Origin of the sequence: Affinundibacterium danionis (assembly GCF_042432465.1) — a bacterium.
Lineage (GTDB): Bacteria > Pseudomonadota > Gammaproteobacteria > Burkholderiales > Burkholderiaceae_D > Undibacterium > Undibacterium danionis.
On record NZ_JBHLXJ010000009.1, the window covers coordinates 403,701 to 519,043 of the forward strand.

Annotated in this window: 82 protein-coding genes, 1 other RNA gene and 1 pseudogene (2 of these 84 cut by a window edge); 33 read left to right on the forward strand and 51 right to left on the reverse strand. The window is 46.0% G+C overall.

What is annotated here, in order from left to right; all coding sequences use genetic code 11:
• The 9 genes from ACFFJH_RS09990 to ACFFJH_RS10030 form a co-directional block, all read left to right on the forward strand.
• Positions 1-1,708, forward strand: the 3' portion of a protein-coding gene (locus ACFFJH_RS09990; RefSeq protein WP_390212090.1) for a sensor histidine kinase. Its footprint begins 32 nt before the window's first position; 1,708 of the gene's 1,740 nt are visible here — the last part of the coding sequence; the start codon falls outside the window, past its left edge; it ends in the stop codon at positions 1,706-1,708.
• A 22-nt stretch (positions 1,709-1,730) separates the two neighbouring features.
• Positions 1,731-3,365 carry a sigma-54-dependent transcriptional regulator gene (locus tag ACFFJH_RS09995; protein ID WP_390212092.1) on the forward strand — a complete coding sequence of 545 codons (1,635 nt, stop codon included), beginning with the start codon at positions 1,731-1,733 and terminating at the stop codon, positions 3,363-3,365.
• Positions 3,349-4,062 (forward strand): 1,6-anhydro-N-acetylmuramyl-L-alanine amidase AmpD, encoded by a 714-nt coding sequence (gene ampD, locus ACFFJH_RS10000; protein WP_390212094.1) that lies wholly within the window; start codon positions 3,349-3,351, stop codon positions 4,060-4,062. The genes ACFFJH_RS09995 and ampD overlap by 17 nt, the downstream gene beginning before the upstream one ends.
• Before the next feature lie 819 nt (positions 4,063-4,881).
• Entirely contained in the window at positions 4,882-7,806 is a 2,925-nt protein-coding gene (locus ACFFJH_RS10005; protein WP_390212096.1) for a ribonucleoside-diphosphate reductase subunit alpha, read from the forward strand.
• Between the two features lie 130 nt (positions 7,807-7,936).
• The gene (locus ACFFJH_RS10010) at positions 7,937-9,133 is read left to right on the forward strand and encodes a ribonucleotide-diphosphate reductase subunit beta (RefSeq protein WP_390212098.1); all 1,197 of its coding nucleotides are present in this window, start codon (positions 7,937-7,939) and stop codon (positions 9,131-9,133) included.
• Between the two features lie 546 nt (positions 9,134-9,679).
• Positions 9,680-10,534, forward strand: a complete 855-nt coding sequence (locus ACFFJH_RS10015; RefSeq protein WP_390212100.1) for a hypothetical protein — start codon at positions 9,680-9,682, stop codon at positions 10,532-10,534.
• An 87-nt stretch (positions 10,535-10,621) separates the two neighbouring features.
• The gene (locus tag ACFFJH_RS10020; protein ID WP_390212102.1) at positions 10,622-11,176 is read left to right on the forward strand and encodes a YggT family protein; all 555 of its coding nucleotides are present in this window, start codon (positions 10,622-10,624) and stop codon (positions 11,174-11,176) included.
• A 69-nt stretch (positions 11,177-11,245) separates the two neighbouring features.
• Positions 11,246-12,697, forward strand: coding sequence for a DUF4139 domain-containing protein (locus ACFFJH_RS10025; RefSeq protein ID WP_390212105.1), 1,452 nt, complete (start codon positions 11,246-11,248; stop codon positions 12,695-12,697).
• Positions 12,698-12,881: 184 nt separating this feature from the next.
• Positions 12,882-13,823: an exopolyphosphatase gene (locus ACFFJH_RS10030; protein WP_390212108.1), complete on the forward strand. Its 942-nt coding sequence runs from the start codon at positions 12,882-12,884 to the stop codon at positions 13,821-13,823.
• 164 nt (positions 13,824-13,987) lie between these two features.
• On the opposite strand, the gene ACFFJH_RS10035 is transcribed toward ACFFJH_RS10030, so the two are convergent.
• The 4 genes from ACFFJH_RS10035 to ACFFJH_RS10050 all read right to left on the reverse strand — a co-directional run bounded on the left by ACFFJH_RS10035 (position 13,988) and on the right by ACFFJH_RS10050 (position 19,611).
• On the reverse strand, positions 13,988-15,373 hold the full coding sequence (locus ACFFJH_RS10035; RefSeq protein WP_390212110.1) for a hypothetical protein: 1,386 nt from the start codon (positions 15,371-15,373) through the stop codon (positions 13,988-13,990).
• A 203-nt stretch (positions 15,374-15,576) separates the two neighbouring features.
• Complete coding sequence (locus ACFFJH_RS10040) at positions 15,577-16,464, reverse strand: hypothetical protein (RefSeq protein WP_390212112.1); 888 nt, start codon at positions 16,462-16,464, stop codon at positions 15,577-15,579.
• Between the two features lie 495 nt (positions 16,465-16,959).
• On the reverse strand, positions 16,960-17,310 hold the full coding sequence (locus tag ACFFJH_RS10045) for a DUF2322 family protein (RefSeq protein ID WP_390212114.1): 351 nt from the start codon (positions 17,308-17,310) through the stop codon (positions 16,960-16,962).
• A 186-nt stretch (positions 17,311-17,496) separates the two neighbouring features.
• Entirely contained in the window at positions 17,497-19,611 is a 2,115-nt protein-coding gene (locus ACFFJH_RS10050; protein ID WP_390212116.1) for a sulfatase-like hydrolase/transferase, read from the reverse strand.
• Positions 19,612-20,377: 766 nt separating this feature from the next.
• On the opposite strand from ACFFJH_RS10050, the gene ACFFJH_RS10060 reads away from it, so the two are divergent.
• Positions 20,378-22,384 (forward strand): eCIS core domain-containing protein, encoded by a 2,007-nt coding sequence (locus ACFFJH_RS10060; RefSeq protein ID WP_446697463.1) that lies wholly within the window; start codon positions 20,378-20,380, stop codon positions 22,382-22,384.
• A gap of 95 nt (positions 22,385-22,479) precedes the next feature.
• Positions 22,480-22,953: an FKBP-type peptidyl-prolyl cis-trans isomerase gene (locus ACFFJH_RS10065; protein ID WP_390212118.1), complete on the forward strand. Its 474-nt coding sequence runs from the start codon at positions 22,480-22,482 to the stop codon at positions 22,951-22,953.
• 145 nt (positions 22,954-23,098) lie between these two features.
• On the opposite strand, the gene ACFFJH_RS10070 is transcribed toward ACFFJH_RS10065, so the two are convergent.
• Positions 23,099-24,721: a methyl-accepting chemotaxis protein gene (locus tag ACFFJH_RS10070; RefSeq protein WP_390212120.1), complete on the reverse strand. Its 1,623-nt coding sequence runs from the start codon at positions 24,719-24,721 to the stop codon at positions 23,099-23,101.
• Between the two features lie 555 nt (positions 24,722-25,276).
• On the opposite strand from ACFFJH_RS10070, the gene ACFFJH_RS10075 reads away from it, so the two are divergent.
• Both ACFFJH_RS10075 and ACFFJH_RS10080 read left to right on the forward strand, forming a co-directional pair.
• The gene (locus ACFFJH_RS10075; protein WP_390212122.1) at positions 25,277-26,992 is read left to right on the forward strand and encodes a methyl-accepting chemotaxis protein; all 1,716 of its coding nucleotides are present in this window, start codon (positions 25,277-25,279) and stop codon (positions 26,990-26,992) included.
• A 267-nt stretch (positions 26,993-27,259) separates the two neighbouring features.
• The gene (locus tag ACFFJH_RS10080) at positions 27,260-28,144 is read left to right on the forward strand and encodes a thioredoxin domain-containing protein (protein ID WP_390212124.1); all 885 of its coding nucleotides are present in this window, start codon (positions 27,260-27,262) and stop codon (positions 28,142-28,144) included.
• Positions 28,145-28,303: 159 nt separating this feature from the next.
• On the opposite strand, the gene ACFFJH_RS10085 is transcribed toward ACFFJH_RS10080, so the two are convergent.
• From ACFFJH_RS10085 to ACFFJH_RS10095, 3 genes are all read right to left on the reverse strand, one after another.
• Complete coding sequence (locus tag ACFFJH_RS10085; protein ID WP_390212126.1) at positions 28,304-29,476, reverse strand: IS4 family transposase; 1,173 nt, start codon at positions 29,474-29,476, stop codon at positions 28,304-28,306.
• A gap of 291 nt (positions 29,477-29,767) precedes the next feature.
• The gene (locus ACFFJH_RS10090) at positions 29,768-30,889 is read right to left on the reverse strand and encodes an acyltransferase family protein (RefSeq protein ID WP_390212128.1); all 1,122 of its coding nucleotides are present in this window, start codon (positions 30,887-30,889) and stop codon (positions 29,768-29,770) included.
• A gap of 478 nt (positions 30,890-31,367) precedes the next feature.
• Positions 31,368-32,036, reverse strand: a complete 669-nt coding sequence (locus ACFFJH_RS10095; protein ID WP_390212130.1) for an alpha/beta fold hydrolase — start codon at positions 32,034-32,036, stop codon at positions 31,368-31,370.
• A gap of 227 nt (positions 32,037-32,263) precedes the next feature.
• Between ACFFJH_RS10095 and ACFFJH_RS10100 the strand changes: the two genes are divergently transcribed.
• The 4 genes from ACFFJH_RS10100 (at position 32,264) to ACFFJH_RS10115 (ending at position 37,374) form a co-directional block, all read left to right on the forward strand.
• Entirely contained in the window at positions 32,264-33,523 is a 1,260-nt protein-coding gene (locus ACFFJH_RS10100; protein ID WP_390212132.1) for a putative Na+/H+ antiporter, read from the forward strand.
• A 370-nt stretch (positions 33,524-33,893) separates the two neighbouring features.
• Positions 33,894-34,973, forward strand: coding sequence for a gamma-glutamyl-gamma-aminobutyrate hydrolase family protein (locus tag ACFFJH_RS10105; RefSeq protein WP_390212134.1), 1,080 nt, complete (start codon positions 33,894-33,896; stop codon positions 34,971-34,973).
• A gap of 84 nt (positions 34,974-35,057) precedes the next feature.
• The gene (locus ACFFJH_RS10110) at positions 35,058-36,248 is read left to right on the forward strand and encodes a cation:proton antiporter (RefSeq protein ID WP_390212136.1); all 1,191 of its coding nucleotides are present in this window, start codon (positions 35,058-35,060) and stop codon (positions 36,246-36,248) included.
• Position 36,249: 1 nt separating this feature from the next.
• Complete coding sequence (locus ACFFJH_RS10115) at positions 36,250-37,374, forward strand: YbdK family carboxylate-amine ligase (RefSeq protein ID WP_390212138.1); 1,125 nt, start codon at positions 36,250-36,252, stop codon at positions 37,372-37,374.
• A 450-nt stretch (positions 37,375-37,824) separates the two neighbouring features.
• Here ACFFJH_RS10115 and ACFFJH_RS10120 read toward each other — a convergent pair whose 3' ends face one another.
• Genes ACFFJH_RS10120 through ACFFJH_RS10130 form a run of 3 tightly spaced genes read right to left on the reverse strand, consistent with a single transcriptional unit; the run spans position 37,825 to position 41,255 of the window.
• The gene (locus ACFFJH_RS10120; RefSeq protein WP_390212141.1) at positions 37,825-38,292 is read right to left on the reverse strand and encodes a Mov34/MPN/PAD-1 family protein; all 468 of its coding nucleotides are present in this window, start codon (positions 38,290-38,292) and stop codon (positions 37,825-37,827) included.
• Positions 38,285-40,111 carry a ThiF family adenylyltransferase gene (locus ACFFJH_RS10125; protein ID WP_390212143.1) on the reverse strand — a complete coding sequence of 609 codons (1,827 nt, stop codon included), beginning with the start codon at positions 40,109-40,111 and terminating at the stop codon, positions 38,285-38,287. Before ACFFJH_RS10125 ends, ACFFJH_RS10120 begins: the two co-directional genes overlap by 8 nt.
• Positions 40,104-41,255, reverse strand: a complete 1,152-nt coding sequence (locus tag ACFFJH_RS10130) for a ComEC/Rec2 family competence protein (protein ID WP_390212146.1) — start codon at positions 41,253-41,255, stop codon at positions 40,104-40,106. The genes ACFFJH_RS10125 and ACFFJH_RS10130 overlap by 8 nt, the downstream gene beginning before the upstream one ends.
• A gap of 728 nt (positions 41,256-41,983) precedes the next feature.
• Between ACFFJH_RS10130 and ACFFJH_RS10135 the strand changes: the two genes are divergently transcribed.
• Positions 41,984-42,592 (forward strand): GNAT family N-acetyltransferase, encoded by a 609-nt coding sequence (locus tag ACFFJH_RS10135; RefSeq protein ID WP_390212148.1) that lies wholly within the window; start codon positions 41,984-41,986, stop codon positions 42,590-42,592.
• A gap of 134 nt (positions 42,593-42,726) precedes the next feature.
• Entirely contained in the window at positions 42,727-44,187 is a 1,461-nt protein-coding gene (locus tag ACFFJH_RS10140; protein ID WP_390212150.1) for a serine hydrolase domain-containing protein, read from the forward strand.
• A 300-nt stretch (positions 44,188-44,487) separates the two neighbouring features.
• Here the strand turns inward: ACFFJH_RS10140 and ACFFJH_RS10145 are convergent, their stop codons facing one another.
• From ACFFJH_RS10145 to ACFFJH_RS10160, 4 genes are all read right to left on the reverse strand, one after another.
• Positions 44,488-44,787 carry an addiction module antidote protein gene (locus ACFFJH_RS10145; protein ID WP_390212152.1) on the reverse strand — a complete coding sequence of 100 codons (300 nt, stop codon included), beginning with the start codon at positions 44,785-44,787 and terminating at the stop codon, positions 44,488-44,490.
• 1 nt (position 44,788) lies between these two features.
• Complete coding sequence (locus ACFFJH_RS10150; protein WP_390212154.1) at positions 44,789-45,085, reverse strand: type II toxin-antitoxin system RelE/ParE family toxin; 297 nt, start codon at positions 45,083-45,085, stop codon at positions 44,789-44,791.
• A gap of 137 nt (positions 45,086-45,222) precedes the next feature.
• Entirely contained in the window at positions 45,223-46,527 is a 1,305-nt protein-coding gene (locus ACFFJH_RS10155) for an MFS transporter (RefSeq protein ID WP_390212156.1), read from the reverse strand.
• Between the two features lie 373 nt (positions 46,528-46,900).
• A complete protein-coding gene (locus ACFFJH_RS10160; protein ID WP_390212159.1) occupies positions 46,901-47,983 on the reverse strand; it encodes a MerR family transcriptional regulator in 1,083 nt (360 codons plus the stop codon).
• Between the two features lie 235 nt (positions 47,984-48,218).
• Between ACFFJH_RS10160 and ACFFJH_RS10165 the strand changes: the two genes are divergently transcribed.
• The gene (locus ACFFJH_RS10165) at positions 48,219-49,055 is read left to right on the forward strand and encodes a helix-turn-helix domain-containing protein (protein ID WP_390212161.1); all 837 of its coding nucleotides are present in this window, start codon (positions 48,219-48,221) and stop codon (positions 49,053-49,055) included.
• A 74-nt stretch (positions 49,056-49,129) separates the two neighbouring features.
• Positions 49,130-50,236, forward strand: a complete 1,107-nt coding sequence (locus ACFFJH_RS10170) for a serine hydrolase domain-containing protein (protein WP_390212163.1) — start codon at positions 49,130-49,132, stop codon at positions 50,234-50,236.
• Between the two features lie 168 nt (positions 50,237-50,404).
• On the opposite strand, the gene ACFFJH_RS10175 is transcribed toward ACFFJH_RS10170, so the two are convergent.
• The gene (locus ACFFJH_RS10175; RefSeq protein WP_390212165.1) at positions 50,405-50,968 is read right to left on the reverse strand and encodes a hypothetical protein; all 564 of its coding nucleotides are present in this window, start codon (positions 50,966-50,968) and stop codon (positions 50,405-50,407) included.
• Positions 50,969-51,230: 262 nt separating this feature from the next.
• Between ACFFJH_RS10175 and ACFFJH_RS10180 the strand changes: the two genes are divergently transcribed.
• The gene (locus ACFFJH_RS10180; protein WP_390212420.1) at positions 51,231-51,614 is read left to right on the forward strand and encodes a VOC family protein; all 384 of its coding nucleotides are present in this window, start codon (positions 51,231-51,233) and stop codon (positions 51,612-51,614) included.
• A gap of 373 nt (positions 51,615-51,987) precedes the next feature.
• A complete protein-coding gene (locus ACFFJH_RS10185; RefSeq protein WP_390212167.1) occupies positions 51,988-52,284 on the forward strand; it encodes a hypothetical protein in 297 nt (98 codons plus the stop codon).
• Between the two features lie 69 nt (positions 52,285-52,353).
• On the opposite strand, the gene ACFFJH_RS10190 is transcribed toward ACFFJH_RS10185, so the two are convergent.
• Entirely contained in the window at positions 52,354-54,723 is a 2,370-nt protein-coding gene (locus ACFFJH_RS10190; protein ID WP_390212169.1) for a M1 family metallopeptidase, read from the reverse strand.
• A gap of 204 nt (positions 54,724-54,927) precedes the next feature.
• Entirely contained in the window at positions 54,928-55,446 is a 519-nt protein-coding gene (locus tag ACFFJH_RS10195; protein ID WP_390212171.1) for a DNA-deoxyinosine glycosylase, read from the reverse strand.
• 131 nt (positions 55,447-55,577) lie between these two features.
• Here ACFFJH_RS10195 and ACFFJH_RS10200 point away from each other — a divergent pair, with 131 nt between their 5' ends.
• A complete protein-coding gene (locus ACFFJH_RS10200) occupies positions 55,578-56,231 on the forward strand; it encodes a hypothetical protein (protein ID WP_390212174.1) in 654 nt (217 codons plus the stop codon).
• 67 nt (positions 56,232-56,298) lie between these two features.
• Here ACFFJH_RS10200 and ACFFJH_RS10205 read toward each other — a convergent pair whose 3' ends face one another.
• The 5 genes from ACFFJH_RS10205 to ACFFJH_RS10225 all read right to left on the reverse strand — a co-directional run bounded on the left by ACFFJH_RS10205 (position 56,299) and on the right by ACFFJH_RS10225 (position 64,162).
• A complete protein-coding gene (locus ACFFJH_RS10205) occupies positions 56,299-58,746 on the reverse strand; it encodes a GH92 family glycosyl hydrolase (protein WP_390212175.1) in 2,448 nt (815 codons plus the stop codon).
• A 175-nt stretch (positions 58,747-58,921) separates the two neighbouring features.
• On the reverse strand, positions 58,922-60,283 hold the full coding sequence (locus ACFFJH_RS10210) for a glycoside hydrolase family 47 protein (protein WP_390212176.1): 1,362 nt from the start codon (positions 60,281-60,283) through the stop codon (positions 58,922-58,924).
• A gap of 73 nt (positions 60,284-60,356) precedes the next feature.
• Positions 60,357-61,274 (reverse strand): carbohydrate kinase family protein, encoded by a 918-nt coding sequence (locus tag ACFFJH_RS10215; protein ID WP_390212178.1) that lies wholly within the window; start codon positions 61,272-61,274, stop codon positions 60,357-60,359.
• The gene (locus ACFFJH_RS10220; protein WP_390212181.1) at positions 61,267-62,487 is read right to left on the reverse strand and encodes an AGE family epimerase/isomerase; all 1,221 of its coding nucleotides are present in this window, start codon (positions 62,485-62,487) and stop codon (positions 61,267-61,269) included. The genes ACFFJH_RS10215 and ACFFJH_RS10220 overlap by 8 nt, the downstream gene beginning before the upstream one ends.
• Before the next feature lie 238 nt (positions 62,488-62,725).
• Positions 62,726-64,162, reverse strand: a complete 1,437-nt coding sequence (locus ACFFJH_RS10225) for an MFS transporter (protein ID WP_390212183.1) — start codon at positions 64,160-64,162, stop codon at positions 62,726-62,728.
• A 902-nt stretch (positions 64,163-65,064) separates the two neighbouring features.
• Here ACFFJH_RS10225 and ACFFJH_RS10230 point away from each other — a divergent pair.
• Positions 65,065-66,336 carry a hypothetical protein gene (locus ACFFJH_RS10230; RefSeq protein ID WP_390212185.1) on the forward strand — a complete coding sequence of 424 codons (1,272 nt, stop codon included), beginning with the start codon at positions 65,065-65,067 and terminating at the stop codon, positions 66,334-66,336.
• A gap of 12 nt (positions 66,337-66,348) precedes the next feature.
• The gene (locus tag ACFFJH_RS10235; protein WP_390212187.1) at positions 66,349-66,771 is read left to right on the forward strand and encodes a type 2 periplasmic-binding domain-containing protein; all 423 of its coding nucleotides are present in this window, start codon (positions 66,349-66,351) and stop codon (positions 66,769-66,771) included.
• Between the two features lie 151 nt (positions 66,772-66,922).
• Here ACFFJH_RS10235 and ACFFJH_RS10240 read toward each other — a convergent pair whose 3' ends face one another.
• Positions 66,923-67,954, reverse strand: a complete 1,032-nt coding sequence (locus tag ACFFJH_RS10240; protein WP_390212189.1) for a Glu/Leu/Phe/Val family dehydrogenase — start codon at positions 67,952-67,954, stop codon at positions 66,923-66,925.
• A 403-nt stretch (positions 67,955-68,357) separates the two neighbouring features.
• Here ACFFJH_RS10240 and ACFFJH_RS10245 point away from each other — a divergent pair, with 403 nt between their 5' ends.
• From ACFFJH_RS10245 to ACFFJH_RS10255, 3 genes are all read left to right on the forward strand, one after another.
• Complete coding sequence (locus tag ACFFJH_RS10245) at positions 68,358-69,566, forward strand: efflux RND transporter periplasmic adaptor subunit (RefSeq protein WP_390212192.1); 1,209 nt, start codon at positions 68,358-68,360, stop codon at positions 69,564-69,566.
• 1 nt (position 69,567) lies between these two features.
• On the forward strand, positions 69,568-72,774 hold the full coding sequence (locus ACFFJH_RS10250; RefSeq protein WP_390212195.1) for an efflux RND transporter permease subunit: 3,207 nt from the start codon (positions 69,568-69,570) through the stop codon (positions 72,772-72,774).
• Positions 72,775-72,891: 117 nt separating this feature from the next.
• Positions 72,892-74,472, forward strand: coding sequence for a POT-type proton-dependent oligopeptide transporter (locus ACFFJH_RS10255; protein ID WP_390212198.1), 1,581 nt, complete (start codon positions 72,892-72,894; stop codon positions 74,470-74,472).
• A gap of 79 nt (positions 74,473-74,551) precedes the next feature.
• On the opposite strand, the gene ACFFJH_RS10260 is transcribed toward ACFFJH_RS10255, so the two are convergent.
• From ACFFJH_RS10260 to ACFFJH_RS10270, 3 genes are all read right to left on the reverse strand, one after another.
• Positions 74,552-76,261 carry an alkaline phosphatase family protein gene (locus ACFFJH_RS10260; protein ID WP_390212200.1) on the reverse strand — a complete coding sequence of 570 codons (1,710 nt, stop codon included), beginning with the start codon at positions 76,259-76,261 and terminating at the stop codon, positions 74,552-74,554.
• Positions 76,262-76,764: 503 nt separating this feature from the next.
• Entirely contained in the window at positions 76,765-78,108 is a 1,344-nt protein-coding gene (locus ACFFJH_RS10265) for an acetamidase/formamidase family protein (protein WP_390212202.1), read from the reverse strand.
• A gap of 245 nt (positions 78,109-78,353) precedes the next feature.
• Complete coding sequence (locus ACFFJH_RS10270) at positions 78,354-79,247, reverse strand: MBL fold metallo-hydrolase (protein ID WP_390212204.1); 894 nt, start codon at positions 79,245-79,247, stop codon at positions 78,354-78,356.
• Positions 79,248-79,367: 120 nt separating this feature from the next.
• Here ACFFJH_RS10270 and ACFFJH_RS10275 point away from each other — a divergent pair, with 120 nt between their 5' ends.
• Complete coding sequence (locus ACFFJH_RS10275) at positions 79,368-80,375, forward strand: LysR family transcriptional regulator (RefSeq protein ID WP_390212207.1); 1,008 nt, start codon at positions 79,368-79,370, stop codon at positions 80,373-80,375.
• Between the two features lie 4 nt (positions 80,376-80,379).
• Here the strand turns inward: ACFFJH_RS10275 and ACFFJH_RS10280 are convergent, their stop codons facing one another.
• The 24 genes and pseudogenes from ACFFJH_RS10280 to ACFFJH_RS10395 form a co-directional block, all read right to left on the reverse strand.
• Positions 80,380-81,153: an enoyl-CoA hydratase gene (locus tag ACFFJH_RS10280; RefSeq protein WP_390212209.1), complete on the reverse strand. Its 774-nt coding sequence runs from the start codon at positions 81,151-81,153 to the stop codon at positions 80,380-80,382.
• A gap of 370 nt (positions 81,154-81,523) precedes the next feature.
• Positions 81,524-82,720: an acetyl-CoA C-acyltransferase gene (locus tag ACFFJH_RS10285; protein WP_390212211.1), complete on the reverse strand. Its 1,197-nt coding sequence runs from the start codon at positions 82,718-82,720 to the stop codon at positions 81,524-81,526.
• A 279-nt stretch (positions 82,721-82,999) separates the two neighbouring features.
• Positions 83,000-85,399 carry a 3-hydroxyacyl-CoA dehydrogenase/enoyl-CoA hydratase family protein gene (locus tag ACFFJH_RS10290; RefSeq protein ID WP_390212213.1) on the reverse strand — a complete coding sequence of 800 codons (2,400 nt, stop codon included), beginning with the start codon at positions 85,397-85,399 and terminating at the stop codon, positions 83,000-83,002.
• A 234-nt stretch (positions 85,400-85,633) separates the two neighbouring features.
• Positions 85,634-87,424: an acyl-CoA dehydrogenase C-terminal domain-containing protein gene (locus tag ACFFJH_RS10295; RefSeq protein ID WP_390212215.1), complete on the reverse strand. Its 1,791-nt coding sequence runs from the start codon at positions 87,422-87,424 to the stop codon at positions 85,634-85,636.
• A gap of 84 nt (positions 87,425-87,508) precedes the next feature.
• Positions 87,509-88,111: a TetR/AcrR family transcriptional regulator gene (locus tag ACFFJH_RS10300; protein ID WP_390212421.1), complete on the reverse strand. Its 603-nt coding sequence runs from the start codon at positions 88,109-88,111 to the stop codon at positions 87,509-87,511.
• Between the two features lie 427 nt (positions 88,112-88,538).
• Positions 88,539-90,236, reverse strand: a complete 1,698-nt coding sequence (locus ACFFJH_RS10305) for a methyl-accepting chemotaxis protein (protein ID WP_390212217.1) — start codon at positions 90,234-90,236, stop codon at positions 88,539-88,541.
• Between the two features lie 184 nt (positions 90,237-90,420).
• Positions 90,421-90,819, reverse strand: coding sequence for an RNA-binding S4 domain-containing protein (locus ACFFJH_RS10310; RefSeq protein ID WP_390212219.1), 399 nt, complete (start codon positions 90,817-90,819; stop codon positions 90,421-90,423).
• Positions 90,820-90,882: 63 nt separating this feature from the next.
• Complete coding sequence (gene clsB, locus ACFFJH_RS10315; RefSeq protein ID WP_390212220.1) at positions 90,883-92,046, reverse strand: cardiolipin synthase ClsB; 1,164 nt, start codon at positions 92,044-92,046, stop codon at positions 90,883-90,885.
• Positions 92,039-92,875 (reverse strand): endonuclease/exonuclease/phosphatase family protein, encoded by an 837-nt coding sequence (locus tag ACFFJH_RS10320; RefSeq protein WP_390212425.1) that lies wholly within the window; start codon positions 92,873-92,875, stop codon positions 92,039-92,041. Before ACFFJH_RS10320 ends, clsB begins: the two co-directional genes overlap by 8 nt.
• Before the next feature lie 72 nt (positions 92,876-92,947).
• Positions 92,948-93,385: pseudogene (nudB, locus tag ACFFJH_RS10325) on the reverse strand (dihydroneopterin triphosphate diphosphatase); the annotation flags it as partial.
• Between the two features lie 312 nt (positions 93,386-93,697).
• The gene (gene aspS, locus ACFFJH_RS10330; RefSeq protein WP_390212221.1) at positions 93,698-95,500 is read right to left on the reverse strand and encodes an aspartate--tRNA ligase; all 1,803 of its coding nucleotides are present in this window, start codon (positions 95,498-95,500) and stop codon (positions 93,698-93,700) included.
• 123 nt (positions 95,501-95,623) lie between these two features.
• Positions 95,624-96,253 carry a DUF502 domain-containing protein gene (locus tag ACFFJH_RS10335; RefSeq protein WP_390212222.1) on the reverse strand — a complete coding sequence of 210 codons (630 nt, stop codon included), beginning with the start codon at positions 96,251-96,253 and terminating at the stop codon, positions 95,624-95,626.
• A 29-nt stretch (positions 96,254-96,282) separates the two neighbouring features.
• Positions 96,283-96,651, reverse strand: a complete 369-nt coding sequence (locus ACFFJH_RS10340; RefSeq protein ID WP_390212224.1) for an FmdB family zinc ribbon protein — start codon at positions 96,649-96,651, stop codon at positions 96,283-96,285.
• A gap of 184 nt (positions 96,652-96,835) precedes the next feature.
• Entirely contained in the window at positions 96,836-98,257 is a 1,422-nt protein-coding gene (locus ACFFJH_RS10345; RefSeq protein ID WP_390212226.1) for a high affinity choline transporter 1, read from the reverse strand.
• A gap of 192 nt (positions 98,258-98,449) precedes the next feature.
• Positions 98,450-103,396 (reverse strand): PAS domain S-box protein, encoded by a 4,947-nt coding sequence (locus tag ACFFJH_RS10350; protein WP_390212228.1) that lies wholly within the window; start codon positions 103,394-103,396, stop codon positions 98,450-98,452.
• A gap of 217 nt (positions 103,397-103,613) precedes the next feature.
• Positions 103,614-104,264, reverse strand: a complete 651-nt coding sequence (pcp, locus tag ACFFJH_RS10355) for a pyroglutamyl-peptidase I (protein WP_390212230.1) — start codon at positions 104,262-104,264, stop codon at positions 103,614-103,616.
• 52 nt (positions 104,265-104,316) lie between these two features.
• Entirely contained in the window at positions 104,317-105,318 is a 1,002-nt protein-coding gene (locus ACFFJH_RS10360) for a DUF979 domain-containing protein (protein WP_390212233.1), read from the reverse strand.
• A complete protein-coding gene (locus tag ACFFJH_RS10365) occupies positions 105,315-106,064 on the reverse strand; it encodes a DUF969 domain-containing protein (protein WP_390212236.1) in 750 nt (249 codons plus the stop codon). The genes ACFFJH_RS10360 and ACFFJH_RS10365 overlap by 4 nt, the downstream gene beginning before the upstream one ends.
• 69 nt (positions 106,065-106,133) lie before the next feature.
• Complete coding sequence (pxpA, locus tag ACFFJH_RS10370) at positions 106,134-106,940, reverse strand: 5-oxoprolinase subunit PxpA (protein ID WP_390212239.1); 807 nt, start codon at positions 106,938-106,940, stop codon at positions 106,134-106,136.
• Entirely contained in the window at positions 106,933-107,925 is a 993-nt protein-coding gene (locus ACFFJH_RS10375; RefSeq protein ID WP_390212241.1) for a 5-oxoprolinase subunit C family protein, read from the reverse strand. Before ACFFJH_RS10375 ends, pxpA begins: the two co-directional genes overlap by 8 nt.
• 12 nt (positions 107,926-107,937) lie before the next feature.
• Positions 107,938-108,600, reverse strand: coding sequence for a 5-oxoprolinase subunit PxpB (pxpB, locus tag ACFFJH_RS10380; protein ID WP_390212243.1), 663 nt, complete (start codon positions 108,598-108,600; stop codon positions 107,938-107,940).
• Positions 108,601-108,677: 77 nt separating this feature from the next.
• Positions 108,678-109,412: a hypothetical protein gene (locus ACFFJH_RS10385; protein ID WP_390212245.1), complete on the reverse strand. Its 735-nt coding sequence runs from the start codon at positions 109,410-109,412 to the stop codon at positions 108,678-108,680.
• A gap of 114 nt (positions 109,413-109,526) precedes the next feature.
• The gene (locus ACFFJH_RS10390) at positions 109,527-110,933 is read right to left on the reverse strand and encodes an MBL fold metallo-hydrolase RNA specificity domain-containing protein (RefSeq protein WP_390212247.1); all 1,407 of its coding nucleotides are present in this window, start codon (positions 110,931-110,933) and stop codon (positions 109,527-109,529) included.
• A 97-nt stretch (positions 110,934-111,030) separates the two neighbouring features.
• Positions 111,031-112,764 carry a thiamine pyrophosphate-binding protein gene (locus ACFFJH_RS10395; RefSeq protein ID WP_390212250.1) on the reverse strand — a complete coding sequence of 578 codons (1,734 nt, stop codon included), beginning with the start codon at positions 112,762-112,764 and terminating at the stop codon, positions 111,031-111,033.
• 287 nt (positions 112,765-113,051) lie between these two features.
• Between ACFFJH_RS10395 and ACFFJH_RS10400 the strand changes: the two genes are divergently transcribed.
• The 3 genes from ACFFJH_RS10400 to ACFFJH_RS10410 all read left to right on the forward strand — a co-directional run.
• Positions 113,052-113,666, forward strand: coding sequence for a chalcone isomerase family protein (locus tag ACFFJH_RS10400; RefSeq protein ID WP_390212252.1), 615 nt, complete (start codon positions 113,052-113,054; stop codon positions 113,664-113,666).
• A gap of 29 nt (positions 113,667-113,695) precedes the next feature.
• Positions 113,696-114,075: RNase P RNA component class A (gene rnpB, locus ACFFJH_RS10405), an RNA gene on the forward strand.
• A gap of 429 nt (positions 114,076-114,504) precedes the next feature.
• A protein-coding gene (locus ACFFJH_RS10410) for a bifunctional diguanylate cyclase/phosphodiesterase (RefSeq protein ID WP_390212254.1) crosses the window boundary here: on the forward strand, positions 114,505-115,343 show its beginning. It continues 2,380 nt past the right edge of the window; the window shows 839 of its 3,219 coding nt (coding positions 1-839); its start codon is at positions 114,505-114,507; its stop codon lies off the right edge, out of view.

Consider the following 115,343-nt stretch of genomic DNA (forward strand, 5'->3'; position numbering starts at 1 on the left):
ATTATGGCGCTCCCTGCAAACGCTCAATGCCTCACGGGTCCTGATGGCATTGGTTCTGCTGATTTTATTAAACTTCAAATCTTTGCAGGACAGTTGGCTTTTAAATTCCACTTCCTTGCGTATTTTGGGCGTCAGCTATCTTTGCATCGCGTTGATGTTTGTGGTGTTGAAAATACGCTGGCCCCTGCATTTCTTCTTTCATCTGGTCGCACAGATTACCATCGATCTGGTCGTCATCTCCATGCTGTATGTGGGCGCTGGCGGAAGTAAAAGTGGTTTGATCATTCTGTATTTATTCCCTTTGGCTGCCGCTGGTATTTTGGCACCCATGCTGCTGGCCTTGTTTTTTGTGTCGGCGGTGTCTTTGTTTATATTACTGGTGAATGCTTATCAGGTCTTACAAAACGAAGATAGTCAGCTGATTTCCCAAGCAGGTTTGTACGGTGCTGCTTATTTTGCCGTGGTGTATGTGTTGAATCGTTTGGCAAAAAATTTGATAGGGCAAGAAGAGTTGGCGATGCAACGCGGTTTTGAGTTGGCTTTGCAGCAGGCGATTAATCGTACCGTGATTGCGGACATGGATGATGGAGTTTTGGTTATAGATCAAGATGGTTATTTATTTGAGACTAATCCTGCAGCGGATCGCATGTTAGGTGTCAATCCTATGCGTTCTGGTAGTAGCGAACGAGTTCAGCTAAATCAGATTCCCAGCCTGGAACCGATCGCTACGGCTTTACAACGCTGGAATGATGGACATCGACCTGATACCACGACGTGGCTGAGAAATGAAAGTGCATCTTTTGTTGTGTTACGTCATTTTGTCGATGATAAGCATCGTTCGTCTGACTACGCTTCATACTCGGCGGCCGAGGAGCCGCACGAGGCAGTAACTCATCTGAAATTGCGTTTTATTAGGATTGAAGAATATGATTTTGAGCATTTGGGGGGAGCGGTTGCGCCGTGTACGATTATTTTTATTCAAAACGTGTCGGATATAGAAAACCAAGCTCAGCAATTGAAGTTGGCGTCTATGGGGCGTCTGACGGCCAGTATCGCGCACGAAGTTCGCAATCCATTATCGTCGATCTCGTACGCAGCCTCTTTATTGAGTGAAGACGTACATAATGAAGTGCAGTCTAAGCGACTCTTAAAAATTGTCGATGACAATGTGATGCGCTTAAATCAGTTGATTGAAGATATTTTAAAGTTGTCACGTAAAGCGCAAATGAATTTGCAGCCTATCTTGTTGATGGATGCTTTGCGCGATATTGTTCAAGAGTTTGTCGAGACGCGAGGCATCTCAGAAAATATGATTCATGTTAGTGACTTTGGGCGTTTTCACGTGGTGTTTGATCCCGGTCATTTGCACGAAGTGGTCACCAATCTATTATCAAATGCCTTGCGTTATGCAAGTGGAAAGCCAGGGTGTATACGTTTGACGATCAAGATATCGTCGGGCAATCGGCGCGAGTTACACATACAAGATGACGGTCCTGGAATTTCATCCTCGGTCCGCGCGCATTTATTTGAGCCGTTTTATACAACCTCGAGTAAAGGTACCGGTCTAGGACTCTACATGGCGCGTGAATTATGTTTGAATAATCATGCTTTATTAGACTATGAATATAGAAATGACGAGACGGTAAGCATAGGTATGGAACCTGGCGGTCGTTTCGTCATTAATTTCTCTTCAAGCGAAAAATCATGAATAAGAAAGTATTAGTGTAGTCATGGACAATTCCGAGAATACCGGTTCGGCGAGAATTCTCGTCATCGATGACGAAGCGCATTTGCGTGAATTATTAGAGATTACCCTGATAAAAATGGGTTTGGAAGTAGATAGCGCCGAGTCGCTGGAAGTCGCTCGTCGCTATTTAAGTAAACATAGTTATTCTCTGATTTTGACGGATATGCGTTTGCCCGATGGTTCGGGCTTGGAGATGGTTGAAGAAGTTAATGTTCGTTATAAGAACACGCCAATTGCGGTTATTACTGCCTTTGGTAGCACCGATAATGCAGTGGTAGCTCTAAAAGCGGGTGCCTTTGATTATGTGTCTAAACCAGTCGCACTTGATCAATTACGCAAACTAGTGCGCTCCGCTTTGCAGATACAAAATGTGAAACCGGTAGAAGAGATCGCAGTTGTTACGACCAAAGTAACCAGTCCTTCTTTTTTAATTGGACAATCTGAGCAAATCCAACAAGTCCGTTCGCAAATTAGTCGCCTCGCGCGCAGCATGGCGCCCGTGATTATTACCGGTGAATCGGGAAGCGGTAAGGAGTTGGCTGCCCGCGAAATTCATAGAAACAGCCCGCGCGCGGGGAAAGCCTTTGTTGCGGTTAACTGTGGTGCGATTCCAGAGATGCTGATGGAGGCCGAGTTTTTTGGTTATCGTAAAGGGGCATTTACCGGCGCAAATGATGATAGAGATGGATTCTTTCAAGCGGCCAATGGCGGCACTTTGATGTTAGACGAAGTGGCGGATTTGCCTCTGGCGATGCAGGTAAAACTGCTACGTGCGATACAAGAGCGTCGTGTGCGCAAAGTCGGTGCCACGACAGAAGAGCCTGTGGATGTGCGTATTTTGAGTGCCACCCATCAAAATTTGGAAAGCTGCGTCAGTGCGGGTAAATTCCGTCAGGATTTATATTATCGTTTAAACGTGATTGAGTTGGTCTTGCCGCCTTTGCGTCAGCGTTTAAGTGATGTACCTGAATTGGCGAGCAGTATTTTATTAAGATTGGCGAGTCCCGGTTATCAAATCGTATTGAATCCGCAAGCCTTGGCGGCTTTGCAGCAATATGATTTTCCGGGGAATGTGCGGGAACTAGAAAATATTCTAGAACGAGCTGCGGCCTTTGCTAATGATGGTTGTATTGATGTGATTGATTTGGGTTTGCGATCTACGACACGTCATGAAGCTCCTTTGTTGGCTAGCGTTGTAAGTGAGACTCAAAAGTTACACCATAGTTCGTCTATTCAGGTGCAAGCAGAGTCACGTGATGCGAATGCGAGTGCGGCTAGTTTTACTGCTGATAGTCCAAGCGCTGATTCTGCAACCCATGTCACCGACCTCAGTGGACAAGCGAATAGAGACGATGGGGGGGGGAGCCAAGCCACTCATAAGGATGCTCTGCTCGATTCGAATACTGATTTGAAATCGCCAGCCTCCGTATTTCTGGTGCCATCATTGCCATGTAGCTTGCCGGACTATTTGGAAAGAATTGAACGTGAAGTGATACGCAGCGCTTTGAAGCAGACCAGAAATAACCGAACCCAAGCGGCCGAGTTATTGGGCGTCAGCTTTCGGCAACTGCGGTATTCTATTCAGAAATTGAAGATTAGCGATGTTGACACGCATTAATCATTCTTCGTTGTCAGAAACACAGACTGAAAGAGAGTCTCTTGAGGCTAGTAAAGTCGTTACTAAAGCGGCGATTCAAGAGCTTAGTCAAGAGCTTAGTCAAGAGATCCATCAAGAGCAAACTAGTAATTATGTACTAGACGCTCAAGGTTGGTGTCCACAAGTACAGCAATTACCTTCTCCGAATTTTGGCCCGCGTCCTGTCGGCATGTCCGTCTCTTTGTTGGTGATTCATAATATTAGTTTGCCAGTAGGGCAATACGCACACAACTACATTGCTGATTTATTTCTTAATAGATTAGATTGTTCTGCGGACGAAAGCTTTGCCGATCTTAAGGGCTTGCAAGTATCCAGTCATTTTCTGATACGGCGTACTGGCCAGATTCAGCAATTTGTTTCCGTATTTGAGCGAGCTTGGCATGCTGGCGTCTCGCACTTTCAGGGGCGCGATGGCTGCAATGATTTTTCTATCGGCATAGAATTGGAGGGCAGTGATAACGGCCCTTTTGAAGATGCACAATATACGAGTTTGGTAACACTTAGCCAGACATTATTGCGGCATTTTCCTATCGCCCACATCGCTGGACATGAAGAAATTGCGCCGGGACGTAAGACCGATCCCGGTCCTTATTTTGATTGGCTGCGTTATCAAAAAGCTTTAGGGCCGTGGCATTGGGAAGCGCCTACTTTGTTCTAATTCTCTCATAGGTTTACTTCAACCAAATAACGTGGCAAATGAAGCTAAGTTTGCGCGCATTGTATCGTTGACTAAGATAGCCTCGCAAAATCTGCGATCCCAGAGACTTCTCTAAATCTAGTGCATCTAGCCCTCACTGCAGTTGCAACGCATTGAATTGCTGCTCATTTTTTGTTCAGCGGTTTGCCGTCATTTATTTTGATAAATAAATAGATACACTTAAAAATTTCTATTGAGGCTAGATGTGCACAAGAATTCAGCAATCAATGTTAGTGGTTACTCACGTGGTAATCCGCATTGTTTTGTCGGCTGTGTAATGTCAAATAGAACTGTATAAATTCAAGCAAATAAAACTAGCTCAAGCATAAAAAAGCGGTTGCGTACTTGTTGTAGGGACACTAGAATTAGTGCAAATAAAAATAAACGCACTAGATATAGTGTTTTTTAGAAAGTTCCTAAAAATTATTTTTTTAGCGTTTTATCGCTTGATACTACCGTTTCATCGTTGTGTTTATTTAGCTTAGATGTGACAGCAAATGAAACAGGAGGCAATGAGCGATGTGATCCTATTCTTAGGAGCACGAGAAAACATCTCTTCAGCAGTAAATGGAAGAGATGTATTTTTTGTTCATTGAGTTTTGTTTGTTTTTACTCGTAGCTTTGTTTAGCTTTGTTTAGTTTAGCTTTAAGTTTTGCATCATCAAAGACCCGCAATACCGCATTACATGATCAGTAGCAAAGTCAGCAGCAAAATCGCAGAGCGTTATATTCAAATTAGTTTTGAATTTATATTAATAAGACCCTGAACCTGGAGGCGAAATGCACTCTTCACTAGAAATATCCTCAGCACCATCCTTTGATTCAAATTTGGCTCACGCCGCTACTTCTGCGCACACGCAGACGCAGCCTGTGGCTGGATTTGGTGATTATCGTATTATTCGCCGCAATGGTGCGGTGGTTGGTTTTGAACCTTCAAAAATTTCTATCGCGGTAACGAAGGCATTTTTGGCCGTTAATGGTGGACAAGGCGCGGCATCTGCGAGAATTCGTGAGTTGGTCGAGCAATTAACTTCCACGGTGGTGAACGCCTTGATGCGTCGTCAACCGAATGGCGGCACTTTCCACATTGAAGACATACAAGATCAAGTTGAATTGGCTTTGATGCGTTCCGGTGAGCACGATGTTGCCCGTGCATATGTTTTGTATCGTGCCAAACGCATGGAAGAGCGCCGTCAACAATTAGAAGCACAGGCGGCAGGTAAGTCTGATTCTGCGGTGCCACAAATTCACGTGATAGTCGATGGTCGCTCACAAGTTTTGGAAGTAGCACAAGTACGCGCCTTGATTTTGGCTGCTTGTGTAGGCTTGGAAAAATTAGTCGATGCGGAAGCCATTCTGATCGAAACTTTGAAGAATTTGTACGACGGTGTGCCAGTTGAAGAATTGCACAAGTCAGCTATTTTGGCGGCACGCGCCATGATGGAAAAAGAACCTGCTTACAGCCAAGTGACTGCGCGTTTGTTGTTGCACACGGTACGTAAGGAAGTATTCGGCAAAGAAGTGGCACAAAAAGATGCGGCTGAAGAATACGTAGAATACTTCCCAAAATTCATCAAGAAGGGTATCGAAGCAGGTTTGTTGGATGCCAAATTGGGTCAATTTGATCTCAAGAAGATGGCGAATGCCTTGGTCGCGAATCGCGATCTGCAATTCGGTTATATCGGTTTGCAAACTTTGTATGACCGCTATTTCTTGCATATTCGCGATACCCGGATTGAAATGCCTCAGGCTTTCTATATGCGTGTGGCGATGGGCTTGGCTTTAAATGAGATCGACCGAGAAGCGCGCGCGATTGAATTCTACAATTTGTTATCGAGCTTTGATTTCATGAGCTCCACGCCGACACTATTTAATAGTGGTACGCAGCGTTCCCAATTATCGTCTTGCTATTTAACGACCGTAGCAGATGATTTGGATGGCATCTACGAAGCGATTAAAGAAAACGCTTTGCTGGCTAAATATGCTGGCGGTTTGGGTAACGATTGGACGCCAGTGCGTTCTTTGGGTGCACATATTAAAGGCACCAATGGTAAATCACAGGGTGTGGTGCCATTCCTGAAAGTGGTCAACGATACAGCAGTCGCGGTCAATCAAGGTGGTAAGCGTAAAGGCGCAGTTTGTGCCTACCTCGAAACTTGGCACATGGACGTAGAAGAATTCTTGGAGTTGCGTAAAAACACTGGTGATGATCGTCGCCGCACGCATGATATGAATACGTCTAACTGGATTCCTGATTTGTTCATGAAGCGCGTGATGGAGAAGGGTGAATGGACTTTGTTCTCTCCTTCTGATGTACCAGATTTGCACGATAAATTCGGTAAATCTTTTGAAGAGGCTTATACCGCCTATGAAGCGAAGGCTGCCAGTGGCGAAATCAAGTTATCTAAAAAAGTCGCAGCCTTAGATCTGTGGCGCAAGATGTTGTCCATGTTGTTTGAAACAGGTCATCCATGGATCACATTTAAGGACCCATGCAATATTCGCTCACCACAACAACATGTGGGTGTGGTTCATAGTTCTAATTTGTGTACAGAAATCACCTTGAATACCAACGATAGCGAAATCGCGGTATGTAATCTAGGCTCTGTGAATATGCCTGCGCATTTGAAAGATGGCAAATTAGATCACGACAAACTCAAACGTACCATTACGACTGCAATGCGTATGCTGGATAACGTTATTGATATTAATTACTACGCGGTGAAAAAAGCACGTGATTCCAATTTGCGCCATCGTCCAGTAGGCTTAGGCATTATGGGTTTCCAAGATTGCTTACACATGATGCGTATTCCTTATGCTTCAATGGATGCGGTGCAGTTCGCAGATACCTCGATGGAGGCCGTATGTTACTACGCTTATTTGGCTTCAACTGAATTGGCACAAGAACGTGGTCGTTATAGTTCTTATACAGGTTCTTTGTGGGATCGTGGCATCCTGCCGCAGGATTCTGTGAAGTTGTTGGCGCAAGAGCGTGGCGGTTATTTAGAAGTGGATAGTTCTGAAACTATGGACTGGTCTATCGTCCGCGAGCGTATCAAGCAGTACGGCATGCGCAACTCAAATTGCGTGGCAATCGCTCCAACAGCGACTATCTCCAATATTATTGGCGTATCCGCTTGTATCGAGCCTACTTACCAAAATCTGTATGTAAAATCTAATTTGTCAGGCGAGTTCACTGAAATCAACGAACATTTGGTGCGTGATTTGAAGGATTATGGTCTGTGGGACGACGTGATGATCTCCGACTTGAAATATTTCGACGGTAGCTTGGCGAAGATCGACCGTATCCCAGAAGACTTACGTGAGTTGTATGCGACGGCCTTTGAGATCAGCCCAAGTTGGTTAGTAGAAGCGGCTTCTCGTCGTCAAAAATGGATAGATCAGGCGCAGTCTTTGAATATCTATATGGCGGGCGCATCTGGTAAGAAATTGGATGAAACCTATAAATTGGCGTGGTTGCGTGGTCTGAAAACGACTTACTACCTGCGTACGATAGGTGCGACGCATACAGAAAAATCAACCAGCAAGACGGGTGCATTGAATGCTGTAGCCGTCGATGGTGGTAATGGTGGCTATTCCGCTAGCCCAGAGGTCGCAGCGACAACGACCATCGAGGCAGATGGTGCGGCATGTTATCTACGCCCAGGTGATCCAGGTTTCGAAGAGTGCGAAGCTTGCCAATAATCTGAATAAGCTCAGTAAAGACCTCTGTTAAGTAATTTGGCAGAGGTCATTCTCGTTAGTCGATAAAAATTATCCATAGTTTTGACGTTTAGACGACAACTCATTAACAGTACATCGTAAGGGAAATCACATGCTTTCATGGGATGATGAAGTAGCTCCAGCAGCGCCGGCACCACGTCCAGCGGGCCAGCCAAGTGCGCAAACACAAACGGCTTTTGATCAATATCAAACTCGTCTGCAAACGCAAGACGTCGCCTTGAATCCTGCACTGGTAACCAAACCAAGTGTCGTAACGCCAGAGGATATCGGACGTCGTGTGAATGCCGCCGACAAACGTATCATTAACGGCCAGACCGACGTTAACCAACTGGTCCCATTCAAATATAAATGGGCTTGGGATAAATATTTGGCGGGTTGCGCTAACCATTGGATGCCACAAGAAATCAATATGCAGCGCGATATCGAGCTATGGAAAAATCCAAACGGCTTGACGGAAGATGAGCGTCGCTTGGTCAAACGTAACCTCGGATTTTTCGTGACAGCCGATTCTTTGGCTGCGAATAATATTGTGCTCGGCACTTACCGCCACATCACTGCACCAGAATGCCGTCAATATTTATTGCGTCAGGCGTTCGAAGAAGCGATTCATACGCATGCATACCAGTACATCGTTGAGTCACTTGGTTTGGATGAGGCAGAAATTTTTAATGCGTATAACGAAGTCGAATCTATTCGCGATAAAGATCAGTTTCTGATTCCATTTATTGATGTGCTGACTAACCCAGAATTCAAGACAGGCACTACGGAAGCGGATCAAACCCTATTGCGCTCATTGATTGTTTTTGCGTGTTTGATGGAAGGCCTTTTCTTCTATGTTGGCTTCACACAAATTCTTGCGCTCGGTCGTCAGAATAAAATGATGGGTGCGGCGGAACAATACCAGTACATCTTGCGTGATGAATCGATGCACTGCAATTTCGGAATCGATTTGATCAACACCATCAAAATGGAGAATCCGCATTTGTGGACCGCTGCATTTCGCGACGAAATTAAATCGTTGTTTTTACGTGCGGTAGAGTTGGAATATCGTTACGCAGAGGATACAATGCCGCGAGGAGTACTCGGCTTGAATGCGCCTATGTTTAAAGGCTATTTACGATTCATCGCAAATCGTCGCGCACAACAAATCGGTCTCGATGTTTTGTTCCCACAAGAAGAAAATCCTTTCCCGTGGATGAGCGAAATGATCGATCTGAAAAAAGAGCGAAACTTCTTTGAAACCCGCGTCATCGAATATCAAACAGGCGGTGCTCTCAATTGGGAATAAATAATTGTGAGTACATGAGGGTGAATAAATAAGTAAAAATAAATTTTTGTAGTCGAAAGTGTTCAAGACAAGAAATCGTAAAGACAGTAAAATGCGACCAAAGTAATTGAACAAGAAAGGCTTCACAAAACTGAATGAACTTTTTAGACTCATTCGATGTGGTAAATTTTGATAGCGCGACCCCGGCGAGGCTGGGTGTTGCGCTTTTGTGTTTGGTGTTTCTTCAAACCGATTTTCAAACGGTTTTGCTACGCGAAGACCGATTTAAGTTTGTATAGTAAAGAATTCCGACGCTAGTTTTTAAATTAGCGTTTTTGGCTGTTGTCATAAATCGTTAAGGTCTGCCTGTTATTAAGAATAAAAAGGGGCAAACGACAAAGCCATATGATCATCTTATTAGCCTGTGGGAGTTAATAAGAGGTCGGTGCCGAATTCATTAGCGCAACCAGACGTCATGTTTGTGCCGATGAATAATCCGCTTACCAGAAAGCGAGCGGATTTTAACTTTAATCTGATTTTTTCCGACTAACGTGAAGGAGAAACAAAATGGCAACAGCACCAGAAGCCAAGAAAGCAGCAGCTAAGCCTGCGGCGAAACCGGCGGCAAAGAAAGCAGCAGCTAAGCCTGCTGCAAAAAAAGTAGCGGCTAAACCAGCAGCAAAAGCAGCAGCTAAACCAGCGGCAAAAGTAGCAGCTAAGCCAGCAGCGAAAAAAGCGGCAGCTAAACCAGCAGCTAAGCCAGCAGCGAAAAAAGCGGCAGCTAAACCAGCAGCTAAGCCAGCAGCAAAAGTAGCGGCTAAACCAGCAGCGAAAAAAGCAGCAGCTAAGCCAGCAGCAAAAGTAGCAGCTAAACCAGCAGCGAAAAAAGCAGCAGCTAAGCCAGCAGCAAAAGTAGCGGCTAAACCAGCAGCGAAAAAAGCAGCAGCTAAGCCAGCAGCAAAAGTAGCGGCTAAACCAGCAGCGAAAAAAGTAGCGGCTAAACCAGCAGCGAAAAAAGCAGCAGCTAAACCAGCAGCAAAAGTAGCGGCTAAACCAGCAGCGAAAAAAGCAGCAGCTAAACCAGCACCAAAAGTAGCGGCTAAACCAGCAGCGAAAAAAGCAGCGGCTAAGCCAGCAGCTAAACCAGCAGCGAAAAAAGCAGCAGCAAAAGTAGCAGCTAAGCCAGCAGCGAAAAAAGCAGCAGCTAAACCAGCAGCGAAAGAAGCAGCAGCTAAACCAGCAGCGAAGCCAGCAGCGAAGCCAGCAGCAAAAAAAGCGGCGGCTAAGCCAGCCGCAAAAAAGGCCGCAGCTAAACCAGCCGCTAAACCAGCCGCAGTAGCAGCACCTGCGCCAGCAGAAGCAAAGACAGTTGTCAGCCCAACGGCAGCTTGGCCTTTCCCAACTGGTACTCGTCCAGCGTAATATTCTTACTTGGACGCCTGGTTTTATTCAGGCACAATACCCACTGTGTGTTAATCACCCAGTGGGTTTTTTTTTGAGGATATGTCCATGTTGTTTGAGATGTTTAGCTTCGTCATCGAAATCGTCGCCGGTATTTTCGCCGGATTTCTCTTATTGCGATTTTGGATGCAAGCCTTAAGAATCCGTCCTCCTAGTTCACTAGGTCAGGCTATTTTTCAAATAACGGATTGGCTGGTTAAGCCGATACGACGTGTCGTGCCAGGATTTCTTGGATTAGATTGGGCGAGCTTGATTGCGGCCTTTCTAGTCTCGTTTTTGTCTTTCATATTGGAGTCGCTTTTCAGCGCGCAATTTAATATCGCGCTGATATTGCTGTTGTCTGTTGCTCGACTACTGCAATGGATTATTTATGGCTTGATGGCCTTATTGGTGTTTGAAGCTATTCTGAGCTTCGTTAATCCCTATGCGCCTTTAGCACCAGTTATTAGGGCTTTGAACCAGCCATTGTTAGCGCCCTTGCGTCGTGTGATACCGCTAGTTGGTAACATAGATTTTTCTCCTTTAGTCGCATTGATCGTGTTGCAGCTACTAAGTCGTCTACTTATTTCCCTGGTGCCGCGTTTGTATATTTATGTGATGTAGTTGACGAGCCTAAAGCGGATTGCATCGTCCTATATTGTCTTTGTCGTGAACTTTTCAGGAAGGAATTTTATGTATCGTCCAGTCTCTTGTATTTCTCTATTGCTCGCCGCGAGTGCCGCCATGACACTCCCCGTGTTGGCTCAAGAGCCCGAGCAGCGCACGGGTTTGAACGACCAACGCGAGGTCGCAGTCACTATCTATAACGAAAATCTGGCGCTGGTGAAAGACACGCGTAAGCTGACTTTGAAGCGTGGGGTAGCTAGCCTAGCATTCCGCGATGTCAGTGCCAGAATGCGACCTGAAACTGCTTTGCTGCGTAGTATTTCTGCGCCGGGTAGTTTGTCGGTTCAAGAACAGAATTTTGATTTTGATTTGTTGACACCTCAAAAATTACTGGAAAAGTACGTAGGTCAAAGTGTGAATATCGTGCGCACCAATCCTGCTACTGGCGCGGAAACGACGGAGGTCGCTCAAGTGTTAGCGGCCAACGACGGTGTGGTTTTGAAGATAGGTAATCGTATAGAAACTGGTTTGCCGGGCCGTATTGTTTATAACGACGTGCCAAGCAATCTGCGCGATCGTCCTACCTTGGTGATGTCACTCAATAACACTAGCACCGCACAGCAAGATGTAGAGTTGAGTTACCTGACGGGCGGCTTGGCATGGAAAGCGGATTATGTGGTGGAGCTTAATTCCGCTGAAGATAAATTAGATATCTCTGGTTGGGTGACTTTAACCAATACCAGTGGTGCTAGCTATAAAAACGCCAAGCTACAGTTAGTCGCGGGCGATGTGAATCAAGTTAAAGAAAGAGTCATGGTAACCGGCTCTAGCGTCAGAGCAATGGCAGCAGCGCCCGTCGCAAAGATGGACAGCATGGCGGAAGAATCTTTGTTCGAGTATCACCTATATACATTGAATCGTCCAACCACGATCGCTGAAAATCAAACTAAGCAAGTCTCTTTATTGAATGGGGCTGCGGTGCCAGCGCGCAAAGAGTTTTTGTTGAAGGGTGCTGATTACTATTATCAAGGCAGTTATGGTGATCTGGGACAGAAGATGAAAATTGGTGCTTTCATCGAGTTTGATAATAAAGAAAGCTCGCAACTTGGCATGCCTTTGCCTAAAGGCGTGATTCGTGTGTATAAAAAAGATAGCAGTGGTAATGCACAGTTTATTGGCGAGGATAGCGTTGATCACACACCTAAGAATGAAAAGGTTAGACTTAAATTGGGTGATGCATTTGATGTCACGGCAGATAAGAAGCAAACCGACTTCAAAAAGATCGCAGGAAACTCTAAGTACAATTACGTTTTTGAGAGTGGGTATGAGATTACTTTAAAAAATGCTAAGAAAGAGTCTGTTACCGTCACTGTACAGGAACCTATGCCCGGCGATTGGCAGATTTTGAGTGCTAGTCATCCGCATGTAAAAGGCGCTAGCAATACTGCGGTTTGGAAAATTAATGTGCCAGCGGAAGGCAGCACCAAACTTATATACCGCGCTCAGGTTCGATATTAACAAATAGCTGACGACTATCTTAAAGTCGCTATTGTCGTCGTTATGATAAAAACCTCCATAGAAATTGATGGAGGTTTTTTTACGTCTTTTTGTGCCGATTTTGTCTCAGTTTCTTTGTAATAGTTGTCGAAATCCTGAAAACTTTGAGTTAGACTAGAAACTCCTTCTCGCATAGAGGTGTGACATGTCAACAGAGTCTAAATATCGTTTAATTACGCGTAGTGATTTTGATGGTCTGGTTTGTGCGGTCTTGCTCAAACATCTTAACTTGATTGATGATATTAAGTTCGTCCATCCTAAGGATATGCAAGATGGCAAAGTAGAAGTCAGCGAGCGGGATATCACAACCAATCTACCCTATGTACCTGGCGTACACTTGGCGTTTGATCACCACTTCTCAGAGACACTGCGTAACGCCAACGCGGGTGCCCGTAGCAATCATATTATTCATCCTGAAGCGCCGTCTGCTGCCCGTGTGGTCTACGATCATTATGGTGGGCATGCTGCTTTTCCGGCGGATTGGGATGAAATGATGGCAGCGGTGGATAAGGGCGATGCGGCTCAATTTAATCGTGATGAAGTATTGCATCCGGAAAAATGGGATTTATTAAATTTCCTAATGGACGCTCGAACTGGCTTGGGGCGTTTTCGCGAATTTCGTATCTCGAATTACAATCTGATGATGGATTTGATTGATTACTGTCGCAATCATAGGATAGAGCAGATCATGGAATTACCCGATGTCAAAGAACGGGTAGAAATTTATCAAGAGCATGCGCTTAAATGTAAGGAGCAAATCCAACGTTGTTCGCAAATCCACGGCAATCTAGTAGTGCTGGACTTGCGCGACGAAGAGGTTATCTTTGCGGGTAATCGTTTTGTAATTTATGCCATGTATCCCGAGATTAATATCTCTATTCACGTGTTATGGGGATTGAAACAACAAAACACCGTTTTCGCGACGGGCAAGTCGATATTAAATCGTAGCTCAAAAACCAATATTGGCGCCCTGATGCTGGAATATGGTGGAGGTGGTCATGAAAATGCGGGCACCTGCCAAGTCGAGAATGATAAAGCAGAGCAAATCTTAGCGACCTTGATACAGCGAATTAATCAAGACGGATAGACCTTAATGTTGATGATTGCCTACCGCTAGTCTCACAGTCGGTTCGCATGTCATTCCTTACAGAGTAAAAAAAGAAGACTGTGCTGATTATGCGTGCACAGTCTTTTTATTTATTGGTCGCTACGTTGTTCAGACGCGCTTGTGATTCGCTCCTTTTTCTCCACTCACAAGGCCGCTAATGAGTTGCCACTCGATTTGCTACTCTTCAAGCTGCACGCACTTTGCGGAAAAGGACGTTGTGCTTGCTCAGGATCAAAGGCGATTAAGGCCGCCTTGGCTAACTCTAGGTCTTTACTAAATTCTTTTAAATGACGCTGACGTTCTTCGCCATTCCATTCAGCATCAGAAAAATTTTTCAAACTATAATTTTTACTGACATGGGCGACACCTTCGGTACGTGCGATTAAGGCTCGATCTGGATCGACGTTTTCTTTAAGTAGATAGCCATCGATATCGCGCAGACTCATAGGAAAACTGGCCTGCTTGTCGCGTAATAAATTACCCGCCACACTCAGACGAATTTCATTGCGCCCCAATGGCAGTAGCTCATTGAAATTGAGTAGCGCGAAGGGAGCGCCTTTCGCATCATCCAAACGCGCATTGACGATGTAGCGACCGGCTTGCTGCACTTCTATCGGCAGATAAAAAACTAAGGCACCGTTTTCGACGACTTCACGAATCTTTCCGACCCACGTGGCGGGTAATTCTGGCGAATAGATCACGTCAAAATACATCACGCCAGCTTGTCCGTTGACCGTAAAGTTCACCTCGGTGCGTATGGTGCCGTTAAAACCGGCAAAGCCATTGGTACCGGGACTCAGTGTCCCGCCTGCGATGCCGTCATTGGCAACACGATCGCCGTTACGACCGTTGTCTGCGATTGCTATAGGAATTTGGATGGGCGCGGGAGTTTGGTCAAAATGTAGACCAAAAGCGATGGCCCGATTAATGAAGACCGGTAGCATTTGCTGATCTTTATCCATCGCTTGTAGGCTGAAAGTGACCGATTCGCGCGCTGCCATATAGACACGTGATTGACTGGTTGAAATCTGAATCGCGGCGTAGTTGCCCCCCTCTCGGCGGCCATCTTTATTACGAAGTGCATGGGATTCTGTCACCGCCTGATTGGGATAAATCTGATCTGGGTGTTCAGCGATAGGGCGCGAACTGAGCGGGTATTTGCTGCTTTCACGATAGCTACATAGCGTGTGATCTACTTCTTCCACTTGTCTTACTAAATTCTGACGAAGGGCTGCACGGTCTTGTGACATCCCAGTGTTTATCGTTGTTGGCGCTACTGGTATATTGGAATTATGGTGTGTCGTCAGTTCGCTGCTTGCTGCTGTGCTGGGCGCATTGATTTCATCGTGGTTGGCGGCGACTTGTAGCCAGGTGAACAAGGCGATACCTGACGCCACACCGGTCGCGATCCAGAGCATGGTGCGATGCTTTCTTTTTTTAGCCTCAATTGATAGGGCTGCCGTTGAACTAGCTGTTGCTTGTAGTCGTGAACAAGTCTTGGTCTTGGTCGTGTTTTTGGAGGAAGACATGGGCAAAGCAGGCGTGAGATTCAGATCAAAATGCTTGAATTTTTATGTGATTATTTAGAGCTCATCATAATCACTACCGTTTAGTCGTCATCGCGCTGCAGTTGTGTTGCAGGACTTAAGGCGCAGGCATCGAAACCCAATGTCCGATACCTGCGTGAGCGCGATCTATAAGTCAATATGGATTATGCTTAGCTCAAGTTCAGCTAGAGCGCGCTACTCACCATGGCACTTCGAACTACCGAAATTATCCCTTGCCAATTGCCATTAGCGTAGTGATTGTAGGCTTCATTATCATCACGGAACGCTACTGAGTGAAATGACCATTTGACTGAGCCGCCTTCATTGGCAGCGGTTCCCATAGCTAGATCATTGCAAAACCAGTCGCTGGGATTGCACAAGGAGCTTCCGGATGAACCCGCAACACCACCACTGCTGTGGTAAGCCACCGCTTCATCATCTTGTCCGGGCAAGATGCTTGAGTACACAGTGCCTTTGGCTCCCGCATACATATAGAACCAGACATTGGCGGTATTGTTGTGGTTGTACATGGCGCGCGCTGTCGTGGTTTTTAAATCTTTGACCAAGGGTTCTGAGATCGCCCATGAGCCCGCGTCAGATAGTTCTGATCCCCCCCCCGCACCGGAGGCAGCACGTACCCACTTAATATTCCAACCGGTTTGCGACGTGCCGTCGCTGTTGCCACATTGTCCCGATGCATTGGCAGTCGCATTTTTCTTCATGCGTGACGAGCTGCCGTAGTTGGCGAGTGTATAGCCAAGCATTAAATCACCTGCGCTGTGGGTGGCGATATAGCACCAATTATTGCCAGTGCAGAAGCAATCTAGTGCATCGCGAATTTTCCCATTTTGTGAGGCAATACTATTGTAACCATCCCAGTTAACTGATTTCTTATTGACGCCTGCCGCCGTTGTCGCCGGACCCCAATAAGTAAAACTATTGTAGTTGCCGACCACGCCGCCACCGGTACGACCGTTAATCCACAAACTGTAATTATCGGCGCTAGCGATATTCGACAGCGCACCTGCCGCGAGTAAAAGCAAAGAAAAGAATAAACGTTTGAACTTCATCATGCGACTCCCATTTAGCGTTGAGTATTGAGCACTACTTGAATGAAAAAACGAAGAAACTGTTCAGGTTGAACAAGACAAGCAGAGGAAATTTTGTTGTACCCGACAGCACGCTGAATACCAGAATTTTTTTTAGATATAGGTCAACTGGTATGTTGGCGATTATCAAAATCACGCGCGGCCTGGTCAATTTGCGATGCAACAAAAAAGCACGCTGAAAACATCGATATTTGTAAGGCGATCCGGATTTTTTGCTATGAGATGGCAGTGAATATTTCCAATTAGAGAATTGGTTCTAATCATGCTGTGCGGCGAACAAGTGTTGGAAAACGAAAACAAAGTGTTCGCTTGGGATTGGGTGTTTACGCGTTGAGCTAGATTGGCGACGATGGATCAGGACGTCGGTATAGGCTGGCGTAACAATCAGTGACTCCCCTGTCTTGGTCAGGAAAGTCACGACTACATGAGTGAGACACATGAGCGAGACAAGTGGCTGCCTTATGCGGGTATAAGTTTTACCGTTAAGCTCTTGCTTGATTCGCCAGACGATGTATTTTTGATGTTCAATAATCTGTCGATGTTGGGATGCTTGCCTGGGAAATTGATCGCATCTGCCGTATGTTCTGCATAAATTGCCAGACCTTTTTCTGCTGCCGCAAGGTTGATTTCGCCGAATTCTAGAAACAGCGCGTGATAGACACGCACACTGCCTGCTGAGCCGGGTTTATTTTCTATTCGTGCAACTGAGTGTGCCATTAAATCTCCACCCGCAGTCTCTGCAGAAAACAATTCTATAGCCGCTAAATGATCAATAGTAGGCAGACTGGCGAGTATTTCGCTAAACGACATGAGACATCCTTGAGTTAGATTGATTTAGGTAGATTTGGCTAAATTAGAGTGGTAATAGATCTAAATGCAGGAACGAAAATCGTGCGATAAACCTTCCTGCTAGCTCGAAGACGCTATGGTAAGGAGTCAGCAAGCTAATGGCAAGTTTCTGCTGACTTATTCATTAATTCATTACGCTTGCAGTAACTAGACTAAACCTGCACTAGGGTGTTGGCTAGGGTAGGGCGAGAGTAAATGGGTCTCTTGTCTTGCTAATTCTTTTTGCATGTGGGTTGCGATTGCGATGATTAATTGAGAGCTGAATTCATTCGGCAGCTCAGATACAGGCGTAGGAAATACGCCGTCATATACCAATAAATTTTGCGCCTCAATCGGATCAGTCGCTAAATTGTAAAGCGCCCATTGATCTGGCACAGGTCGCTCACTCCAAGGATCGCAATAACGCACCAACTTCCATTCCGCCGAGCGCAAGGCGCGTACATGGGCAGGTTGTACCACGGCCCCAGCGCTCAACTCTGGTACATATGGACGAGTTTCATTGGCAGTGGGGGGCGTGCGTAATAATTCCACTGTCGCAGCGTATACGGCATATTGCTCCCATGAGTTTTGATTGTGCGGATCATCATCTTTAGGGAGTGGCTCAGTGATCATGTCATCCGTGACAAACATGATGCCTAGGCGCTTGCTGCCATCTGGATCGTGCACGGCAGTTTGCTCACCTTTGATAATCGGTAAGAGATTGGCGCCAGGCAGCGGTGCTGCTTTATGTGTTTTGGATAAACCACGGCGCGCTCGTTCAATATCCTCAGGCTGGGCGCCGGTCAAAGCGAGCAGGGTCGGTAATAAGTCAATATGGCTGGTTTGGGCAGTAATAGCGACAGTCTGGTTGGTGCTGCTATTGTAAGTGGGTGAACTCACCAAGAAAGGCACATGCACGACCTCTTGATATGCGCCATGCCATTTTTCAATTTGCATGCCGTGGGATGCTCCGAATTCACCATGATCTGAGGCAAACACGACGATAGTATTGTCGCGCAAGCCAGCTTGTTCCAGCGTAGTCAACACGTTCAAGATATGTTTGTCCACCACAGAAATCATGTACGCGTAATACTGCAAAAATCCGACTGAGGCGGCGTCTGCATTCTGTTGTAATTGAAATGGAATTGTCGATGCGAGGGTGGCTTTCACCGCAGTGCTTAATATTTCTTGCGGCGAGTCGATGCCGTTTTTTTTACAGATCGCCTTGGCCGTAGATAGTCCCGTTTTTGCGGCCAAACCAAGCGCGACTTTATACGATGCATCAAATTGAGCACGCGGTTTGTTGATGAGCAGATTTTCGCTTTGGGTGAGAGTGGCGCTGGCGCAAATCTGTGGCAGGCCGGTGGGATTTAAAGGCACATGAAAAGTGCCATCTTGCGGCGCGGCACTGACCGTATTTTTGCTAGGAATTGGTACCGAACCACCAGGTCCGACTAATTCATCGGGTGTCGTTTTTGCCCCAGGATCAGCGGGCAAGAGCGCACGCGGTAGAGTAGGGTAAGTTGCGATATCGTGCGGATTAGTAAATGAACATACAGCAAAAAATGGTGCTGGAGTTGGCACAAAACTTTGATTAGGATGCCGGTCACCCGCCGTGCTGCTGGCACGTGAATATGGTACGCCCAAACCACGACGACGCAGGAAGGCGCAAGTCAAATCCGCAAACTGATAATCGCGATAGACGCCCATATTATTAGTCAAAGATCCGTGCGGCTCTGGCCAAGACATCTCCCAATCACTAAAGCCATAAGATTCTAAAGAATGATCGGCCGGATCGCTCACATGCCATTTGCCAAAGTAATGTGTGGAGTAACCCAGCTCGCGGAAATAATCTCCCGCGGTCGGTGCCCCGTTCGGTGGCAGCCAAGGAAAATTCGACGCATCACCATTTTTAAACAAGCCGTCAGTCTGTGTCACGCCGCTACGTGGCCCGTATTGTCCCGTCATGATACTGGCACGACTAGGGATGCAGGCCGACTCGGCAATGGTGTGATCGGTGAATACGGTCGCGTATTCGCGCAACTTACAAAAGCCCGGATAGTGTTGCGTGTACTGATTGCCTTCTAAGCTACCGACGAACGATAAAATCGTTTTAATATCTTCGGCAAATCCTCCATATTCAGACCCCGCCGTTGGGTAGTACAACTGATCCACCATGATCATTAAAATGTTGGGCCTAGTCTTACTTTGGGCTGCAGCTGTTTGGAGCTTATCTAAAGTTGGATGGTCGTTCGTGCTGCTGCTTTCGGCTTGATCGCTCATGACGGTTTCCTCGGCTGGATGGAATGTTTTATCGATTGTAAATTGCGTCGAATTTTGAATTTTCTTTTAGCTATAAGTACCAAATTGAAAATTAATCAGTCACAAAATATTAGATTGCCAAATAATAAATTAGCAAATAATGTGCCACCGCAATCTCTGGGGAATTTGCAATAAAGTACAAAAATAGCCACCATTGACACGTAAATCACACGTCAACGAGCAGTAAATCAAGCCGAATTGACGCTATATGTGAAGGCAACACTTCTTCTTAATCTTGAATATTGCGGTATAAATTTTGCTTTACTCCCAACGTAAAATTTTGAATTGTTTGTCCTAGAATTTCTTGTTAATTATTTGTTGAACATATCTAAATAGGGAAGAACGAATGAGTTCAACCGGATCAATGCAGCATAGAGCACCTAGCCCTCAAACCGAACAAGTAGCACGTCAATCCTCTCAGCATGGGACGATGCGATCGATTGATTCGCGAGCGGAAAATATGGCTCAGGGACACCGACAACAGTTGGCTTTGAATAGTCAGAAGGCCGTTCAAATGCATGGGCGAGCATCGCAGATGCAAATGAGTAGAAAACAAACCCAGTTAATGCGCATGCAATCTCAGTTAGCACAACGAGCTATTGCATATTCTGATTCGACTCAAACAGAACGTGAAGAAGTTCTAGAGTTTGAAACCGCGCAGTCAAGACAGGAGGTAGTGCAAGAAGCTGCCATCAATGTGGCGAGGCTGTCATCGTCAGATAGCAGTATGCATACCATAGCTCCTGAAAATTCAAATGGACTCCCATCACAACTCAAAGCAGGGATAGAGTCATTGTCCGGTGTTTGCATGGATCAGGTTCAGGTACATTACAACTCAGATAAACCTGCGCAACTCAATGCCCACGCTTATGCACAAGGGAACCAAATTCATTTAGCGCCTGGGCAAAGTCATCACTTGCCGCACGAAGCTTGGCATGTGGTGCAACAAGCGCAGGGGAGAGTCAAACCGACTATGCAGTTAAAGAGCGGAAATGTTATCAACGATGATTTAAGCCTAGAAGCAGAGGCGGATAAAATGGGCGCGCAAGCAGCGACTATGCAGAGCTCGCAAAACACCACGCAATTGCTAAGCTATCGTCCTAGTGGTGCCGCGATGCCTATGCAGTTATCTTATAAATTTGGCGATAAAACATGGGCTGAAGACGACAGAAAATTGGAATCAAGTTTATTTAAAGACGAAGGCTCTGATGGTAAGTTTACTGGGGTTAAAGCTGACACTGGTTTGCCGACTGCTTATGGCGTGCTAAGCAGCATTTTCCGTAAAAATTTAAACAGTGATGTATTTAAAAGTACGAGCAGCCTTTCATCAAATTGCGATCGACCACATTCGGTGGCTGCAAGTTTGGAACGTAGTCAAAATCGTGAGGAACGAGGTAGCGAAGATGCAGACATCGTGTCTGCAATTGGTAACCTCGGTGATGAAGAATTCATGATACGCAATGGAGCATCAAGTAAACGAGCCGCAACTTATCACGGCGGACACTTAGTCGGAAATCAGATTTTAGGTGGAGATGCCAGTAACGTCGCTTGGAATGTGGCGCCACAAGATGCAAACAATAATCAATTTGCTTACAACAATACGATAGAAAGAATGTTGCGAGACGCAACGCCAGGAACTCAATATTCTTATGAAGTGAAAGTCGCCTATCGCAGTTTAAATTATCGTGTAAATCAGCAAATGTTACTTGATAATCAAATCATCAATAAATTAGATCCAAGCACGTTTTGGGAAATTCAAATTCCTGCACGTATCCCACAATTGTGGGAAGCGACGGCGACAATGAGCAATCAAGGTGAGTTCGCTTCGCCAGCAAAGGCCGAAGGCACAACCTACGATCAACTTTCGCAAAATTTAGAAAGCGAATTAGACGAAGAGGACAATACACACACCGCGCGTTACAAATTGGGTTTTCAGGGCAAAGATGGAGACGAGCTAGCACTAAAAGATGTCAAAAAAGACGCTTCAGAGGTAAAAAAGATTAGTTTCTCCATGCATCAAGTTCTACCGTCTGATCTCGACAGTCAACCACCGCCAAAGGGTTGGGGAACAAATGTGGATACTGATTTTGGCGAAGTAAAGCTGGAGCAATTGACAGTAGAAAAGGTAGAGAAACTGTTAAGCGAGATTAAAAAACAATATGAAGAAATTGATTTTAGTGAAAGTGAAGATGATATTGAGATTAAAGACGAAGATTTTCCAAAAATTCTCAGCTCCTTTCAATTTGGATCGAGTTCTGATTTAGCTTTTCAAATTCACTGCGGCGACAAATTAATATCTGAATTTGAGAAATACAACTATTTTTCTGCGCACAAGAGATACTGCCAAGAGTTTGAAATTGAACGTAATGAGTTGACTCTTCTTAAGACGAATTTGCAAAAAGAAGGTGAAATTTTGGAAGAAATTGAAAATGAAGATCTCACAATTTTTGACCAAAATGAATTATTGCAAAAGAAACGTAAGTTAGAAAAGCTTGAAGTTGGTAGTCGTACATATGAGGATAAGAAAAAAAACGTAAAGTCGAAAAAACAAAAAATAATAGATAATAGGAATGATCTAAAATTAGTTTGTGAAGAGATAAGGAGCGGAGAAGTAACCCGCGAAAAGAAACGGAATATTCAGTCTCTTCTTCAAAAAAGGACATTCCGAGAATTAGATTTAGTATCGCTTGGGGGGAAAATTTTAGAAATTAAACCGACTGAAACTAAGTATTAGCTGGCTTTAGGAAATTACTCCGCTCTTAATCACCTCGACAGACTAGCTTAGGTTAAGATACCGCCTTTATTATTTTTTAAACTGAGTCCAGCATCATGATCATAGAAAAAGACAGCGCAGTTACCATTCGCCTCACCGTCGTTGATGGCAAAGGTAAAGTATTAGAAAGTGGCAAAACACCAGTCGCTTACCTGCACGGTTACGATAATCTCTTACCAAAAATCGAAGAAGCTCTCCAAGGTCAGGAAATTGGTTTTAAATTGGCGATGAACTTATCCCCAGAAGATGCCTTCGGTGAGCGCAATGAAAGCTTGCTCAGAACGATCTCCAAAAAAGATTTCCCCGCTGGTATTAAAGTTGGCGGCATGATGGAAGGCTACAGTGAAACAGGTGAGCAAATGGTGTACACCGTGCTGAAGATCAAAGGCGATCAAGTCATGTTAGATGGTAATCATCCACTGGCAGGTAGCTCTTTGAAAGTCAACGTACAAGTATTAGACATCCGCGCGGCGACAGCGGAAGAAGTAGCGCATGGTCACGTTCACGGAGAACATGGGCATCACCATTAAGCGTGATGAATTTGGACAGAATTGATAGAGACTAAAAAAGCATCATGCTTGTTGAGCATGATGCTTTTTTTTTGAGATTAGCTAAGCCAGAGTGAGCTTAGCTGAGTTTAGTTGAACACTGTGCCAACAGAATGTGATGAGCACCTTAACGTAAACGCGGCGCAGTTCCGGATGCAGGTGCAGTTTTGGTCGTGGCTCTCGTCACCAAATTGGCATGTGTTTGATTCACTTTAAATGCACTTACAACTTTTGCGAGTGCAACTGCTTGATCTTGTAAGGCTTCCGCCGCCGCTGCCGCTTGTTCAACTAGCGCAGAATTTTGTTGTGTGACCTGGTCCATTTGTTCGACCGCTTTGTACACTTCATCGATTCCAGTACTCTGTTCTTTGCTGGCCTTGCTGATTTCTGCAATAATGTCTGTAACGCGGTGTACACCATCTACAATTTCGACCATCGTCGTTCCGGTATTGGCGACTAAGGTATTACCTTCGGTTACTTTCTCTACTGAGTCGTTGATCAAGGTTTTAATTTCTTTTGCGGCGGCGGCTGAACGCTGCGCTAGACTGCGTACTTCAGACGCTACCACAGCAAATCCTCGCCCTTGTTCGCCTGCTCTTGCTGCTTCTACAGCTGCATTTAATGCCAGAATATTGGTTTGGAAAGCAATGCCATCAATGACAGAAATAATGTCGACAATTTTTTTCGACGAATCATTGATGGATTCCATCGTGTTAATCACCTCGTCGACCATTTTGCCACCCTTGATTGCTACCTCGGAGGCTGACAAAGATAATTGATTAGCTTCGCGTGCATTGTCAGAATTTTGTCTGACCGTTGAAGTCAGCTCTTCCATAGATGCGGCAGTCTCTTCCAGTGAGCTGGCTTGATCTTCGGTGCGCGATGACAGATCTTGATTGCCCGCAGCGATTTCGGATGATGCGGTGACGATATTGTCGGTAGCGCTACGTACCTCGGTGACGATGTTTAATAAATTATTGTTCATTACTTTTAATGCGTCCAACAATTGACCGGCTTCATCATTTGAATCTGCAACAATATCGCCAGTCAAATCGCCACTCGCAACCCGGCGTGCTGCATCTAATGCGGTATTGATAGGGCCAACGATACTGCCTATCAGCAGCCATCCACTAATCAGACCAAACAACACAACCAGACACGCTAAAATTAATATCAAGTTACGGCTGGTAGTTGCAATGTCATCGACTTTCTTAGCCGTGGCATCAATGCTATGGCGTTGCATACTGAGTAAATCGTTGACCATCTTTTGATAGGTGGCGGCGACTTGAACAAAGGTATCTTTGAATACTCTATCAGCATCTTCTGTTTGACCTGCCGCTTTAAATTTGGCGATCTCATCACGCGATGAAAGATAGAGCTTGCGTTGTTCGCCTAGCTTTTCAAATAGAACCTTTTCGTCGTCGCTGCTTAGCAATAGTCCAATTTGCTTTTGAAGTTCAGCCGAAATTTGCGACGATTGCGCGGACTCATCTTTGAAATAAGTGCTGAGTGAAGGATCAGAGCTTTTAGCGATGGCTGTGGTGCGCCGAATCGCACTATCAATTTTGCTATACCAATCAGAAATAAGTCTTTCTTTCGCCAGCGGCACTTGCATCATTTCACGAGTAGCGGTGGCTACTGTCTGTAGGCGCCAAACACCGATGGCGGAAATTAAAATAGATAAAAGCAACATGATGCCAAAGCCAATCGCTAGACGTTTGCCGATTCCAAAATTTTTAAGCGAAATCATATAAGTTACCTTTAATTTAGGAGCTGTTGAGCTACTGAGCTATTAAGTTGTTTCAGATGAGCGTTGTTTCTCAATCTGCGGTGAAGATGGAAGAACATTAAAATGTAATGTATCTAATCAATGATCCCACATGAACATCGACCCCACTTCGTCAAACTATTAATCAATCTATAGTTCTCTCTTTTTAAATGCAAGATGAATTCGATTGATTGTGTTGAGAAAATGACAGCCGCCGTGAGATCAACTTGACATTATAAGTTGTGTTGGCAAAATTGATGTCGTCAAGAATTTGATCTGACAACATGCTGGCGGCTTATTAGCGCGTTTGGTTTATTTGACTAAGCTCAAGTTTTGCGAAATGAAATCATCGTAGCTCACATTTTTTAACAATTCTGTTAGACGACCTCCCTATACTTTCGAGGCTAGAAACGAATCTTTAAACCAACCCGTTTAAGGAAGGAATACTATTGTCCACCATATAGGCTTTCGTCATTCGTCATCGCACATATCAACATCATTGATCAACTTGATTGAGTACGAAATAGAGGGTTATGCATGCGGCAAAACTTACCGGTCACCCAAGTCGAGTACGTCTTGGACGACTCTGAAACCATCGTTTCAAAAACTGATTTGCAAGGCAATATCACTTACGCTAACGACGCCTTTATCCGTATTAGTGGCTATACCGAAACTGAATTGATCGGCGCTCCGCAAAATATCTTGCGTCATCCCGACATGCCCGCCGAGGCATTTGCCGACCTATGGCGTACGATTAAGGCGGGTAAATCTTGGACAGGCTTAGTTAAAAATCGTTGTAAGAACGGCGATTATTATTGGGTAGAAGCACATGCTGCCCCATTGATTAAAGATGGGCAGATGGTGGGCTATACCTCGGTCAGAATTAAACCAACGCGCGAACAAATAAGAGCCGCTGACGCAGCCTATACGGCCATTCGACGAGGTGATACGACATTAGAAATTCACGAAGGTGCAGCGATTCCACGACGGCGCTGGAGTTGGTTAAATTTTCATGCGCGCTTATCCATCGCCACACGCTTACTCAGTTTTGTCGTATTGATGACTATCCTAAATGCTGCGATAGTTTGGTCTAGCTACGTAAATAAGAGTGCTGCTAGTGATTATCTCTCTTTGAGTCTAGGCATTGTGGGAATGTGTATGGCGCTCAGCTTTGGACTTAATTGTTATTACACGATTATCCCACCGCTACGCCAAGCGGCGCATGATATGAAAGTGATGAGTGCAGGTGATTTAACCGGCTACATTCGTTCGCACGGTGAGAATGAAATTGCTCAGATGGCGCAATCCTTGAGAGTGTTGCAGACCAATATTAAGCTCTTGGTTGGGCAAATTAAACAAGCGACAGAACACGTCAACCTAGATGCGACCGACATGGCGATTGGCAATAATGATTTAGCGCGACGTACCGAGATTCAAGCTAGCTCACTAGAAGAAACCGCCTCTTCCATTGAAGAGCTGACTGCGACCGTCAAACAAAACGCCGATAACGCCCATAAAGCCACCGACATCGTTACCGAGACGGCAGCCTTTGCTGACAAAGGCGGTCAAGTGGTTGCTAATGTGGTTTGTACCATGGGTTCTATTAAAGAGAGTTCGACCAAAATCGCAGACATTATCGGCGTCATTGATGGGATTGCTTTTCAAACCAATATTCTGGCTTTAAATGCTGCCGTGGAAGCCGCGCGTGCAGGTGAGCAGGGACGAGGGTTTGCGGTAGTCGCTAGCGAGGTGCGCGCATTAGCACAGCGTAGCGCTAATGCGGCTAAAGAGATCAAGACGTTAATTAATGATTCAGTAGAAAAAGTCAGTAAAGGCAGTGAGCAAGTTGATGAAGCTGGAAAAAATATGACCGAAATTGTGAACGATGTGAAGCGTGCTGCAGATGTGATGCGCGATATCACCGTAGCTAGTCGGGAGCAGAGTATCGGTATTGATTTGATCAACCAAGCTATGACACAGATGGACGATATGCGACAACAAAATGCCGCACTGGTGGGACAAGCGGCAGCCGCTGCCGACAATATCAAAATGCAAGCGGCCGAATTGAATCATCTAGTGAATACGTTTATTTTGGTGAAAGCTAGACATCATGACCACGATATAAGTCGCCCCACAAGGATCAATTCACCGACTCATTTATCGAGTAACTCGGATAAGGGATCACGTCGTTTGGCCTTGAGTAATCAGAGCACTATGCAGCAAAACAGCGAACAGCCGAGACGCTACGCCTAGTAACTGTAATCGGATTAGGTTCTAGGAAATGTATAGTAGAAGCCGACGAGGTAGAAGAGAAAGATAACTCTGTCAATTAGGATAATGAATAAGGTAACTTATTCTATAATAATCAATTCAAGCATCGCCTTGCACTTTGGCATAGCTGATTTTGCCGATATCGATGTGCATGATGGAGGGCATTTCGGCTTATTGGTGATCTTGAATCTGTTATGAATTCGACTGAAGTTATTTTTGTCTAGTTATTCCTACCTCTGAGGTTGCTACGTGAACTTAAAATCCTACTTGACCACTATTGCAAAACTGGGACTCAGCTTGATCGTTCTCAGTATGACCGCTGTGCCTGCTCAGGCCGATATCACCAGTGTGAGTGCCACTGTTAAAAAATTGTATGGCAATAAAAATGTGGTGAAAGAAACGATCTTCAAAGATCTCTACAGAATAGAAGGCGGACCCAATGAAGCGATTTATTTCATTAATGATTCAGCGACGCTGATACTTGAAACCAATAATCTCAAGGTCACCAACTGGAGCCAGCCCGTACAGAAGCCAAGTGCAATTAGTGATCAAGAAAAGTCCAAAATACTTTCAGCCATTTTGCACAATATCCGCTTCGATAAATTGATACAAATCACGCAAGGTAAGGGGGCGAATAAAGTCTTGTTACTGTCTGCTTACGATTGTCCGTTCTGTATTAAGTTTGAGCAGATGTTAGCAAGTGCGGGCGATAAATTGGATGTCAGTTTTTTCATCGTTCCTGATACCTTGGAAAGCGATAATCCACAACGCAAGCAGAATGTACAAAACATTTGGTGTGCCGCCGATAACGCAAAAACTTGGCGCGAAGGCGTGGTAAAAGCTAGCTTACAATATCCTGTTGCTAGTAAGAGCGATTGTACTTTGTCGTTTGCTGACGCTAGAGATTTTCAGATCATACTCAGATCCTTGGGCTTGCGAGTGGGTTTCCCTTTTATGATCGCGGATAATGGTCTGCCTTTAACCCCCACCTCTGATCTGAATGCGTTTAAGGCACAACTTAGTTCCGGTACTCATAAACAATTTTGGGTTCCTGAAATGTTGAGCGTTTTTCCCTCTAGTTTATACAGTCAATTTCGTGCAGAAAACGCCAGTCCACGTGGCTGGTATAAATAAACTAGTTCTGAGTGTCAAACGTATTTATCGAAATACTTGAATATTGAAATACTGAGAATTTCCCTCGCGCACGGCTAATGGTGTTCAGTTAAGCTCAATAAGACGAACTGTCGTTCCCGCGTAGGCGCACTGCTGTCCGGAATAATTTTCTTGACAGTTTCATGTAAATAATTGTGTTTGAAATTGTTTCATTATTTCCTCCTTTTGTCGTCGTTTTCGTTCTCGATGTTCGTCTAAACCTTTACACTGAAACAGCGTAGCGCGGATCAAACATAAACACTCCCACAAAGTTGCTTTCAACTGATGGGTTTGCTTATGTAGCGCAACCAATAAATAAGCAATTAGTGCCGTCAATAACTGTATCCGCACTGCGTTCTCAGACCGTCCAAGAAAGCGCTTGATCTTGAGATGCTGCTTGATCCATTTAAAAAATAATTCAATTCCCCAACGCTCTTTATAGCGTTGTGCAATGTCCCGCGCACTATTCGTCAAATCATTCGTTGCTAAGACCAATGGTGTCGCTTTATCTTCCCTAATCACCGTCACGCGGCGTAGTGGGCGCTCATAATGCAACTTGCATTTCGCTCTCGCGTGCTTGTGTTTAAAACGTACCAGTTGATCACTGATGACGATGTCTTTATCCACTGCTTCTATCGGTAATTCTTTCTCGATACTCACGCCTGCATTGCACTTGAAACGCGTTACAAATTGCGCTTCTGCTAAATCGATTTCTCGCCACCAGCCATAGTCACAATAGCCTTTGTCGAAGACATAAATCGCACCTTTTTGTAGTGGCACATCCCACGCTTTCGTCACATCATTCACATTCGGTGCCGTCATGCTTTGCCACGTTGGCACCTCTGCTTTCGTGTCGTACAGCACGTGTAATTTCAATCCTTGCGTATGCCGTGTTTTTGACTCTTCAGTCCAGCGATCAAACTCTCTACCCCTCAAAAAAATCGGTGTTGAATCAAGTAAACATAACCATTCTTTACTTTGCTGACGCACTGACCGACTCGCTTTTTGCATCAACCATTGCACCACATCGACAAACACCGCCTCTTTACGTTGGCTATTGGCATCTGCCAGCGTCGATTTCTTGATCGCGCTAGCGCCCAGATGATAATGATGCGCAAAGTGACCATTAAAACCAGCCTGCAATTCTCGCAAACTCGATGCGCCGCTCAGTTGCCCATAAATCATGGCTATTGCGTGCTGCCAGTAGCCAAATTGCTTCGTATACTTGTTCGCGTTGTGTTTCTTGACAATGGCATCGAAGGGACCTCGCGGCATCCCCTTCATTATTTCTTGAAAATTGGTTATTCTAAACATGTTGCAGGTTTGGTTTTTTAGTCGGCAAACCGAGGTTAACACTCGTAAACCAATGCCTGCAACATCCCACAGCTTAGTCAAGAAAATTATTCCGGACACCAGTGCGCGTAGGCGGGAATCTAGCGTCTTTAGGCTGTTACGCCACTGGATTCCCGCTTACGCGGGAACGACAAACTTTGAGTGCTTCCGTTTTACTGGTTGGTATTGTTCGTCCACGACGAGTTCAAGATATTGCGAGCGAGGGTGACTGTACAAGCTATTCGCGATGACCGATATATTTTTACACCAGCTTTATAGTATTTTCTTAGCGCCGGGAAGTTTGACCAATAAAGCCGCAACGCCAAAACTAATCAGCAAACTGGCCGTACCCACGACGCCAAACATCACCAGGGAAATTCCCTTCCAATCCTGTAGCAAAACACCCAAACCGACCACTACGGGTGGGTGAATAATAAACGCTGTGAAACATAACGGTGCTAGTTTTTTCCAAAACGCCCAAGGTTGGCTTGATACACGAAAACGCCATAGCAACATCAGCATAATTCCACACGCTACAAACGGCTCCCACATCGCATAGGCGAATGCGGGCAGTGTCCAACCGCCATTCACATAAAAAGAACCACCCTGCAAAGCACCGCTCAAAATTCCATAGGCAAACAAACTAGGTATCGTCAACAAACTAATCCAAGCCCAAGGCAAGGCCAATTTTTTGTATATGTTTTCCAGCAAACGTCCATGAGCCGCTGCACAGCCAAAAAAGAATAACAAAATATACGATGCAAAATAACCGATCTGCAACAAACCACGTTCTTGACCCGTCGGTACCCATAAACGTATAGCGAAAGCCGCAAGTCCCCAGATCAATAAGAAGCCGGCAACTTTGGTATGACTGAGAACGTTGGGTGATAAATGCCAACTCACTTTAGGCAAAAGTACGCGCAAAACTAGGTAAACAACAGAAAAAATTAATAAGGCGTAAGCGAACCACAAAGGGCCGATATTAAATGATCCATGTGTCATCAGTTGCCACCAAAACGACCACACAGTTTCACCAGTAGGCGTCTCAGCCAAGGCGTTTGTGAAAGGGCCAAGTACGAATCCAAATACTAGAATTGGAACGCCCAGGCGTAACAGTCTATCCATCATGAACTGCTGTGTGCCCTTCTTTTCAAATGAGCGGGTACTAAAATAACCCGCCAACAGAAAAAACATCCCCATAAAAAATGCCTGATTGATAGAGCAAAATAATGTCAGCAAAAAACCAGAGGCTAATCCACTAGACTTGTAGCGTAAATACCAGCCACCCGACGCACCGTACATAATCGCGGTATGGTGGAGAATTACCAAAGCCGTCAACAGCACACGAATACGATCCAGAAAATCAGTCCTAGAAGTTTGCATTATGTTTGTCATCTTTGTCCTTTTCGTCTCTTTTGTATAGCGTTGCAGCGAAGATTCGCTAGAAAGATCAATGTGGTTATTGATGACGCTATGCTAAAGAAGATGACAGGCGATTGAAATCAGAATGTGGCGAAATGGGTGAGAGTTGGGGCGAAGTGGATGGCAGGCAAAAAAGTAGGGCAGGTGAAACACCGTAGGCGCTAACCAAATTAGAGATTGTCCTGAAACGTCCAGAACGCTCGCTTTACTACTTCCCCTTCAAAGGGAAGGTTGGGATGGGGATGGGTTTTAGTCGAAATCGTAGAGTTTTTGCTGTACTTTAGTGATCAAAGCCTTCACAAATAAAGAACAAAAAAGTAGGGCGGGTGCAACCCGCGCCGCCAGAATGTCAAGCAACTCAGCTTAACGTATGCACAGCGCGGCTTGCAACCGCCCTACAAATTTCAATACCGATACGACCAAATATCGCAAGTAAGGCTCACTACCCAAACTACATCGCAGGCAACACACCCATAATCACCTGTTGGAGCTTCTCCGCTTCATCTTGATGAATCTGGTGCCCTGAGTTTTCAAACATAAACAAGGATTTCTTCGGCGCTTTCAAAGCCTTGAAATAATCGACCGTGATCCGTGTCGATGTTTGAATATCATTCTTACCCACGAAAAAATAAATCGGGCACTCCACCGACTGCATTGTCTTAGGTAAGTCGATACGCGTTACCTCATTCCACACGGGTGACCAAGTTTTTGACCATTGCAGAAAGCCCGTCTTAAATCCCTCACTCGTTGCGAACGCTTTACCTTCTTTGAAGAACAACCATTTCCGCAAATAGAACATATCCTCATCCACCACGGAAGGCATACTCACTGTCGCCAATTCTTTACTCGCGACTTCATTGTCTTTAAAGTGATTTTTTAAAATTGCCAGTAATTCTTTTTCACTCGTAAGTTGGCTAACGACAGGATTAGACGCGAAATAGGCATGTAATAATTCTGGGTGATTTTTAACAATATAAAAGCCCAAAACATTACCCCATGAGCTACCCAACAAATAGATTTTGTCTTGCTTTAATTCTTTTCGAATAAATTGTATGACCTCTAGCGTATCCTGCTCCATCAAGCTCACAGACGGCTGCATTGGCGAAGGATTTAATTTCAAGGTCTTACCCGCATCACGCTGATGATCGCTTTGGGTTATTCTAATCGCCTGCCATTGCAGAAATAATGCATGAAAATATGTTGCTAAGTCGATTTGTATGACTGGAAAATCGAGGCTGGTCAGCCTTGATTAAATCGGTTAGACTTTGGCCGGGTGCACATCATTTATGATGCAGCAGGTTTCAGCGAAGGTCGGGCCGCCTCGCTGCTTAATTACAGCCAAAGCCTATGAACCATCTCAATATTGAGCTGATTGCCGCTATTATCTTCGCAATCGCTCTCGTTCACACCTTCGCCGCAAAACAGTTTGAGCGCTTATCACATCGTTATCCGCGCCACGCTGGTTTATTTCATTTACTCGGCGAAGTTGAAGTCGTATTCGGCTTCTGGGCGATCGTTTTAATTTTCTGTATGACTGGCATCAGCGGAGGCGAAAGGGCCTTAGCCTATGCCGAATCACGTCAATATACCGAGCCCCTATTTGTATTTGTCGTCATGGTGGTGGCGGCCTCGCGCCCGATCTTAGAATTAGTCATAAATACGGTAAATACTGTCGCACGAGTGATGCCTTTGCGCACCTCCTTAGTCAGTGCTTGGTTAGGACTCGCCGCCGTGCCATTGTTCGGCTCAGCAATTACTGAGCCTGCCGCCATGACAATCGCGGCCTTGATGCTGGCTCCACAAGTATTTCGATCTGAAGTGCCTGAACGCATTAAATATTTTGCGCTAGGCGTGCTTTTTGTGAATGTGTCGATAGGCGGTACCTTGACCTCATTCGCAGCACCACCTGTGCTGATGGTAGCAGCAACTTGGCAATGGGACTCGGCGTTTATGCTGGCTACATTCGGTTGGAAAGCAGCGATTGCGGTGTTGATTAATGCGACCATCGCGGTTTTCGTATTGCGCAAACATTTGCCAGATCAAATACAACAAGTCAGCGCAGAGACGAAAAAATCGGTACCCATCTCACTCACCATGGTTCATATCGCGTTTTTGGTGGGTGTCGTTATGTTGGCTCACCATCCAGTCGCTTTCCTTGGTTTATTTTTGATGTTTCTCGGTGTGACACAAGCTTATGAGCGTCATCAAAATCCATTGATTATTAAAGAAGCGCTGTTGGTTGCTTTCTTCTTGGCGGGATTAGTCGTACTCGGTGGTTTGCAACAATGGTGGTTGCAGCCTTTAGTCTCCGCGATGTCACCGAAAGTTTTATTCTTTGGTTCGACTGCGCTGACCGCAGTGACTGATAATGCGGCGCTCACTTATTTAGGCTCCTTAATCAGTGGCATTTCTGATCAAGCCAAATACAGCTTGGTAGCGGGCGCTGTCGCAGGCGGTGGTTTAACCATGATTGCCAACGCCCCCAATCCCGCGGGCGTCGCTTTGCTCAAGCGTGGTTTCTCCGATGAGTCTATCGGCGCAGGTGGTCTATTGATAGGTGCGCTAGCACCAACCGCCATCGCGATTGCTGCATTTATTTTTCTTTGATTCGATGTGACCTTCTAGGCCACACAGTAAATCAATTAGCAAATCAATTAGCAAATCAAGTTGATTTAGTTTGCCAGCCACGCTAGTTATATTGGCTATATAACTCATTCAAGTCATACAAGCCATTCAAACCATTCAAGCCAAATAGGAGGTCATACGCTTAAACAACCGAATATCTTGATTTGATCAATAGATCACTTCTATCACTTTTATCGATTGACTGTACCAACACCGCAATAAACCAGGTGTAGGCGAGTAGATTGATGAAGCTATACCTCTGCATCAACCTCGCTGTTTGAGTTCTTCGTTAAGCTTATCTTTAAGCCGAGCGAGAGCGGATGCAGAAGTCGCTGAGAAAGGTTTTCGTAACATGAACGACACAACAAACAACTCAGGTCAAGGTGAAGTGCCTAGACCCACTGAGGATGTACCAAATCCCACATCCTCATCGCAAGCTAGCGCTGCTGCTACGCCAGAGCTTGCGCAAACACAGGCTCAAGCTCAAGCACAGCCGCAAACTCAGGCACAACCGCAGCCACAACCTCCGGTACAACCCCAGGCACAAGCAAAAGCCATCATCTCGCCCTCCAGCGACCCACATCCATGGCGTACGATGATCGATTACATGCAGGCGCGGTTTCGTACTATCTCCCAAAATGCAGCGCAACAATTAACGCGTCGCACAATCAAAATCGGTATCTCAGCTCGTATCTTCCACCCCAGCCAAGGCTCTAAAGGTTTGTCGAGTAAAACCTTGCAATACTTAGAAGAGTCGATCGCGCATTGGGTCATGTCGCGCGATGTGATGGTGTTTATGATTCCATCGGTGAATACCCATGGTCGAATTCACCCTAGTAATATTCGACTGCGTGACTATGCCAAACATTTAGACGGCTTGGTATTACAAGGTGGTGCCGATGTCGCGCCAGAGACCTATGCAGAACAAGCAACGCGACCAGAATGGATGGGTGATCGCACACGCGATATGTACGAACTAGAGCTACTGCATGAGTTCATTGAAGCGAGAAAGCCTCTGCTCGGCATCTGTCGTGGCTGCCAACTTTTGAATGTGGCATTTGGCGGAACACTGTATCAAGACATCGCGACCGAGGCATCAAATCCTATCCCCCACGTACACGATCTGTACGATCAATACACGCATGAACTAGAGTTCCTGCCCAGTTCAAGTCTAGGAAAACTATTTCCCCAAAAAATAGCCATCGTGAACTCTATCCATCACCAAGCGGTCAAAACCTTAGGAAAAGGCATCGTAATCGAAGCGATTTCTAAAACTGACAATATCGTTGAGGCGATACGTTTGCGCGATGCAAAGTTCGTCGTCGGTTTGCAATGGCATCCCGAATTTCATAGCGCAGGCGCATCGAACTTACTCGATTGCACACCCATACTCGACAATTTTTTACGCGCAGCAAGAGAAACACGTTTCTAAATTTGAAGTTTGCAGCGACCCACGTTAGACAAATGTTCAATCCACCTTTGACATAGACTAACGTTACCACCACGAAAGGACGTCATGCTAGAACTTACTACCTCACTCCAACATGATATGGCTTGGCCATTCACGATTTTACTGGCCTGGATTATTGGCGAATTCGCCAACCGTTGGCTCAGGCTGCCGCGTATCAGCGCCTATGCCATCGTCGGATTTTTACTTGCGCCATCGCAACTAGGATTGCTCCCAAGTAGTCAATCTCCGACCATGCTATTGATGGCGAATATCGCCTTTGGTTTAATCTTATTTGAAAGCGGTTATCGCATTAATCTACGCTGGCTGCGCAGCAATCCATGGTTTGCTGCGGCAAGTGTAACGGAAGCGGTACTGACCTTTGTCTGCGTCTATTTTCTGGTACTTGCGTTCGCTCAGACTGAGACTACCGCACTCTTGTTAGCCTCGCTCTCAATGGCAACGTCACCTGCGACCATCTTACGCGTGATCAATGAACAAAAGAGTTCAGGGCAAGTGACCGAACGCGTCTTGCATTTATCCGTGCTCAATTGTGTGCTCGCCGTATTGACCTTCAAAGTCATCCTCGGTCTGGTCATTTTTAAAACCTCGGGTAACGTATGGAGTGCCGGCTATAACAGTCTCATCGTATTACTCGTCTCGACCGCGCTGGGCGTTACCTTAGGCGTATTGATCCCCGCCGTTCTGCGCAAAACCAAGCGCCTAAATCAAGACGGCACCTTGGCGTTCACTATCGCGGTCGTGTTTATCGTCGCCTTAACGCATAGCTTAAAATTGTCGCCAGTGCTCGCCGCCTTAACCTTCGGTTTGGTGGTTAGACATCGACGCATTATTTTGAATTCATCACAACGTGGATTTGGTGCATTGGGCGATTTGTTATCGGTATTGCTGTTTGTGTTTATCGCTTCAACGATAGAGTGGAAGCAGGTAGTCGCGGGCATAGGCCTGGGTCTATCGATAATTTTAATTCGTCAAATCGCCAAGACAGTTGGCATTGGTATTTTTTCTCGTGTCAGTGGCATTTCGTGGCGTAAAGGCGTACTCGTTGGTATGGCGAGTCTGCCGATATCGACTTTTGTCATCCTCGTGTTAGAACAGACCAGATACGTTGGGATAGATTTGGTCGATCAACTCGCGCCATTAGCCGCGGCTGCTTTCACCTTAGAAATCATTGGCCCGCTCTTCATTCAACGCGCTTTGATATGGGCGCAAGAAGTCCCAGAAAACAAGGAGGTATAAGATGGCCTTAGAACGATTTAAAAACTCGCAAGCCTTGAGCATGGGTGTAGAACTGGAATTGCAATTAGTCAGTTTGAGTGATTTCGATTTATTAGCTGCTAGCCCTGATATGTTAGAACTACTTTCACGCAAACCATTCCCTGGCGTCGTCACGCCCGAAGTCACCGAAAGCATGTTGGAAATCGCGACCAGCATACAAACTAACCATACCGGTCTCATCAGTGAGCTGCGCGAGATGCGCGACATCTTGGTGCAAGCCGCCGACAAACTGAATATTGGTATCGGTGGCGGCGGAACCCATCCGTTTCAAATTTGGTCTGATCGCCGCATTTTTAAAAAACCACGTTTTCAAGAAGTCTCTGCACTCTACGGTTATTTGACCAAGCAGTTCACCATTTTTGGACAACACGTGCACATAGGTTGCACCAGTGGCGATGAGGCGCTCTTTTTGTTGCACGCGCTGAATCGCTATGTCCCACACTTCATCGCCTTATCCGCATCCTCACCTTTTGTACAAGGACACGACACGCTATTTAATTCTGCTCGACTTAATTCGGTATTCGCATTTCCATTGAGTGGCCGCGCACCGTTTTTTCTGAAATGGGATGAATTTGAAAATCATTATTTCAAAAAAATGGAACACACAGGCGTCGTCAAAAGTATGAAAGATTTTTATTGGGACATTCGCCCTAAACCAGAATACGGCACGATAGAGCTGCGAGTGTGCGATACGCCATTAACGGTAGAACGCGCTGCCGGCTTAGCTTGTTATCTGCAAGCGCTATGCAAATATCTGTTAGAACGCAACGAACCCAATCCCGCCGAAGACGACTATCTGGTCTATAACTACAACCGTTTTCAAGCCTGCCGCTTCGGGCTAGACGGCACCATCGTCCATCCCAAATCGTATGAACAAATGCCACTGCGCGAAGACATCTTAACCACGCTACGCAAGATTCAACCACACGCCGATAGCTTAGGCGCGAGCGAAGCCATATTCCACATCTATCAAGCAACCCACACTGGCAGCGACGCCAGCCTATTGCGCGATGAATTCGCACATCGTGGCAGCGTTGAAGGAATGGTGGATTTTTCTATGCAGAGGTTTAGGCAAAGTGTGGGGTGAACATTGGTTTGTTACTTGGTCTAGTTGAATGCGGCACGTGACCACAACGATAGCGCGGGTGACATCTGGGTTTGTTAAGAGCCGAGAAAATACAGGGTTGTGGCCTTAGCCAAAGATGTATGTGTTGAATCGTTATTACCCGCGACAGTCATAATCTTTTTTTGCGAGATGCGCATGCCTCGGAGTTGGGATTATGAGTTTGTGCTTTCTGCTAAACATTGATGTCGGTATTCGATCGTCGAGAAAAAGTAAGATGCAATAGCTAAAAAGTGTATTGCACCGTCCGACGGTCATTCGATTCGTTGCACGATAATTTATTTGTTGATCAATCGCATAGTAAAGCATTGCTCGGAATATTGACTAGCGTATGGCACGATATGCCATACGAGCAGATCGCCACTTACGGAGTTCAAATTAATGCGATGCTGATCCTTTGAGTTCACTTTGGGGTTACATGGGACGACACGAATACAAATTATTACCATCTGCAAGTGCTACATATGACTTAGAAAAATCCTTTTCCGAGGATACAATAAGAATAATTACGTAGTGGAGATGATGGTTAGATTTTATGTAAATATCACAGATAGTTTTTTTGTCTTGCTCCGAAGGTGTAGGCACTTTTTCTGGGTGTGTATGCCAGTCACCTACATAATAGTGACCTTGATGAAATAACCTGTCGATTGTGGCCTGAGAGATTTTTTCATCTGGTTTAAAAAAATATTTACTCCTAATGTCATAGATCGAAGGTGACGAAATATAAGAAATATTTATTTGATTGCTATTTGGATTAGAACAGAATAGCAATCCTCCAGCCTCTTTTTTGAATATAGTTTGTCGAAATTTTTTTAGATTTTCTACGACGCTGGTGGGAAATATGATTGTGATATCGATTTCGTTACATTGAAATTTATACATATCTGGCTTTCCATATCTTATTTTCGAAAATAAGAGTAATTTCTTTATTTCCGAAACCGGGATCTCCGAAGGACGAAATCCAATTGCTATTCCAATGACCGCCTAATTTATTTAATTCACTACGATCGCCAAGCCAAATTTTGATATGTGGAAGAACATTTTTTTCAGACTGATTCAAAACCAAAGATAGTATTGTTTTAGCAGCTATTGCTTGTAAATGCGTCAAAGGAATTGCACCGTATGGTTGAAATTCACCTGCGCACGCAGGTATCTTTCGAGTCGTTTCATGTGGCCAACTCGTACATGGTGTAATTAATGCTCCAATCTTATTGCCACTAACATAATGAAGTGAATTATATGCACCTGAGTTTGATGGATTCACAATTACATGCCCAGCAATTGCGTGAGCCTCAACGAATGCAAAAACAATTACACCTAGTTCTTCTTCTGATTGAAACTTAAGTAATGATTGATCAGATAGCCAATCACCTGTGCAGCTCAGAATTATATCCGCACGACCAATAGAGGCTCTTGCGGTCGCATCTCCTTGCCATTGCTTGTTGATAGCTTTGATTGATATGTGGGGAAACTCTTGCCCTAGTTTATTTGCGAGTGCGGTCGCTTTGTAATTGTCAATCGAGTCTAGACCTAATATGTGTCTTGAACTGTTCTCTGTACCAAATTTATCGAAATCGATTAATACCACATCTGTGAAGCCAGACTGAATCAGCAATCTAATAATTGCAGCTCCTACTGAGCCACAACCAATTAAAACAATTCTGTGTTGACCTACTATTTTGTGAGAAGGATTTGAGTCTCGACCTGCAAGCCAATTTTTATCAGCACGATTAATTGTGCCTCCAGTAATTTTTATCGTACTTGCACGTTCAATGAAATGGTGTAGAGGCATTTCATTTCTAAAGCCATCTATGATTGCACGGCGATTCACTCGTTGAAATATACTTCGAGAAAAATGTATCGGGATTAGGGCAATACCGTTAGAAGTTTTGAACTGAACTAAGATCGTCGGGATTTCCGACGTTTTCTTTGTAAGTGATATCGCGAGCATAGCTGCAATTTCGAAGTATTGATCACCGAATTCTTTTTCTATTATTGAAAATAATTCTTTCGCAGTATTTGGAAAATCTGTTGGGTGCCAGGTATGTTTAAGTTGAAGGAGAACGCTTTTTTCTATACGGCTCAGTAATTGATGACGTATTCTTTTCTTGGAGTTGGTTGGTAAGATATGTTGGTTGTCAAGCCAACTTTCGATTTGCGCGCTCGATTCGGCCATGATGATTCCAAATTTCTTGGATTCAAACGTTGCGATTAGACGCGTAGATGTGCGTTCAAGATCGCATAGGCTTAGTGTTTTTTTTGAACATTGAGGATGGTAGGCCCAATAACTTTGGAATTCATCTTCGAAATGAGTATCTAGATTTCCATTGAAAGCTTCTCTCAATAATGCCTCAGCATCAGACAGTAGCTCCAATATGTAACTACTATTTTTTGTATCTACGATATATCGGCTAGGCCAAACACAAAGTCTCCCATGCTCTTCGATATGTGGAATTTCGCAAGCCTTAATTTTCGGATTCGCAACAGCTATTATTGGAATTTCTGATTCGGATTTATCACAAAATAAAAGATTAATTATTACTGGCTCATTTTTGTAAAATAGCGAAGTTGTAATTTGCCAACCAAACACAACTTGCTGTGAGACTATTCCCGTTATTTCTTTGCTACTTAATCGTCGAGCGCCGTAAGGCGACAACAATAGATCAATTTCATTGCATATCGCAGACGGTACTTTATGCATATCCGTCGCCACCCTTACGATTAACCGCTGATTCAGACGCGTTATTGGATTTAGATAGACTTGAAATCGCTAAAGCTTTAATACCATTTGAAGAAATTTCGATTTCTAAAGGAATATTTTCATCATTTTTTTTGTGGTCATCAACGCATTTGAACGTGCCACTGACATTGTCGATAATTTTTTCATACTCAATTTTTGCGCGGAAAGCTGGAGGGTCAATATCGTTATCTTCTATTTTTTGGCTGCTTGAAATGATAAAAGCATTTTGTTTCGCTTGGCTAAGCGCTTCAAGCGCATCAGGAGATGTTGTCGCGCTTTCTTTTTTTTCTGAGAGGCTATCGTGAGATAAACAATGCCATGAACAATGATGGGGCACTTGTAAAATATCGTATTCTAGATCGGATATCCGATTTGTATCGAGCAGACGTGCATGTAAGGTTTCCCAGCAAATTACCTCAGCATCACCACCACTTAGAAAATTAGCAGAAGTATTTCCGCAAATAAGTTGATAGTTCATTATTACGCTCGAATGATTTTTCCCTAGATTTTCTTCATCCTCATCTATTTCTGATTTTGGAGATGGAGCTAATAGGTTAGCCAGAAAGGAGCTGTCCACGACATTGTTAATTTTAGATGTTTGGCTATCTAACTTAAGAACAATGTCGAGAATTTCGTCAGTCTTACCATTTTCATCTTCACCCAAAATTAGAACCCAATTGCCGTCGTTCTGAAATTTGTTTTTTTTGAAAAAATTCACTCTTCTCTTTACTTCTGCATTGAGTGCTTTGGCATCTTGACATAGTTTATGATTCTTACTTGCACGGCGGTACACAATTGGACTTGACCAGATTCCGTTAATAAATATTAGATTTTTTTCCTTATCCCATGTTTCTGGCGCACCCAAATGGAAATTATCTTCAATACCTTGGCAATGGTCTTCATCCGGATGACTCCAAATTAGTAGATCAATGTAGAGTCTCCCTTGAGAATCTGTCGATAGTTTTTCTTTTAATTGTTTTAAGACATCTGGATAATCTTCACCCTTGCGTATCCTGCAATCAATTAAGATTTTCTTATTATTGTCCGTTTCGATTAGCGTCATATCGCCATTCCCTACAGGAAAAAATGTAATTTTCGCGACCATTGTTAGCTCCGGTTATTTAGGGTCTGATGTCTGGGAACTTCTCGATTTCTCGATACCAAAAATTGATTTTCCCACGTCCTCAATTTTTGCAATAAATTTATCTACGTTCAATCCTGCGAAGAAAGCAAATGCAAGATATCCATATGACCCGGATTCTTTGTTCTGTGACGCATCTAATATCACGAGCCCAGCCTTTAGAAAAAGGTAAGCAACTACACCGCAGATCGTACTTGTAAGCGGGCGAAGATAGTACCAAACTTCCCATTCTGGATCCCAACGATTATGGACACATCTATTTAAGTAGACTGCTCGCAAGCAATATAGTAAGCCACCACTGTTTGCTACTAGTCCGCAGTACATCGCCATTTTCATTTCGATCAGCCAAGCGGGAAGTACCCAAGTATTTAATGCGATAAAACTCGCTATATTTAGGACTAGTGAAGCAATTAGATACGCGATTATTTTTTTCAAAAGCTATTTCTCTACAATTAATTTTAATAGGCAGATAAGCACTGGCATTTAATTTGCAGCAGACATCAAGGTATTTGCTAAATTCCTTGCGCAAGTACGCTATTTTTCTCGTTTTCTTTAAAAAAATGTAGTGAAGCAATTTTAATGCCATGTGGTAATTTGATTGAATTCATTTGATTTAACGCTATATGCAGAAAATTGAATTCAGTTTACGTGTAAGGTTGCATGTAAATTTATTTGATCTCATTGTAAAAAAAATGCCCCAAACCCGCCCAGCCACCCTCACCGACATCCCAGGCATCCTAGCCCTACAATCCCGCAACCTATTGAGCAACCTAACCGAAGCCGAACAAAAAAACGGTTTCGTCACCACTGCATTTACTGACGCGCAGATTGAGACATTGTTGGCTGATGGTGGCGTGTTCGTCGCGGTTGATATTGCTGACGATGATCTATCAGAAACCGTGATCGGTTATGCCTTGGCGGGGAGTTGGGCTTTCTTTGCGCAGTGGCCGATTTTTCCTTTTATGTTGGCGCGTTTGCCTGCTTTGGATTTGAGTGGGCGTATGCCGTTTAGTGTCATCAATGAGGCGAATTCTTTTCAGTATGGTCCTGTGTGTATCGATGGGGTGTATCGAGGGCAGGGCGTGTTTCCGCGTTTGTTTGAGACTATGCGTTTGGGGATGTGTGCGCGTTATCCTATTGGCGTGACCTTTATTAATCGTCTCAATCCGCATTCTTTCCATGCGCATACCAAGAAGCTGGGGATGACGGTGATTGATGAGTTTGAATTTAATGATAGGCCGTATTATGGTTTGGCGTTTGATATGGGGCGCTCGGTGTTGTCTAGCACGGTGCCTCCATAGTTGAACCTATTTGCTGTTTATCTTGACTATTGCGCTCCTTTCTATCTACGCTTCTGCGCAACAATCTCACCAAGAAAGAAAATTCTCGAATGAAGCTACAACACTTTACTTTAGGGCTGATGTTGAGCATGGCCATGACAAATCAAGCTAGCCATGCATACGACTTGCAAGCGTCAGTAGCGTCTTCATCGGCGACAACTACAGATAGTTTGAACGAGAGAATTCGTCGTGTAGAGCAAGGTCTTTCTACGTTGGTCGTGGTCAAAGATGCTTCCAAGCAGACCATGACGCTGGCAGAGCGTATGAGGTTTTATCAGGTGCCTGCGGTGAGTATTGCGGTGGTGAATAATGGGCAGATTGAATGGGCGCGCGCGTATGGCGTGACGCAGGTGGGCGGCAAACAAGCGGTGACGCCAAACACTTTATTTCAAGCTGGCTCGGTGAGTAAGCCCGTCAGCGCCTTGGCGGCACTGCATTTGGTCGAGCAAGGTAAGCTGCAATTAGACGGCGATGTGAATCAACAATTACGGACTTGGCACTTGCCTGATAATGAATTCACCAAAGATAAAAAGGCGAGTCTGCGTCATTTGTTAAACCATAGCGCGGGTGTCAATGTGCATGGTTTCTACGGCTATCCGATGAGTCAAAAAGTGCCTAGTTTGTTAGATGTATTAGACGGCAAACCACCCGCTAACTCTGAGCCTGTGCGCGTCACGGCTGTGCCACGTAGTGTATGGAAATACTCAGGCGGCGGCTATAGCATTATCCAATTGATGATGATAGAGGCGAGCCAAAAGAGCTTTCCTCAATTGATGCAAGAAACTCTCTTTGCGCCTTTAAAAATGACACGCAGTTTATATGCCGAAAGACTGCCAACCGATTTGCAAAAAGATGCGGCGGTAGCACACCGTGGTGATGGCAAAGCGGTGGACGGATTATGGCATCAATATCCTGAGTTGGCGGCCGCTGGTTTGTGGTCGACACCATTTGATTTAGCCAAAGTGATTATCGAAGTGCAAAAGGCGGAGGCGGGTCAGTCGAACAAAGTGTTGTCTAGCCCAATGACCAAGACCATGTTGACGCGCGTCATGGGGGAAACGGGACTAGGTTTTTATGTCGAGCAATTGGCCGATAGAACGAGCTTTAGCCACAGCGGTGGCACTGATGGATTTCGGACCTTGTTATACGGTTATACCAAGACTGGCCAAGGTGCGGTCGTGATGGTGAATAGTGATAACGGTGCGGCGTTGTTTGAAGAGATTTTTGCGAGTATCGCTGCCGAATATAATTGGCCTGAATTTAAGGTCACACAAAAAGCCACGATTCCCGCTGATGCGGTTTTGAATAAGCAATTGGCGGGTGAATTTAGCTTGCTCAACGAACCTGCAACGATCGTCGCAGAAGGCGAACAATTGTATTTTCAAAGCAAATTGCTGAGCGCAAAACCTGTACCGCTTTACCGCGAATCCACTACACGTTTTTTTGCCACGGCACCAGATATCACGATCAGTTTTGAGCTTGATACGCAAGCGCGAGTAACAGGTTTTTCCTTGTTGAAGGGAACGAGTACCTATCCTGCCACGCGGGTGAAGTAGGGTGCTGCGGGTTTTGTTGATTTGTGCGTAGGTGCGGCTTGAGTAGGTCTAGAAGGGAGCCAGTCATACTCCTTCCCCTTCAAGGGGAAGGCTGGGATGGAGATGGATTCAGCAGCAGGCGTTACATTGAGCAGTCTTGTAGGGCAGATGCAACCCGCGCTGCTCAGGTGCCAATAGTCTGGCGGCGCGGGTTACACCCGCCCTACAGATTTAGATTCAGAACTTAATATTCGACTTGAAGTCCCTCGTTAAATTTAACCATGTTAAGTGGATTTTTATGACGGCAGTTGGCATCCCAGTTTAAGCATCTGCTAATTCAGGATGCAATTTGTAGCCTAATGCGTGCATGACCTTGAGCACGGTTGCGAAGCTAGGGTTGCCTTCGCCTGACAGTGCTTTGTAGAGGCTCTCGCGCCCTAATCCTGTATCGCGCGCCAAATCTGTCATGCCGCGTGCCTTTGCGATGTTGCCTAAGGCTTTGGCAATGAAGGCTGCGTCGTCACCCGCTTCATCAAAACATGCATCTAAATATAGCAACATGTCTTCTTCCGTCTTGAGATGCTCTGCCGAATCCCAATTGCGTAATGCGGATGTATTCATTTTAGATCCTTAGTTCTTGCGCTAGATTCAACGCGGTTTTGATATCGTTTGCTTGTGTGCTTTTATCGCCACCGACCAATAAAATAATGATCTCTGTACCAGATCGCTTGAAATAGACGCGATAGCCAGCACCAATGTGAATACGCATTTCGGATACTCCGTTGCCGACAGGCTCGCAATCACCAAAGTGGCCTGACTCGGCGCGATCAATTCGCATTTGTATTCGTGCTTTGGCGCTGCGATCTTTTAATGCGTCAAACCAAAGATCAAAGCGATGCGTAGTTTTAATTTGATACATTCTAAGCGTATCCTATTTTATACACAACAAACATTCTTGGCTCTCCTTATTTTTTAAAAGCTGAGCATTATTTTAGTTTATTTGTGTATTTAAAATACTATTTATATTTGGAGCTAAATTGCAGAATGTGCTCTGAATTAAGTCACACCGCCCGCATCACGCATGTACCGTATCGGTGACATCAACAAGGCAATAACAACGATCACAATTAACAGCGCGCCGCTGCCTGCGAATAATTGACTGAGGCTGATGCTGTGCATGATCCATCCTGTTAGTGCTGCCGATACCGGGCTGATTCCCATAAAAATGAACATGAAAATACTCATGGCGCGACCGAGCATGGCGGGTGGGACTTGGCGTTGTATCCAAGTGAATACCGCTACGTGGAGATAACCGCCGAGAGCGCCTATCGCTAATAAGATGGCCGCGCCTTTCCATGCGACGTGGATGAGTCCCATGGGTATGAAAAGTAGCGCGACCAAGGTGTCGATTAATAAGATTGTGCTACCCAAACTGCCTAGTCTTAACTTAGGAAAAACCGACGACAGCGCCATGCCTAATAGCGTTCCTGCGCCATGTGCGCCAGCTAGTAGACCGAGGACGCCAGCGTTGTTGCCTATCTGTTGTGCTAACAGCGGCATCGCAATTTGCATAGGTCCCATGATTAAAAAAGCGATAGCAGACCAATACAAAAAGCAGCTGCGCATCATGCTGTCGTTCCAGCAATGACGCAGCCCATCCATGGTTGCGCTGATCAGGGATTGTTTTACTGCGGATTGCTCTGTTTTGATGGAGAGCATGCGCACATGCGATAAAGTCCAGGCGGAAAAGGCGTAACTAAAACAATCGACAAAAAATGCCATTGCTAGTCCCTTGCTATCAGCGATGCCTAGGACTGCCGTGGCCTGTGATGCGGTAGCGTGATCACCCAACAGCGCGATTAATCCACCCGCCATCAGAGGTCCTAAAAAGAAGGTAACTTGGCGCAAGCCTAGCATCATGCCATTCGCTGCTTGCAAGTGTTCAGCAGCGACCACGCGTGGCAACATCGAGGTGCCGGCGGGAATGCTGAATGCCGTCGATAATCCTAAGAGCAAAGCAATTAGGTAGATCATCCACATACTCAAACTAGAGGTCAGCAGCGCCACGACTAGGATCGCTAATAACACCGTATTGATGTACTTGGTAATCATCATCACTGACTTAGGATCATAGCGATCGACGACCGCACCACCGATGAGCATAAAGAGCGCGCGTGGGATACCGAGTAGCGCCAACACGATACCTAAGGTCAGCGTGTCATGACTCATCTGTAGCACTAACCACGGCAGTGCAACGAGGGTAAATTGATCGCCGAGCATGGAAGTGATGCCTCCTGCTAGCATCCAAAGAAAATTGGGGTCACGGATAAAGCCGCGTGCAGGTTTTGCGTTGTGGTTCATAAAAACTCCAGATAAAGGTCTAGCCTTGTCCGCCGGACTTGGCTGGTTAATGTACTCTGTTATTTAAGGGACTAGCGCAAAATTGCTCTAGCGTCGTTGCAGTCGCCTCGCCCCCTCGCCTTCGTAGGTCTCGGTGTCGACACAAGTCGAATTAAAGAGTCAACCTATTAGTGTCGCTCCTGCGTAGGCAGGAGCCCTGCGTCTTTGGTTGAGTAACGGACGCCACTAGATTCCTGCCTACGTAGGAATGACATGCGATGCTGTGAATTTGCTTTCCCTCTTTTTTCATGATGTCAAAGGTCTTGTGTTGAACCCTATGCTTCGCAGAGGCAGGGCAAGAAATCGCATTTTCTTCAGTGATACACTTATCGTTTCATCGGCTTTTCGGAGTCTTTTTAGCAGTCTTTGGTGAAGTTGGTACAGTTGAATTCTGCATTTCTATATACCGTATGCCTGTGACCGCATAATCCAGCACTTCTTGCGATAGACCGCCACCTATGGTCAATCTCGGTTCTTTCTCGTGAATCTGGCGGATCTTTTGTACGGTCTCGACGCGGTTACCCCAAGCATCTAAAAACATGGTGCGCCAGTCTTGGATGCGCTGTAGCGCAATCGGGTCGGTAACGGCTATGCCTGCATCAATGAAATTCTTAAGATCGATAAATAGCGCGGTCCAGTTATCCATGTTGCGCATAAAGGAGGGACGAAAATATTGGCATTCGTCTTCGCTCAAATAGCGTCGATAAATCTGATAACGAATCTCTATCGCCGCGATATTGATGTAATCCATCATGGCATTATCGACCCCGCTCATTGCTTGGATGGACGGCTCGTCGCGGTGCATATCAGCGAATTTTTTTAGTAAGGCAGGATTGGGTACCGATTGATGCACGGTCTCCAACCATTTTTGGACTTGGACTAAAACTTGCGGCTCACTCGGCGCAACTTTGGCATCCATGTAGGCGCGAATTTGTGCCACGATGGACTGCATCGCCATCTCCATTTTGCCGCTATGCACATCCTTGTTTTGACGCCACAGGGCGATCTCTTCGGGGCTAAAATATTTGGATCGCAGGCTCATCATTTCTAAGGTGGACAACCAATAATCCATGTTGAGGTCATCATTTTGGTGGAGCTGCTCATCTAATTCCAGTAAGCGCTCGCGCAGTTCTTGGCTTTGTTTAATTTGTTCTTCCAAACTATGAATTTGTTGACTGATAACGCTGCGCAAATCCGCAGTGTCGCCTTGAATAAGTTCAGCGATTTCTTGCAAGGATAAATCTAAACGACGTAAAGCCTGGATACGATGCAGGCGCGCGATGTCGTGGCGATTGTACAAGCGATAACCCGCTTCGGATCGCACTGAGGGCGTGAGCAAACCTAACTTATCGTAGTGATGCAGAGTACGCACGGTAATGCCCGTACGTTGGGCTAATTCGCCAATTTTTAACAACATAGTGTGCCTCTGTGATCTGACATCCATAGTACAAATGAGAACATGAGGCCTACTATAAAGCCTGACGTAGTGTCAGGGTCAAGGGAAAAGATAAACATTTTTGTTTTTAGCAAAACAGTGATTAAGGATTGATTTATGCAGTCTATGCCTTTGATTAGGGATTTGGTCTGTTGAAGCTGGCATACCGAAGTCTTTGATTTTAAGATGAACACATTTTGAAAGACAGGAATGGCGCATGATCAACAAATTCCCTTCAGGGCAATATTACGGCACGAATGCATTTGACCGACGTTTTTCTCGGATCGGGCTAAGTCACTTGCAAGCGACGGTGCCAGAGCATGAGGTCAAGGAGCATAGCCATGCCGGTGCGCACATGGTGCTGGCGACGCGAGGTCGTTATGTGACGTCGGCGGCGGGGGCTCGACGTGAAGGCCCTGTGTTGGTATATAACCCACCGGATGTGGTACACCGTGACCGCTTCGCGGGTGAGGGCGGTTGGTTTTTCGCGATCAGTTTTGACGCGGCTGACTCACAGGATTTGTATGAACAGATTAAGTTGCCAGATTTTGCAGTACGCCATCATGATCCACTGGTGATCAAACAAGCATTTGGATTACTCAAAGCCGCGGCAACTAGTGATGCAGTGAAGCTTGATTTGGAAGTGCTTACTTTAAATGTCTTAAGTAGCTTAAACGCGCAAATTCCCTTGTCGCTCAATCCTCCCCCTTGGCTGCAACGTGCGCAGGAAATGATTGCCGATTTATCAGATCAGGACTTGGGGATTGCTGATATCGCTGATGCGCTTGGCGTCCATCGCGTCTATTTGGCACGCCAATATCTGCGGCATCTGGGATGCACACCTGGCGATGATTTACGTCGGCGTCGCGTTGAACGTGCAACGCAAATGATGATGTCTAGCGATCAAACCTTGACTGACATTGCATTGAGTTGTGGCTTTTGCGATCAAAGTCATCTAAATCGGGCGTTCCTCCAACAGTGGGGTTTGACACCGACTGCCTTCACCAAGCTGAGCGGCATAAAAGCTGGTTTCAAATATCCAAGACTACACTGAACGCTTCGTTCATGATTGGGCTTATTCACACGAATGACTTAATGAATTAACGACTTAGCGAATGGAGATTTGATATGAAAAGTAAACCTGCCCTGGGATTTGTGATTTGCGCGATGCTGCTGAATGGCTATGCAATCGCCCATCCCCAAAACGATAAGAATGATTGGGTGCAAGAATCACCCGCTAGCCAAAAGATGGATACGGCGAAATTAGCAGCGATGGACGAAGCAATCAAGAAGGGGACATTTCAGCAAATCACCAGCGTCTTGATCGCGCGTCGTGGTCAGCTGGTTTTTGAATCTTATTATGATGCTGATGGCGTAGAGGGAATGCGTAATACTCGCTCTGCGACCAAGACGGTAACGGGTATGTTGGCAGGTGCTGCGATAGCGCGCGGTCATATGACCCTCACTACGCCTATCCTCAGTCAACTCAAACCTAAAACACCACTTGATCATCCCGATCCACGCAAAGCCAAAATCACGGTCGAAGATTTGTTGACGATGAGCTCGATGATGGAATGCGACGATCAAAATCAATTCTCCCGCGGGAATGAAGAGCGCATGTACTTGATCGAAGATTGGGTGAAGTTTTATCTCGATTTACCAATCAAAGGCTTCCCTGCTTGGATTCCCAAACCGTCTGCATCGCCGTATGGACGTTCATTCAGTTATTGCACCGCTGGTTCTACTACTTTAGGCGCTGTGGTACAGAGTGCAAGCAAAATGCCGCTACAAGATTTTGCGCAAAAAACCTTGTTCTCGCCATTGGGCATCAACAAAGCAGAATGGCAATTTTCACCTTTAGGTCTAGCGCAAGGCGGCGGTGGTTTGGGTTTGCGTAGTCGCGATCTTTTAAAGCTCGGGCAATTGCTTGCCAATGGCGGCAAATGGCACGGACAACAGGTGTTGCCAGCGGCATGGGTCAAAGCATCCGTCTCGCCACAGGTGCAGGTTGACGAAGAACGCAATTATGGCTACCTGCTTTGGCTATATCCCTATAGTGCAAAAGGCGTCAAGCATCAGTCCTATCAAATGGCCGGAACCGGTGGCAATAAGGTCGTGGTTTTTCCGGATTTGGATTTAGTGGCATTAGTCACGACGACCAATTATGGCGTACGCAATCCGCATCAGATCACGGATAAATTGATTGCTGATTTTATCGTGAGTGCGGTCGAGTAAATGGCACAAAAATCGTAGGACGGGTGCAACCCGCGCCGCCAGCACGTCGAGCAAACATTACGCATGCTTCACGCGCAGATCGACCACCTGAGCGACGGGTTGCACCTGCCCTACAAATTGACGTCGCTCGCGCAGACGTTTCATACAATTTAGTGACCGATGAAGCCGTCATGGCGCACAAAGAAATAGATGAGGTGGTGATACCGACACAGATTCGGCGAGCTTGATTGTGGACTGTATGTTTGGGTAAATTTTCTTCAAATCGGTTTCTATCGCAGAATGATTTCTACGAAGTATGGTTGATTGTTGCCCAACATAGATGAAATCCCCGATATAGCTAATTTGACCTGCTGGCACATGAAAAGCCTGGGCTTGATAGCTATTTTGGTTTTGCGCATTGAACGGGCTAAATGTGTAGTAGCCTGGTGCTACTTCGAAAGCAAAATATTGTACAGAGGTGCGTGTTTTGGGCACGCTGGCGTTCATCCTATTGAAGCGCCAACAATTACCTGTAATAGCCTGTTTCTCCATACTGTATTCATCAAGGCTTATCGAAAATTGCGGGTAAGGCCAGTCGCTCTCTAGCGCGACACCATAAATGGCAATTGCACGATCATCACTCGGCATTGTGACTTTGTCGTTAGGGATTGGTACGACGTTATTTAATAGCAAGCAACCATGTAGCGAAATCAGCGCGAAGGCTAGGAGTATTTTTTGAATAAAATTTTGCATTGTTAGCTTGTGTTTCGTAAAAGATGAATGGCATATAGTCTTGATCATAATTGAAAGTCATCAGAGATCAAAGGCGGCAGTTCAATGCGTCAGTTCAAAGGCATCAGTTTTCGAATTCAGCACAACGCTCATTTTTTGTGAATTTATTCAAGACATTACCTTGAATTGTCGTTAAGCTGCCTTGGGTGGGAGTTAGTTCACTCAAATACGCATGAAGCGTATATGAATAAATTTTTTAATGAATTTTACGATGGGAACAATAATGCAATTTGCTTACACAATCTTGTACGTGAACGATGTGAAACAAAGTTTGGTATTTTATGAAAAAGCCTTTGGTATGCAAACGAGGTTCTTGCATGAAAGCGGCGAATACGGTGAGTTGGAAACAGGCAGCACGGCATTGGCGTTTTCTTCGCGAGCCTTGATGCAGCAATTAGGTAAGCAAGTGAGTGTCCCTGATCCACATCATCCAGCATTTGAGATCGCGTTAGTGAGTAGTGACGTGCCCGCTGCGGTGAGTAAAGCAGTAGCGGCTGGGGCGATTTTAATCCAAGAGCCCAAAGAAATGCCTTGGGGCCAAACCATCGCTTATGTGGCGGATAAGGATGGCGTGTTGGTTGAGATTTGTACTTCTATGCAGGCTTAACGATGTAAAACTAGGCCTAGCCGTCTGCCATGATGAAGTCATAGTAGCGAGTTGATTGAAGCTCGAGCTGCTCGCGAACCAGCATTGGAACTCGGAATATAAATGCGTCTGAGTAGCTTGATTAAATTATATGGATTACGGCAAATAGTTTCGTTACAGACAATAAAAATTGTCATAGCGATCAACAGTTGCACACTATTGATAAGTTAAACGAATATTTATTAAAGAAATTCTTTGTTTAAATAATTTTTGGAAAGATAATGATTTTGACTGCCAATAGTGTCTTATTTTGCGGGGACTTTATCGTAGGACTTGTTGGTAAGTTTGTTAGTTGAAGAGTGTCAATTTCAATCATACCGAAAAGGAGAAAACGATGAAAACTATGAGTCTTCGTAGTGTATTGTTAGGCCTGACAGCGAGTGTTGCGAGTATTGCCGCAGCAACTGCATTTGCGGTGGGCGTTAATGGGCCCAGTGTGCCCAAAGATCCGGGCCCTCCAGTGTTTAATTGGGTAGGTATTTATAAATTTATTCAGCCACATGCTGGCCCAGATGGCAGGTACTACACTTTTACTTATGTTACGGTGACTGGAACTACGCAGGCATATTGCCAGCAGCAAATCCCGACTAACGGCAATGTAATCGTTGTTCAATGGTGTCAGCCTGGTTAGTTGAAAAAAACGCGTCAAGAACTTGCTTTCTTGACGCGTTTTTTTACCGCTTAGTACATATTTTTCAGATTAATTTTTAGCTTCATCTTTCTTTTCTCCCTTATTTTCGTCCTTATTCAATGGCGTATTAAAGTCGATCATCATATTGCCGGTAGGTTGATTCATCTTGAATAATTCCAAACGCGACTTGGTGATCTTGCGTGGCCAAGAATTATTGTTGAGGTCGATATCGGCTGTTTCCAAATAAGGGTCTTGCGTCAGGCTGACCATAGGTTCATCAGTAACGATCAGCTTAGTCAATTTCTTAGAGTTATAACGCCACACTTCCGCAGGGATACGTTGTATGACTTTTTTACCGCTTTGCAATTGAATTTCTAGAATCAAAGGCATGACCATGCCACCTACGTTCGAAAAATCGGCGAGGTAATAATACTTACCCGATTTCAGCATGGCTTTTTCATCTTCATCCAAAGACTTCAGCAGATCGTTGTAGTTGTTGCGATCCTTATTGGTGACAGTGAAATCATCGTGCTCGTTGTAGAAATCTTTTAGACCAGTCTGATGGTCAATACGACGTGGCAGGACTCCTTTATCACGTTGCACGGCGAGTGATACGGGCTCTTCATTTTTCTGTGCGCGTTTCCATGCCTTTTCTACTTCGGGGTCTTTGCTCGATACTTGATATTGGGTGATGCCATCGATGCTGATATCAACCGGGTCGGTGGTGTAGAACCAGCCGCGCCAGAACCAATCTAGATCAGTGCCGGAAGCATCTTCCATGGTGCGGAAAAAATCTGCCGGCGTCGGGCGTTTAAATTTCCAGCGACGCGCATATTCTTTAAATGCGAAATCGAATAATTCACGCCCTAAAATCGTCTCACGTAAAATGTGTAAGCCAGCCGTTGGTTTGGCGTAGGCATTATTACTAAATTGCAGGACCGACTCTGAGTTAGTCATGATAGGTGATTGGTTTTTGCTGCGCATGTAGTCCACGATGCCGCGCGGTTCACTCGGGAATAGATCAAGGTAATTTTCTTCCCAAGCGCGTTCTGCCAGTGTTTGCATGAAGGAATTCAAACCTTCATCCATCCATGACCATTGACGCTCATCAGAGTTGACGATCATAGGAAAATAATTATGACCGACTTCATGAATGATAACGCTGATCATCGCGTACTTAGTTTGCTTGGAGTATGTCAACGCACCAGTTTTTTTGTCTTTAGTCGGACGTCCGCCGTTGAAAGCGATCATAGGATATTCCATGCCGCCTTGTGGGCCATTCACGGATTGGGCAACGGGGTAAGGGTATTCCAAACTGTACTTATTGTATTGCTCGATAGTGTGAATGACCGCTTGCGTGGAATATTGTCCCCACAAAGGATTAGCTTCCTTGGGGTAAAAAGACATGGCCAAACCATTGCTACTTCCTGTTTTATAACCCTGTGCATCCCAGATGAATTTACGCGATGATGCCCAAGCGAAATCACGTACATTTTTGGCTTTGAAGTGCCAAGTTTTGGACGACGTGGCACGTGATTTTTCTGCTTTTTCAGCTTCCTCTTGGGTCACGATCACGACAGGTTTACTCGCAGTACGTGCTTGTTTTAAACGTTCGCGTTGGATTGCAGTCAATACCGTATCAGCATTGCTGAGTTCGCCAGTTGCGGAAATGATGTGATCACTGGGTAAAGTGATTTGTACATCGTAGTCACCAAACTCTAAAGTGAATTCACCAGAACCGAGGAATTGTTTATGTTGCCAGCCATAGACATCGTAGTAAGCGGCCATGCGAGGATACCATTGCGCGATTTCAAAGATATCGTTTTTGTCTTCTTTGAAATGCTCATAACCCGTCCTTGCCCACAGCACCATGCCATCATTGATGTTGTACTGCCAGTCCATATTGAAGACGAATTTTTCACCCGGCTTTAAGCTTTGTGGCAAATCAATTCGCATCATAGTGCGATTGATGACGTATTTGAGCGCCTGCCCATCTGCAGCTTTGACACTGCCGATCTTAAAGCCGCCGTCAAATGTGCTTTTCTGGCTAAGACTGTTCATCGCAGCGAAGCTCATGGCATTCGGGTTTTTCCACGCATCGCGGGAGGGATAGGTCGCTGTGGTGTTGGCGTCTGAATCCGGTTTGAAAATATTTTGATCCAATTGCACCCAAAGATAATTTAAGGTATCAGGCGAATTATTGTGATAGGTGATGGTTTCGGCACCTTTGATAGCGCGTTTTTCTTCATCCAAGCTCGCACGTATCACGTAATCAGCACGTTGCTGCCAATAAGCATGACCAGGCGCGCCAGAGGCAGCGCGAATTGAGGTTGGGGTAGGAAGAAGATCTTCAAGCTGTCGAAACTTATCATCGGACTGAGCACTTGCCAGTGCCGGAAACGCGGCGCACGCCAATGCGAACAAAGTGGATAAACGCATTCTGCTGACTCCTTGAGGTGAATAAATTGGGAGGAAATTGTCTTATTTGCGCTGCTTGATTTTTCTATTTGGTAGAGATGATTAGAGACTACTTTGCTACTTAAGTTCTATCTTTGATGAAAAAATATGCTGAAAAATTAGTCAATATCCGTTTGGATACGCGAAGTGAAGAATATTACCTTTGTTATTATTCCTCACTAATTTCTATTTTAATGTTCGCCAGGCGGTTAACTTCTGCGGGTAAGCCAGCGTATAAGCCGGACTACTCGATGGTAAATGTAAAATGCGATACCGCGCTTGATAGCTTCCTAGTATTTTCAAACCTATCTTGCCCGCGGTCGCGCCATTGAATGCGATAGTGTGCAATTGTGGCAGTGTGCTGATTAAGGATAGTAAGTCATTGTCATCGCGCGCTCGGATCTGGCTGTCCAAACTACCACGTCGTGTTGCTTGCGCGACCACATCCCATAGGCCAATATGGTTTTGTAACAGTGTTTGTAAACGTAAGGAATATTCTTGCGTAACTAAGTTAATTTGTATTACGTCAGATAACAGATGCCAAAAACGATTTTGTGGATGGGCGTAATATTGTTGCTGAGCCAGTGATGCATCTCCGGGTAAACTACCTAGAATTAGGATACAGGTATTTTGATCAATCACAGGCGCGAAGCTGCGTTTGCTTATTTCTGTATTCTGTATCTCAGGATGATCAGTGGTTGGCATAAGGTAGTTGAAGAGAGTACGAAGAGAGTACGACTAGAGTACGAACAGAGTACGAAGGGTGTACGAATAGAATACGTAATGAAATTGGTAGATAACGGGTATGTTCTAGGGTGAATTATATGAGATTTTTCTTGTGCTTTCTTAGTGTGGTAGTGCTGGAGGGTGTTTTGATGCAGGAGCTTAAAGCACAAACGGCTTCCCTTAGTTCTCGTAATGCTGGTGCTGGGTGCCTCTGGAAACCTTATGAATTTAAAGAGCTAGGCGTGCGATTGCTATTTAAAGATTGCAAAGACCCAGCGGCACATTATGAATTACATCAGGAAGGAGATTGGATAAAAATGCGCAGACCATCTGATCCAGTCACTTTTGGCAGTCAATACTTATTGCGTGTGTTATCGAAGCCTGCTGAGCAAGCGATTAAAGATGCGATTCAGAAACAGTTTGTTGAGCAAATTGTGATCAATGATGCTACCGATAAGCGTAAGAATAAACGTGATCAAATTGCCGCGCGCAAGCAGTGCAGCGTGATCCCTAAAGCACAGTGGAAGGATTATCTCTTGACGCAACGATTTGAAATTATGCCCAAACCTGGTAAATACCGACGTCAAATCGATAGAGAACTACAGCAAGGACCACGGGATTTTGGTTGTGGTGAATACGGAGCAGGGCAGGCGACTACCTATTTTGAATACCATCCGCAGCAATCGAAGACCAAGTTTATTTACGTGAACTTTGGTTGGGATGACGATGCATTGTTTGATGAAAAGACTATAGAGTTCTTTTGAGAGGCGTTCTTCTATGTCGTGAATCGGGCTTTCCAGATTAATTTTATTTGCTCTGGGAAGCCCAGCATTATTTGATTTTACTAATCAAGCCAAGCGGCAACGCATCCAACTGACTGCCCCATGTTTGCGGTGCAGGATTTAATTCAAACTCTAATTTCCCACCCATCTGAATTTGCTCCCAGCTTAGAAAAACCTTGCTCTGTTGCTTGCCTTGAAAGCGGGCATTTTGGATGTAAGTTGTTTGTTGTGGATGGTGATGATTCGCATTGATATCTAAGCTTTTTCCATTACCTAGATCAATGTGCGCCTGTGCAAATTTAGGCGCATGCAATAGAAAGTCGCCCGTGCCAGGAGTAGACGGATAAATACCCAGTGCGCTAAAAATATACCATGCCGACATGGTGCCTAGATCGTCATTGCCGGTAACGCCATTTGGTGCGTTACTAAATAGACTTTCTGCGGCACGAACGACGGCAGTTGTTTTCCATGCTTGACCTATATGGGTGTACATCCATGGCGCATGCAAATCAGGTTCGTTGTTGGGATTGTAGCGATACTGATTGTAGTAACTGTAAGGCCCGACCACCCAGTCTTTGCGTACCGCGTCGTAAGGATTTTTTTGTAGCGCATCAAGCGCGAAGAAGGCGTCAAGGCGTTTTCCCGCTAATTCTTGGCCACCCATGGCGTGGACTAGACCGGCAACATCTTGTTGCACCAGCCATTGATATTGCCATGAAGTGCCTTCGTGGAAGCCGTGTTCGGAGCGTGGACTGTAGCTGCCGTCAATCTCGGTGTACCAGTCGCCATTGTCCAATCGTGCGCGTGGAAATCCCTGGAAACCCAATTCCTTATCGAGCACTGTTTTGTCCCAAACGTTTTGCCAATTTTGAGCGCGTTTTTTTAGAAGTGCGGCGTCGTCCTTTTTTCCTAAGGCAATCGCCATATACGCAAGCGCGCCATCGGCTTGTGCATATTCCATTGTCGCTGAGCCGCCGTGGTGTGGATCGACATCCATGCCTTTGGCGGGAAATGCGCGATCGTATTGGACGAAGCCATTTTTCAAATAATTAGGATTGCCTGCCCGACCTTGCGCACGTACTTTGAATGCAGGAACGCCAAACGCATTTTCTCGTAATGCTGCATAGGCTTGTTGCTCTTTACCTTTAAGGGCACCATAGCGCCACAAATCAACGAGGAAGGGCGTAACAGGATCACCCGTCATCACATTGGTTTCATAGCTGGCATAACCCCAGCGCGGTAACCAGCCACCTTGTTCATGGATCTTGAGTACCGAGTTCGCGATATCTTTGGCACGTCGTGGACGAATCAAGGCGATCAACTGATTTTGAGCACGGTAAGTGTCCCACAGCGAAAAATATTCGTAGTAAGTTTCCTTCTTTTTGAGATCAACCGTATGCACTTGATTATCCCAACCGCGATAACGACCATCGACGTCGTTGCCCGTCAAAGGTTGCAGTAGTGCGTGATACAGTGCGGTATAAAAGACCGTGCGTTCATCGTGATTGCCCCCCGTAATTTTGATACTACTTAGTTCTTGCTGCCATGTGTTTTGCGCTTTTTGGCGCATGTTGTCGAAGCTCAGTAACTGACCTTGCTGCATGCCTTCTACGCGTAAGTTACGTCGTGCACCTTCTGCATCCACATGAGAAATTGCGGTGATGGCAGTGACTGGCTTTTGATTGCTGACATCGAAACTGAACCATGCGCCGTGTGGACGCACTTCGCCTTGTTGACTAAAACTGCGTATGCCTTCTTTGCCACCTGCTTCGTTCCACACGCCGTGAGTTTTGAACGGGCGATCAAATTCCATACGGAACCAGGTGATGTATTTGGTGCCGCCACAAAAACTTAGGGTAACAATTTTGCCTTCTATGGTGTGATCGTCTATCACCTGCAAGCTGCTACCTGCGACATTGTGACGTTCATTGGCTTGCCCGAGATTGACCAGAATGTGCCCTAGCGTCGTAGTCGGTGAAAACGTATAACGCTCGGCTGCAGCGCGTGTTAGCGCGGTAGCCTCTGCGGTGATGCCGCCATAGCTGGTGAGTTTAATCTTGAAATAACCCGCGTCGCCGACTTCACCTTCATGGGTGTAGTTCGCCGCATATTTTTTGTGATCAAAACTACTCGCTTTGCTGGTGTCGAAATCTCCTCCGGCTTGTATGCTTCCTGTGACGGGCAAGACTGATAGTTGACCACCTTGCTCCCAGCAACCCGCACCCGATAGAAAGAAATGACCAAAACCGCGGATCTTAGGGTCAGTGTAGCGCCAACCAGAATAGTGTTCGCCGATAGGGCTTACTTGCATCATACCAAAAGGCGCGGACGCACCAGGGAAGGTGTTGCCGTCATCTTGGGTGCCGATAAAGGTGTTGACCGGTGTGTTGTTTGATGATGCGCTGGTTGTTCCAGATTGAGCGAAGCACGACTCATTAGATATAGACAAGCCGAGTGTTAGTAATGAACTGAACAGTACAGTTGCGGTGCGGGTCATTTTCAAAAGAATCTCCTGCTAGCTTGTCATGGTCGGTGAGGCTGGGTTTATGGGTATATTGAAAATCTACAATGTTTGAAAAAAATGGTGCGCACGGCGCACCCTACCAACTAACCGATCTTATGTACATTATTTTCCTAATAAGTAGGGTGCGCCATGCGCACCGCTTCTCCCATTACTTCGGCAAACGCAAAGGATGTGCTTCGGTATTAAACGTCACCTTATCAAAATCGAGTGCCGATTTGGGTGCGAATAGGAGGTAATAATATTTGAAGGTTTCTGCAAATAAGAAACTCTCCATGGAATCCGATTTGGTTTTAGTTCGTACATCTTTCAATGCGGCATACCCAGCTTGTTCACGGCAATAGCGTACAAAATCCTCAAAAAATTCTTTACCCATTTGACGGTATTTGACATCGCCTGTTGCGCGATATAAGTAGTAAGCCGATTCTATGATTTCGGGACGCAAAGGATAGCCCGCAGATTCTACGGTCATTTTTTGATAATCTAAGGATTCAGGCTCTATACCGTTGAGACGCCACATTTTGAGTCCTGATTCTTGCAGGCGTTGAGCGCGATCTAAGTCACCACCTAATACTAACAAGGCGGGCATGAAGGCATCGAGAGAGCCATACAGGCTTGCGGTACGTTTGCCAGTTTCCATGTTGGCGTGACCGTACCAAAAACCGCTCGCGGCTTCCTCACCTAAATATTGATTGACGCTTTTGATACTGTTTTCCCACATGGCTTTGCAATCTTGATCCGCAAAGAGGCGCCAGCATTTGTAAATGTACTCATAGTAGGAGTCGATGCCGCCGCCAATGTGCGAACTTTTATTCGTCCAAGCGCCAGTTACTACATTGATGTTAGAACCGACCAAACCGATAGCCGAGCGACGTTCGTAAGTAGCGACTAAGGCTTTCTTTGCTTTGTCGTAATACACCGGCTTGTTGGTTAATTTACTTAACATGCCGAATTCGAGTAATAGTGTTCCTGTTTCTGCTGGATTGCTGACATCGCCGCGAACTTTGCCGGTTTTGAGATTGATATGGGTGTAAGGCATGCCCGTTGGTGAGTCGAAAACGGGTAACAGTCGGTTACCGAGATCTTCCGCCAGTTTTAATAAACGCTTGTCGCCTGTCATTTGATAAGACGAGAGCAAACCGCCTAACAGACGGATCGTGATTTCAAAATTTTGCACATAAATATCTTGATCAAAATTGAGTTTGGTCACGATCAATTCTTGCGCTTCTTTGGCTTCTTTCTTCAATCCCATGATCAGCAAGGTATCGAGCGCATCGACTGGCGTCATTAAGAGTGATGTGCCATACCAATCGTGATTGGATTTGCTTAGTGGTTTTAAAGCGTCGTGACCCCAAGCGTATTGTTTATAAGCTTGCCAAGCGTGTTGTGTTTCGCGTTTTACTTTGCTAGCCATTGCCTGCGATTCCGCTTCGCTCATATCGGCTGCTTGTACGAAGCTTGTACTAAATGCGAGCGTCAATAACGCGCAAGTCGTAGTAATTTTTTTTAGCATGTAATGTCTCTTTTATGTTTGTGTACTTACTTATTGTGGTGTGATGAATTTAGTTGCTTGTTTAATTATGCGGTTAGTTACTTAGTAAATTTAAAATCTGTTCTACAGTTGGCGCTTGCGCACCTGCGGCGAGGCAGGCTGCTGCGCCGCTCGCGACTGAGAATTCCAGATGTTGTTGCCATGATTTTTGTGTAGAAGTATGTAAGTCCGTATGCAGGCTATATAACAGTCCAGCGATACTGGCATCACCCGCGCCTACGGTATCGATCACTTCTATCTTGGGTGGTGGCGCTGACCAAGATTGCTCTTTGACGTACAAGGACGCGCCCGCAGCACCGCAGGTGTACAACACGATGGCATTTGGATTGAAACTTCTTAATTTCAAAAATGCGGCATCAATATCTTGAGTCCGGAACAGTCCACGAAGATCATCGTCTGACACTTTGATCACGTCAGCCAATGCGCACATATTGCGCAAAGTGTCATCGTAATTAGCATCCATTAAGTTACGGAAGTTAGGATCGTAACTAATCTTGACGCCTTGTTCTTTGAGTTTTCGCGCAAGCTTGATTAAGGTCGTTGCCAAAGGCTCACGCGCCAGACTGATGCCTCCAAAATGCGCCCATTGCAGATGTTGATCCCAGCCCTGCGGTAAATCATGCGGTGCAAAGTGCAAATCCGCACTGTCGTCGCCAATAAAAAAATAATTGGGCGGCAAGGTTTCACCAACGATAGCGAGCAAAGGTGAACGCGGAAAACGTTGAATCAGGCGCAGATCTAAACCCGCTTGTTCACTGGCTGCATACAAAGCATTGCCAAATAAATCCATACTGATAGCGCCCGCAAATCCGGTACTGAGACCTAGTTTGGCGAGACTACGTGCCACGTTCCAAGTCGAGCCACCGACCAGACTTTGCCATTGGTCTGGGCCGGTTCGTATCATGTCGGTCAATGCCTCGCCAGGGCATACAAATTGGGGGAAATTAGTCATGATGGGCGAAGGCTCCTAGAACATTGAGTACTTCATAGCAGGCACCCATGGTGTGATAATCGGTTTTACCTGCTGGGCTTTTTTCATCGCTGATTTTGCTATTGTCATTGCGCAGTATGCGATACCAAGCACCATGTTGATGATCAACAAAATGTTCCCAGCTATAGTTCCAAATCTTGTCGTACCAAGTCCAGTAATCCTGATTGCCGGTACGTTTTGCTAAACAGGCAGCCGCGGCGAAAGATTCAGCTTGTACCCAAAAATATTTGTCGCCATCACAGACATTGCGATCTGGCGCGAAGCCATAACAAATGCCTCCGTGGGTTCTATCCCACGAGGTTTCCATGGCGATAGCGAAGAGTTTTTCTGCGGTAGGTAGTAACCAAGCGCTATCGCCTTGTAAATGCTCGGCGTAGCCATCGAGTAGCATTAAAAGCTTGGACCATTCTGTGAAATGACCAGGCTGAAATCCCCAAGGGCGGAATAAATTAGCTTTGTCGTCGAGGTTGTAATTCCAGTCTATCTTCCATTGGCCGTCGTAATGCTCCCAGATCAAACCATCTGCTTGGGCAGCTTGTTGTTGCGTGATGGATTTGGCGATCAACTCGGCTCTGTGCAAATAGGTCACGTCCTCTGTCGCTTGATAGGCTGCGATCATCGCTTCACAGGAATGCATATTGGCATTTTGACCGCGATAGCCATCAAGTATTTGCCAGTCTTCGCTGGCCTGATCTGCATACAAACCAAATTCGGGCTGCCAGAATTTGTCTTCCATCAGTTGTGCCGTTTCGGCTATGTAGGCGCGTGCTTCGGTGACGCCTGCCATCAAGGCGTGCGAATACGCCAGCAAGACAAAGGCCAGTCCATAGCAATGATTATTACCATCCGTAATTTGTTTCTGACCATCGCGCCACTGTAATTGCCAAGCATAGGCACCTGTCTCCGGATTGCGGTGTACATCGCGCAAGAATGCGACGCCATGTTTTACTTGTTGTAAGTAATCTGGATTTTGAAAATGACGATACGCCATCGCATAGTTAAAGATGAAACGCGTGCTGCTGACTAAGTGACGACTATGTGTATCGTAAACAGTGCCCTCATCTTTGAAGTAGTGAAAAAAACCGCCGCTAGCGTCAATACATCGGGGGTGATAAAACTGCATAGTCTTGGCGATGTGATTGGTGAGGGTACTAGCGGCGCGGAAATCGGTCATGTTCTTATCCATGGTGAGCATTATTGTGTTAACTATGCAGACAATACCGCAGTGCTTTTTTTGCTTCAATCATTTGCTTAATTTGAGAATTAGTTTATTAGGTTTAGTAAACAAGCGATGTTTGCAAAACAACGGCCAAAACAATAGGCAATAAAAAAGGCTATCTCGTTTAATTGAGATAGCCTTGATGCGATGGTATTGCGGTGTCGCCACGGTGATTAATCACCGAACCTTGAGATCAATGAGCGACGGTCTTAGTTTTATCTAAAGAAATACCTTGTTTAGCCAGTATTTTCGTCACTTTCCAAGCATAAAATGCTAAGTAGCTAAAGCAGAATACACCGACGATATAACTCATTTGTATGTCAACTTTATCCGCCACGACGCCTTGCACCCAACTGACTATGCCACCGCCCATAATCATCATAATCAGATAATTACTACCTTGGCCAGTGTGCTTGCCTAAGCCGTTAATCGCCAGCGCAAAGATGCAGGGCCAAAGCGTGCTGCAAAATAATCCTATGCTGGTGAATGCATACACACTGATCATGCCGGTGGTCGTCATACCTATAATCAGACCGATGATGCCCAACACAGAAAATAGACCTAGCATTTTGGCCGGATTACCTTGGCTCGCGATATCTCCAGCGATCAAGATCAAGACAATAGCGCCATACACGTAAAAATGATTCAGTTCGTGTTTGGCAATGGCATTGACTAATAAGAACACGGAGAACGCCAAATAAGGTGCCAAAAATTTGGCGATCTTGGCCGTGCCAGCATTAAAGTTAAATGCTTCTACTGCACCCGTCCAACGACCTATCATTAAACTTGCCCAGTAGAGCGAGACGAACGGTGCGATGTCCTTGGTTAGGTAACCGAGTTTGGATTCCATATAGGCCGGCAGATTACTCGCGGTAGAAACTTCGACGCCAACGTACAAAAAGATCGCCAACATACCCATGACTAATTGGGGAAATTGTAAAGCGGAAGTCTGCGCATTGGGATCATCATTCAAGTGTGCTTCAGGCACTGCCGGACGATCAGGAATGGCGGAAAATTTTAACAAGGCCGCGACAATTAAGAAGGCAGCACCTAATACCAAATATGGAATTTTGACACTTTCGATGCTGATAGAACTGTTAGTCGCAGACGGTGCGCCAAAGATCGCGAAACTCACAATCAAAGGGCCTATGGTCGTCCCAAAATTGTTGACCCCGCCAGCTAAGGTCAAACGTTGTGAGCCTGTTTCACGTGAGCCTAGAGCAATCGCCAAAGGATTGGCTGCCGTTTGTTGCAAGGAAAATCCTAAGCCGACCACGAATAAACCAGACAGCATTAATTCAAAAGAACCGCTATTCGCTGCCGGATAAAACAAGAGCGTACCTAAGGCTGAAATACCCAAGCCCAATGCCAAACCATTTTTGTAACCAATACGGTTGATCAGATCTTCTTTAAGCAATGACGAAGCACCTAAATATAGTAAAGAGCCGACGGTATAGGCAACATAAAAAGCCAAGGACACAAATTGACTTTGAGTCTGGCTTAAGTGAAAAGCTTGTTTGAATACGGGAATCAGAATGTCATTGCTTGCTGCAACAAATCCCCAAAAAAAGAACACGGTAACCAATGGGATGAATTGCGCCCACTGTGTATGCGCTTGTTTAGTAGTCATAGTTGTTATCTAGGTTTAGGTGCTAGGTTTTAGATTTTGAGATCATCTTGTCTCGGATGAGCCACTTCCACTGTCTCCGCTGTGGAAAAGCGAGCACACGATGGTATACCGACTGCCACTTACTTGTACATTTAAAAGCTCTTTTTTTCATGCTGTTTATTGGATTTACTAAACGCTAGATTGCTTAATGCCGGATGATTTTGTTGGGCTAGACCTCATTTTTGTTGAGTAAAGAAAAATGATTTTGATGACTTCGCAATGCGGGGTTTTTTAAAAAAAACGAGGCGTTTTACTTGCTTAGTGATGGTTAATAAATAACACCTGTTGTTGATTTATGCTGAATTATGTTGTTTGGCTACTTAAAAATGTTAGATATTGTGTCTTGCTGTGCGGCAATTTCAAACTCTATTAGAATCTAGGTCTAGGGAGTGAAGTAGCGTAAAACTCGACCAAAAAGTATCAATTTTGAGCGATCACGACTCGTATTCTGTAGGTATTTTCTGACGCCACTTGCTGCAAAAAACATACTCAATGTTCTTGTCTTAGGATAAATAGTCTGTTGTAAAAAGAGAGCAGAATAGTTTTTATCTGGAAATATCTTTGACGAATTTCATAAAGTTGCTAGTATGAATTGGAGCTTTCTTAGCTTGATGATATGTAATTTTAATGTTCCATGTCACTCGTCATCGTTTTGTCTTCATTAATAACGAAGTCTTTCAGAATTCGCGTCATATTTTGTTTCAGTAGCGGTTTCAGCATAGGTTCCAGCACTAGTAGCTACATTAGTTTGTTGATCAATTTGTTCACTAATGTTCGCTGATGTTTGTTCATGTTCGTTCTCAAATTTGTTTTACTTCCTCAGAGACTCTTCACATCGGTTTTTAATAATAAAGGAAAGCAATATGAAAGCGCATTACATTTATCCTTTGGTGTTAGCAAGTGTTGCCAGCGTGGCGCTAGTGCCAACAGCGCGAGCAGATGATCTGGCTGATTGGCTTAAGATTGACGGTTTTGGCACGATAGGAACGTACAAAGGCAATAGTGACGTAGCGGGCGTTCGTACCGACCAGAGGCAAAATGTCGTCTCGAAGAATGATTGGCGTTTTGATGGTGATACACAGGCATCGATACAAGCGACTTTAAACCCGACTGGCAAACTAAAAGCGGTATTGCAATTGATCTCCAAAAAAGACATTCAATCCAGTAATAAACCTACTGTTGAGTGGGCTTATGTTTCTTATCCTCTGACATCCGAGTTCGATATTAAATTGGGTCGAACTGTGGCGCCTATCTTCGTTATGTCTGATTATCGTAATCTGAATTACGCACAAACGATGGCGCGTCCACAAACCGAGATTTATCAAGTCAATCCGATTACTTATCAAGATGGCGCGACCATTCGTTGGGATAAAAAAGTCGGATCTGGACAACTGCAATTGGAAGGTTTTTTCGGCAAAACGAAAGTCAGTGTGTCTGGTGGCGATGTAGATCTTAGTCGTGTTAAAGGCTTGTCTTTAAAATGGGCGCAAGACGATTGGAGTGTTCGTGGCGGCTATTCTTGGTATGACGCCTCTGTCATCGCCCCGACGGTAGAAGCCAATATTAAAACCTTGAGTGCCTTGCCTGCTGTTGCTTGTACAAATTGTGCATCAGTGATCGCAGCGGTAGCGCCTCGCACAGGGATTACGGCCACCATTTCGACACTTGGTGCAACCTATGACAATGGACTTTGGATTGCACAAGCCGAATGGGCCAAACGTGACACCAATAGCGTAGTCATTCCTGCGGTCTCCGGTTGGAATGTGATGGGCGGCTATCGTATGGGTGACTTTACGCCCTATGCTGGTTTTAGTAATTTCAAAATAGAGTCAACCAAATCGACTTTGGCTCCTGGTGCATTTGCGCCAGCCGCACTACGTGCGCAGTTGAACTATTTAAATGCGTCCTACATGGGAACTGGCGATCCATCACGCGATGCCGTATCGGTCGGCATGCGTTGGGATTTTGCGAAAAATCTGGCATTGAAAGCGCAATACGAAAATATCAAAATGAAAAATCCAACTGTTGGCGCATCGTCTGGATTCCAATCTTATCCAACATCGATGTTAGGCCAGTCAAACGGCTTCAATGGTCGTCTGTCGATGTTCACCCTCAATCTTGATTTTGTATTTTAAGCGAGGCCTGACATGAAATTATTTACTAAAGCAGTTATAGGTCTGGCGTTATTGACGGCGTTTCAGATCGCACAAGCCGAGCATGTGATTGTGGTTTCCGCAAAAAGTGCGGTTGGCAATTTAACTAAAGATCAGGTCGCCGATATCTATTTGGGAAACAGCAAAGAATTTCCAGGTGGAGGGCAAGCCTTACCTTTGCTCTTAGCCAGTGGTGCGGTACGTACCGAATTTTTTGACAAAGTGCTTGGCAAAAATGAAGCACAGGCAAAAGCGATTTGGTCACGTCTGGTGTTTAGCGGCAAAGGCAGCGCCCCACGCGAAGTAGCAGACTCGGCAGAGATCATCAAATTGATTGCAGCTAATCCCAATTGCATAGGCATTATAGAAAAAAGTGCTGTGAATGCGAGTGTGAAAGTGGTGTTGACTAGCCACTGATGATTAGCGAGTTGACTCTCGCTAAGTCGTGATGAATTAAGCTTGAACCAGCATAAAAAAACCGAAACGCTCACGTTTCGGTTTTTTTTGTTTTGTGCGAGAGCTGTTGACTACCAGCGCCTCGCAACAGCATCACTTTGAAGTTGAGTGATTACTTCTTAAACTTCTCTTCTGCCAAACGATCCGCGATCACGCTAGTTGGCACGCCTTCGGCATCTGCACGGGCAAATACTTCAGCTAAAGTATCACCGATACGACGTACATGCGCGTCCATACCATCTTCTGGTGTGTTCATGTATTCGTAGCAAACCTTGATGATGCCACCTGCATTGATGACGAAGTCTGGTGCGTACAAGATGCCTTTTTGACGGCATACTTCACCGATTTCTGGTGTCGCTAATTGGTTATTTGCACCGCCTGCAACGATCTTTACTTTCAGGCGATTCATGGTGTCTGGGTTCAAAGTAGCGCCCAATGCGCATGGCGCATAGATGTCAGCATCAACATCGTAGATTGCGTTGACATCAACCACCGTCGCACCGAATTCTTCTTGTGCGCGTTTCAAGGAATTTTGATCGATATCAGCCACCACCAATTTCGCGCCCGCTTCGTGCAAACGACGTGCATAGTCGTAACCTACGTGGCCTAAGCCTTGCAATGCTACGGTTAAACCGTCGAAGCTATCGCGTTTGAAATGATGTTTAACAGCGGCTTGTGCGCCAACGAAGCAACCTAATGCTGTGAATGGGGATGGATCACCACGATCACCTAAGCCAGCAACGTATTTGGTTTTACCTGCGACGTTGGCCATATCGGCAGGGCTGGTGCCGACGTCTTCCGCTGTAATGTAGCGGCCACCGAGACGTTCCAAAGCTTCACCAAGAGCTTCAAATAAAGCAGGTGTTTTATCAGTCTTTGGATTGCCAATGATCACGCTCTTGCCGCCGCCGATAGGCAAGCCAGCTACGGCGTTTTTGTAGGTCATGCCGCGTGAGAGGCGCAATACGTCGCGTACTGCTTCTGCTTCGCTAGCGTAATTCCACATACGGCAACCGCCCATAGCTGGACCGAGGTTGGTGTTGTGGACGGCGATGATGGCTTTTAAGCCGGATTTAGCTTCTGATGCGAAAACGACTTGTTCGTGATTGTCGAAATTGACTTCGTTGAATACAAAGGCGGTCATGCTTATGGCTCCGCGCGGATAAAGTGCTGTTTGGCAGATGCGCCAGTACGCTCCAGTACCGCAGAAAATGAGTGGATGGAAGAGAAAAAGCTTAGTAAATTTTTGTTACTTTGGTATTTATCAGGCGGGTAGCCGATAAAAAAACGGTGATTGTGTCACGCGCGCAGAAGTATAAAGGCTAGCACTATGGAATTCAACTTACGAATTGAAATTACGAAGTGAAATTGGATTGCCAATAAATAAATTATTCAAGGGTCTTTTGGGATATTCACAGACATTGGCCTCTTAAAGCCACGGCTTAGGCGTTAAAAATTTGGTTTTTTATCAGCTTCTAATGACAAAATATTGAACTTTACGTATGGTAGCGGGTTCAAAGATCGATTCTATTTTCGGAGGTTTCACTATGTTACGACCAAGTCTGCTCATTCTCACTCTATGCCTGATCTTGACGGCATGTAGCCAGGGCGGTAAGGACGGTAAATCTGCTGACAAAAATGCCAGCGCTAGCGCGGAGCGTGCTCTGCAAGTCACGAATGAAGATTACGTCGTAATTCAAAATAGTGCGTTGGCCTCTGGTCCTGTCATCACGGGATCGATCCAGCCAGAACGTAAAGCGGATTTGCGCGCGGAAGTTTCCGCTATCGTGATGCAAGTTCTGAAAGAAAATGGCGAAGTTGTAAAGCGCGGTGATTTGTTAGTGCGTTTGGATGATACTTCTTTCCGCGATCAATTGGCCTCCGCTGATCAAGGTGCGCGCGCAGCACAACAAACTTTGGACCAGGCTGAGCGTCAGTTAGAGCGTTTAAAAACCTTACGCGCTTCGGGTATGACGTCGATGCAAGCTCTAGAGGACGCAGAAATTCGTCGCAATAATGCACAAAGTGAATTGGTTGCGGCGAAAGCGCGTGCAGTAGCAGCACGTCAGCAATTGCAACGCACTGAGATTCGCGCTCCGTTTGATGGCATCGTTAGTGAGCGCAAAGTGTCGAATGGTGACACCGCCCAAATTGGTAAAGAAATCATGAAAGTGATTGATCCTGCCAGCTTACGTTTCCAAGGTTTGATTTCGACTGATATGGTGACAGCGGTCAAAGCAGGGCAGGCGGTTAGTTTTAAGATCAATGGGTATGAACAGCAGTTTGTGGGCAAAGTGCGCCGCGTTGATCCAGCAGCCAATGCAACCACACGTCAGGTAGAAGTATTGGTTGATTTCATCGGTAAAGAGCAACCGCGTGTGTCTGGACTGTATGCCGAAGGTCGCATTGAAGCGGCGACTACGCAAGTTTTAACGATGATTAATTCCGCGATCGCACGTGATGGCGACAAGACCTATATTTGGGCGATACAAGATGGTGTGCTGAAAAAACAAGTGATCGTGTTAGGCGATCGTGACGTGCGCCGCGGTGACTATGCGATTTTGTCTGGTTTAAAAGCGGGCGACAAAGTGTTGCGTCAACCGCTGTCAACTTTTAAAGATGGATTGAAAGTGCAAATGGCAGCTTCGGCAGGTGTTAATCCAGCAATCACCAATGCCGCTCCTGCATCCTCACCTGCAGCGGCCACCTCTGCTGCTTCCTCTGCATCCGCTTCCGCAACCGTAGCAGGAAAATAAAATGTTCCTATCAGACTTTAGTATTAAAAGACCGATCGCGACGATCGTCATTATTATTGCCTTGATGTGTTTGGGCTTGTTAGCGCTGAAGAAATTACGCGTCAATGAAATTCCGAATGTGCAAGAGCCAGTATTGGGCGTATATGTACCTTATCCTGGCGCATCACCGGAGAGCGTGGAACGTGAGATCGTTAACCGCATTGAGAAATCGCTGCAAAGTATTTCTGGTGTGACGCAATTGCGTTCTTCTGCCAGCGAAGGTAGTGCGTACTTCACACTGATTTTTAACTTCGACCGCAATATGATCGAGGCCTCAGATGATGTGCGCAATGCGATTGCCTCGGTACGTTATAAGCTCCCGACCGAAATGCGCGAGCCTATCATCGAACGACGTGATCCCAACGATCAACCGATTATGCAGTTGGCGCTGTCGTCCAAGACTAAGTCACATGCTGAAATCTCTCGTTTAGCCGAAGACGATTTGTCGGATCGTTTCCGTGGTGTGGATGGCGTGGCGGTGGTGACCGTGAATGGTTCCTTAAAACGTGAACTCAGTGTTTTATTGCGCGCACAAAAGCTACGTGAATTTAATGTCTCAGTGTCTGAAGTGGTGTCCGCCTTACGCACACAAAACTCGACTGCTCCTGTCGGTAAAGTGCGTGGCACGATGGAAGAAAAAAGCATACGTCTAGTAGGGCGTCTAGAGTCGCCAGCCGAGTTTGAACAAATCGTGGTCAAACGTCGTGGCAATGAAGTGGTGCGTTTAGCGCAAGTGGCGACGATACAAGATGGCTTCGCAGAAATCGGTGGCTTTAGCGTGCGTAACGGTAATCCTAACGTCGGTATTATGGTGATGAAATCACGTGATGCCAGTACCGTGTCGGTGGCGAATAGAATTCGTCAAATGGTTGACGAAGTGAATAAATCGCTGCCTGAAGGTACCAAGTTAGAGATTACCCAAGACGGTGGTAAGAACGCACAAAAGAATCTGAATAACGTCATCGAATCTTTATTGTTTGGTGCGGTATTAACGATTTTTGTGGTGTATGTATTTTTGAATTCATGGCGTTCTACTTTGATTACCGCTTTGAGCTTGCCAACCTCGGTGATCGCTGCATTTATCGCGGTGTGGTTGTGTGGCTTTACTCTCAACTTCATGACTTTGCTCGGCCTATCGTTGGCAATTGGTGTCTTGATTGATGATGCGATTGTGGTCCGTGAAAATATCGTGCGTCACATGGAGAATGGCTCGGATCGTCGTACTGCTGCCTTGAATGGTACCGCTGAGATTGGTTTGGCGGTTGCTGCAACTACCTTCTCGATTATGGCGGTATTTATCCCAGTCGCGTTTATGCCTGGTGTGTCGGGTGAATGGTTCCGCCCGTTTGCTTTGACAGTGACTTCTTCAGTGATGGTTAGCTTATTTATTTCCTTTACTTTGGACCCCATGTTATCCGCGTTCTGGGGCGATCCAGTAGGACATCATTTACAACCTAAAACAGGCTTGAGCCTGACCTTGGAGCGTTTTAATAAATGGTTTGATAGCAAAGCAGAAGGTTATGGCAACGTGATCGCTTGGGCTTTGCATCATCGCCGCTGGATGGCTGTGATCGCCTTAATGAGTTTTGTATTGGCGATTTTCTTGCACGCAAAATTTGGCGGTACTAGCTTTTTGCCTGCGTCTGATAGCGGTAACTTGATGATCAACGTCCGTACACCATCAAGCTCTAGCTTGGAATATTCTCGTCTGAAAGTTGAAAAAGCAGCCGAATTAGCGCGCACTTTACCTGAGACGGTGGCCACGAATAGCAGTGTCAATATTACCGGTGGTCGAGTGTATGTGGACATTGGTAAGAGCACAGAACGCAAGCGTTCGGCGGCACAAGTCGCGGTGAGTTTGCGTGAAAAAGTGGCGAACTTGGTTGGTGCAGAATATGTGGTGCAAGACGATTTGAATAATGGTGGTGGCAAACCTGTTCAGATTAAATTCTCTGGTGATGATTCGCGTAAGTTGATGGAGATTACCAGCGATTTTATGGAGAAATTGCGTAAGGTGCCTGGCGCGGTTGACGTCGGTCTGTCCGAGCAAGATCCTAAAGACGAATTACAGATTGAATTGAATCGCGGTTTGGCAAACTCTCTGGGTATTTCGTCTAACGATGCGGCGCAAGCATTGCGTGTGGCGTTCGCGGGTGTAGAAGTGGGAGACTGGGTTGATCCAACAGGTGAAACGCGAGACGTATCTGTGCGTTTGCATCCTGAAGACCGGGTCAGCGCCGATAATATTGAGACCTTGCCTATTGCCGTGACTGGTACCGATAAAATGATACCGCTGGAGCAAATCGCAAGCATTACGATGGGTAAAGGTCCAGCGCGTATCGAACACTCTGACGGCAAACGTATGATTTCTGTGTCAGCTAACGTCCAAGGCCGTTCTCCTGGTGAGGTGACTACAGACGCTTTGAAGATTGCAAAATCTATTAATTTCCCTGCTGGTTTTGGTATTCAATTGGACGGCTCTGCCAAAAATCAAAATGAGTTATTCACCGAAATGACGATTGCATTGGTGATGGGTATCGGTTTGATGTATTTAATTTTGGTGATGCAGTTTGGCTCTTTCACCGCTCCGGGCGCGGTCATGTTGTCGCTGCCTTTGAGTTTGATCGGCGTGGTGTTGGCTTTGTTACTGACTAATGGCACTTTGAACTTGATGAGTTTCATCGGCATCATCATGTTGATGGGATTGGTGGCAAAGAATGCGATTCTATTATTAGATTGCGCTCGTAAACGTGAGGCCGAAGGTTATGATCGTGAAGAAGCCTTGATGTACGCTGGACGTATGCGTTTGCGTCCGATTTTGATGACAACCTTTGCTTTGATCGCGGGTATGTTGCCTGTCGCGATAGGTATGGGTGAGGGCGGTGAATTCTATCGTCCATTAGCGATTGCGATTATCGGTGGCACGATTACTTCCACTTTGTTGACTTTGCTGGTAGTGCCAACATTCTATGACAGTATAGAAATCGCACGTGATCGTATGTTTGCAAAATTTGGTCGTCGTGCTGAACGTTGGAATGCTTTTGTCGCGTTCACTTTGACATTTATTGAAGCGATTCTGACTTTGATTTTTGTACGTCTGATTTATCGTGCTTTTATGTGGATAGTGTTTCGTATTATGGGCAAGAGTCAATACAGCCCGCAGAAATGATGTGATGCCCGTGGTTCTATTCAAGTAGTAATAAATTCAACGGCCTCGCAAGGGGCCGTTGAGCTATGTAAGCTAGAAGTTATTTAGCATAGCAATTTTTAATGTGGGTGAAAAAATATGAGTATAAATAATAGTACGGCAGTGAATTCTACTGCTGCTGATGCGCCTAAAATGCCGAGGCAAATTCCCTTCATCATCGCCAACGAAGGCTGCGAGCGTTTTAGTTTTTACGGTATGCGCAATATTCTGACGGTGTTTTTAATGACCAGTTTGCTGCTGTCGATTCCTGAGGAGTTGCGCAAAGGTGAGGCTAAAAACGTTTTCCACACCTTCGTCATCGGCGTGTACTTTTTCCCCTTGCTGGGTGGCTGGTTGGCTGACCGAGTTTTTGGTAAATACAATACCATCTTGTGGTTGAGCTTGGTGTATTGCGCAGGTCATGCTTGTTTGGCGATGTTTGAACATAACATGACAGGCTTTTATACAGGTCTGTTTTTAATCGCACTAGGTTCTGGCGGTATTAAGCCTTTGGTCGCTTCATTTATCGGCGATCAATTCGATCAAAGCAATCGTTCCTTGGCGCAGAAGGTGTTCGACGCATTTTACTGGATCATTAATTTTGGTTCCTTCTTCGCATCCTTGCTGATGCCAGTATTTTTGAAACATTTTGGTGCCAGCGTGGCTTTTGGTATTCCTGGTATTTTGATGTTTATTGCTACGTTTGTTTTTTGGTTGGGAAGAAAAAAATACGTACGCGTAGAGCCGGTTAGTAATGATCCACACGCGTTTTTGGTTGTGATACGCAGCGCAATCTTATCGCAAGGCGTTACCCGCACCCAAAGCCGTCCGGGTTTGTGGTTGACGCTATTAGGGTTTGCATTATCGATCGCTGGTTTATTTTTTATCCCACAAATTGGTGTAGTCGCCGCTTTGTGTTCTGCCCTTGTTCTGGTCATGGGTTTTGGTGGTGTTGGGGCATGGATGCAGTTAGAGCGTGTACGTGGCATACATCCTGACGAAGCGATTGATGGCGTGCGTAATGTATTACGTCTTTTAGTGTTGTTCGCCTTGATTACACCATTTTGGTCTTTATTCGATCAAAAGGCCTCGACTTGGGTATTGCAGGCAGATCACATGACGAAGCCAGAATGGTTTCAATCGTCCATGATGCAAGCCTTGAATCCATTGTTGGTGATGATCTTAATCCCGTTTAATAATTTTGTACTTTATCCTTTGCTTGCACGGGGCGGCGTTAAAGTTACTTCTTTGCGTCGCATGGGCACAGGCATTGCCGCGACAGGCTTAGCTTGGATCGTGGTTGGCGGTTTGCAATTGGAAATTGATGGTGGCGATCCTATCACTATTGTCTGGCAAATCATTCCTTACGCTTTGATGACCTTTGGTGAAGTCTTAGTCTCTGCGACAGGCTTGGAGTTCGCTTATAGTCAAGCGCCGATTTCTATGAAAGGCGTGATTACGAGCTTCTGGTATTTGTCGGTGACGGTCGGCAATCTATGGGTTCTGCTGGCGAATTCTAGTGTGAAAGGAGAAGCGGTTACCGCATATATCCAATCGCTGGGGCTGAGTGTGACGGCCTTCCAGATGTTCTTCTTCGCCGGATTCTGTCTATGCGCAGCGGGTTTATTCGCGATGTATGCGCGGAATTATCGTATGTTGGATAATTATCGCCAGGCATAATTTTTGTAGATGGTATAAATTAAAAAGCCGCAAAACCCGTTTAGGTTTTGCGGCTTTTTTTATACGCTATGATCTTAAGTTACTTCAGCGTTTCGCTTAACACGCGACCTTCAGCACCCGATGGCATTCTTATCCGCAGTAAATGCGACAAGGTGGATGCGATGTCGACTACTTCCGCATATTGACTATAGGCGCCGGCTTTAATCCAGGGTTTACCCATGAAGATCAAAGGTACATTGGTGTCATATGCGTAAGGTGAGCCATGTGAAGTGCCCGCCGGCGTAGTACCAAAATACCAAAACGGTTTAATCACCACGCTGACATCACCGGACAATTGTTTATTCCAGCCTCGCTGCATTAAACGACTGATTCTGTCGTTAGGCACCATGCCGTTTTCAAATTGGCTGCGAGTAAAAGTATTCGCAACGCCTTTATAGCTCAACAAGAAACGAGCGGCTGCATTTTCTAAATCTGTACGGGTAATACCTTTTGCTTCTGCCACCGTGTAGTTTAAGAAGAAATGCGGTGCCGACCATTTACGTACTAATTTTTCTACGCCAAATTTTTCTTGTAAATGCTGATTCAACGCAAGCAGCATTTTGCTGCCGTCAAGCCGATACGCATCACGTTTCATACTTTGTGAAAACTCAGGTACGTTGGCGAAACCGTGATCGGCTGTTAGCACTACCAAGGTGTTATCCAGTCCTACTTTTTTATCTACGTCGTTCAAGAATTTTGCGAGTAAGCGATCTAAACGTTGCAAGTGATCATGCGACATTTTGCTCTCTGGTCCCCAAGTATGATTGACATAGTCATGACTGGATAAACTTACCCCTAAGATGTCCGTGACATCGGCTGGATTATGGCCAAGCTTCTCGCCATCGATAGCAGCTCTGGCAAAGTCTAAGGTCAGTTCATCGACGTAGGGGCCAGTGAATAATTTTTCGTAATATTCGGCATCGGGTTTGCCTGACTTGCTGTCGTAGGTATACGGAAACCGTTTGCTGCTGGAGGTGTCAGCGGGTGCAACGATGTCATCCGAAGCATCGCCTTGATAGGCCGCATCGGGCAGCAAGGTCATCCATTGTTTGCCATAGAATTGATCCTGCGGCTTGCCAGCGACAAATTTTTGACGCCACTCGGGATAGTTTTGCATGTAGTAAGTGCTGCTGGCGAAGTTACCCGATTTTTTCATCAGCATATAGGCGGTACCGGTTTTACCTGCTAACAAAATTGCACCGCGATCTTTCCCGGATACGGTAATGACTTTCGATTGATTGCCTGTTGCGTAACGTAATTCATCACCGACCGTACTGACTCTCAAATTGGCTGGCGACGTGCCATCACTGGCTTTGGTATCTTCGTTTAAATACGTGTGTTGGGTATCTTCGGTGCAGTAAATTGAAGTCAGCGTTTGCGGGTCTAACCAATTGTTGCCGATGATCCCGTGTTGATAAGGATAGGCACCGCTCAATACCGCGGCGTGACCTACCGCAGTGACCGTCACACCATGCGCTTGATGCGCATTACCGAACCATGCCCCTTGTTCTAACAAACGCTTGAAACCACCTTCGCCGAACTGATGGCGATAGCGTTGTACTTGTTCGTTGGGGAGGCCATCCACCACTAATACCAACACTAATTTGGGCGCCTTCGTGATACTGGGGCCGAGTTCGTTGGCGGCGAATGTGGTTTGGACGGTGCTACTTAAAGCGATTGCTGTCAAGCTTGCCAGAAGAGTGCGGCGTAGTGCCGAGTGGCGGTTCGGTGAAATGGATTTTAGTATCATGGGCGCTGATTAAAAGAGACAATCGGAGGGAAATCGGACTGGCCTATAGGATACCGCAAGTAGGTAATTAGTTCGATTCCACCTCTACCAATTAATTAGATTTAATCATCACCAGTGTATTTGTTTTATGCCTTATTGGTATTGTGCGGCTTTGTTCTTCATCTTCTTACAAAAATATTTGTGTAATTTTTGTTGTGCATGATCACATGCCGCTAGGGTCTGTTAACATTTAAATCGGGAGTGCGAATGCGAAAAAATGGGCACAGGGCTAGGCGTCAAGGCGCGCCGCAGTGCGAGCACTGTAAGCGACTTGCAACAACGCCATGTGCCCGTTTTACCCATTCCCGAAGGGTTCAATCCAAAACGCGCGATGGACAGCGCGAGGTTTATTTCAGCTCTTGCCGAGGCACCAGCCTCGGCGGCGAACTGCGCCTTGCCATCCCACCTTTTGGCTTGAACCCACCTCCCGATTTAAATGTTAACAGACCCTAGGTGAAAGCAAATTATTTTCCTTTTATTTTTATGTTTTTTAGTAAACGCTTATCTAATTTGGCTGCCAGCCCTACGCTACGCCCAGCCAGATTGACTACACGATATTCCACTGATGTACCAAGAATTTGCGCGCTCTCGGACAAACTTAAGCCGTAGTCTTCCGCTAACCATTGCGTCATGCCGCTGGTGGCAAGTTTGAGTGCTTCATCTAAAGAACCAGCTTGCCCTAAAGTCATGATGTGAGTCGGAGATGCTACCCGTGGCATGGCTATCTGCTTGTGTTTGATTACCTCGACACTAAATTCCACATCCATAGAGGTTTCTAATGCGTATTGCGAGGTTTCGCCATCGCCTTGTAATGCATGTGCATCGCCGAGATAGAGTAAAGCGCCAGGCTGATTGACTGCGAGATATACGGTGTTGCCTTCGACCACTTCATTGAAATCCATATTGCCACCAAAATTGCCCGCATCGCCGGTCGATATGGCCGGCATGCCGTTACCTGGCGCGACGGCCAAACCACCTAGCATAGGTTTAACGGGGACATTGAAATTTTTTAGTTTTTCACTTGTCGTGTCTGGACTGGCTAGGCCATGTTCTAAATCAAGTTTCCAACGTATCGCTTGTCCTAGTTCTGCGCTTCGCGATGCTAAGCGTGTGGTTTGGGCTTTATGTACGATCATGTCCAAGCTGTCTGCGTAATCACGATTGAGGCGCAGACGCTTAATATGAACCGCCAGCACATCGCCAATATCCGCATCGGCAATATAGAAAGGGCCGGTTTGTGGATTGCCATATAAAGCCACGGTTGTACCGTGTTCATCGACACCGCCAGAATCGATCGTTTTTGTTTGAACTGTATCGCCCGACCAGATCGTCAACACAGGTGTGCGATCCGGTGAAAATGTGTTGGAATACGAGGTAGGAACATAGTGATAGGTGTGGGGATTTTTGTTGATACGCAGAGGAATTTTGTTTGCACTAAATGCATGCTGAACCCGCATTTTGGGATGATTACTATCTGGGAAGTCGGCGATGCCTTTCAAACCTTCTGAAGTCATTTTGGCGCGATAAATATAAGTCGTCTTATCCGCCGCAGTTGCTGTAAAAATGTAGCTGTCGCCTGTACGAATACCGACGATAGGATCGCGATCGATATAACCGCTGAGTTTGCCATCTAGCTCGTCGAGCTCGACACTTTGATAGACGGTATTGCCCCAGCGATCTAATTTCATGACGTAGGAGTGATGCACTGGGATTTGAGTTTGCGTTTGTGCTTGTGCATTTGCATCAAGAGTCACGCTACTTAATGTGCTTGCGATTAGTAAAGTAGATAGGAGTTTGTATAGGTGCATAGAGTGTCCTCCTGTAAGGAATAATTTGAAATGAAATAATTTGAAATGAAATTCTTGGTATCGATTGCTCGACAACATGTGCTGACGCATCGTGCATAATGTATGTTTGGATCATAGATAGGATTTGTGGAGAGAATGTGGAGTGAATTTGGAACAATAAAAAAGCCCGGAGAATCTCCGAGCTTTAAGCTATATGTTTGGTTGTCTAGCCGCATAGTGCAGTAAAGCTGCTTAGACTTTCTTGCTTACCACTTCATCTCACCCTTATTTACTTTGGCACCGATATCCAGCGACATGCCGCCTTCAGTCAATTGCGGAAAAGATTGTTTCATGGCGTTGATGAGTGTCGCGCCGTCTTTACTTGTCGCGAGATTTTTTTCAAAAGTCAGTAAGTAATTTTTGGTAAAGCTGATCGCACTAGTGTCAACGCTTGTGCCTGCACTCATGTGACCTGGCACGACCAATTCTGGTTTTAAGGCAGCCATTTCATCTAATTGTGTGATCCACGCAGCGCGTTCAGCCTGGCTTTGTGTATCGGCAGTCCACACATGCATATTGCCGAAGACCGCGATATTACCAACGATGGTTTTGATCGATGGAATCCAAGCATAAGGACGGTGTGCCAACAGACCTGTGGTGCCGCGAATCTCAATAGTTTGACCTTCTAGTGTGATGCTGTTCGTCGTTAAGGCTTGTGGTGTCACTGGCGTGCGGGGTGCATTCGAGGCCATTTTTGGACCCCAAAACGCCACTTTGCCCGCCATCTTTGCGCTCAGTTTTTCGAGCACCGCGGGTGTGCTTACAACCTGTGCTTGTGGGAAAAATTCTTTCAAAGTTTCCACCCCAAAGTAGTAGTCTGGATCGGCTTGGCTAACATAGATGGTGGTCAATTGCTTCCCGCTATCAAGCACATTGGCGGCGATACGCAACGCGTCTGCGCGGGTAAAACCAGCATCAATTACCATCGCTTCTTTTTCACCGTAGATCAGTGTCGAGTTGACGTTAAAACTGGTGTTACTGGCGTTGTAGATTTTGACTGTCAATGGCGCTTTATTGCTGGCTGGTGCCGCTTGTGCTGTACCAAAGCTGATAGCGAGGGTGGCGGCAATTGTGCTGGTGATAAAGTTAGTGCGAATCATGATGAGTTCCTTTAATTTGAAAGTTGTACGCAGCAATGCGTTGGATTGCACTATAGTTGCTAATATCGCGCAGATAAACCGCATAAATTGCGCATAAATATTTCTTAATTCGAGCAAATCATGGATAGATTGACTGCAATGCAAGTCTTTGTCGAAGTCGCCACCAGTGGCAGCTTTAGTGCTACGGCGGAAAAGTTAGAGATGTCGCGCGCGATGGTGACGCGCTATGTCGGTGAAATGGAACGATGGTTGGCTGCGCGATTATTGCAGCGAACCACGCGCAGCGTGACTTTGACCGATGCTGGCGAAAATTGCCTGCGTCGCTGTCAGCAAATGTTAGCGTTGATGGAAAATGTTGAGGAAGAAACCAGCGATCATGATGGCGAACTACGTGGACAACTTCGTATCACCTGTAGTATCTCGCTTTGTTATGCACAACTAGCGAAAGCGATTGTCGAATTTTTGCGTATGCATCCGCGATTAAAAATTGATTTGAACGCGAGTGAGGGTGCTTTAAATCTGGTCGAAGCACGTGTTGATCTGGCAATCCGCATCAGCGCAGCGCCTGATCCCACACTTATTGGGCGAGTTTTGGCACCGTGTAGTTCAGTCCTAGTTGCCTCACCGGCATATTTGGCGAAGCATGCTGAGCCGCAAATCCCCGCTGATTTAAGCGCACATCGTTGCGTAAGTTATGCTAATTTTGGCAAGAGTATTTGGACATTACGTCGCGGTGAAGTGCAAGAACAAGTGAGCGTCGGTAGTTACTTTAGTGCGAATGAAGCAACCGCCTTGTTACAGGCCTGTTTGGCGGGCGGTGGTATAGCATTACAACCGACCTATTTAGCCAATCCCTATTTGCGTGACGGACGTTTGCAACAAATTTTGCCTGAATGGGATTTACCTGAAATGTCGATTTACGCGCTCTATCCTTCGCGTAAACATTTATCGCCCGCAGTGAGAGCGTTGTTGGATTTTTTGGTGGGGTGGTTTGCTGCCGTACCTTGGCAAGATATGGATAGCACGACATTGGACAAAATACAAAAAAAAGAGAAGTCTATAAACAGACTTCTCTTTTTACCTTACTGTAGCCGCCAGCTACGAAGATCGATTTACAACGATGGGTAGAAAATTAATTGAACTGCTTGAAATCCGGTTTACGTTTTTGGAAAAACGCCATCATGGCTTCCCGTGCTTCTGGTTGCGATAGCATTGCGCCGAAATGGGCGTTCTCTTCATTCATTTTGTCGCGAATCGCTTGGGGTTGATTTGCCTTCATCAAGCTCTTGGTCAAGCGTATGGATTTGGCTGGCAAGGCGGCGATTTTCGCAGCTTGCTTTTCTGCATACGGCAATAATTCTTCGAGCGGTAATACTTTATTCACTAAGCCCATTTCATACGCTTGTTGTGCGTTGAACGCTTCACCCAACAACAGCATTTCCGCTGCGCGTTGATAGCCTGCGATCTGCGGTAAAACCATGCTAGATGCAAACTCTGGGCACAAGCCCAATTGTGTGAACGGCATAGAGAATTTCGCATTGTCTGCCGCGTACACCAACTCACAATGCATCAGTAAGGTCGTACCGATACCAACCGCACCACCAGAGACCGCAGCGATCACCGGTTTCTGCGCATCGTTTAAGGCATGCATGAATTGATACACAGGCGGCATTTCAGACGAGGCCAAGCTACCAGCGTGTTTCATAAAGTCTTCAAGATCATTTCCTGCAGTGAAAATTTCCGGTTTGCCAGTAATCAAAATTACGCTGATGTTTTTATCGTCATTCGCTGCATTGATCGCATTCGCCATCGCTTCATACATACCAAACGTGATCGCGTTTTTCTTTTCTGGGCGATTGAAGTTAATCGTCAAAATGCCGTCATTGATGCTGGTCAGAATTTCCATGGTTTTCCTTGATTATTCATGAAAGTCAAAACCTCTCAACACAGGGGCGCGGAGGTATTGAGGAAAAACAAAAACAGAGAAAGGCAATAAAACATCTTTGCTTTTCTCCACGATTACTCTGTGTTGAGAATTAGTAGGGCGGGTGAAACTCGCGCCGCATGCTCATCAAGCACCAAAGCCGCGCGGGTTTCACCCGCCCTACAATTAATGAGTTCCAACTTCGAAATTGGAGTCTTGTTTGCCGTAGAAATTTCAGCTCAGGGATGCAGCGCAAGGCGCGAAGCGCAGCAATATGTCGATATTACGAGCATCGTATTTCTAACATCGACGCCGCGATGCGCCCTGAGACAGGATTTATGCGGTAAACAAATTACATTCTCTCGAAAATACCAGCAGCGCCCATACCGGTGCCGACGCACATCGTCACCATACCGTACTTCAAATTATTGCGATGCAAAGCATGGATAGTCGTCGCAGAGCGAATCGCACCTGTTGCGCCCAATGGGTGACCCAAAGCGATCGCACCGCCCATAGGATTCACTTTCGCTGGGTCGAGACCAAGGTCTTGAACCACTGCCAAAGATTGCGCAGCAAACGCTTCGTTTAATTCGAACCAGTCGATTTGGTCTTGTGTGATGCCCGCTGCTTTACACGCTGCAGGAATCGCTTCTTTCGGGCCAATACCCATGATTTCTGGTGGTACGCCGCGTACTGCGAAGGAAGCAAAACGTGCCAATGGTGTCAGGTTGAATTGCTTCAGGATTTTTTCGCTCACCAAAATCAAAGCACCGGCGCCATCAGAAGTTTGTGAGCTGTTACCTGCTGTCACAGAACCTTTAGCAGCAAAGACTGCTTTCAGTTTTGCCAAACCTTCCAAAGACGTATCTGGACGCGCACCTTCGTCGCGATTTACGGTACGTGTTTTGAGTTCGATTTCGCCAGTTGCCAAATTCGGTACGCGATCAATGATTTCGAATGGCGTGGTCTCGGCATCAAAATGACCAGCCGCTTGCGCAGCCAATGCACGTTGATGGGATTGCAAAGCGAAGGCATCTTGCGCTTCACGGCTGATTTTCCATTGCGCCGCGACTTTCTCTGCCGTCAAACCCATGCCGTAAGCGATACCGGCATTTTCGTCTTTGAGAATCGCCATGTTCATCGATGGGTTGTTACCCATCATCGGCACCATGGACATGGATTCCACACCCGCCGCGATCATGACGTCCGCTTGGCCAACGCGAATGCGATCCGCTGCCATTGCCACTGCCGTGATACCAGAAGCGCAGTAACGGTTAATCGTTACGCCACCGATGGTGTTTGGCAAACCTGCCAACAGCACGCTCATACGTGCCAAGTTCAAACCTTGTGCGCCTTCTGGGAAGGAGCAGCCAACAATCGCGTCTTCGATCAGCTTCGGATCGAGATTTGGCACCTGTGCCAAAGCAGATTTCAATACACCAACCAGCAAGTCATCAGGACGAGTATTGCGGAAAAAGCCGCGTCCGGATTTACCAATAGGAGAACGAGTCGCCGCAACAATATAAGCGTCTTGTAATTGAGTAGTCATTATCTTCTTCCTCGTAGAGTAGTGATGCCTTGTCCATCACAAAAACCTTAAAACCTCTCAACACAGAGACACGGAGACACAGAGGAGAAACGGAGAAAATCATTTCTTACGAACTGTGAAACTGGGTCAATCTACTTTGATAAGGTTTTGGTTCGATCAAACTTCTTTAACCTCACAACGCATCGTTGCGTGAGACTGAGTGAAAGCTTTCTCATGGCTTTTTCTCGGTGTCTCTGTGTCTCTGTGTTGAGAGGTTTTGCCTTTAGTCTTTTTTGCTTACTAGTTACGTACTGGTTTGCCAGTTTGCATCATGCCCATGATGCGCTCTTGTGTTTTTGGATGGTTCAACAATTCCATAAACGCTTTGCGTTCCATGTCAAGCAACCATTGTTCGCTGACCAAACTGCCATTGTCGATATCGCCACCACAAACGACTTCCGCAATCATCTTGCCGAGTTTGAAGTCATGTGCAGAGATGAAGCCACCATCACGCATATTGATCAATTGCGCGCCGATTGTTGCGATACCGTGACGGCCTGTCACAGGCACCAACTTGCGCATCGGTGCACGATAGCCTGCGTCGAACATGGCACGTGCTTCGACTTTTGCGACGTGCAGCAATTCGAAGGCATTGAAAACGATAACGTCGTCTTGACCGAGGTAGCCCATTTTCTGTGCTTCCAAAGCAGATTTCGATACATTCGCCGTTGCGGCATTCGTGAAGTAGTTCTTCAAGAATTGCAAGAGGTCAGTACCTTTCGCATCTTTGGCTGCACGTACCGCAGCTTCTTTCAAGCCACCGCCGCCTGGAACCAAGCCCACGCCAACTTCAACTAAACCGATATACGATTCGAGTGCTGCGACGCGTTTTGCTGCGTGCATCATCAATTCGCAACCGCCGCCGAGTGCCAAGCCAGCGACCGCAGCCACCACAGGAATATTGGCGTATTTCAATGCTTGATGTGCGTTTTGCAGTTGTGATACGGCTGGTTCGATCGCTTTCACGCCGCCAGACATAAACAATGGCAACATTGCTTGCAAATCTGCACCAGCAGAGAAAGCACCGCCTTCAGCTGCGTCGGCATGCCAGATCACCAAGCCTTTGAAGTTCTTCTCAGCTTCGGCAATCGCTTTTTCCATACCTGCGACCACACCTGGGCCAATCACGTGCATCTTGGTCTTGAAGGACAAGATCAAGACATCATCGTTCTGATGCCAGATACGGACGGAATCATCTTCGAAGAAAGTCACGCCAGCGGTCGCGCCTGTTTCTGCACCAGCGCCCAAGACAGGAGCGCGGAATGCTTGACGACCGTAGACCGCCAAGTTCGAACGTGGAACGAAGGTGCTGCGGCTGATAGACCAAGAACCTTCTGATGTATGTACGCCGCCTTTGTCTGCCACTGGGCCTTCAAATACCCAAGCTGGCAATGGCGTTGCGCACAGTGCTTTACCTGCGTCGATATCTTCTTTGACCCAAGTTGCGACTTGCTGCCAACCCGAAGCTTGCCATGTTTCGAATGGACCGACATTCCAACCAAAGCCCCAACGCATGGCGAAGTCGATATCGCGTGCATTGTCCGCAATCGTTGCACCGTGAATCGCGATGTAGTGGAATGCGTCACGGAAGATGGACCACAAGAATTGCGCTTGTTTATTGGTCGACTCACGCAAAGATTTCATCTTCTTGACAGGATCTTTTTCCTTCAAGATGCGACCGACCAAGTCATCCGCCTTGGCGCCGCCTGGAACGTATTCACCGCTGGCGAAATCTAAACGCAGAATATCTTTGCCGACTTTCTTGTAGAAGCCAGCCCCCGATTTTTGACCCAAAGTACCTGCAGCCACCAATTTCGCCAAGACTTCTGGTGTTTTGTAGACAGCGAAGAAAGGATCATCTTGCAAGTTGTCTTGCATGGTTTTAATCACGTGCGCCATGGTGTCGAGACCAACTACGTCTGCCGTACGGAAAGTACCAGACGACGCGCGGCCCAATTTTTTACCCGTCAAATCATCGACTACGTCAACGCTCAAGCCAAATTGTTCTGCTTGATAAATCGTGGCCAGCATACCGAAGATACCAACGCGATTGGCGATGAAGTTCGGTGTGTCTTTCGCGTGAACTACGCCTTTACCCAAAGTCGTGGTCAAGAAGCCTTCGAGTTGATCGAGGATGTCGGAACGTGTCGCCGCGGTTGGGATCAATTCAACCAAGTGCATATAGCGTGGTGGGTTGAAGAAGTGCACGCCGCAGAAACGTTCCTTCAAACCAGCGTCAAAGCCCTCAGACAAAGCGGTGATCGACAAACCGGAAGTGTTAGAAGCGAAGATCGCGTTTGGTGCAATGTGCGGTGCGACTTTCTTGTACAGATCATGTTTCCAATCCATACGTTCTGCAATCGCTTCGATGATCAAATCGCAGCCAGCTAAAACGTCGAGGTTGTCTTCGTAGTTAGCGACTTCGATCAAGGCTGCATCGTCTTTGTCGCCTAGTGGTGCTGGGTTGAGTTTTTTCAGGTTCTCAATCGCTTTGAGAACGATACCGTTTTTCGGACCTTCTTTCGCTGGCAGGTCGAACAAAACGACTGGAACTTTGGCATTGACACAGTGCGCAGCAATTTGCGCTCCCATCACACCAGCGCCGAGGACGGCGACTTTTTTGACGATGAAATTAGGCATTGGATAACCTTTACATGAAATTCAAACTTGGTTGGGGGTAGTTCAAAACAATTGATCTACATTCATTCCCCTCTCCCGCAAGCGGGAGAGGGGGCAGGGGTGAGGGAAGTTCGGCATACGCAACAATTATTACTTGCTGATTGCTTGTTCGATTCGAGAAAAATAAACTCTATCTTTCTCAACCACCCTCACCCCAACCCTCTCCCGCTTGCGGGAGAGGGGGCTTAACAACAATTAGAATAATTCGGCTTCTAAGGACAACAAATTCGCAGAACCAGAACGTGCTTGGCGAATCAACATCGCTGTCTCTGGATACAAACGCGCAAAGTAGAAACGAATTGTCGCTAACTTGGCTTTGTAGAAGGTATCGCCAGAATCTTGTTTTGCCAAAGCGATCTTCGCCATTTGTGCGAAGAAGTAGCTGTAGACCAAATGACCTGCAACGCGCAAGTAAGGAACTGCAGCTGCACCCACTTCATCAGGATTTTGGAAGGCCTTCATGCCAATTTCCATCGTCAACTTGGTCAATTTATCGCCCAAGTCAGCCAGTGGTGTAACGAATTCAGACATCGCTTCATCCGTGCCATTCTCTTCCACGAATGCTTGAACTTTAGCGCCAAACTTACGCAGTTTTGCGCCATTGTCTTGCAAAATTTTACGACCTAACAAATCCAAAGATTGCACAGTGTTGGTACCTTCATAGATCAAATTAATACGTGCATCACGTACATATTGTTCCATGCCCCATTCAGCGATGTAACCATGACCACCGTAGACTTGTAAGCATTCAGAAGTCGCTGTCCATGCGTTGTCGGTGATGAAGGCTTTGATGATCGGTGTCAACAAAGCGACTTCATCGGCGCATTCTTTACGCACTTCTTCATCTGGATGATTCAATTCTTTATCCAGCAAAATTGCTGCGTGTGAGCACAAGGCACGACCACCTTCGGCCCATGCTTTTGCCGTCAATAACATACGACGCACGTCAGCGTGAACGATGATTGGATCGGCTGGCTTATCTGGTGCTTTAGGACCAGACAAACTACGCATTTGAATACGATCTTTTGCGTAGATTAAAGCATTTTGGTAAGCAACTTCGGTCAAGCCTAAACCTTGCATGCCAACGCCTAAACGTGCGGCATTCATGAACACGAACATCGCGTTCAGACCTTTGTGTGGTTGACCGATCAAAGTACCGACTGCGCCATCCAAATTCATTTGGCAAGTGGAGTTGCCGTGAATACCCATTTTTTCTTCGATTGCGCCGCAGAAGATAGGATTACGTGCACCTAAGCTGCCATCTGCATTCACCAAAAATTTTGGTACCAGGAACAAAGAAATACCTTTGGAGCCTTCTGGTGCGTCTGGCAAACGCGCTAGTACCAAGTGAATGATATTGTCTGCGCAATCATGTTCGCCAGCAGAGATAAAGATTTTCGCGCCGGTGATTTTGTAAGTGCCGTCGCCTTGTGGCTCTGCTTTAGAACGCAACATGCCGAGATCGGTACCGCAGTGTGGCTCGGTCAAGCACATCGTGCCTGTCCATTCGCCTGAGGTCAATTTTGGCAAGAACTGTGCTTTTTGTTCTGGTGTGCCGTGCTCGTGCAAACATTCGTAAGCACCGTGAGACAAACCTGGGTACATAGTCCACGCCTGATTCGCAGAATTCATCATTTCATACAATGAATTGTTCATGACTAATGGCAAACCTTGACCGCCATATTCTGGATCGCATGAGAGGGCAGGCCAGCCAGCTTCAACGTATTGTTTGTAAGCTTCTTTAAAGCCTTTTGGTGTCGTTACTGAGTGCGTCGCTTTATCATGATGGCAGCCTTCGCGGTCGCCAGAATGATTCAAGGGAAAAATCACTTCTGAGCAAAATTTGCCCGCTTCTTCCATCACTTGATTGATGATGTCGGCATCAATTTCTTCGTATTTTGGCAGTGCTTTTAACTCTGCTTCTACTCCCAACAATTCATGTAAAACGAATTGCATATCACGTAATGGAGCGATGTATTGACCCATGATTTTCTCCTCTGGACTAAATAAGTTCTAAAAATAAAAAGCGGCGATTGCTGTAATTCAATTTAATTCAATCAATCCCATTTCCTATGCACTTAATTTGGACGGTGCATAAGATTGAATCATTCTTTCAAACCCACGTTCGGCGCGATTGACGCTACCGGATTTTTTCAAAAAACGTGCATCGTGATGTAAGGCTAAAATCAAACCATACATTTCATACACAATCTGTTCAGGATCTATATCTCGTTGTAGATGGTTTAACTCAATTGCCTGTATCGTTGCCCTGAGCAAAGCACCTTGCCACGCATTGACCATGGCGACTAAGGCATCACGAATCGGACCTTGTCTATCGTCGTACTCAGTAGCACCACTAATATAAATACAACCTGATGCAATTTCATGCGTTACTCTTTGTACCCACAATCCGAACATGGAACGCAAACGCGGTAAGCCGCGTGCTTCTTTCATACTCGGATAGAAAACTTCTTGTTCAAACGTATGGTGATACAGCCTGAGCACTTCAATTTGCAAATCTTCACGTGAGCCAAAATGGGCGAACACACCCGATTTACTCATATTCATTTGTTCTGCAAGCAAACCTATGGTCAAGCCTTCTAACCCGTTTCTACTCGCTGATTCTAATGCGGTGTCTAATATTGCCGCTCGGGTTAATTCACCCTTACGCATAAATTTCGATGTGATATTCATTGTTTTAATTGATTTTTTCTGAACGGTGACAGCGATTTCTGGACACTAGAAAATATTCTGAGCATCAGAAAAAAGCACGCTCAAGAAAATAATCGAACGACCGTACTATTCAACATGCGTCTATAAATGTCAATCAGAAAAAACTCATTAGAATGGAATGCCTACAAGAATGTGCGCGATTACGACAGTGTTAAAACGTCAGTCATAAATTGTCTAGACTTATAGTTCGAAACTTAATGCACTTTACACAAAGTGGGACTAGGAGGGCGCGCTGTGCGCGCTATCCTAGTCAAGGCTAGCTAATGTTGAGGTGGTGCGCACGGTGCACCCTACTTATTGCCTAAAGCTGAACGAGTAGGGTGCTCATAATTTGGCGTAGTTTAGGCTTACATTCGAGTTTGAGGCCTTAGAACTCTTCCCATGCATCTGCACTGGCAGAGCTAGTCGTCGGCTCAGCTTTTAGACGTGCTGGTTGACCTGATTTTTTCGGAGGCGCTTTTTGGGCAACAGGCCGGCTGTTTGTTCTGACCGCTGCTTTCGGCGGCGTATATGCATTTTGATCTAATTTAAAGACGCTGACCACTTGCACTAGATTAGCTGATTGTTCCTGCAGAGTCGCGGCGGCAGCGGCTGCTTCTTCCACCAGTGCCGAATTTTGCTGGGTGACACTGTCCATTTGTATGATGGCTTGGTTGATTTGTTCTATGCCGCTGGTTTGTTCCTGACCTGCGGCGGTGATTTCGCTAATGATGTCACTGACTCGCTTGACGCTATCGACGACCTCCTGCATGGTGCTACCGGCGCTATCGACTAGACGCGTTCCTTGACCCACTTTTTCTACTGAATCATTAATTAGTTCTTTGATCTCTTTGGCGGCACTGGCAGAGCGTTGTGCCAGGCTGCGTACTTCCGAGGCGACGACGGCAAAGCCACGTCCTTGTTCGCCTGCACGTGCCGCTTCGACCGCCGCATTCAAAGCCAGAATATTGGTTTGGAAAGCGATACCGTCAATGACACTGATGATGTCCACGATTTTTTTAGAAGATTCGTTAATCGAAGTCATGGTAGAGACCACTTCCGAGACAACGCTGCCCCCTTTTTCGGCAATGCTAGTCGCGGTTTGCGACAGAATATTAGCTTGTCGGGCGTTGTCGCTATTGTGTTTGACGGTCGATGTGATTTCTTCCATAGAAGAGGCGGTTTCCTCCAGTGAACTCGCCTGTTCTTCCGTACGGCTGGATAAATCCAAATTGCCATTGGCGATTTCGATGGCGGCGCTATTGATTTGTTCGGTGCCTGCACGAACTTCACTGACCACCGTGAGTAAGCTGGTATTCATCTCAGATAGTGCGCGTATCAGTTGTCCGGTTTCGCAGGTGCTTTCAGCTTCTACGGTTTGGGTCAGATCACCAGCGGCGATAGATTGCGCTAGCTCAACCGCACTCTTGAGCGGAGTTGAGACTATGCGTGCTAGCCAGATAGCCATAGAGAACCCAATGGCAATGCTGGCTATCATGGCAATAATAATCATCATGCGCGCGTTCAAAAACAGAGTTTGACTATTGTTCACAGCCGCTTGTCCTGCGACTAACTGAACGTCGACAATTTTGTCTAGTAGGGTACGCATTTTTTTATTGCTGTCTGAGGATTCTTTGCGCAAGATCGCAATAGCTTCTTGGGTTTTGCCTTCCTTCGCCAAATTGCCCATTTTGTTAGAAATTTGGGCGTATTCGTTGAACGCAAGCAAAAGTTCATCCAGTGCTTTCTTGTCTTCGGCCGTATCGGCATTTTTTAAGAAGGCTGCATGGTTTTTGCGAAATGTGTCTGCCGCTTCGTTGGTGCGTTCCGCGTATTTTTTGGCTTCTTCTGGATTCTCTGCGCTAGCGAGTTGCGCCTCTTGTGACCGCATACGCGAGACGCTTTCTTTCATGCCCATGCCAGCAATGGAACTGGGCATTAAATCGGTCCCAATTTCATTGGTGGCGCGGTTTAAATTAGTGAGCTCGAAGATGGAAAATATGCCGAGGAAGCAGGTGAGGAGGAGTACCGCGATAAAACCAAAAATGAGTTTGGCGGCAATTTTTAGATCGTAAAACGCTTGCATTTGAATCTCCTTGGAAGATCGCTACAAAGTCTCAGATAACTAAAGAAAATTGAACTATTTCAATAAAGGAATATACATCTAATCCGTTGATAAATTGTAGAAAGACGCTCAAAAGCGCACGCTAATTGCTTAACTTGAATGAAGTTGTTGCTTCTTTAGCCTAGCTCTGTCTGGTTCAGCTCATTTAGTCCAAATGAATATTGCTAAGCTGTCTGCGTTGGCGTTTGGTGGGGCGCTCACTAATTTGCGCCGCTGGCTCTTGCTGGTAGCGTCGATTCTCAGCTCTTTGTTGGCGTTTGAGTTGGCTCTCGGCTGTCTCTACATATAGTCCCTGTGCCACTGTGGCCGACCCGCGTACATCTGATAGTTTTATTACCTCGACGATCCAGATTTGGTCAGCCTGGTGGATTTCCAATAAATCACCGACTTTTAAATTATGGGCGGGTTTTACTCTTTGCTCATTTTGCAATACTCGACCCAGTTCAACGGCATTACATGCCAAGCTGCGGGTTTTGAAAAAGCGTGCTGCCCATAGCCACTTGTCGATACGGATGGAGGTAGTTAAAGAATTTTTCGTGTTCATTAGTTGCCCTGAAAGCTTTGTTTGTATGCGCCACGCCAACGGGAATTGGGAAGTGCGGATTGATTACAGATAGCGACCTAAGGTCACTAGTCGCATCACACCACGATAAAACCAATACGCCAGCCTATGTTTCAGGCGAGTGCTCCAATGTTGTCTTACCACGCAATGTGGATCAATTTGAACCGCATCTTGCAAGCCTTGTTGTAAGTGTTGATCGAGATTATTCGCGAAATCTTGATCTAGCACCACGATGTTGGCTTCGTGATTAAGAAACAAGCTTAAACCATCAAAATTACTAGATCCAACCGTGGCCCACAGGCCATCAATGACCGCCACTTTGGCGTGCAACTTGGTTTTACGATATTCGTAAATTTTGATACCGGCAGCCAAAAGCTTGGGGTAATACGACTGCGCAACGGCATCTTGCCAGTCAAATTCTCCGACGCCAAGCAGAAGACGTACATCGACTCCTCGTTGCGCAGCACGGATCAGACCGTTACGTATTTTGCGTCCTGGTGCAAAATACGGATTGGCTAGTATTGCTGTGTGGCGGGCGGAGCCGAGCGCCTTCAAATACGCTTTTTGTATAGTGGTTCGATTACGTAGATTGTCGCGTATGACCAGCGCCGCTTGGCTGAGTGTGCCTACATGTCGCTCAAATGGAGCGCGCAAATTCACCGCTAATTTCAATCTTTGCAGCAATTGTAGCTTGCCCATTTTGAGCCACTGCGCACTGATTTCCTTGTGCATGTTTTGTACCAGATCCCCCTTCACTTGGACTGCAAAATCCCAGCGTGGATAAGGGAGTGGGGTATTTTTACCGTCATCTGAACGGCAGTCGTCGATGAGGTTAATGCCGCCAATAAAAGCAGTAGATTGATCAATGACCGCTAATTTTCTATGGGTGCGTGCCAAGCCACGTTTGAACCAAGGATTGAAAATACGGCATTGCACGCCGGTTTGTTGAAAGTCATTTTGTAATTGTTGCGCTCTATGAATGCCGGTACCGATCCAATCGATGATCACTTGCACACATACGCCACGTTGCGCCGCATGCGATAAAGCATCACTAATGGCCTGTGCACTCGGGTCGTCTGCATAGATATAGGTTTCTAAATAGATTTCATGCTGCGCGTAGGCTATTGCTTCTAATAGCGCTGGAAAAAACTGTACGCCAGTATGATGCAATTGCAATTGATTACCATCACAAAAAACCAATTTAGCCATGGTGTAATTGTAAACGGTTAAGTTTTAGATCGACTGCAATGGGGACATGATCGGATAATTGCGACCAAGGTTTGCCGCTCAAAACATGCGCTTGTTCAACCTGGAATCCACGTAGATAGACGCGATCTAAACTAAGCCAAGGTAATCCCGCCGGAAAAGTTCGTGCATGCTTAGATTTGGCTTGAAACAGCGTTTTGACTGAACTTAAAGCGTCGCGCTTAAGCGCCATACTCGGCACTTCATTCTGTTTGTGATTGGCGATGTCAAACGCTTCAATGACACCTAGCTCTTTATATAAAGTGTGGCTCAAACGCTGACTCCAGTCATTAAAATCACCTGCGATAATAAGCGGCTGATTGTGCGGCACATGAGTTTGTATTTGTTGAATTAAGGCTTGAATCTGGCGTCGGCGGCTGGCCGCAAACAGACCCAGATGAATGACGAAGCAATGAGCTTGGACATCATCTAATTGAATTTGCACATGTAAAATGCCGCGCTGTTCGTAGGCATGATCAGATACATCGTGATTGCTAGCCTGCAGTATGGGGAGGCGGCTTAGTAAGGCGTTGCCATGATGGCCGTGCTCATAGACGGCATTCATTCCATAGGCTGATAGGTGGGAGTCTCCTGCTAAAAATTCATGCTGCGCTTGTTCAGGCCAGTTCGCATGTTTTTTTGCATGGTGATCATGTTGTCCTTGAACTTCTTGCAAAAATACCAGATCTGCGTCGAGTAATTTGATAGCTTCTTTTAAGTCGTGAATACGTGCTTTGCGTCCGAACGCGCTAACCCCTTTATGGATATTGTAGGTGGCGATACGTAGTTTCATGATCTTGCCTTTGATGGAACCAGCAGAATTTGACAGCGGTGCTCGGGCATTATCGACGTCGTGATGGTAGCGCTGTGGTAACTGCAAAATTGCTTCCGCATTCGATGCGGAAAAACACAAATCCGCGGCCGCTTGCAGTGGCAACCATTGGTAACGTAAATGCTCTCTTGGTGCTAGTGTAACTGAGGTGTCGCGTGGCACACAAAGTCCAAACACGTATTCTTTGTTTTGCGTCACACCTGGGGCATAACGGTGACGCCAAGTGGGGTAAATTTCATACACATTCGCTAATTCCCAATTGCTCAACATATGATGTTTGGTGTCGATGCCAGTTTCTTCCATTACTTCGCGCTGCGCGGTTAATTCCAATGCTTCATCCAGACTGTCTTTGGAGCCTGTGACCGATTGCCAAAAGCCAGGCTTGTCAGCACGCTCAAGTAATAGGACTTCGAATTCTGGGGTGTGGATAACGACTAAAACAGACTCGGGGATTTTGTATTTGTTACTCATGGTTTGCGCTGGGATGTGCTTGATTTGTTGTGACGGCAGTATGCCATAAATTGAGAAACCGCTTGCTGATGTGTCTAGTGTGATCGAATGTGACTGAATTAAAAAACTCTCAACACAGAGGTAAAGGCATGCCTTTACGGGGCACAGAGAAAGGGAGAGCCTTTGTTTTCCTCTGTGACCTCCTAGTTTTCTCCGTGTCTCTGTGTTGAGGGGTTTTGATTTGATCGTGTTGACACCACAAAACGCCAATAAAAAACGGCAGACTCAGTTCAAACTGAGTCTGCCGTTTTTAAGGTGTCATATCAAATAGGCTTAAGCGACTTTAGGTTCCGCCGCACGCAAACGGATATGCAATTCTTTCAATTGCTTTTCATCGACTTCTGACGGTGCTTGTGTCAATAAGCATTGTGCGCGTTGTGTTTTCGGGAACGCAATCACGTCACGGATCGATTCTGCGCCAGTCATCATCGTCACGATACGATCCAAGCCGAATGCTAAACCACCGTGTGGAGGTGCGCCGTATTGCAAGGCGTCGAGTAAGAAGCCAAATTTCAATTGCGCTTCTTCGTCATTGATCTTCAACGCACGGAATACTTTGCTTTGTACATCAGCGCGGTGGATACGTACTGAGCCGCCACCGAGTTCCCAACCGTTCAAGACCATATCGTAGGCTTTAGCGATACATTTGCCTGGATCAGTTTCCATCAAGTCTTCGTGACCATCTTTTGGTGCAGTGAATGGATGGTGGGTTGCGGTCCAACGATCATTTTCTTCATCATGCTCAAACATCGGGAAATCGATGACCCATAATGGTTTCCATACGTCTTCGAACAAGCCATTTGCTTTACCGAATTCGCTATGACCGATTTTGACGCGCAAAGCGCCAATTGCGTCATTCACGATCTTCGCTTTGTCCGCGCCGAAGAAAATCAAATCGCCATCATTCGCGCCAGTACGAGCGATGATTTCTGCTAATGCTGCGTCATGTAAGTTTTTGACGATAGGTGCTTGCAAGCCATCACGGCCAGCGGCTTTGTCATTGACTTTGATGTACGCTAAACCTTTCGCGCCGTAGATGCGTACGAATTGATCGTAAGCGTCGATTTCAGAACGTGGCATACTGCCGCCGCCTGGTACTAACATACCAACCACGCGGCCGTTGGTCATGTTGGCTGCGTTTGAGAACACTTTGAAATCCACGTCTTTCATGACATCGGTCAAATCGGTGAATTGCAATTTCACGCGCATGTCTGGTTTATCGGAACCATACAAGCCCATGGCTTCTGCAAAGTCCATGACTGGGAATGGGTTTGGCAAATCGATATTCAAGGTGTTTTTGAATACGCCACGGATCATGCCTTCAAACATATCGCGAATTTCTTGTTCGCTCATGAACGACGTTTCGCAATCGATTTGGGTGAATTCTGGTTGACGATCAGCACGTAAATCTTCATCGCGGAAGCACTTCGTGATTTGGTAGTAGCGGTCAAAGTTGGCGACCATCAATAATTGCTTAAACAATTGTGGAGATTGTGGCAAAGCGAAGAAGTTGCCAGCATTGACGCGTGATGGCACCAAATAATCGCGTGCACCTTCTGGTGTGGATTTGGTCAACATCGGTGTTTCGATATCGATAAAGCCGTTTTCATCAAGGAACTTACGCACTTCCATCGCGACTTTGTAACGCAAACGCAAATTGTTTTGCATCTGTGGGCGACGCAAATCCAATACACGGTGTGTCAAACGTGTAGTCTCAGATAAATTGTCGTCATCCAATTGGAACGGTGGGGTGACGGACGCATTTAAAATTTCTAAGTCGTGGCACAAGACTTCGATTTTGCCTGACTTCAAATTATTATTGATGGTGCCGTCGGGGCGATTACGTACGATACCGGTGATGCGCAAGCAGAATTCATTACGCACTGTTTCTGCATTTTTAAAGACTTCAGCGCGATCCGGGTCGCACACCACTTGCACCAAACCTTCGCGGTCGCGCAAATCAATAAAAATAACCCCACCGTGATCACGACGGCGATGCACCCAGCCGCACAGGCTGACGGTTTGGCCGAGGTATGCTTCAGTAGTTAGGCCGCAGTAGTTAGTACGCATGGACATAATTTCTTACCTGTCTTTTTAAAAGTTAATATCTTTGAGTTTAATTGGTTGATCTTGAGATTCGTTCAAGCTGATCTGGCTAGTCTATTGAACAAAGCTAATAGGCAAAACTAGTAAGCAAAACTAATTACAAATTTTATTTTGAGCCGCTGCCGCTTGCTCCGCTACTTCAGGCGCGACAACACCCATAGAAACTACGTATTTCAGTGCCGTATCGACACTCATATCCAGTTCAATCGCATCCTTTTTGGGGATAATCAAAAAATACCCAGATGTTGGGTTAGGGGTAGTCGGTACGTAGACGCTGATGAACTCGCCCTCCAAATGCTTGGCCACCGCACTGCCTGGTTTGCCAGTCAGAAAGGCGATAGTCCAAGAGCCTTCGCGTGGGTATTGTATTAACAGCGCTTTACTAAAAGCGTTACCAGATGAGGAAAACAGGGTGTCTGAAACTTGCTTAACACTGGAATAAATCGAACTAACGATGGGAATATGAGTAAGTAATTTTTCCCACAAACTGACGATGTATTTGCCAATAAAATTTTTGGTCAAAAGTCCGGTGAAAAAGATAATCAAGACGGTGAGCACGGCTCCTAAGCCGGGAATCTTGAAACCGATTAAGGCTTCTGGTCGCCACTGCACTGGTAATAAAAGTAAGGATTGATCCATGGTGCTGATGACAGCATGCAATACCCACGCGGTGATCGCGAGTGGAACAAGTATCAATAAACCAGTAATAAAATATTTACGCATACATCTTGGATCTTTTCTGTTCGATTTGCTTATGCTGCTTTGTTGTCACTGCTGCCGGCGGCGCTGCTAGCTATACTGCTATTAGCTGTACTGCTACTAGCGGCACTTGAAGCGCTGGTCGCCGGTGTTGTGCTGGTCGATGTCTCTGATGTTGTAGAGTCACCACTTTTATCTTCGTTTTTTGCTGTCACGCCTGTCGCAGCCGTATTGCCATTACCGCCACGGAAGTCGGTGACATACCAACCTGAACCTTTTAATTGAAAACCAGCCGCTGTGACTTGTTTTTTGAAGGATGGCTGATTGCATTCAGGGCAAACCGTGAGCGGGTCTTCCGACATTTTTTGCAGCACATCTTTGGCAAAGCCACAGGCATCGCAGCGATAAGCGTAGATAGGCATTTTTATCCTTAGGAAAACTTGTAAAACCCTGAATTATAACGGTTTACAGGCAATTTTTGCAGAATTGCCTGTGGGCTTGAGAATATCCTATAGCACTATGACTATTTGAGTGTTGGCTTGCACCTCTAATTCGGTATTTACTTGGACGTTGTAGCCAGCGTCTAAGAGTGCCTATCAAACTTATTTAATAGGCAAGCTTACCTTTGTATTGGGGGAGTAGCGAACCGAATAACATGCCCGCCAAACTCATTAACACACCGACCAATTGTGGTGGCCAGAATTCTTCGGGTGCATTAATCTCCAGCAAAATCCATGAGCTTAAGCCTAATACGATAGACAAAATCGCACCTTGCCGCGTCGCAGGTTTCCAGTACAGACCAAATGCTAGAGGGATAAACGCGGCGACTAAGGTCACTTTATAAGCGTTTTCGACCATTTTGTAGATACTTGCCTCGGTATTCATTGCAAAATAAGTCACGATGCAAGTAAATACCAATACCACGGCGCGCATCATGAATAAGAATTGCTTATCGCTTTGCGCTGGGAATAAAGGCTTCAAAATATTTTCAGAAAAAGTCACCGATGGGGCGAGCAGGGTGGCACTAGCGCAGCTCTTGATCGCCGACAGCAACGCACCAAAGAACATCACTTGCGCCAATAATGGCATTTTGGTCATGATCAAGGTCGGTAAAATCATCTGGGAATCCGTGCCCATCAATCTTGTCACCATTTCTGGATCAATCAAAGTCGCCGAATACGCTAGGAACATAGGAATGAAAGCGAATAAGAAATACAAACTACCACCGAGCACCGCTGAATTGGCCGCTGCATTTTCTGAATGAGCCGAAGCAACTCGCTGGAACACGTCTTGCTGAGGGATTGAGCCTAACATCATGGTGATCCAAGCGGCGAAGAACCATAGCACTTCGCGTGAGGTTGGTGCTGGCCAGAATTCCATTTTGCCAGCATTGACCGCGTGGGTAATAACGGTGCCTGCACCGCCGACCATGTTGGATACTTCCCAGCCCATGTACAGCATACCTATCATGATAATGATCATTTGCAAGAAATCAGTAATTGCTACCGACCACATACCACCCATCAAGGTGTAGATCAAAACACTACCAGCACCTATCATCATGCCCATATTCATGCTAACTGCACCACCTGAGACCACACTAAATACCAACCCCAGCGCTTTGATTTGAGCGGCAACCCAGCCTAGGTAAGAGACAACGATGCAGAGCGAGACCAAGATTTCGACAGTGCGGCCATATTTTGCTTTGTAGTAGTCGCCTATCGTCAGTAAATTCATTCTGTACAAAGGGCGGGCGAAAAATAACCCGACGAAAATCAAGCATAAGGAAGAACCGAAGGGATCGGCGACTACGCCTTTCAAACCTTCTTTGACAAAGGTAGAGGAGATACCTAGGACAGTTTCAGAACCAAACCAAGTGGCGAATACCGTTGCAGTGACGATATACATAGGCAGTGAACGACCCGCCACCGCAAAATCTTTTGAATTATTGACATAGCGGGCAGCATACAGTCCTATGCCTACAGAAATAATCCAATACAGAACGACCAGCCAAAGCAGAGTATTCATGGGAAAAGTCACATAAAAGGAAAAGAATAAAAATGCCCGCAGAATTTCGCGGGCATTATAAGTCAATATAAAGCAATTAAATAAGTTTTAGATTCTATCCAAATTTTGCTTATTGATTGGTGTCTTGTGACCAACAAGGCGATAAATTTTAGCGCTTGGGCTATTGCGTTGCCATTATTCTCAGGCTTGGATCTAACCCAATTCGCGTTTCAACTTTTTTTCCCAAGCAATCTTCCAATCTATAAATTCATTGGCAGGCATTGCTTGCGCAATAAAGTAACCTTGTGCATCGTCACAGCCCGAATCAGCAATGAAATCCCAGTCTTGCTTGGTTTCTACCCCTTCCGCTACCAAGTTTAAATGGAATATTTTACCTAGCTGGATACTAGAATTTAAGATTGCTCGTGCCGCCTCATCGTCGACGGCCGCATTGACAAACGCGCGATCGATTTTTAGTTCGGTGAAAGGCAGTTGCTTGAGATTTTCCATCGTAGAAAAACCGGTACCAAAATCATCAATGGACAGACCAAAACCTTTGAGCCGAAGGCGGGTCAGGATTTCCAGACTGATGGTGAGATTTTCCATCAGGCGTGGTTCGGTCAATTCTAAAATGAACTGAGAGGGGCGCACGCCAACCGCTTGTAAGATGGATTCAAATTGCTCGGGCAAATCTAATTGATTTAGATTGTCCATTGAGACATTGACCGACAGCTTTAATTGATGCCCTTGTTTGTGCCATTGACGTAACTGCAAAGCGCTTTTTTCTAATAGCATCTTGCTCATGGTATCAATCAGGCCGTGGGATTCTAGACCGGAGACAAACGCGGCGGGACCCAGTAAGCCTCGAATCGGATGGCGCCAGCGTGCCAAGCACTCAGCACCCGTGATGCGTTTGCTGTGTATCGATAGTTTGGGCTGAAAATGTATTTCTAAGCAATTTTCCGCTAAGCCCCTTTCTAATTCATCTAGCGACAACTGAGAAATTCTGGACGATATGGGTAAATGCGCAGGGAGCGCAGCGTGGCGTGCTAGTGCTTCCAGCATGTCCGCGGCGATCAGCGGTTTGCGCAAGGAACCAAGTAAATGTAAGCCATACGCTCGTATCAGGTTTTCGGTTGCTTTGATGACGCTGTGATCGGCCGCGCTCAGAATAATGACGCCGCCACGGTAAGCGTTCTCCGCAGCGATGCGCAAGAAGCTTACGCCATCCATTCCTGGCATGGTCAGATCACAGAGTATGACATCCGGTTGATAGGTACTTAATACTGCCAGTGCATGCGGTCCGTTACTGCAATTAGAGATGCGATGAATGCCTGCTTGGCGTAGCGTAGTGCAGGCAATTTCCATATCAATCGCATCGTCTTCCAACACCAGTACATGTAAATCGGGTTTGAGTTTGATGAGACGATCTACGCTGGGGGCTGCAATCACCGGTGAGGTAGTGATGATGTTTTCTACCTCGACATGTGGGTTGAGATAATGCTGAATCTCTATGTCGATTTGCGTCAACATAGGATGTAGCTGCCGTATTAATTCATCGGCTTGCCCCAATGTTCCAGTGTGCTGTAATTTTTCTAATTGATGGCAGAGTTCGCCGAACTGCATGGCACCCACTGTGCGTGCGCTGGACTTAAGTTTGTGCCCTAGTGAACCGAGTAATGTCAGACTTTGATCTTGTCTGGCTTGGTCGATTTCTTGCATACTGCGTTTTGCAGAATCTAAAAATTTTAGGGCAAATTTTCCGACTTTTTCGGGTGAATTTCCTACCAGTTTTGCGAGTACGTTAAGGTCGATACTGCGTGCATCATTTGGGTGATTGTTTTGCAAAGTATTGTTTCCCTTGTTCGCTTGCGTATTCGCCGCAATGCCAGTAATTCCTGTAATGCCAATTGAGCTAGCGCTATTGTCAGTTTGAGTGACAGCTGAGGCAGTCAATGCGGTTGCCTTGCTCTCGTTTTGCGTTTCTGAATTATTGGTATTTTTCTCCTTGCCATTTGCCGCTTTGTCTATCCAGCGTAATAGCGTGGCATACAGAAGATCAGGTGAAAATGGTTTCGCGATAAAGTCGTTCATACCAACGGCCAAACAATGCATACGATCTTCTTTCATTGCGTTGGCAGTAATCGCGATGATAGGTAGCTTGGTAAATTCCGGAAGTGCTCGAATGTGGCGGGTCGCCTCCAAGCCATCCATGACGGGCATTTGTATGTCCATCAAAATACAGTCAAATTTTTGCGCCTTTTGTTTTACTAAATTCAGCGCTTGCAAGCCATCGGCTGCGAGCACCACGGTACAGTTGGCTGATGCTAGTAGTTCTGCACCAACCTGCTGATTGAATTCATTATCATCGACAAATAAGATATGAATTTCGGGTTTGCTTTGGTTGATAATTTTGAGGCTAGCCAGCGGATTTTGTTGATTCAATTGCCGCGCAATATCTAAGCCTTGTAATTTGCTGGGTGAGAGCATGGCGGTAAACCAAAACAGGCTGCCTTTGCCCAATTGGCTGCTAACGCCTACTTCCCCCCCCATTAGTAAGGCAAGTTGTTTGCTGATTGCCAGCCCTAATCCTGTGCCGCCGAATTTGCGAGTGGTTGAGCTGTCCGCTTGTTCAAACGATTGAAATAATTTGCTTTGTTGTTCAAGGCTCATACCGATACCGGGGTCTTCTACCTCGAAGCGAATTAGCCAGCCACCAGGCAGATCTTGTGCGCGTTTGACACGGATTTTAATTTCACCACGTTCGGTAAATTTAATCGCATTGTTGGTGTAATTAATTAAAATTTGGTTTAATCGATGTGGATCACCATGCATCTGGCGCGGTACATCGGGATCGACTTGTATCTGCAATTGCAATTGGCGACCGGCCACTTTGGTATTCATGATCGTTAGTAACTTTCCCAGCACTTCATCAAGGCTGAAATCGGTACCTTCTATCGTCATTTTGCCCGCTTCAATTTTGGAAAAATCTAAAATATCATCAACGATGTGCAGTAGATGCTGACCAGATAAGTGTATTTTTTGCAGATAGTCGCGTTGCTTGGGATCGGTTGCTGCGGCTAAGGCGAGATAAGTCATACCCATCACACCATTCATTGGTGTTCTGATTTCATGACTCATGTTGGCAATGAAATTGCTTTTCGCCTGATTGGCGGCTTCCGCCAGTTGACGTGCGATGGCCAGTTCCTTAGTGCGACTCTCTACCAGTTCTTCCAGATGATGCCGATGTTTGTCTAGCTCTTCTCCCAATTGTTTTTTCTCATTGATGTCTTCTAGGGTTGAGACAAAATGGGAAATGCTTCCATCACTTTGGCGCAGCGGCGAGATGGTGGCGTATTCCATCGACAAGCTGCCATCTTTACGACGATTAATGAGTTCACCTTTCCAGGTATTCCCGGCACGTACGGTTTTCCATAAGTTGGTAAAAGTCTCTTTCGACGTCATTCCCGAATTTAAAATATTGGGATACTTACCAATCACTTCGGTCTTTTCAAAACCAGATTTACGTAGGAAGGTATCGTTCACATATTCAATCTTGCCGATGACATCAGTGATGATGATGGCCTCGATGCTTTGTTCTACCGCTTGCGATAACTGATTCAAGTGCGCTTCGGCGCTCAGACGCTGGGTGATATCTTGAATTTGGGTTACAAAATTGAGCGGCTTACTTTCTTTGTCCCGCAGCAGAGAGACATTGATTTGTAGCCAGAGTAAATTACCGTTTTTATGGTAATAGCGTTTGTAAATTTCATAGCGTTCTATGGTGCCACCGAGTAGCTCTTGCAGCAGCTGTTTATCGTTTCCGGTGTCGTCTGGATGCGCGTAACGGCGCCAGTCGCTGTGTAGCAATTCGTTTTCTTGATAACCCAACATATCGCACAAAACGCGATTCATGCGTAAAAAATCTCCCTGAAGATTAATTAGAGCCATACCTATGGGAGAGCTGCCAAACGCTTGTTCCATCAAGGCGTGATTGAGTTGACGTTCTTCTTCTTGTTGTTTGCGTTCGGTGATGTCTTGCACCGTGCCTGTCAGACGCGTAATTTTACCCTGCGCATTTTTTTGTTTGCGTCCTGTTTTTGCCCAGATTATGCGTACACTATTATCCGGTAAGAAGATACGGTATTCGAAAGGATCGTAGTCTTCTTTGGTTTCGAACGCTTCTCTGCAAGTCTTAACCACGATGGCCTGATCTTCGGGCAATACGGTGCAGCGTATCATCTCAAATAAATCACCATTGAACTCCTCGGGTTCACGTTGCCAGATGCGTTTCATTTCATCTGACCAGGACAGTTTGTTGGTGGCCGCATCCCAGATCCAATGCCCGACTTGGCTCGATTTTTCAGCTTCTAATAAATCATGCTCGCTCTGTCTTAAGGCTTCGATGGTATTTTTTCTATCCGTAATGTCGCGCATCACGCCGACAAAATGACTTAATTGTCCATGTTCATCGAAGCTCGGAGTGATGCTTAATTCGTTCCAGAAACTGCTACCGTCTTTACGGTAATTGAGAATTTCACCGTTGTAGGCTTGTTTGTTCGCAAGCGCTTCGCGTATCGCCAGCTTAGTGGCCTCACTCGTGAGCGGTCCTTGAATAACTCGGCAGGTTTTACCTATCATTTCTTGACTGCTGTAACCAGTTTGTTGAACGAAGGCGTCGTTGACCGACAGGATAATTTGGTCCGGCGTGGTGATGATGACGCCTTGGGAAATGACTTTTAAGGCGAGGTCACTGATTAACAAACGAGATTCTGCTTCGTATTTGTAAAGCGCCATTTCGACCACGGTGCGTAGTTCTTGGTCCGAAAATGGTTTAATGAGGTAACCAAATCCGTTGGCTTGTGTGCTCCGTTCTAGTTCTTCATCAGAGCGTTGATCACTCAAAAAAATAATGGGGACGGCATGCTGCTTGCGTATCTGTTCAGCGGCGGCGATACCATCAATATCGCCTGGCAATTGTATGCTCATCAGTATCAAATCAGGCTTGAGCTCGCGAGCCAGACGAATCGCTTCCTTGCCATCATTCGCTTGTCCTATGCTTTGATAGCCGTAAAGTTCAATCTTGAGTTGTATGAAAATTTTGACTAACTCATCGTTTTCCACGATCAAAATTTTCGGTTTATTCAAAGAACCCAGCATGGTTAACTCCGCGACGACGTGGACGGGATGGCGAATGCTATAGCGAATGTTGCCTGTTTGATTGGTATTGTACTGTGCAAGATGCTAAAAAGTCACAACAAAGTAGGGCTTGATTCCAGCTTCGTTTTTAACTCGAGGTTCAAGCAATAGCAATGTGTCTGGCGGTAAATGCACTTTGGAAAAATTTTTTACAAAAAGTCAGATCGAGTGGATTCGATCAATGCGTCGCTCCAGCCCCCAGTTTGATATCTTTTGCTTGTGAAATACTGGTCTCTAACAGGCAACGGAGCGCATTTTCCATTTGTTCCAAAGCCATACTTGCTGCGCCGGGATGTGCCGCAGCTTGCTCGGGTAAGTAAGGAATATGGACAAATCCTGCGCGCAAAATATGGGGGTGGGTGTTGGCATAATGCATCAAACCATAGAAAACGTGGTTGCATACATAGGTGCCCGCCGTCTGCGAAACACTGGCGGGAATGCCATTATCTCTTAGATTTTTTACGATAGCTTTAATTGGCAAGGTGCTGAAATAGGCCGCTGGGCCGTCTTCTATGATGCTTTGGTCTATCGGTTGGGCACCCGCATTGTCGGGTATCCTGGCGTCATCAATATTGATAGCGACACGCTCGACGCTGATATCAACGCGACCGCCAGCTTGTCCAACGCAGACTACAATTTCAGCCGGAATCCGCGTGAGTAAGTCGGCCAACATCGTATTTGCTGCGCCGAATTCGCAGGGTAATTGCGCGATGTGAACAGTATGGGTTTGCAGAATTTTTTTGCCTTCGAATAGCTTGACCACTTCCCAAGCCGGATTGGTGGTTTCGTTATTGAAGGGCTCAAACCCTGTGAGTAAGATGTGCGGCATAGCGTAGGCTTATTAGGACAAGGAATTTAGATGACGAATTTAGACGACGAAATTACACAATAAAATACATCAAACCGATATTACAGATTAATACCGCGATGGCGGTTGGGATCTGATACTTAATGACTTGGTATTTGTCTTTGAGTTCCAGTAAAGCAGCAGGAACAATATTAAAGTTCGCCGCCATCGGTGTCATCAAGGTACCGCAGTATCCCGATAGCATACCCATTGCCACCAAGGGTGCTGGATTGGCGTGATGTTGTTGGATCAGGGAGGGTAGCGCAATACCCGCGGCCATGACAGGGAAGGCGGCAAAAGCATTCCCCATAATCATCGTGAATAAGGCCATGCCCAAGCAGTAAATAATAATCAAGGCTAAGCGACTGTCGGGGTTGACCATCAGTGTCACCAGCGTTTGTACCGACACGCCTGTTTTTGCGGCTACAAATACGCCACCTAACATGGCGAGCATGAGCGGCAAAATTAAAGCCCAGCCTATCGCATCGACCAAGCGCCGTGATTCTTGTATCGCTGTGATAGGTGTGCCGCCAGTAATTTTACAGGCATATAAAACGCTGATGATGCAGGCGACGGTCAGGCAGGCGAGCGTCAGGTTTTTAGGATCGAGTAAAGTGTAGTTGCCCCAAACCGCATCTTTGCCAGCAATGCTCAAGATGACCGTAATGATAGGTATACAGATGGCTGGCAAAAATAGTTTGTTGCCGAGGCGCTGTGCAGAAGCGTTCTTGTCGGCATCGACCTTTGCTTTATCTTCAGTTTGGTGTTTGCCACTACCTAAGAGATTAAATCCCGCGAGCAATGCCAAGAGCATGACAATTATGCCGAGTAACTTGTGGGTCAATGTTTTGCCCAGATACATGAGCATCAGATCGCCGAATAAAAATCCTATCCCAAACAAAAACCAGAATAGGGCAGTAGTCATACGTTTGGGATTGCTACGATCGCGCAAACTCATCCAAGCGATCGACATCAGAATGACACCAATCAGATAGAAAATAAGATTGATGCTGATTAAAACCTGAGGTGTATTCATGATACTTGCCCGCCATTAGTCATCGTTTGTGAGCTTTGCTGTGCGATTGATTGTGCTCTGTAATCAGCAATTTCACGCGCGATTTTTGCATCTAAAAATGACAAACGAATCAAGTGTATGATCAAGGCACAAAGCCCAGTGGGAATCGCCCATAGTCCTATGTGCAGTGGCTCCACATTCGTAATACCGTTTTCTTTGAGAAAACCACTCATGAGTAAGACCGCACCAAAAGCGATGAAAATGTCTTCACCAAAAAATAGAGCAACATTATCGCAAGCCGCGGCGTGGGCAGCGATACGGTCGCGCAGCGCTTCAGGTAAGTCACCATATTGACTAATCGCAGCACCTTCCGCCATTGGAAATAGCAATGGGCGCACCGTTTGAGCCTGGCCGCCAAGACTGATTAAACCTAGAGAGCAGGTGAACTGGCGAACCACCATGTACAACATCAAGATACGTCCAGTCGTTGCGCTACGAATGCTGGCAACCCAGTTTTGTGCTCTCTCTTTGAGGCCGAATTTTTCTAATAAAGCGATGATAGGTAAAATCAATACGATACTGGCAAGCTGACGGCTATTCATAAATTTTTCACCGAAGGTTTCGAGCAATAGACCGAAATCCATGCCCACCGCCAAGCCTGTGGCTAATCCCGCACTGACCACAACCAACAAGGGATTAAATTTTAAAGCGAAACCCAGCACAATAATGGGAATGCCGACCAAGGGAAGTAAAGTTGCCAAGTCCATCTGTGTCTCCGTTAATGTTTTTTTGATTGTTATTGTTAGATCGTTTTTTGATTGTTGTTATTTGGTTTTCTAAGATGTGCAAGCCGGACGTCTGACTTGTATGCCGCGTTCATCAAAAGCGCGTCTTAACGCCTGTATCGTCGCCAGTGCACGACTACCATCGCCATGCACACAGATCGTATCTGCTTGTACCTTAATAATTGATCCGTCATCGCAATACAACTGCTGACTTTCTATCAGTTGCAGGCTTTGAGCTACCGCTTCTTTGGTATTCTCTATACATGCATCTGGTTGTGAGCGTGGTACAAGGCTGCCATCTCGCCGATAACGCCGATCCGCAAATGCTTCGCTAATGACGTGCAATCCAGCAGCTTGTGCGCGTGCGACGATAGGACTACCCGCCAATGCGACCAAGCTGAGCTGTGGAGCGATTTCTTGCATGACTTGGATAACGATGTCCGCCAGAACTGGATCGAAAGCAGCTTGATTGTATAAAGCCCCGTGCGGCTTTATGTGTTGTAGTTGCGCCCCCTGTTCTGCCGTAATTCGCATCAAGGTGATTATTTGATCACGCAAATCTTGTGCTAGGTGATCATAGGGCGGCGCTTGAATTTTTCGCCCAAAATTTTCTTTGTCTGCAAAGCTGGGGTGAGCGCCAATAGCGACACCATATTGTTGCGCGAGCTGTACCGCGACACGCATACTGTCTTCATCACCAGCATGCCCACCGCAAGCGATATTGGCTGAGCTGACCAGCGCTAGTATTTGCTCGTCACAACTGGCGCCTTCGCCTAGATCGGCATTTAAGTCGATAGCACCTTGGTATGCAGAGTGTGCATGTGGATTTGTATGTAAATTTGTATGTCGTTCAGGCATGAATAATCCAATCAATCCTAGCGAATTCTTTGCGCCATTTTTCTTGCGCCAAAATAGCAGTATCTTTATCGACAGGAATAAAACAAAAACTGTGACCAGGTGGTGTTTGCGCTACTTTCCACAAATCGGCTTCAATGACGCAAGCAATTTTCGGATAGCCACCGGTTGTCTGCGCATCGGCTAATAAGATGATGGGCTGGCCATTGGGCGGCACCTGCACTACGCCAGGGAAAACGCCGTGCGATAAAAAGTCTTTCGATATAGTGCGTTGCAAAGCTTGACCTTGCAAGCGGCAGCCCATGCGATTACTTTGTGGACTGAGTTTCCATGCTTGCTGCCAAAACTGTTGGCGTGCGGCGGGACTGAATTGTTCGTATTCGGGACCGGGAATGGCGCGAACCTCAGGAGACCAGATGCGTTGTTGTACGCCTAGAGATTTTTGTAAATGTTGGGCAGGGCCTAATTCGAGTTGATCACCCACTTTTAAAGCGCGTCCTAGATAACCACCGAAACCAGCTTGCAAATCAGTCGAACGCGATCCTAATACTTGGGGAACGGCGATGCCACCATCAAATCCTAGATAAGCTCGTGCTTCTTTGAGTGCGCCGGATAAGCGCAGAATCTGACCCGCTTTGGCAAAGTGGCGCCATGCTTTGGGAACCGCTACTGTGTCGAGTTGTGCTGCAAAATTGGCGCCGCCTATGGCAAACCAAGTATCGCGTTGAAATTGAATTTCTACAGGGCCGATAACGATTTCCAGACCTGCACAGCAGAGCGTATTACCCACTAATTTATTCGCGAGCATCAAGGAGTAGGTATCAAGTGCGCCGCTTTGATTAATTCCTAAGTGTCGCTGACCATAGCGCCCTACATCTTGTACTGAGCTTTGTATGCCGGCTTTGAGTATCCGTATCCGATTTACTTTGGCATGTTCGCTACCTGAGTCGGAAGTGTTGGCTGGGGAAGGTGAATGCGTCGTCGTCATTGTTCAGCTCCCTCACTCGTCGGATTGACAGAGCTGAATATGCTCAGCAACAAAACGAACCGTGTCACCTGGTTGCAATAAGGTGGGATTGTTTTGTTGCGGATCAAAAAGTGTAAGTGTCGTATGACCAATCAATTGCCAGCCGCCGGGGCTAGCCGCAGGATAGATGCCAGTTTGACGACCACCGATTCCTACTGATCCTGCGGGTACACGTAAGCGCGGTTCCGCCCGTCTAGGGGTTGTAAGATTATCGGGTAATCCACCAAGATAAGCAAAGCCCGGTTGAAAGCCTAAAAAATAGACAACGTAGTTAGCGGCGCAATGTTGCTTCACCACGTCTTCAACAGATAATTGACAATGCTCCGCGACCAAGGCCAAGTCTGGTCCAGCATCGCCACCGTAATGTACGGGAATGATGACTTCGCGCCCACCCTGAAATTGATCTTTGCTACGTTGAAATAGATCTTTCAAAGTGATCAAAATTTCCTCGCCAGAATACCGCAGCGGATCAAATATTGCCGTCAGATTATTCATGCCGGGCACGATGTCGATACAGAGACCGAGATCTCTCATTTGCTGCGCCACATGCCATATTTTTTTCTGGCAAATTAGATCTATTTTGTCCGAGCGCGCTTGCATGACGACAGCACGTTCGCCCAGACAATAATAAGACATGGATGGCGCAGACATCGTTATGGACGATTTAAGTTAAGGTGTTCATTTTGAACCTTTGAAACCTTTAGTGCCGAGGTTTACCAGCGGAAGCCAACTTTGACGCTAATCGTATCGTTGTCGCCAGTACGATCCAACTCTGCGCCTAAGTTGACTAATCCAAGATTGGCGTTAATCCCAGCGAAAAGTTTATTCGCTGTTGGAGACACTTTTTGTAAGCCGCCCACATTCGGTGTTACCGCGCCCCAGACTCGTCCGATTCCCACATAGGGAGTGAACATGACGAAACCCTTAGAGGCTAGCAGTTCTACGCTTTTGGTGTTTGAACTCAATTGGCTGACGCCTGATAATTTCGTGTAAGCCCCACGTATCGATACGGCAGGAATTGCAACGCCACCTTCGATTAAGGCATAGCGTGCTTCGGCGCCGAATAATTTAATATCAGAATCAGGCACTGCGCTAAGTGATGCGCCGACATCGATATTGAAAGGCAAACCTTTGTGCACATGAATTTTAGGGATATACAAGCTTGAGACATCCGCGCCAGCTTTTTTCCAAACCGCACTATTGTCTAGTTGGGTGGAGCTCAGTTCTCCTCCAATATCAAAGCCGGTGATGCCTAGTGGTGTTGCTGGCGTGACGGCCTTATAGCTACTAACCGCAGTCAAATCTGTCGCGAGTTTATGGAATTCGCTTTGATTTAAGTTTTTTAATTGAGTGAATTTAGTATCGGCAATCGCTGGTGTGGCGACACCAGCGATGAGGCTAGTGATTAAGCAAATGTAAGCGGATTTAAAACTCTGTTGAGCGATCATTGTTACTCCAAATGTGAATGTCATTCGCTTGCGCATTGGCGTTTGAGTGCTATTGGCGCATGCGACAAGCTAGGTAAAATAAGAATTTTACTCCGGGCTGGGGAATCCACCTAATTACTGGTTATTACAAAGTTCAAATACCTGAGATTTACTCGGGATGATGACGTCAGTGTGACCTGCTCCCTTGAGATGCTTTGCAAAAATATGCATCACATCTTCTTCACCGTGAACTAAGAAAGTTTTTTTCGCATGAGTGTGTTGGTGCCAGGCGAGTAATTCATCTCTATCCGCATGGGCGGAAAATCCATTGATGGTGTAGATGTTGGCGTTCACCGAAATGTCTTCTCCCAGAAAATACACACTTCGCGCTCCATCAATAATTTTGCGCGCCAAAGTTCCTTTTGCTGCAAAGCCGACGAATACGATACTGGCATTTTTGCGCCACAGATGATGTTTCAGGTGATGACGCACCCGTCCTCCGGTACACATGCCCGAACCTGCCAGTATGACCGCACCACCATTGATACGATTGATCGCCATGCTGTCTGCCAGATCGCGCGTGATATGCAAATTAGATAAATGAAATGGATCTCTGCCTTGCTTAAATAGACTGGCGCTTTCTTCGTCATAACATTCGGGGTGATGACGAAAAATTTCAGTTGCCGAGATAGCCATCGGTGAATCTAAAAAAACGTGCATAGCGGCCGGTAGGATGCCTCGCTCCACGCCTTCGCGTAAATACCAAAGGATTTCTTGCGCACGTTCTAAGGCGAAAGTAGGAATGATGACATTGCCACCATGTGCGAACGTCGTATGTATGGCTTGGTATAACTCTGCGACCGAATCGTCCAGTGAGCGATGTAAGCGATCACCATAGGTCGTCTCCATGACGACCACATCCGCTTTGGGCGGTGGTGCAGGATCGCGTAAAATTTTTCTGCCATTACTACCCAAATCGCCGGAAAACAAAACACGACAATGTTTGCCTTCTTCTTTTAAATCTAAATACACGCAAGCCGAGCCTAAAATATGACCTGCCTCATAGAAGGTGACAGTGATTCCGGGAGCGATGTGGATGCCGTGTTCATACTGTGCTTCGCGCCCAAAATAGTCAAAACAACGAGTTGCGTCGTACAGCGTGTATAAAGCTTCAGGCGGTTCGGCATCGCTGTGTCGCGCAAATTTTTTGGCTTGAAATTTCGCTTCAGATTCTTGTAAATGGGCCGAGTCCAGCAAGACCAAACGCGCTAAATCTTTGGTTGCGGCGGTAGCAATAATCTCTCCACGAAAACCACGCTTCACTAATAAAGGCAAGCGTCCGCAATGATCGAGATGAGCGTGAGTCAATAAGACATAGTCGATTTCGCTGGCAGCAAATCCGAAATCTTCTGCGTTCTCTTCGGATAAATCGCGGCCTCCTTGGAACATTCCGCAGTCGATTAAAATTTTTTTACCCGCACATTGAATCAAGTGGCAAGAGCCTGTGACATCTTGATCTGCACCATGAAATGAAATCCTCATTACGTCTCCTCATTGGTTTGTATTGCTGTTCGAGTGTAGTACGGTTTTTCATCGATGGTCTTAATCTGGCGCAGAGAAATCGACGCTAGGAGGGGGCTTATTGGCAACCTATTGGTAACTTATTGGCCAGCGCCTGCTGGCGCAAGTTGTGTAAACTTGCACCAGGTGTAATTAGATTGCCATCGTATCTAAGCTCGATTAATGCGGGCAGATTTTGCTCACGCGTGTGCGCCAAAGCGCGGCTTAAAGCGGGGGCGAAGTCGTCGGTTTTTTCTACTACTTCGCCAGACGCGCCGTAGGCTCGTGCTAATGCAGCGAAATCAGGATTGTGTAATTGTGTACCCGATACCCTGCCAGGAAATGTTTTTTCCTGATGCATACGTATGGTGCCGTACATGCCGTTATTGAATACCAAAATAATTACCCCCGCTTGGTATTGCACCGCAGTCGCCAGTTCTTGTCCATTCATCAGATATTCGCCATCGCCTGCAAAGACCACTACCGTGCGCTCGGGTTGCACGATTTTGGCGGCAATCGCGGACGGCATGCTATAGCCCATGGCACCTGAGGTCGGTGCCAATTGAGTACGGAAACCACCATATTGAAAGTAGCGATGTGCCCATGTGGCGTAATTGCCTGCGCCATTAGTGATAATGGTGTCGGCGGGACAGGCTTGCTGCAAATGACGGACAAGCTGCCATAAATTGAGCGGGGCTTGTTCTTGCGCGAAGATTGCGGGTTCGGTTTGCCAAGCAAGTAATTCGGATTTTGCATCGCTGACGGTGTGGTGCCAAGCATCGCTGTTGACGGGTTCCATTTGACTTAAAACCTCGGCGATTTGTGGCATACCGCTATTAATCATTAATTCGCCTTGATAAACCCGACCTAGTTCCAGCGCATCGCTGTGTATGTGTATGAGTTTTTGTTTGGGAACGGGCGTTTCCAACAAGCTATAGCCGCTGGTGGTCATTTCGCCTAAGCGCGGTCCTATCGCTAAGATCAAATCGGCGTCTTTAATGCGTTGTGCTAATTTGGGATTAATTCCGATACCAATATCGCCTATGTAATTGGGGTGGGTATTCGCTAGCAAATCTTGAAATCGGAAAGCGCAGCCTGTAGGTAAGTGATTGGCTTCGATAAACTGCGCGATGTGGCTACAGGCTGCTTGATTCCAGCCGCCGCCACCTAAGATCACGACGGGTCGTTTTGCCTCTGCCAAATAATTTCTGATGAGTGCTGTTTGTGCAATTGACGGTGCGGCTTGAATCGCAGTGTAGGCACGGGTATCGGCAACGCTGGCTTGCGCCGACAAACAGTCTTCGGGTAGCGCTAATACGACTGGCCCTGGACGACCGCTAGTGGCGACTTGAAACGCATGGGCAATGTATTCGGGAATGCGGTCGGCACGATCAATTTGCGCCACCCATTTCGCCATCGTGCCATACATACGACGGTAATCGATTTCTTGGAAGGCTTCGCGTTCGACAAAATCATTACCAACTTGACCAATGAATAAGATCATCGGCGTCGAATCTTGTTGCGCCGTGTGGACACCTATTGCAGCATTGGTCGCGCCCGGGCCACGTGTGACAAAGCATATTCCGGGTTTACCGGTCAATTTACCGTAGGCTTCTGCCATAAAAGCGGAGCCGCCTTCCTGGCGGTTGATAATAAAACGGATAGGGCTATCATGTAAGGCGTCGAGCACGGGCAAATAGCTCTCACCAGGTACGCCAAAAATAAATTCGACACCATGCACCTGCAAGGCGTCGACCACCAATTGACCACCAGATCGAACACCAGATCGAGAAGTAGATTTTGTTATTGACATAAGGTATATAGGGTAAAGGTGTTGGAACTAGCAGGCGCATAGCCTTAAAAGCGATACGCTAACAGAAATAGGGTGCTCAGCCAAATGCGCTACGGACAGAGCGATCTAGAGTGAGCGTCGATGTAGGATTGTGTTATTTTGATATTTTTGGAGGATGCACTCCAAAACTCTACTTTTCATTATCAATTGCTTGCGTGTAGTGGGGTTTTTCACTATCTTTTATTGGTGGAAAAACACAGCCATTCAAAAAAATTTTGAAATGGTATTTATAAAATCTAGGAGACACCATGAACTTTATATCAATGACCAAGCATCGCTTGGCGCAACGAATAGCATTGCTCAGCCTTGCTTGCGCCGCTTTCTTAACTACTCCTGCTTTGGCTGACACGGTGGTGTCTGGCGTCAAGCTTGAGGATACGGTGCAAGTTGGCACACAAGCCCTGAAATTAAATGGCGCAGGTGTTCGATATAAGGTGTTTTTTAAAGTTTATGTGGCCGCCCTTTATTTGCCCGAATTGAAATCGACCACTCCTGACGTATTGGGCCTGCCTGGCGCTAAACGCGTCACTTTGGTGATGATGCGCGACTTGAGTAATGATGATTTGGGACAGCGTTTTATGGATGGCTTAAAAAACAATCTTGATATTGCTGAACGTTCAAAACTAGTGAAACCGATGATCACCTTTGGGCAGATGTTTTCGCTGGTGCCGGTACTGAAGAAGGGCGATATTTTGACTTTCGACTGGATACCTGGCACAGGCATTGTTTGCCAGTTTAATGGCCAGAAAGTCGGTGAAACAATTAATGATCCAGCGTTTTATAACGCGGTGTTAAAAATCTGGATAGGTAATGTCCCGGCAGACGAATCTTTGAAGCAAAAGATGTTGAATGCAAAAAGCTAGGACCACGAAAAACTAGTACAATAGCGCCCGAAGCAGGCCAGACAATCGCTGGTTGCCGTGTTCGCACGGTGACGGGAGGAAGGTCCGGACTCCATAGAGCAGGGTGACGGCTAACGGCCGTACGTTGAAAGCCAAGGCGCAAGCTGAGGTATAAGGCGAGGAATAGGGCCACAGAGACGAGTCTTTGGGGAGTAGCGGGCGTAAGTCTATGCTAAACCACAAAGGGTGAAACGCGGTAACCTCCACTCGGAGCAATTTCAAATAGGCACGCGTTGAGGTGGCTCGCTGAGCGTGCGGGTAGAAAGCTTGAGCGGTGGAGCAATCCATCGCCTAGAGGAATGATTGTCATAGCGCGATGTAGCAATGCAAAGCGCCGTAACAGAATCCGGCCTACCGGCCTGCTTCAATTTTCACTCGATCAGATTGCTAGAAAATCTGATTTGATCCAAGACGGGGAGATAAACAGCGCCCACAAATTCCATTCCATTGATCAGCGAGTTAGTTCAAGCCAGTTTCAATTGATACGCTTTAGATGTAGTTGCTACTCAGTTTCTTCCTTAGTTTCTTAAACACGCGGCGCGCCCTTCCTCTATCTCAGTAATTTCAGTTATCTCAGTTTCCGATACCGTAATCATCGCTAGTCAATCGTTAGTTGCTAAGCTTTTACGACGGCATGTCACATGTTTTGTTGGTACTCTGTAAATGCGGTGATACACTTGCTCGGATATTGATTGGATATTTGCTGGATATTCTGATGATTTTTGATTCTGAGATTCTATCCGCATAGAACTGGCTGACAGTCAGATGTAGTCTACATTGGCTGAGGAAGAGGTGAAGCATGGCGTCTAAAGATAAGAAAAAACAAGAAGCGTGGGAAGTCCCGATTTGGGCGCTTTTGTTTTGTGTCTTATTAATCGTCTCGGTCATCGTTGCGCAAACTTGGTGGGCTATCGCTCAGGATAAAAGTCTGACTTTAAGTGCGGCCACTCGCAATAGTTTATTGAGCGTCAGAATTTTAGAGGAACATGCTAACCGCGCTTTGAACGACGCATCTCGAGCGGTTGTTGCAATCGGTGAAGAGTTGCAAACGAAGAGCGACACTTTTTTAAAAGATGAAGCTCAGGCGCGTCAGATTTTGAGTAGTCAACGACGAGATTCTCAGTTTATTTATGCTCTGTCTTTAATTGACACACGTGGCATGCTGTGGGCGTCTTCTTTGCGTTTCTCCGTGGAAGTACAAGATATGTCCAGTCAGGCGCATATCGTGGAGTTAACTAAGGCTGCCAATGCGTATCAACGCAATGTCGTGATCGGTAAGCCATTTTCTGTGAAAAAAACCAATCAACAGGTTTTACCCTTAGCTAGAAATTTGTTCGACGCCAATGGACGCCCCATTGGACAAGTACAGGCAGATATTAGTCTGAGTTATTTTCAAGAATTTTATGAACGTGTTGCCAAAGACGCAGGCGCAAAAATCTCTCTCTATGATAAAGAGGGGCAATTGATCGTGCAGGCCGGACAGGTCGCAGGCATGGCACCAAATCAAACTCGAAATCAGACACAGAATCAAAAAATTGATAGTGCCATTGCGCAAAGCGTGCAGGATAGCTTTGCCGAAAATGGGCGGGTAGAAAGTGCTTTGCAAAGTCCCGATCAGTTAATGACTTACACCTATTT

Bases quoted from the DNA above. Each gene is read 5' to 3' on its own strand.
- ACFFJH_RS09995 (WP_390212092.1), top strand. From the start codon at position 1,731: ATGGACAATTCCGAGAATACCGGTTCGGCGAGAATTCTCGTCATCGAT.
- ampD (WP_390212094.1), top strand. From the start codon at position 3,349: ATGTTGACACGCATTAATCATTCTTCGTTGTCAGAAACACAGACTGAA.
- ACFFJH_RS10005 (WP_390212096.1), top strand. From the start codon at position 4,882: ATGCACTCTTCACTAGAAATATCCTCAGCACCATCCTTTGATTCAAAT.
- ACFFJH_RS10010 (WP_390212098.1), top strand. From the start codon at position 7,937: ATGCTTTCATGGGATGATGAAGTAGCTCCAGCAGCGCCGGCACCACGT.
- ACFFJH_RS10015 (WP_390212100.1), top strand. From the start codon at position 9,680: ATGGCAACAGCACCAGAAGCCAAGAAAGCAGCAGCTAAGCCTGCGGCG.
- ACFFJH_RS10020 (WP_390212102.1), top strand. From the start codon at position 10,622: ATGTTGTTTGAGATGTTTAGCTTCGTCATCGAAATCGTCGCCGGTATT.
- ACFFJH_RS10025 (WP_390212105.1), top strand. From the start codon at position 11,246: ATGTATCGTCCAGTCTCTTGTATTTCTCTATTGCTCGCCGCGAGTGCC.
- ACFFJH_RS10030 (WP_390212108.1), top strand. From the start codon at position 12,882: ATGTCAACAGAGTCTAAATATCGTTTAATTACGCGTAGTGATTTTGAT.
- ACFFJH_RS10035 (WP_390212110.1), bottom strand. From the start codon at position 15,373: ATGTCTTCCTCCAAAAACACGACCAAGACCAAGACTTGTTCACGACTA.
- ACFFJH_RS10040 (WP_390212112.1), bottom strand. From the start codon at position 16,464: ATGATGAAGTTCAAACGTTTATTCTTTTCTTTGCTTTTACTCGCGGCA.
- ACFFJH_RS10045 (WP_390212114.1), bottom strand. From the start codon at position 17,310: ATGTCGTTTAGCGAAATACTCGCCAGTCTGCCTACTATTGATCATTTA.
- ACFFJH_RS10050 (WP_390212116.1), bottom strand. From the start codon at position 19,611: ATGAGCGATCAAGCCGAAAGCAGCAGCACGAACGACCATCCAACTTTA.
- ACFFJH_RS10060 (WP_446697463.1), top strand. From the start codon at position 20,378: ATGCATACCATAGCTCCTGAAAATTCAAATGGACTCCCATCACAACTC.
- ACFFJH_RS10065 (WP_390212118.1), top strand. From the start codon at position 22,480: ATGATCATAGAAAAAGACAGCGCAGTTACCATTCGCCTCACCGTCGTT.
- ACFFJH_RS10070 (WP_390212120.1), bottom strand. From the start codon at position 24,721: ATGATTTCGCTTAAAAATTTTGGAATCGGCAAACGTCTAGCGATTGGC.
- ACFFJH_RS10075 (WP_390212122.1), top strand. From the start codon at position 25,277: ATGCGGCAAAACTTACCGGTCACCCAAGTCGAGTACGTCTTGGACGAC.
- ACFFJH_RS10085 (WP_390212126.1), bottom strand. From the start codon at position 29,476: ATGTTTAGAATAACCAATTTTCAAGAAATAATGAAGGGGATGCCGCGA.
- ACFFJH_RS10090 (WP_390212128.1), bottom strand. From the start codon at position 30,889: ATGACAAACATAATGCAAACTTCTAGGACTGATTTTCTGGATCGTATT.
- ACFFJH_RS10100 (WP_390212132.1), top strand. From the start codon at position 32,264: ATGAACCATCTCAATATTGAGCTGATTGCCGCTATTATCTTCGCAATC.
- ACFFJH_RS10105 (WP_390212134.1), top strand. From the start codon at position 33,894: ATGAACGACACAACAAACAACTCAGGTCAAGGTGAAGTGCCTAGACCC.
- ACFFJH_RS10110 (WP_390212136.1), top strand. From the start codon at position 35,058: ATGCTAGAACTTACTACCTCACTCCAACATGATATGGCTTGGCCATTC.
- ACFFJH_RS10115 (WP_390212138.1), top strand. From the start codon at position 36,250: ATGGCCTTAGAACGATTTAAAAACTCGCAAGCCTTGAGCATGGGTGTA.
- ACFFJH_RS10120 (WP_390212141.1), bottom strand. From the start codon at position 38,292: ATGTATAAATTTCAATGTAACGAAATCGATATCACAATCATATTTCCC.
- ACFFJH_RS10125 (WP_390212143.1), bottom strand. From the start codon at position 40,111: ATGCATAAAGTACCGTCTGCGATATGCAATGAAATTGATCTATTGTTG.
- ACFFJH_RS10130 (WP_390212146.1), bottom strand. From the start codon at position 41,255: ATGGTCGCGAAAATTACATTTTTTCCTGTAGGGAATGGCGATATGACG.
- ACFFJH_RS10135 (WP_390212148.1), top strand. From the start codon at position 41,984: ATGCCCCAAACCCGCCCAGCCACCCTCACCGACATCCCAGGCATCCTA.
- ACFFJH_RS10140 (WP_390212150.1), top strand. From the start codon at position 42,727: ATGACAAATCAAGCTAGCCATGCATACGACTTGCAAGCGTCAGTAGCG.
- ACFFJH_RS10145 (WP_390212152.1), bottom strand. From the start codon at position 44,787: ATGAATACATCCGCATTACGCAATTGGGATTCGGCAGAGCATCTCAAG.
- ACFFJH_RS10150 (WP_390212154.1), bottom strand. From the start codon at position 45,085: ATGTATCAAATTAAAACTACGCATCGCTTTGATCTTTGGTTTGACGCA.
- ACFFJH_RS10155 (WP_390212156.1), bottom strand. From the start codon at position 46,527: ATGAACCACAACGCAAAACCTGCACGCGGCTTTATCCGTGACCCCAAT.
- ACFFJH_RS10160 (WP_390212159.1), bottom strand. From the start codon at position 47,983: ATGTTGTTAAAAATTGGCGAATTAGCCCAACGTACGGGCATTACCGTG.
- ACFFJH_RS10165 (WP_390212161.1), top strand. From the start codon at position 48,219: ATGATCAACAAATTCCCTTCAGGGCAATATTACGGCACGAATGCATTT.
- ACFFJH_RS10170 (WP_390212163.1), top strand. From the start codon at position 49,130: ATGAAAAGTAAACCTGCCCTGGGATTTGTGATTTGCGCGATGCTGCTG.
- ACFFJH_RS10175 (WP_390212165.1), bottom strand. From the start codon at position 50,968: ATGCAAAATTTTATTCAAAAAATACTCCTAGCCTTCGCGCTGATTTCG.
- ACFFJH_RS10180 (WP_390212420.1), top strand. From the start codon at position 51,231: ATGCAATTTGCTTACACAATCTTGTACGTGAACGATGTGAAACAAAGT.
- ACFFJH_RS10185 (WP_390212167.1), top strand. From the start codon at position 51,988: ATGAAAACTATGAGTCTTCGTAGTGTATTGTTAGGCCTGACAGCGAGT.
- ACFFJH_RS10190 (WP_390212169.1), bottom strand. From the start codon at position 54,723: ATGCGTTTATCCACTTTGTTCGCATTGGCGTGCGCCGCGTTTCCGGCA.
- ACFFJH_RS10195 (WP_390212171.1), bottom strand. From the start codon at position 55,446: ATGCCAACCACTGATCATCCTGAGATACAGAATACAGAAATAAGCAAA.
- ACFFJH_RS10205 (WP_390212175.1), bottom strand. From the start codon at position 58,746: ATGACCCGCACCGCAACTGTACTGTTCAGTTCATTACTAACACTCGGC.
- ACFFJH_RS10210 (WP_390212176.1), bottom strand. From the start codon at position 60,283: ATGCTAAAAAAAATTACTACGACTTGCGCGTTATTGACGCTCGCATTT.
- ACFFJH_RS10215 (WP_390212178.1), bottom strand. From the start codon at position 61,274: ATGACTAATTTCCCCCAATTTGTATGCCCTGGCGAGGCATTGACCGAC.
- ACFFJH_RS10220 (WP_390212181.1), bottom strand. From the start codon at position 62,487: ATGACCGATTTCCGCGCCGCTAGTACCCTCACCAATCACATCGCCAAG.
- ACFFJH_RS10225 (WP_390212183.1), bottom strand. From the start codon at position 64,162: ATGACTACTAAACAAGCGCATACACAGTGGGCGCAATTCATCCCATTG.
- ACFFJH_RS10230 (WP_390212185.1), top strand. From the start codon at position 65,065: ATGAAAGCGCATTACATTTATCCTTTGGTGTTAGCAAGTGTTGCCAGC.
- ACFFJH_RS10235 (WP_390212187.1), top strand. From the start codon at position 66,349: ATGAAATTATTTACTAAAGCAGTTATAGGTCTGGCGTTATTGACGGCG.
- ACFFJH_RS10240 (WP_390212189.1), bottom strand. From the start codon at position 67,954: ATGACCGCCTTTGTATTCAACGAAGTCAATTTCGACAATCACGAACAA.
- ACFFJH_RS10245 (WP_390212192.1), top strand. From the start codon at position 68,358: ATGTTACGACCAAGTCTGCTCATTCTCACTCTATGCCTGATCTTGACG.
- ACFFJH_RS10250 (WP_390212195.1), top strand. From the start codon at position 69,568: ATGTTCCTATCAGACTTTAGTATTAAAAGACCGATCGCGACGATCGTC.
- ACFFJH_RS10255 (WP_390212198.1), top strand. From the start codon at position 72,892: ATGAGTATAAATAATAGTACGGCAGTGAATTCTACTGCTGCTGATGCG.
- ACFFJH_RS10260 (WP_390212200.1), bottom strand. From the start codon at position 76,261: ATGATACTAAAATCCATTTCACCGAACCGCCACTCGGCACTACGCCGC.
- ACFFJH_RS10265 (WP_390212202.1), bottom strand. From the start codon at position 78,108: ATGCACCTATACAAACTCCTATCTACTTTACTAATCGCAAGCACATTA.
- ACFFJH_RS10270 (WP_390212204.1), bottom strand. From the start codon at position 79,247: ATGATTCGCACTAACTTTATCACCAGCACAATTGCCGCCACCCTCGCT.
- ACFFJH_RS10275 (WP_390212207.1), top strand. From the start codon at position 79,368: ATGGATAGATTGACTGCAATGCAAGTCTTTGTCGAAGTCGCCACCAGT.
- ACFFJH_RS10280 (WP_390212209.1), bottom strand. From the start codon at position 81,153: ATGGAAATTCTGACCAGCATCAATGACGGCATTTTGACGATTAACTTC.
- ACFFJH_RS10285 (WP_390212211.1), bottom strand. From the start codon at position 82,720: ATGACTACTCAATTACAAGACGCTTATATTGTTGCGGCGACTCGTTCT.
- ACFFJH_RS10290 (WP_390212213.1), bottom strand. From the start codon at position 85,399: ATGCCTAATTTCATCGTCAAAAAAGTCGCCGTCCTCGGCGCTGGTGTG.
- ACFFJH_RS10295 (WP_390212215.1), bottom strand. From the start codon at position 87,424: ATGGGTCAATACATCGCTCCATTACGTGATATGCAATTCGTTTTACAT.
- ACFFJH_RS10300 (WP_390212421.1), bottom strand. From the start codon at position 88,111: ATGCGTAAGGGTGAATTAACCCGAGCGGCAATATTAGACACCGCATTA.
- ACFFJH_RS10305 (WP_390212217.1), bottom strand. From the start codon at position 90,236: ATGCAAGCGTTTTACGATCTAAAAATTGCCGCCAAACTCATTTTTGGT.
- ACFFJH_RS10310 (WP_390212219.1), bottom strand. From the start codon at position 90,819: ATGAACACGAAAAATTCTTTAACTACCTCCATCCGTATCGACAAGTGG.
- clsB (WP_390212220.1), bottom strand. From the start codon at position 92,046: ATGGCTAAATTGGTTTTTTGTGATGGTAATCAATTGCAATTGCATCAT.
- ACFFJH_RS10320 (WP_390212425.1), bottom strand. From the start codon at position 92,875: ATGAAACTACGTATCGCCACCTACAATATCCATAAAGGGGTTAGCGCG.
- aspS (WP_390212221.1), bottom strand. From the start codon at position 95,500: ATGTCCATGCGTACTAACTACTGCGGCCTAACTACTGAAGCATACCTC.
- ACFFJH_RS10335 (WP_390212222.1), bottom strand. From the start codon at position 96,253: ATGCGTAAATATTTTATTACTGGTTTATTGATACTTGTTCCACTCGCG.
- ACFFJH_RS10340 (WP_390212224.1), bottom strand. From the start codon at position 96,651: ATGCCTATCTACGCTTATCGCTGCGATGCCTGTGGCTTTGCCAAAGAT.
- ACFFJH_RS10345 (WP_390212226.1), bottom strand. From the start codon at position 98,257: ATGAATACTCTGCTTTGGCTGGTCGTTCTGTATTGGATTATTTCTGTA.
- ACFFJH_RS10350 (WP_390212228.1), bottom strand. From the start codon at position 103,396: ATGCTGGGTTCTTTGAATAAACCGAAAATTTTGATCGTGGAAAACGAT.
- pcp (WP_390212230.1), bottom strand. From the start codon at position 104,264: ATGCCGCACATCTTACTCACAGGGTTTGAGCCCTTCAATAACGAAACC.
- ACFFJH_RS10360 (WP_390212233.1), bottom strand. From the start codon at position 105,318: ATGAATACACCTCAGGTTTTAATCAGCATCAATCTTATTTTCTATCTG.
- ACFFJH_RS10365 (WP_390212236.1), bottom strand. From the start codon at position 106,064: ATGGACTTGGCAACTTTACTTCCCTTGGTCGGCATTCCCATTATTGTG.
- pxpA (WP_390212239.1), bottom strand. From the start codon at position 106,940: ATGCCTGAACGACATACAAATTTACATACAAATCCACATGCACACTCT.
- ACFFJH_RS10375 (WP_390212241.1), bottom strand. From the start codon at position 107,925: ATGACGACGACGCATTCACCTTCCCCAGCCAACACTTCCGACTCAGGT.
- pxpB (WP_390212243.1), bottom strand. From the start codon at position 108,600: ATGTCTTATTATTGTCTGGGCGAACGTGCTGTCGTCATGCAAGCGCGC.
- ACFFJH_RS10385 (WP_390212245.1), bottom strand. From the start codon at position 109,412: ATGATCGCTCAACAGAGTTTTAAATCCGCTTACATTTGCTTAATCACT.
- ACFFJH_RS10390 (WP_390212247.1), bottom strand. From the start codon at position 110,933: ATGAGGATTTCATTTCATGGTGCAGATCAAGATGTCACAGGCTCTTGC.
- ACFFJH_RS10395 (WP_390212250.1), bottom strand. From the start codon at position 112,764: ATGTCAATAACAAAATCTACTTCTCGATCTGGTGTTCGATCTGGTGGT.
- ACFFJH_RS10400 (WP_390212252.1), top strand. From the start codon at position 113,052: ATGAACTTTATATCAATGACCAAGCATCGCTTGGCGCAACGAATAGCA.